This window comes from Rhodococcus rhodochrous (genome assembly GCF_014854695.1).
GTDB lineage: Bacteria > Actinomycetota > Actinomycetes > Mycobacteriales > Mycobacteriaceae > Rhodococcus.
The window spans coordinates 402,761-518,103 of the sequence record NZ_CP027557.1; the positions used below are offsets into that span (position 1 = coordinate 402,761).

The 115,343-nt window shown below is 67.4% G+C and carries 102 protein-coding genes, 2 tRNA genes, 3 rRNA genes and 2 pseudogenes (2 of these 109 running past the window's edge); 74 read left to right on the top strand and 35 right to left on the bottom strand.

What is annotated here, in order from left to right; all coding sequences use genetic code 11:
- Positions 1–350 carry the beginning of an FUSC family protein gene (locus C6Y44_RS01800; protein ID WP_159416919.1) on the bottom strand. The gene continues 1,249 nt to the left of window position 1, outside the view, so the window shows 350 of its 1,599 coding nt (coding positions 1–350); it begins with the start codon at positions 348–350; its stop codon lies beyond the left edge, outside the window.
- A 623-nt stretch (positions 351–973) separates the two neighbouring features.
- On the opposite strand from C6Y44_RS01800, the gene C6Y44_RS01805 reads away from it, so the two are divergent.
- The 3 genes and pseudogenes from C6Y44_RS01805 to C6Y44_RS01815 all read left to right on the top strand — a co-directional run bounded on the left by C6Y44_RS01805 (position 974) and on the right by C6Y44_RS01815 (position 4,318).
- Positions 974–1,669, top strand: a complete 696-nt coding sequence (locus C6Y44_RS01805; RefSeq protein ID WP_174246949.1) for a hypothetical protein — start codon at positions 974–976, stop codon at positions 1,667–1,669.
- Between the two features lie 70 nt (positions 1,670–1,739).
- Positions 1,740–3,671 (top strand): annotated as a pseudogene (locus C6Y44_RS01810) (histidine kinase).
- On the top strand, positions 3,668–4,318 hold the full coding sequence (locus tag C6Y44_RS01815; RefSeq protein WP_159416917.1) for a response regulator: 651 nt from the start codon (positions 3,668–3,670) through the stop codon (positions 4,316–4,318). The pseudogene C6Y44_RS01810 and the gene C6Y44_RS01815 overlap by 4 nt, the downstream one beginning before the upstream one ends.
- An 8-nt stretch (positions 4,319–4,326) precedes the next feature.
- Here C6Y44_RS01815 and C6Y44_RS01820 read toward each other — a convergent pair whose 3' ends face one another.
- Positions 4,327–5,043: a GntR family transcriptional regulator gene (locus C6Y44_RS01820; protein ID WP_159416916.1), complete on the bottom strand. Its 717-nt coding sequence runs from the start codon at positions 5,041–5,043 to the stop codon at positions 4,327–4,329.
- A gap of 98 nt (positions 5,044–5,141) precedes the next feature.
- Between C6Y44_RS01820 and C6Y44_RS01825 the strand changes: the two genes are divergently transcribed.
- From C6Y44_RS01825 to C6Y44_RS01860, 8 genes are all read left to right on the top strand, one after another.
- Positions 5,142–6,272 (top strand): TIGR03364 family FAD-dependent oxidoreductase, encoded by a 1,131-nt coding sequence (locus C6Y44_RS01825; protein ID WP_159416915.1) that lies wholly within the window; start codon positions 5,142–5,144, stop codon positions 6,270–6,272.
- Between the two features lie 40 nt (positions 6,273–6,312).
- A complete protein-coding gene (locus tag C6Y44_RS01830) occupies positions 6,313–6,984 on the top strand; it encodes a phosphonatase-like hydrolase (RefSeq protein WP_159416914.1) in 672 nt (223 codons plus the stop codon).
- A 38-nt stretch (positions 6,985–7,022) separates the two neighbouring features.
- Positions 7,023–7,991, top strand: a complete 969-nt coding sequence (locus C6Y44_RS01835; protein WP_159416913.1) for a phosphate/phosphite/phosphonate ABC transporter substrate-binding protein — start codon at positions 7,023–7,025, stop codon at positions 7,989–7,991.
- A 2-nt stretch (positions 7,992–7,993) separates the two neighbouring features.
- Positions 7,994–8,806, top strand: a complete 813-nt coding sequence (gene phnC, locus C6Y44_RS01840; RefSeq protein WP_120281174.1) for a phosphonate ABC transporter ATP-binding protein — start codon at positions 7,994–7,996, stop codon at positions 8,804–8,806.
- A complete protein-coding gene (phnE, locus tag C6Y44_RS01845; protein WP_159416912.1) occupies positions 8,803–10,392 on the top strand; it encodes a phosphonate ABC transporter, permease protein PhnE in 1,590 nt (529 codons plus the stop codon). The genes phnC and phnE overlap by 4 nt, the downstream gene beginning before the upstream one ends.
- Positions 10,368–11,375: a zinc-binding dehydrogenase gene (locus tag C6Y44_RS01850; protein ID WP_159416911.1), complete on the top strand. Its 1,008-nt coding sequence runs from the start codon at positions 10,368–10,370 to the stop codon at positions 11,373–11,375. Before phnE ends, C6Y44_RS01850 begins: the two co-directional genes overlap by 25 nt.
- 158 nt (positions 11,376–11,533) lie before the next feature.
- On the top strand, positions 11,534–12,748 hold the full coding sequence (locus C6Y44_RS01855; protein ID WP_120281177.1) for an acetyl-CoA C-acetyltransferase: 1,215 nt from the start codon (positions 11,534–11,536) through the stop codon (positions 12,746–12,748).
- A 23-nt stretch (positions 12,749–12,771) separates the two neighbouring features.
- Positions 12,772–14,919 carry a 3-hydroxyacyl-CoA dehydrogenase NAD-binding domain-containing protein gene (locus tag C6Y44_RS01860; protein WP_159416910.1) on the top strand — a complete coding sequence of 716 codons (2,148 nt, stop codon included), beginning with the start codon at positions 12,772–12,774 and terminating at the stop codon, positions 14,917–14,919.
- 85 nt (positions 14,920–15,004) lie between these two features.
- Here C6Y44_RS01860 and C6Y44_RS01865 read toward each other — a convergent pair whose 3' ends face one another.
- Positions 15,005–16,312: a class I SAM-dependent methyltransferase gene (locus tag C6Y44_RS01865; protein WP_159416909.1), complete on the bottom strand. Its 1,308-nt coding sequence runs from the start codon at positions 16,310–16,312 to the stop codon at positions 15,005–15,007.
- Positions 16,309–17,769 (bottom strand): FAD-binding oxidoreductase, encoded by a 1,461-nt coding sequence (locus tag C6Y44_RS01870; protein WP_159416908.1) that lies wholly within the window; start codon positions 17,767–17,769, stop codon positions 16,309–16,311. The genes C6Y44_RS01865 and C6Y44_RS01870 overlap by 4 nt, the downstream gene beginning before the upstream one ends.
- Positions 17,770–17,918: 149 nt before the next feature.
- Between C6Y44_RS01870 and C6Y44_RS01875 the strand changes: the two genes are divergently transcribed.
- The 5 genes from C6Y44_RS01875 (at position 17,919) to C6Y44_RS01895 (ending at position 21,589) form a co-directional block, all read left to right on the top strand.
- Complete coding sequence (locus C6Y44_RS01875) at positions 17,919–18,353, top strand: SRPBCC family protein (protein ID WP_120283886.1); 435 nt, start codon at positions 17,919–17,921, stop codon at positions 18,351–18,353.
- A gap of 104 nt (positions 18,354–18,457) precedes the next feature.
- The gene (locus C6Y44_RS01880; RefSeq protein ID WP_019290262.1) at positions 18,458–18,781 is read left to right on the top strand and encodes a YbaB/EbfC family nucleoid-associated protein; all 324 of its coding nucleotides are present in this window, start codon (positions 18,458–18,460) and stop codon (positions 18,779–18,781) included.
- A 9-nt stretch (positions 18,782–18,790) separates the two neighbouring features.
- Complete coding sequence (gene recR, locus C6Y44_RS01885; RefSeq protein ID WP_016693177.1) at positions 18,791–19,399, top strand: recombination mediator RecR; 609 nt, start codon at positions 18,791–18,793, stop codon at positions 19,397–19,399.
- Entirely contained in the window at positions 19,396–19,995 is a 600-nt protein-coding gene (locus C6Y44_RS01890; protein WP_060653917.1) for a TetR/AcrR family transcriptional regulator, read from the top strand. Before recR ends, C6Y44_RS01890 begins: the two co-directional genes overlap by 4 nt.
- A gap of 97 nt (positions 19,996–20,092) precedes the next feature.
- On the top strand, positions 20,093–21,589 hold the full coding sequence (locus tag C6Y44_RS01895) for an MFS transporter (RefSeq protein WP_225623697.1): 1,497 nt from the start codon (positions 20,093–20,095) through the stop codon (positions 21,587–21,589).
- Positions 21,590–21,687: 98 nt separating this feature from the next.
- Here the strand turns inward: C6Y44_RS01895 and C6Y44_RS01900 are convergent, their stop codons facing one another.
- On the bottom strand, positions 21,688–22,653 hold the full coding sequence (locus C6Y44_RS01900) for an oxygenase MpaB family protein (protein WP_159416906.1): 966 nt from the start codon (positions 22,651–22,653) through the stop codon (positions 21,688–21,690).
- A gap of 4 nt (positions 22,654–22,657) precedes the next feature.
- A complete protein-coding gene (locus tag C6Y44_RS01905; protein ID WP_159416905.1) occupies positions 22,658–24,193 on the bottom strand; it encodes an aldehyde dehydrogenase family protein in 1,536 nt (511 codons plus the stop codon).
- Positions 24,194–24,323: 130 nt separating this feature from the next.
- On the opposite strand from C6Y44_RS01905, the gene C6Y44_RS01910 reads away from it, so the two are divergent.
- Together C6Y44_RS01910 and C6Y44_RS01915 are read left to right on the top strand one after the other, a co-directional pair.
- Positions 24,324–25,073 carry a GntR family transcriptional regulator gene (locus tag C6Y44_RS01910; protein ID WP_225623698.1) on the top strand — a complete coding sequence of 250 codons (750 nt, stop codon included), beginning with the start codon at positions 24,324–24,326 and terminating at the stop codon, positions 25,071–25,073.
- A gap of 80 nt (positions 25,074–25,153) precedes the next feature.
- Positions 25,154–26,011, top strand: a complete 858-nt coding sequence (locus C6Y44_RS01915; protein WP_159416904.1) for an oxygenase MpaB family protein — start codon at positions 25,154–25,156, stop codon at positions 26,009–26,011.
- 66 nt (positions 26,012–26,077) lie between these two features.
- On the opposite strand, the gene C6Y44_RS01920 is transcribed toward C6Y44_RS01915, so the two are convergent.
- From C6Y44_RS01920 to C6Y44_RS01930, 3 genes are read right to left on the bottom strand one after another with little or no spacing between them, the layout of a single operon-like run.
- Entirely contained in the window at positions 26,078–26,554 is a 477-nt protein-coding gene (locus C6Y44_RS01920; RefSeq protein ID WP_120281186.1) for a DUF4334 domain-containing protein, read from the bottom strand.
- Complete coding sequence (locus tag C6Y44_RS01925; RefSeq protein WP_159416903.1) at positions 26,551–27,675, bottom strand: NAD(P)-dependent alcohol dehydrogenase; 1,125 nt, start codon at positions 27,673–27,675, stop codon at positions 26,551–26,553. The genes C6Y44_RS01920 and C6Y44_RS01925 overlap by 4 nt, the downstream gene beginning before the upstream one ends.
- The gene (locus tag C6Y44_RS01930) at positions 27,672–28,949 is read right to left on the bottom strand and encodes a TetR/AcrR family transcriptional regulator (protein ID WP_159416902.1); all 1,278 of its coding nucleotides are present in this window, start codon (positions 28,947–28,949) and stop codon (positions 27,672–27,674) included. Before C6Y44_RS01930 ends, C6Y44_RS01925 begins: the two co-directional genes overlap by 4 nt.
- Positions 28,950–29,203: 254 nt before the next feature.
- Here C6Y44_RS01930 and C6Y44_RS01935 point away from each other — a divergent pair, with 254 nt between their 5' ends.
- The 4 genes from C6Y44_RS01935 (at position 29,204) to C6Y44_RS01950 (ending at position 33,572) form a co-directional block, all read left to right on the top strand.
- A complete protein-coding gene (locus C6Y44_RS01935; protein ID WP_120281189.1) occupies positions 29,204–30,193 on the top strand; it encodes an NAD(P)H-dependent flavin oxidoreductase in 990 nt (329 codons plus the stop codon).
- On the top strand, positions 30,190–30,969 hold the full coding sequence (locus tag C6Y44_RS01940; RefSeq protein WP_159416901.1) for an enoyl-CoA hydratase: 780 nt from the start codon (positions 30,190–30,192) through the stop codon (positions 30,967–30,969). Before C6Y44_RS01935 ends, C6Y44_RS01940 begins: the two co-directional genes overlap by 4 nt.
- A 309-nt stretch (positions 30,970–31,278) precedes the next feature.
- Positions 31,279–32,877, top strand: a complete 1,599-nt coding sequence (gene fadD5 / locus C6Y44_RS01945; RefSeq protein WP_159416900.1) for a fatty-acid--CoA ligase FadD5 — start codon at positions 31,279–31,281, stop codon at positions 32,875–32,877.
- Between the two features lie 146 nt (positions 32,878–33,023).
- Positions 33,024–33,572, top strand: a complete 549-nt coding sequence (locus C6Y44_RS01950) for a hypothetical protein (RefSeq protein ID WP_159416899.1) — start codon at positions 33,024–33,026, stop codon at positions 33,570–33,572.
- 48 nt (positions 33,573–33,620) lie between these two features.
- Here the strand turns inward: C6Y44_RS01950 and C6Y44_RS01955 are convergent, their stop codons facing one another.
- Both C6Y44_RS01955 and C6Y44_RS01960 read right to left on the bottom strand, forming a co-directional pair.
- Positions 33,621–34,769, bottom strand: coding sequence for a hypothetical protein (locus C6Y44_RS01955; protein WP_159416898.1), 1,149 nt, complete (start codon positions 34,767–34,769; stop codon positions 33,621–33,623).
- The gene (locus tag C6Y44_RS01960; RefSeq protein WP_159416897.1) at positions 34,769–35,704 is read right to left on the bottom strand and encodes a metal-dependent hydrolase; all 936 of its coding nucleotides are present in this window, start codon (positions 35,702–35,704) and stop codon (positions 34,769–34,771) included. Before C6Y44_RS01960 ends, C6Y44_RS01955 begins: the two co-directional genes overlap by 1 nt.
- Positions 35,705–35,937: 233 nt before the next feature.
- On the opposite strand from C6Y44_RS01960, the gene C6Y44_RS01965 reads away from it, so the two are divergent.
- The 3 genes from C6Y44_RS01965 (at position 35,938) to C6Y44_RS01975 (ending at position 38,131) form a co-directional block, all read left to right on the top strand.
- Complete coding sequence (locus C6Y44_RS01965) at positions 35,938–36,597, top strand: TetR/AcrR family transcriptional regulator (RefSeq protein ID WP_060653889.1); 660 nt, start codon at positions 35,938–35,940, stop codon at positions 36,595–36,597.
- On the top strand, positions 36,594–37,064 hold the full coding sequence (locus C6Y44_RS01970; protein ID WP_120281195.1) for a rhodanese-like domain-containing protein: 471 nt from the start codon (positions 36,594–36,596) through the stop codon (positions 37,062–37,064). Before C6Y44_RS01965 ends, C6Y44_RS01970 begins: the two co-directional genes overlap by 4 nt.
- A 224-nt stretch (positions 37,065–37,288) precedes the next feature.
- Positions 37,289–38,131 carry an alpha/beta fold hydrolase gene (locus tag C6Y44_RS01975; protein ID WP_159416896.1) on the top strand — a complete coding sequence of 281 codons (843 nt, stop codon included), beginning with the start codon at positions 37,289–37,291 and terminating at the stop codon, positions 38,129–38,131.
- Between the two features lie 4 nt (positions 38,132–38,135).
- Here the strand turns inward: C6Y44_RS01975 and C6Y44_RS01980 are convergent, their stop codons facing one another.
- The 3 genes from C6Y44_RS01980 to C6Y44_RS01990 are packed head-to-tail and all read right to left on the bottom strand — an operon-like array spanning position 38,136 to position 41,024.
- The gene (locus C6Y44_RS01980) at positions 38,136–38,846 is read right to left on the bottom strand and encodes a type 1 glutamine amidotransferase (RefSeq protein WP_159416895.1); all 711 of its coding nucleotides are present in this window, start codon (positions 38,844–38,846) and stop codon (positions 38,136–38,138) included.
- Positions 38,839–40,092 carry a Mur ligase family protein gene (locus C6Y44_RS01985; protein ID WP_159416894.1) on the bottom strand — a complete coding sequence of 418 codons (1,254 nt, stop codon included), beginning with the start codon at positions 40,090–40,092 and terminating at the stop codon, positions 38,839–38,841. Before C6Y44_RS01985 ends, C6Y44_RS01980 begins: the two co-directional genes overlap by 8 nt.
- The gene (locus C6Y44_RS01990) at positions 39,987–41,024 is read right to left on the bottom strand and encodes an EamA family transporter (RefSeq protein WP_159416893.1); all 1,038 of its coding nucleotides are present in this window, start codon (positions 41,022–41,024) and stop codon (positions 39,987–39,989) included. Before C6Y44_RS01990 ends, C6Y44_RS01985 begins: the two co-directional genes overlap by 106 nt.
- A 72-nt stretch (positions 41,025–41,096) precedes the next feature.
- Between C6Y44_RS01990 and C6Y44_RS01995 the strand changes: the two genes are divergently transcribed.
- A complete protein-coding gene (locus C6Y44_RS01995; protein WP_060653877.1) occupies positions 41,097–41,993 on the top strand; it encodes a LysR family transcriptional regulator in 897 nt (298 codons plus the stop codon).
- Positions 41,994–42,015: 22 nt separating this feature from the next.
- On the opposite strand, the gene C6Y44_RS02000 is transcribed toward C6Y44_RS01995, so the two are convergent.
- Both C6Y44_RS02000 and leuA read right to left on the bottom strand, forming a co-directional pair.
- The gene (locus C6Y44_RS02000) at positions 42,016–42,390 is read right to left on the bottom strand and encodes an SHOCT domain-containing protein (RefSeq protein ID WP_159416891.1); all 375 of its coding nucleotides are present in this window, start codon (positions 42,388–42,390) and stop codon (positions 42,016–42,018) included.
- A gap of 233 nt (positions 42,391–42,623) precedes the next feature.
- Complete coding sequence (leuA, locus tag C6Y44_RS02005) at positions 42,624–44,435, bottom strand: 2-isopropylmalate synthase (protein ID WP_120281202.1); 1,812 nt, start codon at positions 44,433–44,435, stop codon at positions 42,624–42,626.
- Positions 44,436–44,780: 345 nt separating this feature from the next.
- Here leuA and C6Y44_RS02010 point away from each other — a divergent pair, with 345 nt between their 5' ends.
- The 11 genes from C6Y44_RS02010 (at position 44,781) to C6Y44_RS02060 (ending at position 58,020) form a co-directional block, all read left to right on the top strand.
- Positions 44,781–46,049, top strand: coding sequence for a DUF4185 domain-containing protein (locus tag C6Y44_RS02010; RefSeq protein ID WP_159416890.1), 1,269 nt, complete (start codon positions 44,781–44,783; stop codon positions 46,047–46,049).
- A gap of 78 nt (positions 46,050–46,127) precedes the next feature.
- The gene (locus tag C6Y44_RS02015) at positions 46,128–47,393 is read left to right on the top strand and encodes an aspartate kinase (protein ID WP_120281204.1); all 1,266 of its coding nucleotides are present in this window, start codon (positions 46,128–46,130) and stop codon (positions 47,391–47,393) included.
- 2 nt (positions 47,394–47,395) lie between these two features.
- Positions 47,396–48,427 carry an aspartate-semialdehyde dehydrogenase gene (locus C6Y44_RS02020; RefSeq protein WP_159416889.1) on the top strand — a complete coding sequence of 344 codons (1,032 nt, stop codon included), beginning with the start codon at positions 47,396–47,398 and terminating at the stop codon, positions 48,425–48,427.
- A 140-nt stretch (positions 48,428–48,567) separates the two neighbouring features.
- Positions 48,568–49,146: a TetR/AcrR family transcriptional regulator gene (locus C6Y44_RS02025; protein ID WP_159416888.1), complete on the top strand. Its 579-nt coding sequence runs from the start codon at positions 48,568–48,570 to the stop codon at positions 49,144–49,146.
- On the top strand, positions 49,143–50,648 hold the full coding sequence (locus C6Y44_RS02030) for a flavin-containing monooxygenase (RefSeq protein ID WP_159416887.1): 1,506 nt from the start codon (positions 49,143–49,145) through the stop codon (positions 50,646–50,648). The genes C6Y44_RS02025 and C6Y44_RS02030 overlap by 4 nt, the downstream gene beginning before the upstream one ends.
- On the top strand, positions 50,645–52,357 hold the full coding sequence (locus C6Y44_RS02035) for an FAD-dependent oxidoreductase (protein WP_192378616.1): 1,713 nt from the start codon (positions 50,645–50,647) through the stop codon (positions 52,355–52,357). Before C6Y44_RS02030 ends, C6Y44_RS02035 begins: the two co-directional genes overlap by 4 nt.
- Positions 52,350–52,982, top strand: coding sequence for an acetoacetate decarboxylase family protein (locus C6Y44_RS02040; protein WP_159419060.1), 633 nt, complete (start codon positions 52,350–52,352; stop codon positions 52,980–52,982). The genes C6Y44_RS02035 and C6Y44_RS02040 overlap by 8 nt, the downstream gene beginning before the upstream one ends.
- A 59-nt stretch (positions 52,983–53,041) precedes the next feature.
- On the top strand, positions 53,042–53,476 hold the full coding sequence (locus C6Y44_RS02045; protein WP_159416885.1) for a Fur family transcriptional regulator: 435 nt from the start codon (positions 53,042–53,044) through the stop codon (positions 53,474–53,476).
- A gap of 94 nt (positions 53,477–53,570) precedes the next feature.
- On the top strand, positions 53,571–55,031 hold the full coding sequence (locus C6Y44_RS02050) for a catalase (RefSeq protein ID WP_159416884.1): 1,461 nt from the start codon (positions 53,571–53,573) through the stop codon (positions 55,029–55,031).
- 330 nt (positions 55,032–55,361) lie between these two features.
- The gene (locus tag C6Y44_RS02055) at positions 55,362–56,195 is read left to right on the top strand and encodes a metal-dependent hydrolase (RefSeq protein ID WP_159416883.1); all 834 of its coding nucleotides are present in this window, start codon (positions 55,362–55,364) and stop codon (positions 56,193–56,195) included.
- A 76-nt stretch (positions 56,196–56,271) separates the two neighbouring features.
- On the top strand, positions 56,272–58,020 hold the full coding sequence (locus tag C6Y44_RS02060; protein ID WP_159416882.1) for a cholesterol oxidase substrate-binding domain-containing protein: 1,749 nt from the start codon (positions 56,272–56,274) through the stop codon (positions 58,018–58,020).
- An 18-nt stretch (positions 58,021–58,038) separates the two neighbouring features.
- Here C6Y44_RS02060 and C6Y44_RS02065 read toward each other — a convergent pair whose 3' ends face one another.
- The 4 genes from C6Y44_RS02065 to C6Y44_RS02080 form a co-directional block, all read right to left on the bottom strand.
- Positions 58,039–60,072, bottom strand: coding sequence for a TerD family protein (locus C6Y44_RS02065; RefSeq protein WP_159416881.1), 2,034 nt, complete (start codon positions 60,070–60,072; stop codon positions 58,039–58,041).
- A 138-nt stretch (positions 60,073–60,210) separates the two neighbouring features.
- Positions 60,211–60,732, bottom strand: coding sequence for a YdcF family protein (locus C6Y44_RS02070; protein ID WP_120281212.1), 522 nt, complete (start codon positions 60,730–60,732; stop codon positions 60,211–60,213).
- Positions 60,733–61,206: 474 nt separating this feature from the next.
- Positions 61,207–61,280 (bottom strand) — tRNA-Pro (locus tag C6Y44_RS02075).
- A 54-nt stretch (positions 61,281–61,334) separates the two neighbouring features.
- Positions 61,335–62,288 carry a metallophosphoesterase gene (locus C6Y44_RS02080; protein WP_120281213.1) on the bottom strand — a complete coding sequence of 318 codons (954 nt, stop codon included), beginning with the start codon at positions 62,286–62,288 and terminating at the stop codon, positions 61,335–61,337.
- Positions 62,289–62,354: 66 nt separating this feature from the next.
- Between C6Y44_RS02080 and C6Y44_RS02085 the strand changes: the two genes are divergently transcribed.
- A complete protein-coding gene (locus C6Y44_RS02085; protein WP_120281214.1) occupies positions 62,355–62,831 on the top strand; it encodes a GatB/YqeY domain-containing protein in 477 nt (158 codons plus the stop codon).
- A 20-nt stretch (positions 62,832–62,851) separates the two neighbouring features.
- On the opposite strand, the gene C6Y44_RS02090 is transcribed toward C6Y44_RS02085, so the two are convergent.
- Positions 62,852–65,278 (bottom strand): penicillin-binding protein, encoded by a 2,427-nt coding sequence (locus tag C6Y44_RS02090; RefSeq protein ID WP_120281215.1) that lies wholly within the window; start codon positions 65,276–65,278, stop codon positions 62,852–62,854.
- A gap of 293 nt (positions 65,279–65,571) precedes the next feature.
- Here C6Y44_RS02090 and C6Y44_RS02095 point away from each other — a divergent pair, with 293 nt between their 5' ends.
- Positions 65,572–65,895 (top strand): WhiB family transcriptional regulator, encoded by a 324-nt coding sequence (locus C6Y44_RS02095; protein WP_006552432.1) that lies wholly within the window; start codon positions 65,572–65,574, stop codon positions 65,893–65,895.
- A 47-nt stretch (positions 65,896–65,942) separates the two neighbouring features.
- Here the strand turns inward: C6Y44_RS02095 and C6Y44_RS02100 are convergent, their stop codons facing one another.
- Together C6Y44_RS02100 and C6Y44_RS02105 are read right to left on the bottom strand one after the other, a co-directional pair.
- Positions 65,943–67,073, bottom strand: a complete 1,131-nt coding sequence (locus tag C6Y44_RS02100; RefSeq protein ID WP_060653845.1) for an ArsA family ATPase — start codon at positions 67,071–67,073, stop codon at positions 65,943–65,945.
- Positions 67,070–68,086 carry an ArsA family ATPase gene (locus C6Y44_RS02105; RefSeq protein ID WP_372474249.1) on the bottom strand — a complete coding sequence of 339 codons (1,017 nt, stop codon included), beginning with the start codon at positions 68,084–68,086 and terminating at the stop codon, positions 67,070–67,072. Before C6Y44_RS02105 ends, C6Y44_RS02100 begins: the two co-directional genes overlap by 4 nt.
- A gap of 50 nt (positions 68,087–68,136) precedes the next feature.
- On the opposite strand from C6Y44_RS02105, the gene C6Y44_RS02110 reads away from it, so the two are divergent.
- Genes C6Y44_RS02110 through C6Y44_RS02120 form a run of 3 tightly spaced genes read left to right on the top strand, consistent with a single transcriptional unit; the run spans position 68,137 to position 69,616 of the window.
- The gene (locus C6Y44_RS02110; RefSeq protein WP_006552429.1) at positions 68,137–68,301 is read left to right on the top strand and encodes a DUF4177 domain-containing protein; all 165 of its coding nucleotides are present in this window, start codon (positions 68,137–68,139) and stop codon (positions 68,299–68,301) included.
- Positions 68,302–68,304: 3 nt separating this feature from the next.
- Positions 68,305–68,769 carry a RidA family protein gene (locus tag C6Y44_RS02115; RefSeq protein ID WP_159416880.1) on the top strand — a complete coding sequence of 155 codons (465 nt, stop codon included), beginning with the start codon at positions 68,305–68,307 and terminating at the stop codon, positions 68,767–68,769.
- A 58-nt stretch (positions 68,770–68,827) separates the two neighbouring features.
- Entirely contained in the window at positions 68,828–69,616 is a 789-nt protein-coding gene (locus C6Y44_RS02120) for an MBL fold metallo-hydrolase (protein WP_120281217.1), read from the top strand.
- A gap of 82 nt (positions 69,617–69,698) precedes the next feature.
- Here C6Y44_RS02120 and C6Y44_RS02125 read toward each other — a convergent pair whose 3' ends face one another.
- Both C6Y44_RS02125 and C6Y44_RS02130 read right to left on the bottom strand, forming a co-directional pair.
- Entirely contained in the window at positions 69,699–70,373 is a 675-nt protein-coding gene (locus C6Y44_RS02125) for a Crp/Fnr family transcriptional regulator (protein ID WP_006552426.1), read from the bottom strand.
- 191 nt (positions 70,374–70,564) lie between these two features.
- Entirely contained in the window at positions 70,565–70,837 is a 273-nt protein-coding gene (locus C6Y44_RS02130) for a hypothetical protein (protein WP_060653839.1), read from the bottom strand.
- 72 nt (positions 70,838–70,909) lie between these two features.
- Between C6Y44_RS02130 and nth the strand changes: the two genes are divergently transcribed.
- From nth to C6Y44_RS02150, 4 genes are read left to right on the top strand one after another with little or no spacing between them, the layout of a single operon-like run.
- A complete protein-coding gene (gene nth, locus C6Y44_RS02135) occupies positions 70,910–71,704 on the top strand; it encodes an endonuclease III (RefSeq protein WP_060653837.1) in 795 nt (264 codons plus the stop codon).
- Positions 71,705–71,708: 4 nt separating this feature from the next.
- Complete coding sequence (locus C6Y44_RS02140; protein WP_060653835.1) at positions 71,709–72,380, top strand: TlpA family protein disulfide reductase; 672 nt, start codon at positions 71,709–71,711, stop codon at positions 72,378–72,380.
- Positions 72,377–73,075 carry an NUDIX hydrolase gene (locus C6Y44_RS02145; protein ID WP_120281221.1) on the top strand — a complete coding sequence of 233 codons (699 nt, stop codon included), beginning with the start codon at positions 72,377–72,379 and terminating at the stop codon, positions 73,073–73,075. Before C6Y44_RS02140 ends, C6Y44_RS02145 begins: the two co-directional genes overlap by 4 nt.
- Positions 73,072–74,259 (top strand): MarP family serine protease, encoded by a 1,188-nt coding sequence (locus C6Y44_RS02150; RefSeq protein WP_159416879.1) that lies wholly within the window; start codon positions 73,072–73,074, stop codon positions 74,257–74,259. The genes C6Y44_RS02145 and C6Y44_RS02150 overlap by 4 nt, the downstream gene beginning before the upstream one ends.
- Positions 74,260–74,286: 27 nt before the next feature.
- On the opposite strand, the gene C6Y44_RS02155 is transcribed toward C6Y44_RS02150, so the two are convergent.
- Genes C6Y44_RS02155 through nhaA form a run of 3 tightly spaced genes read right to left on the bottom strand, consistent with a single transcriptional unit; the run spans position 74,287 to position 76,968 of the window.
- Positions 74,287–75,222, bottom strand: a complete 936-nt coding sequence (locus C6Y44_RS02155; RefSeq protein WP_159416878.1) for an alpha/beta fold hydrolase — start codon at positions 75,220–75,222, stop codon at positions 74,287–74,289.
- A gap of 16 nt (positions 75,223–75,238) precedes the next feature.
- A complete protein-coding gene (locus C6Y44_RS02160) occupies positions 75,239–75,754 on the bottom strand; it encodes a phage holin family protein (RefSeq protein WP_060653827.1) in 516 nt (171 codons plus the stop codon).
- Positions 75,754–76,968, bottom strand: a complete 1,215-nt coding sequence (nhaA, locus tag C6Y44_RS02165; RefSeq protein WP_120283891.1) for a Na+/H+ antiporter NhaA — start codon at positions 76,966–76,968, stop codon at positions 75,754–75,756. Before nhaA ends, C6Y44_RS02160 begins: the two co-directional genes overlap by 1 nt.
- Before the next feature lie 201 nt (positions 76,969–77,169).
- On the opposite strand from nhaA, the gene C6Y44_RS02170 reads away from it, so the two are divergent.
- Complete coding sequence (locus C6Y44_RS02170; RefSeq protein ID WP_225623700.1) at positions 77,170–78,540, top strand: MFS transporter; 1,371 nt, start codon at positions 77,170–77,172, stop codon at positions 78,538–78,540.
- A 63-nt stretch (positions 78,541–78,603) separates the two neighbouring features.
- On the opposite strand, the gene acs is transcribed toward C6Y44_RS02170, so the two are convergent.
- Complete coding sequence (gene acs, locus C6Y44_RS02175; RefSeq protein WP_192378617.1) at positions 78,604–80,535, bottom strand: acetate--CoA ligase; 1,932 nt, start codon at positions 80,533–80,535, stop codon at positions 78,604–78,606.
- A 198-nt stretch (positions 80,536–80,733) separates the two neighbouring features.
- Here acs and C6Y44_RS02180 point away from each other — a divergent pair, with 198 nt between their 5' ends.
- Complete coding sequence (locus C6Y44_RS02180; RefSeq protein ID WP_174246947.1) at positions 80,734–81,483, top strand: Fic family protein; 750 nt, start codon at positions 80,734–80,736, stop codon at positions 81,481–81,483.
- Between the two features lie 456 nt (positions 81,484–81,939).
- Here the strand turns inward: C6Y44_RS02180 and C6Y44_RS02185 are convergent, their stop codons facing one another.
- Positions 81,940–82,794 carry an HAD family hydrolase gene (locus tag C6Y44_RS02185; protein ID WP_372474241.1) on the bottom strand — a complete coding sequence of 285 codons (855 nt, stop codon included), beginning with the start codon at positions 82,792–82,794 and terminating at the stop codon, positions 81,940–81,942.
- A 344-nt stretch (positions 82,795–83,138) separates the two neighbouring features.
- Between C6Y44_RS02185 and ssd the strand changes: the two genes are divergently transcribed.
- From ssd to C6Y44_RS02240, 11 genes are all read left to right on the top strand, one after another.
- Complete coding sequence (ssd, locus tag C6Y44_RS02190) at positions 83,139–84,209, top strand: septum site-determining protein Ssd (RefSeq protein ID WP_159416875.1); 1,071 nt, start codon at positions 83,139–83,141, stop codon at positions 84,207–84,209.
- Entirely contained in the window at positions 84,206–85,378 is a 1,173-nt protein-coding gene (locus tag C6Y44_RS02195) for a TadA family conjugal transfer-associated ATPase (protein ID WP_192378618.1), read from the top strand. Before ssd ends, C6Y44_RS02195 begins: the two co-directional genes overlap by 4 nt.
- A complete protein-coding gene (locus C6Y44_RS02200; protein ID WP_159416865.1) occupies positions 85,375–86,178 on the top strand; it encodes a type II secretion system F family protein in 804 nt (267 codons plus the stop codon). The genes C6Y44_RS02195 and C6Y44_RS02200 overlap by 4 nt, the downstream gene beginning before the upstream one ends.
- A complete protein-coding gene (locus tag C6Y44_RS02205; RefSeq protein ID WP_159416864.1) occupies positions 86,175–86,750 on the top strand; it encodes a type II secretion system F family protein in 576 nt (191 codons plus the stop codon). The genes C6Y44_RS02200 and C6Y44_RS02205 overlap by 4 nt, the downstream gene beginning before the upstream one ends.
- Positions 86,751–86,796: 46 nt before the next feature.
- Complete coding sequence (locus C6Y44_RS02210) at positions 86,797–87,015, top strand: DUF4244 domain-containing protein (RefSeq protein WP_120281229.1); 219 nt, start codon at positions 86,797–86,799, stop codon at positions 87,013–87,015.
- A gap of 18 nt (positions 87,016–87,033) precedes the next feature.
- Complete coding sequence (locus C6Y44_RS02215) at positions 87,034–87,399, top strand: TadE family type IV pilus minor pilin (protein ID WP_159416863.1); 366 nt, start codon at positions 87,034–87,036, stop codon at positions 87,397–87,399.
- On the top strand, positions 87,396–87,755 hold the full coding sequence (locus C6Y44_RS02220; protein ID WP_159416862.1) for an Rv3654c family TadE-like protein: 360 nt from the start codon (positions 87,396–87,398) through the stop codon (positions 87,753–87,755). The genes C6Y44_RS02215 and C6Y44_RS02220 overlap by 4 nt, the downstream gene beginning before the upstream one ends.
- A gap of 444 nt (positions 87,756–88,199) precedes the next feature.
- Positions 88,200–89,813, top strand: coding sequence for a peptide ABC transporter substrate-binding protein (locus C6Y44_RS02225; RefSeq protein ID WP_225623701.1), 1,614 nt, complete (start codon positions 88,200–88,202; stop codon positions 89,811–89,813).
- An 81-nt stretch (positions 89,814–89,894) separates the two neighbouring features.
- On the top strand, positions 89,895–90,818 hold the full coding sequence (locus C6Y44_RS02230; RefSeq protein ID WP_106200723.1) for an ABC transporter permease: 924 nt from the start codon (positions 89,895–89,897) through the stop codon (positions 90,816–90,818).
- On the top strand, positions 90,818–91,765 hold the full coding sequence (locus tag C6Y44_RS02235; protein WP_120281231.1) for an ABC transporter permease: 948 nt from the start codon (positions 90,818–90,820) through the stop codon (positions 91,763–91,765). Before C6Y44_RS02230 ends, C6Y44_RS02235 begins: the two co-directional genes overlap by 1 nt.
- A gap of 4 nt (positions 91,766–91,769) precedes the next feature.
- Positions 91,770–93,482: an ABC transporter ATP-binding protein gene (locus C6Y44_RS02240; protein ID WP_120281232.1), complete on the top strand. Its 1,713-nt coding sequence runs from the start codon at positions 91,770–91,772 to the stop codon at positions 93,480–93,482.
- 7 nt (positions 93,483–93,489) lie between these two features.
- Here the strand turns inward: C6Y44_RS02240 and C6Y44_RS02245 are convergent, their stop codons facing one another.
- Positions 93,490–95,838, bottom strand: a complete 2,349-nt coding sequence (locus tag C6Y44_RS02245; RefSeq protein ID WP_159416861.1) for a DEAD/DEAH box helicase — start codon at positions 95,836–95,838, stop codon at positions 93,490–93,492.
- Between the two features lie 434 nt (positions 95,839–96,272).
- Between C6Y44_RS02245 and C6Y44_RS02250 the strand changes: the two genes are divergently transcribed.
- The 4 genes from C6Y44_RS02250 to C6Y44_RS02265 all read left to right on the top strand — a co-directional run bounded on the left by C6Y44_RS02250 (position 96,273) and on the right by C6Y44_RS02265 (position 101,076).
- A complete protein-coding gene (locus C6Y44_RS02250; RefSeq protein ID WP_003935252.1) occupies positions 96,273–96,476 on the top strand; it encodes a cold-shock protein in 204 nt (67 codons plus the stop codon).
- Between the two features lie 163 nt (positions 96,477–96,639).
- Positions 96,640–97,245, top strand: coding sequence for a hypothetical protein (locus C6Y44_RS02255; protein ID WP_159416860.1), 606 nt, complete (start codon positions 96,640–96,642; stop codon positions 97,243–97,245).
- A gap of 93 nt (positions 97,246–97,338) precedes the next feature.
- Positions 97,339–100,305 carry a type I DNA topoisomerase gene (gene topA / locus C6Y44_RS02260; RefSeq protein ID WP_230792505.1) on the top strand — a complete coding sequence of 989 codons (2,967 nt, stop codon included), beginning with the start codon at positions 97,339–97,341 and terminating at the stop codon, positions 100,303–100,305.
- A 36-nt stretch (positions 100,306–100,341) separates the two neighbouring features.
- On the top strand, positions 100,342–101,076 hold the full coding sequence (locus C6Y44_RS02265; RefSeq protein WP_159416858.1) for a helix-turn-helix domain-containing protein: 735 nt from the start codon (positions 100,342–100,344) through the stop codon (positions 101,074–101,076).
- On the opposite strand, the gene C6Y44_RS02270 is transcribed toward C6Y44_RS02265, so the two are convergent.
- Positions 101,013–101,405: a VOC family protein gene (locus tag C6Y44_RS02270; RefSeq protein ID WP_159416857.1), complete on the bottom strand. Its 393-nt coding sequence runs from the start codon at positions 101,403–101,405 to the stop codon at positions 101,013–101,015. The two genes, C6Y44_RS02265 and C6Y44_RS02270, sit on opposite strands and share 64 nt — an antisense overlap.
- A 91-nt stretch (positions 101,406–101,496) precedes the next feature.
- Between C6Y44_RS02270 and C6Y44_RS02275 the strand changes: the two genes are divergently transcribed.
- The 7 genes and pseudogenes from C6Y44_RS02275 to C6Y44_RS02305 all read left to right on the top strand — a co-directional run bounded on the left by C6Y44_RS02275 (position 101,497) and on the right by C6Y44_RS02305 (position 109,633).
- Entirely contained in the window at positions 101,497–102,684 is a 1,188-nt protein-coding gene (locus C6Y44_RS02275; protein WP_159416856.1) for a DNA polymerase III subunit delta', read from the top strand.
- A 62-nt stretch (positions 102,685–102,746) separates the two neighbouring features.
- A tRNA-Thr gene (locus tag C6Y44_RS02280) sits at positions 102,747–102,822 on the top strand.
- Positions 102,823–103,087: 265 nt separating this feature from the next.
- Positions 103,088–103,285 (top strand): hypothetical protein, encoded by a 198-nt coding sequence (locus C6Y44_RS02285; RefSeq protein WP_006552400.1) that lies wholly within the window; start codon positions 103,088–103,090, stop codon positions 103,283–103,285.
- A 494-nt stretch (positions 103,286–103,779) separates the two neighbouring features.
- Positions 103,780–105,301 (top strand): 16S ribosomal RNA (locus C6Y44_RS02290).
- A 297-nt stretch (positions 105,302–105,598) separates the two neighbouring features.
- A 23S ribosomal RNA gene (locus tag C6Y44_RS02295) occupies positions 105,599–108,731 on the top strand.
- Positions 108,732–108,841: 110 nt separating this feature from the next.
- Positions 108,842–108,958: ribosomal RNA gene (rrf, locus tag C6Y44_RS02300) — 5S ribosomal RNA — on the top strand.
- The 16S, 23S and 5S rRNA genes sit together here, the layout of an rRNA operon.
- 104 nt (positions 108,959–109,062) lie before the next feature.
- A pseudogene (locus C6Y44_RS02305) lies at positions 109,063–109,633 on the top strand (putative immunity protein).
- Positions 109,634–109,732: 99 nt separating this feature from the next.
- Here C6Y44_RS02305 and C6Y44_RS02310 read toward each other — a convergent pair.
- Together C6Y44_RS02310 and C6Y44_RS02315 are read right to left on the bottom strand one after the other, a co-directional pair.
- Positions 109,733–110,500, bottom strand: coding sequence for an SDR family NAD(P)-dependent oxidoreductase (locus tag C6Y44_RS02310; RefSeq protein WP_016694630.1), 768 nt, complete (start codon positions 110,498–110,500; stop codon positions 109,733–109,735).
- Positions 110,490–111,785, bottom strand: a complete 1,296-nt coding sequence (locus C6Y44_RS02315) for a cytochrome P450 (protein ID WP_192378619.1) — start codon at positions 111,783–111,785, stop codon at positions 110,490–110,492. The genes C6Y44_RS02310 and C6Y44_RS02315 overlap by 11 nt, the downstream gene beginning before the upstream one ends.
- A gap of 227 nt (positions 111,786–112,012) precedes the next feature.
- On the opposite strand from C6Y44_RS02315, the gene C6Y44_RS02320 reads away from it, so the two are divergent.
- Complete coding sequence (locus C6Y44_RS02320; protein ID WP_120281238.1) at positions 112,013–112,642, top strand: TetR/AcrR family transcriptional regulator; 630 nt, start codon at positions 112,013–112,015, stop codon at positions 112,640–112,642.
- Between the two features lie 68 nt (positions 112,643–112,710).
- Here C6Y44_RS02320 and C6Y44_RS02325 read toward each other — a convergent pair whose 3' ends face one another.
- Positions 112,711–112,938 carry a hypothetical protein gene (locus C6Y44_RS02325; protein WP_147414375.1) on the bottom strand — a complete coding sequence of 76 codons (228 nt, stop codon included), beginning with the start codon at positions 112,936–112,938 and terminating at the stop codon, positions 112,711–112,713.
- Positions 112,939–113,032: 94 nt separating this feature from the next.
- On the opposite strand from C6Y44_RS02325, the gene C6Y44_RS02330 reads away from it, so the two are divergent.
- The 3 genes in view from C6Y44_RS02330 to C6Y44_RS02340 are tightly spaced (at most 2 nt apart) and all read left to right on the top strand, a layout consistent with a single transcriptional unit that may run on beyond the window.
- Positions 113,033–113,866 (top strand): MlaE family ABC transporter permease, encoded by an 834-nt coding sequence (locus tag C6Y44_RS02330; RefSeq protein ID WP_120281239.1) that lies wholly within the window; start codon positions 113,033–113,035, stop codon positions 113,864–113,866.
- Between the two features lie 2 nt (positions 113,867–113,868).
- The gene (locus C6Y44_RS02335) at positions 113,869–114,723 is read left to right on the top strand and encodes an ABC transporter permease (protein WP_120281240.1); all 855 of its coding nucleotides are present in this window, start codon (positions 113,869–113,871) and stop codon (positions 114,721–114,723) included.
- A gap of 2 nt (positions 114,724–114,725) precedes the next feature.
- On the top strand, positions 114,726–115,343 hold the beginning of the coding sequence (locus C6Y44_RS02340; RefSeq protein WP_159416854.1) for an MlaD family protein. 699 nt of this gene lie beyond the right edge of the window; the window shows 618 of its 1,317 coding nt (coding positions 1–618); the start codon lies at positions 114,726–114,728; its stop codon lies off the right edge, out of view.

Here is a 115,343-nt window from a genome sequence, read left to right on the forward strand (position 1 = left end):
GTCGACCCGCCTGCGGCCAGTTCGTGGTGGACGACCGAACCTGCGAGGGCACCGATCGTCGCCAGCGTGACGAGCACCGTCCCGATGACGGCGACCGCTCGGGCACGGACGCGATAGGGGCGTTGCTCGCCGTAGACGACGGCGAAGGCGCCGAGTGTGGCGATGGCGGAGACGGCGCCGAATCCGAGGGCGACGCCCACGAGACCGGGCACCGCGACCGTGGCGGCTGCGCGTGCGGCGCCGGGCCACCGGCGTCCCTGCCGGGGAACCGACAGCATCGCCGTCCGCAGCGGGGCGGGTGTGGGCAGCGGCAGGTCGACGACCCGATGATCTCCGCTCGCTTCCGCCACGTCGTATCACCTTAGGAACCGACGGGGCACTGCTCACCGTCGGCAGGCGCGCATGAGGCGCAGGTCACTGGGCTGATCCGCCGCATTCTCCGACGGAATATTCGACCCGGAATTCCGCGGCGTTCGAATTGCGAACGTATCGAATTCGCCGGTGGAAAATGCGTCGACTCGCATATTTATCGTAAATAGGATAGAAGAGGGGAGCGCCTGTTTCGAAGTCGGGGGAAATTCGCCCGGCCCCGTGAAAGGACATTCCATGACACTCAATGTTGTGCTGTTGTTACTGGTACTGGCTGCGGCCTTCGCGTCCGTCGCCGCTCTTCATTCGGCGGACGAGCGCCGCACCCGAAATCCCTGAGTGAATTCGGGGCGACGCGGATCCGGCAGCCCACGGAAATGTCCGCGTCGACATCCTCCGGTCGTAGGGGAGGTTGTGCGCGTTTTCGTCGGGAGAATCGCACACAACCTCCCCTCGGTTGTGGTAGGCACACGGTGCCTGCCCGGGAGAGCGCGAACTGTGATCCCGGAAGGTCGGGACAGCCGTCCCTTCCACCCGGGACACCGGGCACCGGATCGTTCCTTCCACGACGCGCAGGGCGTCGCACCGATCCGAAGGGACCCGCATGAACACTCTCGGCACCGAGACCGAACCCCTTGCGCCGATCGCGCCCGACCGTCGTGGCCCCGGTTCGCTCTGGGCGTGGACGGGTGCGGTCGCCGGACTCGCCGGCGTCGTGGGCATCCAGGCGAGCATGGCGATGGGCGCGGCGTACGACGAGCGCACCGCCGGCAACGCGATGGCGATCATGACCGAGTTCGCCGGGCAGCGCACGGCCATGCTCGTCATGCACCTGACGCTGATGGTGTCGACGACGCTGCTGCTCGTCTTCGCCGCCGGACTGCAGCGCCGGCTGCGCGCCGGCACTCCGGAGTTCAGCCTCGTGCCGACGGTCGCGGCCTTCGGTCTCGTGCTCACCTCGGTCGCAACCCTCATGGGCACCGGACTCGACACCGAGCTGCTGTTCGGCCTCGGCAACACCGATCGGATGGTGCCCGAGGTGGCAGTCTTCGCCTCGCACTGGATGGGCACCATCCCGTGGCTGTGGGTCGGTGCCGGCGTGAGCGGTGTCGCGGTTGCGGTGGCGGCCCTGCGTCACCGCGCGGCGCCCCGGTGGATCGGTTGGGCGAGCATCGTTCTCGGTGGCCTGACACTGCTCCTCGGCATCTCCCCGCTGCAGTACATGGCGGGCTTCACCGGCCCGGTGTGGGTGCTGGTGGCCGGAGTCGGATTCGCCCTCGCGGACCGGCGTGCACGTTAGTGCCACTGCGAGGGGACCAGCGGCGTATACCTGCCGCATCAAGGACACAGTGGTGCATACTCACCGCACCATGAAGGACGCAGTCGCGACGAACGGATCGGCGGGTACCGGGGCTCCGGTACCCGCCGCCGTCGTGGCCGTCGCCTCCTGGCTGCTCGCCGTCGCGGCCGTCGTCGTGTTCGTCGCGGCACGGCCCGCGCTCGATTCCGACCAGCTGTTCTTCCTCGTCGACGTCGTCGGAGCCGCCGTCTACGGGACGGTCGCCGGAGTGATCCTCGCCCGCCGGGTCCACGCCGTGCCGATCCTGTTGGCCGTCGCGTCGATCGGCGTCGGTGTGGCAGCGATGTCCTACAGCTGGACCCAGCTCGCCCTCGTCCGCCCCTAACTGCCCGTCGGATTCCTCGGTCCGCTGCAGAACACCACCTGGATCCCCGGGACACTCGCGTTGTTCCTGGTGGTGCCGTGGCTCGTCCGCGACCGTCCGGCCGATCCCGTGGTGCGGGCCGGGATCGACGTCGGCGTCCTGACGATCGCCTGGTTCTTCTGGGCCCGCACCTTCACCGACATCGCCGACATCTGGTTCGTCGGACCCGTTGTGGCCGTGGGGTTCCTGACCGCCGGGCACGTCGAGTGGCGTCGCCGTCACGCCCCGGCGGGCGAACGATCCGGGACGGGATGGCTCGCGCTCGGCAGTGCCCTGATGACGGCCTCGTACATCCCCCTGGCGGTCCCGGACGTGCCGTGGATGCTCACACCGCTGCTGCACCTCGCGACGCAGGCCTTCTATCCCGTCGCGATCCTCGCCGTCGTACTGCGCCAACGACTCTGGGGCATAGACCTCGCGGTCGGTCGCGCCGCGCTCGCCGGCAGTCTCACCGCCGTGCTCGTCACCTGCTATCTCGCGGTGACGGTCGCAGTGTCGCTGGTGCTTCCGAACGAATCTGTCTTCGCCCAGGCGGTCGCCGCCACCGCCGTCGCACTGGCCGTGCAACCCGCGCGGATGTGGCTCGACCGGAAGGTGCACCGCCTCGTCTACGGCGACGGCGTCGACCCGGCACGCGCCGTGCGGATCCTCGGGCGGCACTTCGCCGGTGCCGCTTCGCCCGACCTGCTGTTGGGCGAACTGGCCGCCGGCATCGGTACCGCACTGCGCCTCGAATCGGTCGAGGTGCGCCGCGGCGGCGACGTGATCGCACGCTGGGGGACCGCGACCGGACCCGTCGAGGAGGTGCCGGTCGGTGACGGCGACGCCACCCTCGCCGTCACCGCACCCCCGGGCGAATCGCTCGGGACACGCAGCAGGCGGGCGCTCACCGAACTCGCGACCGTCGTCGACGCCGGGCTCGTCGTCCTGCGGTCGGCCGAGGACCTCGAAGAAGCACGTCGCCGCCTCACCGAGGTGAGACTCGAGGAACGCCGCACCATTCGCCGCGAACTGCACGACGGCCTCGGCCCGTCGCTCGCCGGGGTGCGGCTCGGCCTGCAGGGCGCACGCAATCTCGTCACCACCGACCCGGACGCCGCGGCCGGACTCGTCGACGAACTGCTCCGCGAACTCGACCGGCAGGTCGACGGTGTGCGCGAACTGTCGCGCAGTCTGCTGCCCCCGGTCCTCGACGAACTCGGCCTCACCGCCGCACTCGACGAACTCGTGATCACCCACGCCCGCGCGGGATTCCGCGTCGACCTGCGGTCCGACCTCCCCGCCGGGATGTCCGGCCCGATCGCGTGGGCCGCCTACGGCATCGCCTCCGAGGCGATCATCAACGCACGACGGCATTCCGGTGCCGACGAATGCACCGTGCGGGTCGCGGCGGAGGGCAACGTGCTGGTCCTCGACATCGTCGACGACGGACGAGGACTGACGGCCGGCGCACGCGTCGGTGTGGGGACGCAGAGCATGCGGGAGCGGGCCAGGGAGGTCGGAGGAACGGTGGGTATCGAGCCCGGCGACCCGCGCGGTGTCGTGGTGCGGGCACGGCTACCCTGGTCCGAATCATGAGCGACAACGGAGCGATACGCGTTGCGGTCGTCGACGACCATCCCGTCTTCCGCCTCGGTATGGCGGCACTGCTGGGCACGCTCGACGGGATCGACGTCGTGTGCCAGGCGAGTTCGGTGGGGGAGTCGCTCGAGGTCGTGACCGGCGATGTCGACGTCGTGCTCATGGACATCGAACTCGGCGACGGGTCGGGGATCGACGCGACCCGCAGCATCCTCCGGAAGTCGCCGGGCACCCGGGTCCTGATGGTCACGATGCACGAGGACGAGGACATCCTCGTCGCGTCGATCCGTGCCGGTGCGTCGGGTTATCTCGTCAAGGGGGCCGATCCGTCGGGGGTCGAACGGGCGATCCGGGCCGTGGCCGACGGCGAGATGATCGTCGGTGCGGCGGTCGCGGCGAAAGCCCTTGCGGCGGTCGCGACCTCCCGCAACACCTCGGCGGCCTTCCCGGATCTGACCGAACGGGAGCGGGAGATCCTCGACCTCGTGGCCCGCGGACTCGACAACGCCGCGATCTCCCGCCGGCTCGTGCTCAGCCAGAAGACGGTGCGCAACCACGTATCGAACATCCTCGGCAAGATCGGTGCGGCCGACCGGGCGAGCGCGATCGTCCGTGCGCGGGAAGCAGGCCTGGGCGTCGACTGATCTGCCGCTCAGGGAGTGACGGTCGTGACGAACGACATCCGGTCGCCGCGGTAGAGCGACCGGCGGTGCTCGATCGGGACGTCGTTCTCGTCGTAGGAGATCCGCTCGAGCAGCAGCATCGGTGTGCGGGTGTCGGCGTCGAGCAGCGCCGCCTCGCGCCCATCCGGCAGCGTGGTCTCGATCCGCTCGACCGCCCGCGCGAAGGTGATTCCGTAGGAACGGATCGCGGCGTACAGCGACGACGACGGATCCAGCGTGCGGCGCAGATCCGGAAAGCGTTGTGCGGGAAGGCGCGTGCGTTCGAGCCCGACATGCACTCCGTCGGTGAGCAGGACGCGTTCGAGTTCGAGGACGGGATCGCCGGGTTCGAGACCGAGGCGGCAGGCCAGTTCGTCGTCGGCGACGAGGTCGGTCCACGCGACGAGCACACGTCCGGCACTGCGCCCTTCGAGCAGGGCGGCCTCGGTGTAGGAACCGATGACGAGGGGCTGGACGATCTTGGGTCCGGCGACGACGGTGCTGCGCCCCCGCCTTTCGATGCGGCCGTCGACGAGCAGTTCTCGCAATGCCTGACGGACGGTTTCGCGGGCGACGTCGAATCGGGTGGCGAGATCGCGCTCGGAGGGGACCTGATCTCCCACACTGAGCTGGTCGAGAAGGCACTCGACCTGGCGGCGCACGACCTGGTGCTTGAGGGTGCGCGCTTCGCGAACGACGGTGGCCACACATCCAGCGTAACCGAATTCCGGTCTATACCAACTGTTCACCGGGCGTTCGCCGAACCATCCCCATATGGTCTAGACCATCCGCCACTGTCGTCCCCATGCGAATCCTGATCATCGGTGGCGGCATCCTCGGCACCGCACACGCCGACGCCGCCGTCCGTCGCGGACACGACGTCCTGCACCTCGAACGCGAACCGGAAGCGCGCGGCGCCACCGTGCGGAACTTCGGACTCGTCTGGGTCTCCGGTCGCACACGCGGCGAACTCGACGCCACCCTGCGGTCCCGCGAGCTGTGGGAGGACCTCGGCGCCCGCGTTCCCGACGTCGGTTTCCGAGTGAACGGTTCGCTGACGCTGCTGCGCACCGACGCCGAGGTCGCCGTCGCCGAGGAAGCGATCGCACGCGACGACGCGCAGCGACGGGGATTCGCCCTGCTCGATGCGGACGAGACGCGCCGCCGTAACCCCGCGCTACGCGGCAAGTTCCTCGCGGCACTGCACTGCAGCACCGACGCCACCGTCGAATCCCGCATCGCGCTCCCGGCGATCCGGCAACATCTCGCCACCTCGGGCCGCTACCGGTTCCTGCCGTCCACCGAGGCCCGGGACGTCTCCCGCACGCCCCACGGGACCGTGAAGGTGCGCGACGACCACGGCACCGTGCACGAGACCGACCTCGTTCTCGTCTGTCCCGGCGCGACACTCGGTGGCCTCGCCCGCGACCTCGCCGGCGACCTGCCGTTGCGCAGGGTCCGGCTGCAGATGATGCAGACCGCACCGCTCGGCGAAGACCTCACCACGTCGATCGCCGACGGCGACAGCCTGCGCTACTACCCGGGATTCGCCGGTACCGCCCTCGACGACCTCACCGCCTCCGAAGAGCAACGACCCGTCGCCGCACGGCATCGCATGCAGTTGCTGTGCGTCCAGCGCCTGCACGGCGGCCTCACCATCGGCGACACCCACGCCTACGACGAGCCGTTCGACTTCGACGTCGACGAAGAACCCTACGACCACCTCGTCGCGGTGACGGAGGAGTTCCTCGGCCGGCGACTGCCGCGCGTCGTCCGGCGCTGGGCCGGTGTGTACAGCCAGTGCATCGACCCCACGGCGCTCGTGCACCGCACGAAGGCCGACGAGGACGTGTGGGTCGTCGCCGGTCCGGGTGGCCGCGGTATGACCCTCGGCCCCTATCTCGGCGAGGAGACCGCCGACCTTCTCGGCCTCTGACATCCCGGAACGGGACGCCCCGAAACCCTTGGAGAAGAACATGACCATCCGACTCGCCGTGCTCGACATGGCCGGAACCACCGTCGCCGACGACGGACTCGTCGTTCGCGCATTCGACGAGGCGGCCACCGCCGTCGGCCTTCCCGCGAGTGGCCCGGACCGGGACGACGCACGCCGATACGTCCTCGACACCATGGGGCAGTCGAAGATCGTCGTATTCCGCGCACTGTTCGGCAGCGACGAACGTGCCCGGATCGCCAACGACGCCTTCGAACGCGCCTACGAACGATTCGTCGACCAGGGCGACGTCTCTGCCGTCCCCGGCGCCGAGAAGGCGATCACGCAGCTGCGTGAGGCCGGCGTGAAAGTCGTACTCACCACCGGATTCAGCCGATCCACCCAGGACAGGCTGCTCGATGCACTCGGCTGGCGCGACCTCGCCGACCTCGCTCTCACGCCCGCCGACGCCGGTCGCGGACGCCCCTACCCCGACATGATCCTCACCGCCCTGCTGCGCACCGGTACCGACGATGTCCGTGACGTCGCCGTCGTCGGGGACACGGCAGGAGACATCCTGTCCGGTCTGCGTGCCGGCGCCTCCGTCGTCGCCGGAACCCGCACCGGCGCCCACGACGAGGCGACGCTCCGCGAAGCGGGAGCCACACACGTTCTCGACTCGATCGCCGATCTGCCTGCTCTGCTCCTCGCTTGACCCCCGACGCCTGACCCCCGACACGAAGGACACCCCCCATGCGTTCCCTGTCGTCCCGGCGCGCCGTTGCCTGTGCCGGTCTCGCCGCCGGACTCACCCTCGCCCTGACAGCCTGCGGTGGTTCGGATCCCGACGCGCTCACCGAACAAGGCTTCCCAGAAACCCTCACGCTCGGTGCGATTCCGGCCGAGAACTCGTCCGACCTGAAGGCGAGTTACGAACCGCTGCTGAAGATGCTCGAGGACGAGACCGGATCGACCGTCGAGTTCGTCCAGGCCTCCGATTACGCGGGCGTGGTCGAAGGCATGATTGCCGACAACGTCGATCTCGCCTTCTTCGGTCCCTTCGCGTACGTCGTCGCACAGCTCAACGGCGCCGACACCACCCCGCTCGGCGCCGTGGTGCAGGATCCGAGCGCCGAACCCGGTTACCGCTCCTACGGTCTGACGCAGTCCGGCAACTCCGGGATCGACAGTATCGAGGACTTCGCGGACAAGGACGTGTGCTTCGTCGATCCCGGTTCGACGTCCGGATTCCTGTACCCCTCGGCAGGACTCATAGAAGCGGGAGTCGTCGGATCGGGAACCGAGCAGGATCTCGTCGCCGGCCTGACCCCCGTCTACGCCGGCGGACACGACGCCTCCGCACTGGCGATCGCAGCGGGCGACTGCGATGCCGGCTTCGCGTTCGACACCATGGTCGACAAGACCATGATCGAGAGCGGCGACCTTCGGGAAGGCGAACTGAAGAAGGTCTGGGAATCCGAGACGATCGCCGGATCCCTGTTCGTCGGCGACAATTCCCTCGGCACCGAGGTCGTCGAACGACTCGCCGGCATCCTCACCGAGAAGGGCAACGCCGACTACCTGCGCGCACAGGGATACTGCGACGGCGAATGCCGCATCACCGACGAACGTGCCTGGGGTGTCGTGCCCGCGACCGACGCCGACTACGACGGGGTACGCCACGTCTGCGAGATCACCGGTTCCGAGAAGTGCAAGGGCTGACGATGAACATCGATCCCACCCACCAGGTCGCCGGCGACGATCTCGTTCTCTCCGCCCGCGGTGTCACCAAGGAATTCGGCACCACCACCGCGCTGTCCGGCGTCGATCTCGACGTCCACCGCAGCGAACTGGTCGTGCTGCTCGGCCTGTCCGGCTCGGGGAAGTCGACCTTCCTCCGGTGCCTGAACGGTCTGCACCCCGTCACCGAGGGCAGCATCGACGTCTCCGGGACGCGGGTCGACCTCGCGTCGCGCCGTGAACTGCGGTCGCTGCGCAGGAACGTCGGATTCGTCTTCCAGCAGTTCAATCTGGTCGGACGGCTCAGCTGCCTCGAGAACGTACTCATCGGCGGACTGGGCAGACTGTCGCTGCCCCGCTACGGGGCACTCACCTACCCGAAGGCCATGCGTGTCGAGGCGCGGGAGCATCTCGACCGGGTCGGTCTCGCCGACCTCGCGGACCGGCGCGCCGACACGCTTTCGGGAGGCCAGCAGCAGCGCGTCGCGATCGCGCGGACCCTCATGCAGCGGCCCACGGTCCTGCTCGCCGACGAACCCGTCGCCTCCCTCGACCCGGAGAACGCCGGCGTGGTCATGGACCTGCTGTTCCGGGTGTGCATGGAGGACAAGCTCACCGTCGTGTGCACTCTGCACCAGGTCGACCTCGCACTCGGGTGGGCACACCGCATCGTCGGTCTGCGCGACGGCCGCAAAGTGCTCGATCGCCCCGCGGTCGGTCTCTCACGCGACGAGGCCATGGAGATCTACCGGCGCGTCGAGCCCGCTTCCGACCCGCTCGGAGCCGGGTCGGCATGAGCATCCTCGCCCCACCCCGCACAGAGCCGACTCCCCACGACGCCGGTCGCGGCCGCCGGCGGACGATCACCGCCGGGTGGGCGATCGTCGCGGTCGCCGTCCTGGCATCGGCCGCGTATATCGATTTCGCGCCCGCGACCCTGCTCGACGGGCTCGATTCGACGGCCGGCCTGATCGAACGCATGCTGCCGCCGCGGCTCGACGATCCGGGCCGCATCGGTGTCCTCGCCCTCGAGACGCTGCTCATGGCGGTGCTCGGCACCGTCCTCGCGGCGGTCGCCTCGATCCCGCTCGCATTCCTCGCGGCACGCAACACGACACCGCATCCGGTGCTGTATCGCATCGCCCGTGCCGTCATCACGTTCTGCCGCGCCATGCCCGACCTGCTGTTCGCGGTCCTGTTCGTCCGCGCACTCGGAATCGGCGTGCTCCCCGGTGTTCTCGCGCTCGCGCTCCATTCGATCGGCATGCTCGGCAAGTTGTTCGCCGACGCGATCGAACAGACCGACGCCGGGCCGCGGGAAGCCGTGCGCAGCACGGGCGTCGGGTACGTCCGTGAGATGATCAACGCGGTTCTGCCGCAGGTCGTTCCGTCCTGGACCGCGAACTTCGTCTACCGCATCGACATCAACCTCCGAACCTCCGTCGTCCTCGGTTTCGTCGGTGCCGGCGGCATCGGGTTCGCGCTGCAGGACGCACTGCGCGGACTGGTCTATCCGCGAGCGCTCGGAATCGTGTGCGTGATCCTGGTGATCATCGCCGCGATGGAGGTCGTCGCCATCCTCGTCCGGCGCGCCCTGCTCACCCCCTCCGCGAACGGTCCCGGACGCGAACGTGTCTCACGTATCGTCTTCTCGGCCACCGTCGTGGGAGCCACGGTGCTCGCCCTGATCACTCTCCGTATCGACCCGCGCGAGCTGTTCACGTGGATCGGTCCGTCCCTCGAGGTCTTCACGCGTCTCGTGCCGCCGGACTTCGCCGCGGTGGGATGGGATCTCGCCGACGCGGTGCTGCAGACCCTCGCGATCGGTGCGGTCGCGACCGCCGTGGGCGCGGCGCTGTCACTACCTTTCGGAATCCTGGCTGCGGGCAACGTGTCGCCGCATCCCACCGTCTACGCATCCGCACGCGCCGTGATCCTCGTCGTGCGGGCCGTCCCCGAACTCGTCCTCGCGGTGATCTTCGTGGCCGCTATCGGACTCGGCCCCGTCGCCGGTGCATGCGCGCTCGCCGTCGGATCCGTCGGATTCCTCGGCAAACTCGTCGCCGACGCCGTCGAGGAGATCGACTCCGGTCCGCTCGACGCGGTCCGCGCCGTCGGTGGCGGATGGTGGAAGACCTTGTTCGCCGCGGTGATTCCCCAGGTGGTTCCGTCCGTCGTCGGTTCGACGCTGTACCTGCTCGACGTCAACATCCGCACCTCGACCGTTCTCGGTGTCGTCGGTGCGGGAGGCGTGGGATTCCTTCTCTTCGAAGCGGTCCGGACGCTGAACTTCGAATTCGCCGGTGCGATCGTGGTCATCGTGTTCGCCGTCGTGTACGTCATCGAAAGGGTGTCGGGATGGATCCGCTCGAAGGTCGTGTGAGCCGCACGGCGGTGTGGACGGGGACGGACATCGAGATGCGAGAGGTACCGGTACCGGCCCTGCGTGACGGCGACGTGCTCGTCCGTGTCCGGCTCGCCACGGTGTGCGGGAGCGATCTGCACACCGTGTCCGGACGACGCTGCGGCCCGGCGCCGTCGGTTCTCGGACACGAAGGGGTCGGGGAGATCGTTGCGGTCGGCCCGCATGCCACCTCGGACGTGGGGGAGCGGGTCGTGTGGAGCGTGACGCGCGTGTGCCACGACTGCGACCGCTGCCGATCCGGGCGCACGGCCAAGTGCAGATCGGTGACGAAGGTCGGTCACGAACCGTTCACCGGGCCGTGGCCGTTGTCGGGAACGTACTCCGAGTACATCGTCCTGCCCGCGGGCACGGAACTCGTGCCCGTCCCGGACCTGCTGCCCGACGTCGTCGCAGCTCCCGCCGCGTGCGCGACCGCCACAGCCGCCGCGGTGATCGACGCGGCCGGCGACCTCGCAGGACGCCGGGTCGTGGTGTGCGGTGCCGGAATGCTCGGTGTCACGGCCGTGGCCATGTGTGCGGAGGCCGGTGCCGAGGTCGTGGTCCTCGACGTCGATCCCCGGCGCACCGCGTGTGCCGGACGATTCGGAGCGGTCGCCGACAACGGTGGTCCCGTGGACGTCGCCCTCGACTTCTCCGGGTCGTCGGAGGCGATCGCCTCGCTCGTACCGCGCCTGGACATCGGTGGCCGCGTCGTCCTCGCCGGGTCGGTGGCTCCCGCCGCCGCAGTCCCTGTCGATCCGGAGGCGATCGTGCGCGGCTGGCTCACCATCAGCGGGGTGCACAACTACGAACCCCGGCACCTGCACGAGGCCGTGGCGTTCCTGACCCGCACGGTCGCCGTCCACCCCTGGGCCGAGCTCGTCGACGCGCCCGTTCCCCTCGCTGCGCTGGGAGAAGTCCTGCACAGAGGACGCGGCCTGCGGGCAGCGGTGGCTCCGTAGAGGGTTTCCTGACGTTCGGTTCGGTCACGGACACCGATCGCTTCGGTCCTTACCGCCGAGGGCCGTCCGCTTCTACCGTGGGGGAGGTTGGGCACGGCGGCCCTCTGCAGGGCCGTGGGTGCCATCGCTCCGCAAGCACGGGAAGGAACCTGCGCACTGTGACCACCGAGGCATTCATCTATGAAGCCATCCGAACACCACGCGGCCGAGGCAAGAAGACGGGGTCGCTGCACTCCGTCAAGCCGATCTCCCTGGTTACGGGCCTGATCGACGAGCTGCGTGTTCGCTTCCCCGACCTCGACGAGAACCGCATCTCCGACCTGATCCTCGGTGTCGTCGGCCCCGTCGGCGACCAGGGTGCCGACATCGCCCGCACCGCGGTCACCATCGCGAACCTGCCGGTCACCACCGGCGGCGTCCAGATCAACCGCTTCTGCGCGTCGGGCCTCGAGGCCGTCAACATGGCTGCGCAGAAGGTCCGCTCGGGCTGGGACGAGCTCGTCCTCGCCGGTGGCGTCGAGTCGATGTCCCGCGTGCCCATGGGCTCCGACGGTGGCGCGTGGATGCTCGATCCCGCCACCAACTACGACAGCTACCTCGTTCCCCAGGGCATCTCCGCCGACCTCATCGCGACCATCGAGGGCTTCACCCGCGAGGACGTCGACGCCTACGCACTGCGTTCGCAGCAGCTCGCGGCGGCAGCCTGGTCCGGCGGTTACTTCTCCAAGTCGGTCGTCCCGGTCAAGGACCAGAACGGTCTGACCATCCTCGATCACGACGAGCACATGCGCCCCGACACCACCCTCGAGGGTCTGGCCAAGCTGCAGCCGTCGTTCGCGACCATCGGTGAGATGGGCGGTTTCGACGCCGTGGCGCAGCAGAAGTACCACTTCGTCGAGAAGATCGACCACGTCCACCACGGCGGCAACAGCTCGGGCATCGTCGACGGCGCGGCACTCGTGCTCGTCGGTTCCGAGCAGGCCGGCAAGGACCTCGGTCTGACCCCGCGTGCCCGCGTCGTCGCCACGGCCACCTCCGGTGCCGACTCGACGATCATGCTCACCGGCCCCACGCCGGCCGCGCACAAGGTTCTCGCCGCGGCGGGCCTGACGGTCGACGACATCGACCTGTTCGAGATCAACGAGGCCTTCGCCTCCGTTGTCCTGAAGTTCCAGAAGGACCTGAACATCCCGGACGAGAAGCTCAACGTCAACGGCGGCGCCATCGCGATGGGCCACCCGCTCGGCGCCACCGGCGCCATGATCACCGGCACCATGATCGACGAGCTCGAGCGCCGCGGAGCCAAGCGCGCCCTCGTCACCCTGTGCATCGGTGGCGGCATGGGTGTGGCCACCATCATCGAGCGCGTCTGACACCGGAAGGAATTCGAACAACAGTGAGCGACAACATGATTTCCTGGGAGAAGGACGCCGACGGCATCGTCGTGCTGACCCTCGACGACCCCAACCAGGGCGCCAACACGATGAACGAGCTGTACAAGGCGTCGATGAAGGCCACCGTCGACCGCCTGTACGAGGAGCAGGACTCCATCACCGGTGTGGTGATCACCTCCGCGAAGAAGACCTTCTTCGCCGGCGGCGACCTGCGCAACATCATCGCGATCGGCCCCGACGACGCGCAGGCCGCGTTCGACGAGGTCCAGGGCATCAAGGCCGACCTGCGTCGCCTCGAGACCCTCGGTAAGCCCGTCGTCGCCGCCATCAACGGCGCGGCTCTCGGTGGCGGTCTCGAGATCGCTCTCGCGACGCACCACCGCATCGCCGCCGACGTCAAGGGCGTCCAGATCGGTTTGCCCGAGGCCAGCCTCGGCCTGCTCCCCGGTGGCGGTGGTATCACCCGCACCGTGCGCCTGCTCGGCATCCAGACCGCTCTGCTCTCGGTTCTGCTGCAGGGCAACAAGTACAACGCTGTCAAGGCCAAGGAGATCGGCCTGGTCCACGACGTCGTGGGCAGCGTCGAGGAGCTCGTCCCGGCCGCCAAGGAATGGATCAAGGCCAACCCCGAGGGCGGCGTCCAGCCGTGGGATGTCAAGGGCTACAAGATCCCCGGTGGCACCCCGTCCAGCCCGGCCTTCGCCGCGAACCTCCCGGCCTTCCCCGCGAACCTGCGCAAGCAGATCAAGGGCGCCCCGATGCCGGCTCCGCGCGCCATCATGGCCGCCGCCGTCGAGGGCTCCCAGGTCGACTTCGACAACGCCTCGACCATCGAGTCGCGGTACTTCGTCGAGCTCGCCACCGGCCAGGTCGCGAAGAACATGATCCAGGCGTTCTTCTTCGACATGCAGTCCATCAACTCGGGCGCTTCGCGTCCGAAGGACGTGCCGAAGCGTGAGATCAAGAAGGTCGGCGTTCTCGGCGCCGGCATGATGGGCGCGGGCATCGCGTACGTCTCCGCCAAGGCCGGTTTCGAGGTCGTCCTCAAGGACGTCACCCTCGAGGCCGCCGAGCGTGGCAAGAACTACTCGGAGAAGATCGAGGCCAAGGCCCTCTCGCGTGGCAAGACCACCGAGGAGAAGTCGAAGGCTCTGCTCGACCGCATCAAGCCGACGGCCGACGCCGCCGACTTCGCGGGCGTCGACTTCGTCATCGAGGCAGTCTTCGAGAACACCGAGCTCAAGCACAAGGTGTTCCAGGAGATCGAGGACATCGTCGATCCCGACGCGCTGCTCGGTTCGAACACCTCGACGCTGCCCATCACCGGTCTCGCGACCGGCGTCAAGCGTCCCGAGGACTTCATCGGTATCCACTTCTTCTCGCCGGTCGACAAGATGCCGCTGGTCGAGATCATCAAGGGTGAGAAGACCTCCGACGAGGCTCTGGCCCGCGTGTTCGACTACACGCTCGCGATCCGCAAGACCCCGATCGTCGTCAACGACAGTCGCGGCTTCTTCACCTCGCGCGTGATCGGCACGTTCGTCAACGAGGCCATCGCCATGCTCGGCGAGGGCATCGAGCCCGCGACCATCGAGCAGGCCGGTTCGCAGGCGGGCTACCCGGCTCCGCCGCTGCAGCTGACCGACGAGCTGAACATGAAGCTCATGCAGAAGATCGCGAAGGAGACCGAGGAGGCCGCCAAGCAGGGCGACACCAAGCTCGGCACCACGCGGCATCCCGCACTCGACGTCGTCGACTGGATGATCGAGCAGGGCCGTCCGGGCCGCCTCGAGAAGGCCGGTTTCTACGAGTACGACGAGAACGGCAAGCGCCTGGGCATCTGGCAGGGCGTGCGCGATCACTACAAGACCGAGGCGACGCTCGATGTGCCGCTGCAGGATCTGATCGACCGCATGCTCTTCGCCGAGGCGATCGAGACCCAGAAGTGCTTCGACGAGGGTGTTCTCGAGACCACCGCCGACGCCAACATCGGCTCGATCCTCGGCATCGGCTTCCCGGCCTGGACCGGTGGTGTCGCTCAGTACATCGTCGGCTACCCGGGTGGCAAGGAAGGCTTCGTCAAGCGCGCCGAGGAACTCGCCGCCAAGTACGGCGAGCGCTTCAACCCGCCGGCGTCGCTGCGCAGCTGACGCACACGACGGTTGCACGGAAGGGCTCCCGACGCCACGGCGTCGGGAGCCCTTCCCGTTCGTAGGTGACCAGGCTCGTAGGTGACTAGGCGACCCACCAGGGGCGCAGCGGCGTCTGCGGCCTCTTGTCGTCGCCGAGCTTGACCGCGAGCACCTGGTGCAGCTGCACCACGTTGCGTTCGAAGCCGAGGCGCGAGCCGGCCATGTACAGGCCCCACAGGCGGGCCGTGCCCTCACCGACCTCGGCGACGCAGGCCTCCCAGTGCTTCTCGAGATACTCGCACCAGCCCTTCAGTGTCAGGGCGTAGTGCTCGCGCAGGTTCTCCTCGTGCATCACCTCGAAGCCGACGTTCTGCGCCTCGGTGATGATGCGCCCCGAACCGGTGAGCTCCCCGTCGGGGAAGACGTACCGGTCGATGAACCCGCCGGCCTTGGCGCGGGTGTTGTTGGTCGGCCGGGTGATGCAGTGGTTGAGCAGCAGACCGCCCACCCGCAGCTTGCTGTGGAGGAACCGGAAGTAGGCCGGGTAGTTGGCGACACCGATGTGCTCGGTCAGGCCGATCGACGAGATGGCGTCGAATCCTTCCTCGGGCACGTCGCGGTAGTCGGAGTGCCGGACCTCCGCCAGGTCGCTCAGGCCCTCCTCGACGATGGCCCTCTGTGCCCACTCGGCCTGCTCCTTGGAGAGCGTCACGCCGAGGGTCTTCACACCGCGCCGAGCGGCGTAACGCACCATTCCGCCCCAGCCGCAACCGATGTCGAGCAGGCGGTCGCCCGGCTTCAGCCGCAGCTTCTCGAAGACCAGACGGTACTTGTTCTCCTGGGCCTCCTCGAGGCTCTGGTTCTCGGATTCGAAGACGGCGCAGGTGTACGTCATCGAGGGCCCGAGGACGTACTCGTAGAACTCGTTGGACACGTCGTAGTGGTGATGGATGACCTCGGCGTCGCGCGACTTCGAGTGCCGCAGGCCCTCGGCGATGCGGCGCCAGCGCGGCAGGTGCTCCTGCGGCGGCGGTGCGATCGGCTTGAGCAGTTCGGTGCCGAGCGACCGGGCGATCTGCGCGAGGATACGTGCCGGGGGGCGCTCGAAGTGCAGGTCGCCGAGCGAGGCGAGCAACTCGTAGGGGTTGCCGGGATGCACTCCCTTCGCCTGGAGATCGCCCGAGATGTACGCCCGCGCCATGCCCAGATCGCCGGGGGCCGTGGCGATGTACGTCGCGCCCTTGGGCGATGCGAGATGCAGACCGTAGGGGGAATCCTCGGGACCGGCCGCCGATCCGTCGTAGGCCGTGAAGCGCAGCGGCATGTCGCCGCCGGTCACGATCTCCACGATCCGGGCGAGTGCGAGCTTGTCCTCGGTGGACCGATCGTTCTCGGTCTTGAATATGGTCACTTTCGTTGCACCGCCTTCGAAAACAGGTCCAGTAGACGGGACCGAGGGTCGTATTTCTGCTCGAGAGCGGGGTATTCACCACCGCCGTAATAAAGTTTCTCGAACTCGTCCTTCGAGTAGTAGGAGTCCGAGTAGAGCGATTTGTGCCCGTCGAGTTCGGCGACCTTCTTCTCGATCAACCGGTTGGCGGCGCCCTCCTCGGCGCCGGGCACGATGGGAACGGACGACCAGAACCCGACGTTCACATAGGCGCGCTTCGGCTCGAGCGGGTACAGCGGCCAGGGACGCTGGGCGTCCGAGGTGCTCGGACGACCGGCGTCCGGGGACGACTCGATGTCGCGCAATTTCAAGGGGCACAACCAGATCGGCTCGATGGGAATCTCGTCGAGGAACCACTCGACGAACTCCTGCGTGCGTTCGAGCGGGACCTCGATGTCCTGCACGACGCGTTCGCGGGGCGGATTGCCCTTGCGTGCCTCGATCCGGTCGGCCACCGAGTACTTGTGGTCGAGCGCGATGAGCTTCCAGTAGAAACTGCTGCGCAGCAACTGCTTCGGCCACAGCCGGCGGATCTTCGGGTTCTGGGCACCGAAAGCTCGTGAGCACCAGAACCAGTCGGTGTCCCACCGCCACAGATAGTCGCGGATCGTGAGCCGATCCTTCTTGGGGCGGTTGACGGAGACGTGCTGGATCGACCGGTAGTAGATGTCCTGCCCGGTGTAATCGCTGACAGGGCCCGGCTCGTCGGTCTGCGTGCCGAGCGTCAGGTAGCTCTCGGTCGCGGAGAAGACGACGCCGTCGAGGTAGTCGACCGGCGTGCCGTCCCAGGTCCGCTCGTCGACGATCCGCGCGAGAGCGGACTGCAGATCGGCGATCGTGTCGAAACGCAGGTGACGCAGCGCGACGAAACGCTTCACCGGTTCGAGTTCGATGCGCAGGCGCGTGGCGTACCCGAGCGAACCGTACGAGTTGGGGAAGCCGTGGAACAGGTCGGCGTGCTCACCCTCGGGACGGGCCGTGACGATCTCGCCGGACCCGGTGAGGATGTCCATCTCGAGCACCGACTCGTGGGGGAGACCGTTGCGGAAGGACGTGGACTCGATGCCGAGCCCGGTGACGGCGCCGCCGAGTGTGATCGTCTTCAGCTGCGGGACGACCAACGGTGCGAGGCCGTAGGGCAGGGTCGCGTCGACGAGGTCCTCGTAGGTGCACATGCCGGCGACGTCGGCGGTGCGGGCCTGCGGGTCGACGGAGATGACACCGCCGAGACCGGAGACGTCGAGCCCCGGCGCGTTCACCGCGGCGCGGGCTCGGAAGAGGTTCGACGTCTTCTTCGCGAGTCGCACGGGCGCGTCGGCCGGAATCGCGCTGTACGAGCGCAGCAGACGATCTACACCCTGGCGGTGTACCGCCTCCCCGTACGGGACCTTCACACCTGACGATCTCGGCATCTGCATTCGACTCCTTCGGAGCGGCGCATCAGTAGGCACGTCCACAATAGACCCGGCGGTCGCATCCGTCCCGGAACGCGCAGGGCAGGATGGATGCTGTCGTCACAGGCACATTCGAGCCCGCATCAGCAGGGAAGAAGCAGAAGGAGTCGTTCATGGCACAGGTCAGCGCAAGCAGTTCGATCCAGTTGGCGGCAGCTCCCGAGGCGGTGCTCACCGCCCTGGCCGACTACGAGACCGTGCGCCCGCGCATCCTCACCGAGCACTACCGCGACTACCGCGTGATCTCCGGCGGCCGCGGCGACGGCACCGTCGTGCACTGGATCCTCCAGGCCACGGAGAAGCGTCAGCGCGACGTGCAGGCCACCGTGTCGGTGAAGGGCAGTACCGTCACGGAGACGGATGCCAACTCCTCGCTCGTGACGACCTACAGCGTCGTGCCGAACGGGACGGGTTCGACGGTCGTGGTGCTCACGCAGTGGCAGGGCGCCGGCGGCGTCAAGGGTTTCTTCGAGAAGACGTTCGCGCCGCTCGGCCTGAAGAAGATCCAGCAGCAGGTGCTCGAGAACCTGAAGAAGGAAGTCGACTGAGCCCGGTTCCGTCGACCTCGGCGTCTGTGCCGACCCCGATGCGCGGCGACTAGGCTGGCATCACAAACGTGCAGAAAGGACGTGCCGTGCAACCCGGTGGTGGAATGCCCGACATGCAGCAACTCCTCGCTCAGGCCCAGCAGATGCAGCAGCAGCTCGTCGCTGCGCAGAACGAGATGGCGCAGGCAGAGGTCACCGGCCAGGCCGGCGGTGGCCTCGTGACGGCGACGGTGAAGGGCACGGGCGAGGTCGTGTCCGTGAAGATCGATCCGAAGGTCGTCGACCCCGAGGACGTCGAGACCCTGCAGGATCTCGTGGTCGGTGCGATCGCCGACGCCTCGGCGAAGGCTCAGGAGATCGCGGCCGAGAAGCTCGGTCCGCTCGCGGGTGGGCTCGGCGGCGGAATCCCCGGCCTGCCCGGTTTCTAGAGGTCGGCGTTGTACGAAGGACCGGTACAGGACCTCATCGACGAGCTGGGCAAACTTCCGGGCGTCGGCCCGAAGAGTGCCCAGCGCATCGCGTTCCACCTGCTCTCGGTCGAGCCGCCCGAGATCGACCGCCTGCAGGCGGCGCTGCAGCGGATTCGCGACGGCGTGCAGTTCTGCGAGGTCTGCGGAACGGTCTCCGACCAGCAGCGTTGCCGCATCTGCTCCGATCCTCGCCGCGACCGCACAGTGATCTGCGTGGTCGAGGAACCGAAGGACGTGCAGGCGATCGAACGCACCCGTGAGTTCCGGGGGCGCTATCACGTCCTCGGTGGTGCGCTCGACCCGCTCAACGGCGTCGGCCCCGACCAGCTGCACATCCGCGAACTGCTCACCCGCATCGGCAATCAGGAGGACGGCGTCGACGTCTCCGAGGTGATCATCGCGACCGACCCCAACACGGAGGGCGAGGCGACGGCCACCTATCTGGTGCGCATGCTGCGCGACTTCCCGGGGCTGAGCGTCACCCGTCTGGCCTCGGGTCTGCCGATGGGTGGCGATCTCGAGTTCGCCGACGAGCTGACGCTCGGACGGGCGTTGTCGGGGAGGCGGGCGATGTGACCGTGCGCAGCACGGAGGCATCGCACCGGGGTGAGCCGGAGAAGCGTCGCCGGACTTCCGACGAGACCAGGAAGTTGATCATCGACGCTGCGGGGAAGGCGTTCGCGACGCGCCCCTACCGCGACATCACGCTCAAGGACATCGCGGAGGAAGCGGGAGTCAGCGCACCGCTGATCATCAAGTACTTCGGCTCGAAGGAGCAGTTGTACGAGGAGCTCGTCGACTTCCAGTACGGCGCGCAGGTGCTGTTCGACGGACCGCTCGAGAGCCTGGGGGAGCGGATGGTCGCGATGCTCGCCCGCCCGCTCGAGCCCTACAAGCCGTTGTCGATGAACATCCTGTTCATGAGCGGGGGCAGCGAGGAGAGCAACCGCATGCTCCGCGACAACTACTCCGCGCAGATGGTCGACGCGCTCGCCGCGCGGCTACCGGGGCCGGATGCCCGTCTCCGGGCCGAGCTGGCGATGTCGGCGGTGATGGGGTTGGCGATCATGCGGCGCCGCATGATGCAGGAGCGCGCGACCGGCACGGTCGAGGAAGTCGTGGCCATGTACGCGCCGCTGGTCCAGCGGTTGCTCGACGGAGACGGTTCTTAGCAGCACGAATGACCTTGGTCACTCCTCTTGAGGGTAAATAGCCGTTCACCTAATGTGGTGAACGGCTATTTACCTGTTTGTCGAGGAGGGGGTGTCGATGTCGATCTCGCTCCCCCTACGCCTGCACGTGGCGGGTAGGTCCGCCTCCGCGCCGACGCGCTCGGCGTCCGGAACGAAGAAGGCGAGCGGACCGGCGGAGAAGAAGACGCGTAACCTGCGGCATCTCGTCTTCCCGGTTCTCGCGGTCGGTGCCGTCTTCCAGGCCATCATGCAGACCGTCATGGTCCCGCTCCTGCCGAGCATGCCGGGCTTCACCGGCGCCGGACCCACCGCCGTGTCGTGGCTGGTGACGAGCACCCTGCTGGTCGGTGCGGTGATGACGCCCATCTTCGGCCGTCTCGCCGACATGATCGGCAAGAAGCGGATGCTCCTCATCGCGTTCTCGCTCATGACCCTCGGCTCGCTGATCTGCGCGCTGACCTCGGACATCGGACTGCTCATCGTCGCCCGTGGCCTGCAGGGCGCCGGCGCGGCGGTGCTGCCGATCGGCATGGCGATCCTCCGCGAGGTCCTGCCCCGTGAGCACGTGGAGCGCTCGATCGCGATGCTCAGCTCCACCCTCGGCATCGGCACCGCGGTCGGCATCCCGTTCGCGGCCGCCATCGTCCAGTTCGCCGACTGGCACCTGCTCTTCTGGATCACCGCCGCCATCGGCGCCGGTGTCGCCCTCGCGGCGTGGATCGTCATCCCGGAATCGGACACCCGCACCGGCGGTCGCTTCGACGCCGTGGGCGCCGCCGGCCTGTCCGCCGCCCTGGTGTGCCTGCTCGTGCCCATCACCCAGGGCAGCACGTGGGGCTGGACGAGCCCCGCGGTGCTGCTCTCGTTCGCAGCGTCGGTGCTGCTGTTCGTGCTTTGGGGCGTGCAGCAGCTGCGCAACCGCAACCCGCTCGTCGACCTGCGTGTCTCGGCCCACCGTTCCGTCCTCGCGCCGCACCTGTCGGCACTGCTCGTCGGGTTCGCCTTCTACGGCAACACCCTCATCACCACGCAGCTTCTGCAGGCGTCGTCCGAGCACGGAGCCGGATACGACCTGACCATCCTCCAGGCCGCGGCCTGTCAGCTCGCCGCGAGCTTCGCGATGATGATCTTCGCGATCGTGGCCTCCCGGATTACCGAGCGTTTCGGACCCAAGATCACGATCATGACCGGCGCGGTCTTCCTGCTCGCCGGTTACAGCGTCCACGCGGTGCCCGGAAAACCGCTGGGGCTCGTGGTCGCCGCCATCTTCGTCGCGGCCATCGGCACGTCGCTCGTGTACTGCACGCTGCCGGTGCTCCTGCTCGGCGCGGTGCCGCTGTCGCAGAACGCCGCGGCGAACGGCGTCAACGTCCTGCTCCGCACCGTGGGCAGCACCGTCTGCAGCGCGGTCGTCGCCTCGGTGCTCGCGGCCCACACCCTCGCAGGCGGGCTCGGCATCGGCACCGCGGGTTTCGTGATCGCCTATCTCGTGTGCGCCGGCTGCGCCGTGGTCGTCTTCGTCTCGGGCTTCGCGCTCCCGTCGAAGCAGGCCCTGCGGCCGGTCGGGAACTGAGCCCGGCCCGCTCCTGCCGGAACAGTTACGGCCCCGCACCCCGGTGATGAAACCGGAATGCGGGGCCGCCCCTCCTGTCCCCCAGGCCTGGCGGTGCGTCAGTGTTCGACGCCCAGATCGCTCGGACGGTAACCGAGGGGGTAACCCGGATACGTCCGGTTGGTGGCGTTGCCCGCCGACAGCGACACGCGTCTCTTCGGCAGTCGCCGCACGAACGCCGACCGTGCCCGCAGCGCGCCCTCGACGATCTCCGTCAGCTGCGGTGAGCTCTTCGGGAAACCGAACGCCGACGCCATGCGGTCGTCGATCAGCGCGAAGACGACCTTCTCGATGCCCTTGTTCAGCACCTTCGGGTACCACGACTGGAACAGTCGCAGCGTGTAGGTGCCGATGGCGTGGTTGTCGTCGCTGTAGGTGAACTTCTCGCGCTCGTATTCGAGCTTGAACCGGTGGAACTCCTGGAACGACTCCGGGATGTCCTTGATGCCCATCCGGATGCCCACCTGGCGGTAGAAGTAGAACGACGCCAGGCGCTCCTTCGGGTGCAGGCGACGCCACCCGTAGCGGTCGATCCAGTCGAGCGGGTCGTACACGAAGGTCGACAGGACGTACAGCATGTCGTCGTTGTCGATCGAGTACTTGCCGTGCATCCGGTTGATGTTGCGCAGCGACTCGCGTCCCCGCTCGGCGTCGTAGCCGTGCTCGACGAGCTCGGCCATCAGCAGCGCCGTGTCGTCGTACCGCTTCTGCGGCCGCTTCTCGAACTCGCCGGTGCGGGCGAGCAGCTCCGAGATGCTGGGCACGCAGTAGGTGCGGAAGAGGGCGAACTCGAGCGACCGCTGGTAGTCCCACGGGAACTCGTAACCGGCGGTGATCCGCACGATGTCCTGGTGCTGCGTGACCGGGTCGAGCTCCTCGATCACCTTGACCCAGCCCATCCGGCCACGCTTCGGGTGCGGGTCCCTGTTCGGGGGTGGGAACGTACCGGCCTTCTCGATACGTGCCTCGGGCTTCGCGACGACGGCGGCCTTCCGGCTGCGGGTACGCGGGGGAGTGGTCGTCATCGGCTCACCTTCCGTGCATGAACTCGAGCATCGCCTGCGAGATCTTCAGGTCGCGCTCCGGACGCTCGAGGCTCATGAGCTTGAGCGGCGAGCGGAACTTCGCCACCGTGACGGACTTGGGACGGCTGAACTCGCGCAGGCCGTCGGCGCCGTGGATGCGGCCGAAGCCGGACTCGCCGATGCCGCCGAAGGGCAACGAGGCGATGGCGGCGAAGCCGAGCACCGAGTTGACCGACACCATGCCGTTGCGCAGGCGCTCGGCGAGCTGACGGCCCTTCTTCTTGTTGCGCGTGAAGATCGACGCACCGAGACCGTAGTCGGTGCCGTTCGCGCGTTCGACAGCCTCGTCGAGATCGCGGACCTTGTTGACGACGACCGTCGGGCCGAAGGTCTCCTCGCACACCGCGGCCGAGGTCTCGGGCACGTCGGTGAGGATGACGGGCTCGACGATGCGCTCCTGCACCGAATCGAGCCCGCCGAGGACGGCCTTGCCACCGGACTTCAGGGCGTCCTCGATGTGACTGCGCACGATGTCGACCTGGCGCGGAAGCGTCATGGGGCCGTAGGTGGAGTTCTCGTCGCCGCCCGGCTTCGCGCGCCGGACGGTGGCGGTGAGCTTGTCGAGGAACTCGCGGTAGACCGGCTCCTCGACGTAGATGCGCTCGACACCCGCGCAGGTCTGGCCGGCGTTACCGAACGCACCGAAGGCGGCGAACTCGACGGCCTCGTCGATGTTCGCGTCGGCCGCGACGATCATCGCGTCCTTGCCGCCGCATTCGGCGACGAGCGGGGTGAGCGACTCGGCGCACACCGCCATGACCTTGCGGGCGGTGGGGCCGGAGCCGGTGAAGGCGACCTTGTCGACACCCGAACGCACGAGCGTCGAACCCGTCTCACCGAGACCGGTGATCACCTGGAAGACCGGCTGGGTGGGGGCGATCGAGTTCCACTTGTCCTCGAGCCATTTCGCGACACCGGGAGTGAGCTCGCTCGGCTTGAAGACGACGGCGTTGCCGGCGGCCAGCGAGTAGGCGATCGAACCCATCGGGGTGTACACCGGGTAGTTCCAGGGGCCGATCACGCCGATGACACCGAGGGGCTTGTACTCGAGGGTCGCGGCCTGGTTGAAGCTCGCGACGCCCGAGGGCACCTTGCGAGGCTTGAGCACCTTCTTGGCGTTCTTGGCCGCCCAATCGAGGTGCTCGACCGCCAGCATGACTTCGAGGAAGGCGTCGCCGAAGGGCTTGCCGGTCTCCTTCGCCACCACCGATGCGAGCGAGGTCGCGTCGGACGCGATGGCCTTCTTGAACTCGAGGAGCCAGTCGCGGCGGCCGCGGAAGCCCTGCGCCTCCCACCAGCGAGCGGCGACGCGGGCGCGCTCGACGGCCGCGCCCACGGCGGCCTCGTCGGCGATCGGATACTCGGCGATCACCTCGCCGTTCCGGGGGTCGAGGCTGGCGAAGGTGTCGGTGTTCGCTGCCGTGGATGCCTTGTCCGAACTGCTCTTCGCGTTCTTCGGACTGGTGAGGTTCTGGGTCATGTTCGACACTTCCTGGTGGACCACATCACATATATTTGATGTGATAGCTGTAGTGGACATCACATTAGGCGTTCGCGGGCCAATTGGACAACCCCCGTGCGCAGTTGTCCGGATTCCTACAGGAGACACGATGGCGGCACCGACACGTAGCCCCGGGACAGCGGCGGATCACGCTGCGGCATCCCGACGTTCGGAGGGGGCCGTGCGGCGCCGTCCGCAGCTTTCCGACGAGGTGGCCGGCCACCTCCGCGGTTCGATCATGTCCGGCGCGTTGCGTCCGGGCGACTTCATCCGGCTCGACGAGACCGCGGTCGAACTCGGCGTCAGCGTCACCCCCGTCCGGGAGGCGCTGCTGACGCTGCGCGGGGAGGGGATGGTCGAATCCGCCCCGAACCGCGGCTACCGGGTCTCGCCTCTCACGCGCGGCGACATCGACGACATCTTCTGGCTGCAGGGACAGATCGCCGTCGAGCTCGCGCTCCGAGCGGTCGACCGTGCCACGCCGGCCGACCTCGAGCGTCTGGCCGAACTCAACGAGAGGCTGCGCATGCTCGTCGTCATTCCGGAGGGAGTGACACCCGACATCGAGCGGATCGCCGACGCGGAGTTCGACTTCCATCGCGAGCTCAACCGCATCGCCGACAGCCCCAAGCTCGCGTGGTTCCTCAACACCGCCGCGCGCACGATTCCGTACCGCCTCTACGCGCGGGACGCCGAGTGGGGAACGCTCGCCATCCGGTCGCACACGAAGCTGATCGAGGCGATCGCTGCGCAGGACCACAGCGAAGTGATCACGCAGACGCTGGTGCAGTTCGAGGACGCGGCCGCGCGGCTGGTCGCCCACCGTGAGCGAGCGGGTGTCGATTCGCCTTCCGGATAGGCACTTGCCTATCTGAGTACGGGTGTGCACAATTTGTATGACAGTGCTGCACCCGTACTTTCACCATCAGGAGACCTCCGATGACGACCCACGCCGAAGAGCGCGTCCCCGCCGTCACCACCGACGAACCGGAGGCGATCCCCGCTCCGCTTCCGGCGGGCTCGGTCGAACTGGCCGACTTCGTCGGTGAGTCGATGCTTCTGCTCGGAGCCGGTGCGACGGTCCTCCTGCAGCTGGCATCGCGCGGTGTCGGGTACGGCGTCGCCGATCACAGCTCCACCCTGCAGCGGCCGCTCGACCGGCTGCGCACCACGATGACCTACGTCTACGCGGTCACGCTCGGTACTCCCGAGGAGAAGAAGCAGATCGTCCGGATGGTCAACAAGGCGCACGTCCCGGTGCGTTCGGAGACCTACAACGCCTTCGATCCCGAACTCCAGTTGTGGGTCGCGGCAACGCTGTACCGCAACGGTGTCGACATGTACCGGCGGATGTTCGGGCCTCTCACCGATGCCGACATCGAACGCATCTACCGCCAGTCCGCGGTCTACGGCACGGCTCTGCAGGTCAAGGACGACATGTGGCCGAAGACGCGGGAGGAATTCGACAGGTACTGGGACGAGATGATCGCGACCTTCGAGGTCGACCGGAAGGTGCGTTCCTTCACCCGCAATCTCCTCACCGGCGGCGACGCCCCGCTTCCCGTTCGCGCCCTCATGCCGCTGCAGCGCTTCATGACGATCGGCCTTCTCCCGCAACGCATGCGCGACGAATTCGCGCTGCCGTGGAGCCCGCGCGACCAGCGGCGCTTCGACCTGTTCTGGAAGGTGGTCCCGCCGATCTACCGCGCGGTGCCCAGGCCGATCCGCCAGCTGTCGGCCACCTACTACCTCAACGACATGCGCCGCCGGATGAAGGCGCACGGACACGTCATCTGAGTTCTCCAGCGAGAACGCCGAGTGGCCGGACGTACGTCCGGCCACTCGGCGTTTCCCGTCCGACGATCACACGGCGCTGTCGCGTTCGAGACCGAACCAGTAGTGCTCGCCGTCGTCGAACACCAGCGAACCCTTGCCGTTCATCACCCCGACGACGGTGTCGTCGTCGACCTTCTTGAAGTGGTCGAAGACCGGCATGCCGTCGTAGACCATCGTCGCCGTCACCTCACCGCGGAAGACGATCTCCCACAGGCTCGCCTCGCCGCGTCCGGTCTTCGTGTCGGAGAACAACTCGCCGTCCTCGCCGTAGCACACGAGCGGCTGGACCTCGGACACCGACGCGAACGTCTTTCCGTACCACCGCGACGTGCCGAGCAGCGTATGGGTGCGGTGCCCGGTGTCGAAACTGAAGCCCTTCCACCGGTATCCGACGAGATCGTCGATGCGTGCCGGAGCGAGATGCTCCCAGAGGGCATCGAGTTCGCGAGGATCGATCCGGTCGGTGCGGGCGCGCAGTTCCTCGAGTCGCTGGACGACGTTCATGTGTTCCCCTGGATGTCGAAGGTGAGTACGGCTTTGACGACCTCGCCGGAGGTGACAGCGGCGAGAGCGTCGTCGAGTTTCGTGAAATCGAAGGTCTGCACGAGTTCGTCGACGGGGAAACGCCCGTCGCGCCACAGCGCGGCCAGCTCGGGAAGGAACCGGTGGGGATCGACGTCGCCCTCGATGACTCCGGTCAGCGTGCGACCGGACAACAGATGGGTCTGGTCGATCGAGACGGGATTGCGGCCGGCACGCAGTCCGAGGGTGGCGCAGACACCGGGACTGGTCAGAGACGACAGTGCCTGCCGGATCACGGATTCGGTGCCCACGGCCTCCACCGCGTAGTCGGCACCACCGCCGGTGAGACGACGCAGATGGCGTCCGAGGTCGTCGTGATCGTCGGGGGAGAGGACCTCGGTGGCCCCGAGCGATCGCGCGACGCCGTGCCGTCGCGGATTCGGGTCGACGCCGATGATGCTCTCGCACCCGGCGATACGCGCTGCCATCACCGCGGCCGTGCCGACGGCGCCGAGACCGAAGACGACGATCGTCGACCCCTGTTCCGGTCGCAACACCTCGAGAACGGTTCCGGCGCCGGTCGCCAGGCCGCACCCGAGCGGACCCGCCAGTGCCACCGGAACATCCGCCGGCAGACGCACGGCGTTGCGTTCGGTGGCCACGACGAGCGAGGAGAACGACGACTGTCCGAACCAGTTGCCGTGCACCGGTGCTCCGTCGGCGTCGCGGAGCACGGCCGAGCCGTCGGTGCGCACACCGCTGTAGTTGAGCGGGGCGAATCGCGTGCAGTAGGCGTGCCGTCCCCGGGCGCAGTTGCGGCACGTGCGGCACGAGTCGAATCCGAGGACGACTCGGTCGCCGACCGCGAGAGCGGTGACCGCCGAGCCCACTTCGGTGACGACTCCGGCACCCTCGTGTCCCAGTACGACGGGCGTCGGGACGGGAACGCCGCCCGCGGCGGCGGTGAGGTCGGTGTGGCAGATCCCGACCCCGTGGATCTGTACGAGCACTTCCTCGTCGCGCAGTTCGGGCACGGTCACGGTCTCGAGCCGCAGCGGTGCACCGTACTCGCGGAGTACCGCTGCGGTCGCGGTGCGGGTCATCCCACCGCCTCCGGCGAACCGGTGTCGCCGAGCAGCACCGAGAGCATCAGCTGCTGCACCCTGCGCTGCCGGGAGGGGGTGGGCAGGAAGTGCACGAGGTTGCCGGTGTCGAGCACGAGGTTGAGCGCGGCGTGCACGAGGAAGCGGCATTCGACGGCGGGCAGCTCGGGGCGGAGCTCCCCGACCAGACGGGCCCATTCCTCGATGTTGAGCCGCTGGATGTTCCGCAGGTCGCTGCGATGATGCGCGGGCAGGTTGCCGACCTCGGCGAAGTACACCGACATCAGTTCGCTGTTCTCGAACGACATCCGGACATACGCCTCGGTGAGGACGTCGAGGGCCTGCGCGGAGGTCGTCGAGTCGGCGAGCGCTTCGCCGATGATCATCGCGACGCGATCACCGGCCCGGTGGAAGGCGGCGGCGAGCAGATCGGCCTTGCTCGCGAAGTGACGGTAGACGCCGGACGCGTTGATACCTGCCGCAGCACCGATCTCCTCGATGCTCACCTCGTGATAGCCCCGGGCGTCGAAGAGCAGCACGGCCTCGTGCAGGAGGACCTCACGCTTGTTCGCCACGGACAGCCCACCCGGCTCGGGAGTCGGTGCGGGTTCGTCGATGTCGGGCACCAGATCGGTTGCTGCGACCGCTGTGCACGCGTCGAGCAGGAGCTGCTGCAGGCGCCGGTTGGACAGCGGGACGCGGTGAGTGGTGATGGAGCCGATGACGCTGAGCATCGCGCTGCTGAGCAGCACGTAGTCGTCGTCGGTGAGATCGGGCCGCAGCCGCGCGACCGTGCGGGCGAGATGGCGGTTGAGTGCCCGCATCTTCGAGCGGATCTCACTGTGGTCCTCACCCGTGAGGTAGCGGCGTTCCCAGCGGTACAACCCGCCCGTCCGGCGGTTCTCGATCGTGGTGCGGATGAGCGCGAGGAGTTTGCGTTCGAGCTCCTCGGCGGCGTCGAGTCCGGTGCCGTTCGCTCCGCTCTGTTCGTCGAACTCCGCGAGGGCGGAGCCGAGGGCGTCGGCGAGGGTGACCACGGCATGGTGGAACAGGGCGTACTTGTTCGGGAAGTGCCGGTACAGGGCGGGGCCGGAGATGCCGACGGCAGTGGCGATCTCGTCGATGCTCACGCCGTGGTAGCCGCGTTCGCTGAACGCCTCGGCCGCGACCGTGGCGATCTGTGCCTTGCGGTTCTTCGGCCGGCGCCGCACGGTGGGGGTCGGGGTGCCGGTCTTCGCGGCTGTGCGTGCCCCGACCTGCGCTTGTTCGGGCACCCTGCCTCCTCGTCGTGGATCCTGTTTCCTGCCGCGATGTCGCGGTGAATGTTCGTCGGCCTCAAAGGTAACAGTCGCACCCCCTGCGAAGAAACACTACTTTCGGGTAAGAATCGCCAAAACTGCAGGACAGAACGTATTGACAAACCAGCACCCAGACCGCAAAGTTAACACCAATTCTTCAGCTGCGTCACCGCTGGGCGCATACGGAACCGTCACGACAGCGGCACTTTTCGAAGGACCGAGGAGGACTCGTGAGAACCCGATTCACCGAGATTTTCGGGGTGGAGCATCCCATCGTCCAGGGCGGCATGATGTGGGTCGGCCGCGCCGAACTCGTGGCCGCCGTGGCGGAGGCGGGGGCGCTCGGCTTCATCACCGCATTGACCCAGCCCACCCCGGAGGATCTCGTCCGCGAGATCGAACGGACGCGCGAACTCACCGACAAGCCGTTCGGCGTCAACCTCACGATCCTGCCGTCGATCAATCCGCCGCCGTACGCCGAGTACCGCCAGGCGATCATCGACTCGGGCGTGAAGATCGTCGAGACCGCCGGCTTCAACCCGGCCGACCACCTGCCGCACTTCAAGGACGCCGGCATCAAGGTGATCCACAAGTGCACGAGCGTGCGGCACGCGGTCAAGGCCGAGCGCATCGGCGTGGACGCTGTGAGCATCGACGGCTTCGAGTGCGCCGGGCACCCGGGTGAAGACGACGTCCCGGGCCTGATCCTCATCCCCGCCGCGACGAGCAAGCTCGGCATCCCCGTCATCGCCTCGGGTGGCATCGCCGATTCCCGTGGGCTCGTGGCGGCACTCGCGCTCGGCGCCGACGGCGTCAACATGGGCACCCGCTTCATGTGCACGGTCGAATCGCCCGTGGCCCACGAGGTCAAGGAGCAGATCGTCCGCAACACCGAACTCGACACGAAGCTCATCTTCCGCACGCTGCGCAACACCGCTCGTGTCGCCACCAACGCGGTGAGCGAAGAGGTCGTCGAGATCGAATCGCGCGGAGCCGAATTCGGCGACATCGCCCACCTGGTCGCCGGAGCGCGCGGCCGCAAGGTCTTCGAGGACGGAGACCTCGACGCCGGCATCTGGACGGCCGGACAGAGCCAGGGGCTCATCCACGACATCCCCACCGTCGGTGAACTGGTCGACCGCATGGTCACCGAAGCGGAGGCCATCATCACGGGCCGCCTGAACGACATCGCCGGTGCCGACCGGGCGGTGCGCGCATGACCTCGACCACCACCGAGGGCCTGCGGTCCGAACTCGCCGACGGCATCCTGCGACTGACCATCACGCGTCCGCGCCGGATGAACGCGATCGACCTGACCACGATGAAGACGCTGAGCGAGGCCGTGAAGGCGGCCGGCGACGACGAACGCGTCCGTACGATCGTCGTCACCGGTGAGGGATCGGCGTTCTGCACGGGTGCGGATCTGGCTGCGGGAGCAGCGGATCCACAGGACCCCGGTGTCGTCATGGACACCGCCAACGAACTGGTCCGGACGATCGCATCCGTCCCCGTGCCCGTCATCGCGGCGGTCAACGGTCCCGCCGCGGGCGTCGGCGTCTCGATCGCCCTCGCGGCCGATCTCACCTACGCGGCCGAGAGCGCGTACTTCCTGCTCGCCTTCGTCAACATCGGACTGATGCCCGACGGCGGCGCGAGCCTGCTGGTTCCGGCCGCGATCGGGCGGGCCCGGGCCGCCGAGATGGCACTGCTCGGTGAGCGGGTGTCCGCGCAGGACGCCGACCGGTTCGGGTTGGTGGCCCGCACCCTGCCCGACGCCGAACTCGCCGCACACGTCGACGCCGTCGCCTCGCGGACCGCATCCGGCCCGCGACGTGCCCTGGAACTGACGAAGCGGGCCCTCAACGCCTCGACGCTCGGCGAACTCGACGCGGCGCTCGCGCGGGAGAAGGACGGTCAGGTCGAACTCCTCGGCTCCGCCGACTTCGCGGAGGGTGCCATGGCGATGCTGGAGAAGCGTCCCGCCCGCTTCGCCTGACCGGACGATCCTTCCCGGGGCATGGTTCTCGGGGGGATCGACAAGGAACTTCCCGGACGGGAGCAGGGACCGACGTGCCGTCGGAACACCCGCTCCCGTCCGGTGAACCCAACGCTCGACCAGTATTTTCTGCCTCGTTCACCCGTTCTCGCTCGGCGTCGACGCCTGGAGCGAGTCGGTCCGTATTCGCGGAATCTCCGTTAACAAAAGCTCTGGCCCAATCCGTTCCGGGCCTGTAATGTGCCTCACACATCGACGGCTCGGCACAGGCCGTGCCCGCACTCCCGCCCCGTCACGAGAGGATCATCGATGGTTCCCCCCTCTGTCGTTTCCGAAGCGGTCGGCTCCGACGCCACCCGCTTCCGCAGCAACAACTGGAACAATCAGGTGGCGCGCCACGCCCTGATGATTCCCGATCGCACGGCCTTCCGATTCCGCGGCGAGACCATCACCTGGTCGCAGTTGAATACGCGTGTCGAGAAGCTCGCCGATGCACTCTCGCGTCGCGGCATCGGCTTCGGCGACCGCGTCATCATCCTCATGCTCAACCGTCCGGAGTACGTCGAGATCGTGCTCGCGGCCAACGCCCTCGGTGCCATCGCCGTGCCGGTGAACTTCCGCCTCACCGCACCCGAGGTCGCCTTCCTCGTGGGTGATTCCGGCGCGAAGGCGATCGTCGCGGAGGGGCCGCTCGTCCCGCTCGCCGCCGCCGCGCGTGGCCAGGCGGAGGGCATCGAACTGTCCATCACGGTCGGAGTCGAGCCGGAAGGCGACTCGCTCTCCTACGAGGCACTCGTCGCCGAAGAGGGCGAACCCCACCCGCCGGTGGAGATCCCGAACGACACGCCCGCGCTCATCATGTACACCTCGGGCACGACGGGCCGGCCCAAGGGCGCCGTGCTCACCCACTCCAATCTCGAAGCGCAGTCGCTCACCTGCATCCGGGCCTTCCGCCTGTTCGACGAATCGGGCATCGGTTTCTGCGCGTCGCCGATGTTCCACATCGCGGCCCTCGGCTCGATCGCGCCGAGCCTGATGCTCGGCACGCCCACCGTCATCCACCCGGTCGGCGCTTTCGACCCGGAGGAACTGCTCGACGTGCTCGAGGCCGAGAACGTCACCAGCCTGTTCCTCGTGCCGGTGCAGTGGCAGGCGATGTGTGCCGCGCAGCAGGCCAAGCCGCGGAAGCTGAAGCTGCGCAACATCTCCTGGGGTGCGGCACCGAGCTCCGACACGATCCTGCGGGCCATGGCGGAGACCTTCCCCGACGCCTTCAACGTGGCGGTCTTCGGCCAGACCGAGATGTCGCCCATCACCTGTGTGCTCGACGGCGACGACGCCATCCGCAAGCTCGGCTCCGTGGGCCGGGTCATCCCCACCATCCAGGCGCGTGTGGTCGACGACGAGATGAACGACGTCGCCCCTGGCGAGGTCGGCGAGATCGTCTACCGCGGTCCCACCATGATGCGCGAGTACTGGAACAACCCCACCGCCACCAGCGAAGCGTTCTACGGCGGATGGTTCCACTCCGGCGACCTCGTGCGCGTGGACGAAGAGGGCTTCGTCTACGTCGTCGACCGCAAGAAGGACATGATCATCTCGGGCGGCGAGAACATCTACTGCGCCGAGGTCGAGAACGTCCTGTTCGGGCATCCCAAGGTGCTCGAGGCCGCGGTCATCGGTCGCCCCGACGCGAAGTGGGGCGAGGTGCCCGTCGCCGTCGTCGCGCTGAAGCCCGGCAACGACGACCTCACCCTCGACGAGCTCCAGCCGTACCTGAACGAGCACCTCGCGCGGTACAAGCACCCCAAGGAGGTCGTGATCGTCGACGCCCTGCCGCGCAACGCGAGCGGCAAGGTCGTCAAGGGTGAGCTCCGCGGCGGTCTCCCCGCCGTTACCCAGGGCTGATCCCCGGCGCACTCCTCGTACGAACGAACGGGGACCGGACCACTACGGTCCGTGTCCCCGTTCGTCGTCGTTCGGCGGCGGATCGGTGAGGCCGCGTCGGGAGAACCGTTGAACTACTGGAAGAAGTTGTTGGAAGGACTGGGCGGATGACACCGACCGATGCCCCCACCGGGAACGACACCGAATCCGCAGCGGAGTCGCGCGATGCTGTTGCGATCACCCGTTCCGGCGCGGGCCGGTGGGTCACCGCCGCGGTCGTCGTGGTGCTGCTCGCGGCCGCCGGTTTCTTCGGATTCCGTTGGTGGCAGGCCGAACAGGACGCCGCGCTGTGCGACGACGCGATCGCGCAGGCCCGCGAGTACGCAGTGGCCCTCGGCACCTACGACTACCGCTCGTTCGACGACAACCTCACCGCCGTGACGTCCAACGCCACCGAGGAATTCGCCTCCCGGTACGAGGAGGTCGCCGGAGACCTGCGAGAACTCGTCGCGAACGGGGAGGGCACGTCGGCGGCGCGTGCCGAGCATGCCGGTCTCGAGAGCTTCGACGGCGATGTCGCGACGGTGCTGGTCTTCCTCGATCAGGACGTGAAGAACGTCGTCGTACCGGAGGGACGCACCGACGCGACCCGCTTCGTCATCACGTTGAAGCGGGTCGACGACCGGTGGTTGCTCGACGGGGCCGACGCGCGGTAGCGCGGGCCCGGCTCCGTCGTAGCGGAACATCGAGCGTGCCGGGAGCGGTCAGGCCTCGGTGAGCGTCTTCGATGCCGTGTCATCCGGACTCGCATCGGCCTCGCGCGGGACGGTGAAGGTCGCAGCGACAGAGGCGATCGCGACGACGAAGCACGCCACGGTATACCACAGGCTGCCGATCGGGTCGCCTGCCTCGGTGACCCCGTCGACGGCGGAGAACCAGTCGGGCAGAGCGCTGATCCACAGCACGGCCATCACGGCGAGATAGGCGATGGCGTACCAGCGGACGAGGTCGTTCGAATAGAGCCGATCGGTGGGTGTGTTCCGCAGCCGGGACCACTGGCGCGAGAGCACGTAGATCGCCACGATCGACAGGATCACGAGTTCGGCCGCGTAGATCGTCGCCCGAACCGTCGTGCTGCCCATGCCGATCACGGTCGCCGGCGCCGGGAGGATCACCACACCCACGGACGCGAGAAGTCCGACGGTGATCGTGCGCCAGGTCAGTTCGAGGCCGCCGAAGGTGCGCCCCGCGTCGATGTGCCGGCCGACGAAGAACTGCGCGCAGAATGCCAGCGACATCGGCCACAGGGCGGCGAAGACCACGACGCTCGGGAGCGGAACGGAGTCGAAGAAGGGCTGGTTGATCGGGTTGTCGAGCGACCACTCCCACCACCGCAGCTGCGGTCCGAGGTGATCGAAGATCTCGTAGAAGGCGTGGTGGACGAAGCCCACGCAGACGGCGCCGACGACGGTGCCGTACTGCCGGAACACCCCGAGCATCCGGACGATTTCGAACGCGATCGTCGCCATCATCGGGTAGATGGCGATGATGTACAGCGGCAGACGTCCCCACATGAACTCGACGGTGAACACGTTGTGCGCGAACATCGTGTCGAGGTAGTCCTCCACGCCGAAGGCGTCGGGGAAGTACAGCAGCGGTTCGATGATGAACAGGAACGCGAGCGTACCGAGCCAGACGACGAGGTTCGTGGCGTCACCGGTGCGCCGCAGCCGGACGATCGCGTACACGAGCATCAGCACCGCCCCGAGCACGATGGTCGCCTCGAGGACGGGCAGCGTCCAGTTCTCCAGCGCGAACGGACTGCGCAGTTCGAAGATCCCACCGGCTTCGTCGCACGAGAATCCGAGGCGGGTCGAGAGGTTCTCGAAGGTGGGCGAGCACAGATCGGACATCAGTTGTTCCTCCCGCCCACGGTTTCCGCCGTGTACCACTGCGAGACGTCGTAGCCTTCGTCGAATCGGCGGAACCACACGTCGGCGAGCGCCGGCAGCTTCTCGTGGTCGGGATTGTGCTTGGGCATCTGGCTGCGGACGATGCCCACCAGCGCGACGAGCTGTTCGCCGAGCGGCAGGACGTCGAAGGCGCGCGGCATCGGGCCGTGGTCCTCGTACCGCAGGAACGGCAACCGGCGCCGCAGGTTCTGCTTGCGGCGGTACGACGCGAACATCGACATCGCGTCGATCTTCCGTTCCTCCAGCGGCACATGCTTGTTGAATCCCTCGCATGCGATGGCGATGACGTCGAGCACGTGCTTGAACACCGAGGGGGCCTGACGCATGCGGTACAGATCGCTGCCGACCACCGCGTCGAAGATGATGAGCGCCGAACTGCGGTGTTCGACCTCCTCGACGAAATGCCAGATGAACAACGACGCGACCCGGTCGTCGCCGGGGCGGAAGAGAGCCGAGTCGTTGTCGAGCATGAGCTTGAAGACGGGGGTGAAGGTCGCCTCGAGGTCGGCGGTGTACGCGAGGCGGTACTCGGCGGAGGTCTCGGCGGTGAGCTTGTCGAAGGCGCCGATGACGTCGTCGAGCGTCTCCTGCAGTCCCGGATAGCTCTTGATCAGACCCTTCACGTGTTGCCGGTGGGCGGTGGAGTGCTGCCCCTCCTGGTACATGAAGGCGTTGGCCTCTTCGAGGACCTCGGGATCGGTGATGCGCGGGGTGATCTCACGGATCATGTTCACGATCATCTTCTCGAAACCGATCGCGAGGAACGAGACGGCGTTGGCCATGCTCGAGAAGGCCGGATTCTCCTCGTTCCACAGGAACGGCACGTCGTAATCCGCGAATGCGAAGCGCATCTTGCGGACCTGCAGGTTCGTCATGGGGCGGTACCTCGTCTCGTCGACACCGGGCTGGTTGTGGACCTGGTTGGGACACGGTTGGGGAGGACCTCGGAAGAGCCGGGAGGCCCCGATCGGCGTGACCATACACGAAATGCGTCATGTGTATGATAGGTGTCCCATCCGCTCACGGGAGTCCGTTTCGGACCACATCCACCGAGGTCGGCCGTGTTACCGTCGGGCCCTCTCCAGGCGACGGTTCGAGGAAGCGCGAAGTGGCACGTAGACGTGGGTGGGGCGGGAGTCCTCCCGCCGACGACGAAGAGGCGTCGCAGCGGATCGTTGCCGCTGCCGTCGACCTGATCGACCGGACCGGCGCGGAGATCAGCATCGCCGACGTGGCCCAGTCCCTCGGCGTGATCCGCCAGACGGTCTACCGCTACTTCCCGAGCGCCGACGCCCTCATGCGCGCGGCCGCCATCGCATCGGTCGAAGGGTTCCTGGAACGACTGACCCGGCAGGTCGCGGGCCTCGACGATCCGGTCGAGGCCATGACCGAAGGCGTGGTCTACACGCTCGCGGAGGTGCGTCGCACCCCGCACCTCGGCATCCTGCTGTCGAGCACCTACTCGAACCCGCATCCCGAGGAGATCGCGTCGGAAGAGGCGTGGATGTTCGGCATGGCGATGATCAAGCGGTTCGACGTCGACTGGGAGAAACACGGCTACGACGACGACTCCCTCGCGGAATTGGTCGAATACGTGCTGCGCACGATGCAGTCGTTCTTCGTCTCACCGGGAACGCCGCCACGCTCCGACGACGATCTGCGCCGCTACCTGCGGCGATGGATGGGGACGGCGATCCTCGCCCAGCGCGGGTGGGATCCCGACAACCCCGCGGAGGGCGACCGTTCTCCCGTAGAGTCCGGTTCGTGACGAGCGACGAGCAGCAGATCAGGCGTGCCGATCGCACACGCGACGGCGACCCGCAGAACATTCCCCGCCCGCTGGAGGGTGAAGCCGACCGCATGGTGGTGGAGACGACCTGGGGTGAGGTGCAGCCACTGCAGGTGGCGGCGGGCGTGGCGACCGTCGGTGAACTCGAGGTGATCGAACTGCTCGACCGGGGCGCTGCGCTCGTCGACACGCGGGTGCCCGATTCCCGGAGCGGAGTGAGCCTCCCCGGCGCCGTGAACATCCCGCACGACGACATCGTCGAGAGGAAGGGCGAGCTCGACACCGCCCGGACGACGATCGTCTTCTGCAACGGTCCCCAGTGCCCTCAGTCGCCCGATGCGATCCGGAAGCTGATCGATGCCGGATATCCCGCGTCCGCGCTCGCCTACTACCGCGGAGGGCTGCACGACTGGGCGACTCTGGGCTTCCCCCTCGCCTCGGTCTGACCGGGTCGCGGAAAAGGCTTGCGTTCGCACTGTGACGTAGCTAACATCGAAGGTGCGAATCGAGCTTATAAGACGTCCGCGGACGACAGAGAGAAGCTCGTGAAGCAGAGATCCGGCCCGGAGAACGCGTAAAGCGAATCACCGGGCCGAACCCCTGTTCAGGGGAGGATTCGCGGTCGAATCCCGGGTCGGTACCGATCACCGCGACTACAGAAGGGGACGGGGTGGGGGAGCGCATCACGACCGTCGAGAGGGACGGACTCCGGTTCGACATCCGCGACGACGGGCCGATCGACGGCGAACCCATCGTTCTTCTGCACGGATTCCCGCAGGACTCCCGATCCTGGGAGGCGGTCGCACCTCACCTGCACGCCGCGGGGTATCGCACCTTCGCCCCGGATCAGCGCGGCTACTCGCCCGGTGCCCGACCACCCCGCCGCCGTGACTACAGCCTCGACCTGCTCGTCGACGACGTCGCGGCGCTCATCGAATCGGTGCCCGGTGGTCGCGCGCACGTCGTCGGCCACGACTGGGGGTCCGCCGTCGCGTGGGCGCTCGCGGAGCAGCGTCCCGATCTCGTCCGCACCATGACGGCGGTGTCCGTTCCGCATCCGGCGGCGTTCATGCGCTCGTTCGTCACCAGCGGTCAGCTGCTGCGCTCGTGGTACATGCTCGTCTTCCAGCTGCCCTGGATCCCGGAGACCCTGCTGAGCAGGGAGAAGGTCGCGCGGCAGTTGCTGCACGGCACCGGCCAGCCGTCCGCCGCCACCGACCGCGATGTCGCGCGGTTGAAGGACCGCGCCGCGGTGCGGGCCGGCATCAACTGGTATCGGGCGGTGCCCCTGTCGAATCCGAAGTCGTCCTTCGGGAAGATCACCGTGCCCGCACTCATGGTGTGGAGCGACAAGGACACTGCGATCGGATCCGCCGGGGTCGACGCGACCGCCCGCTACGTCAGTGGGCCGTACCGACGGGAAACGCTCGTCGGCACGAGCCACTGGATTCCCGACGAGGAGCCGGAGAAGCTCGCGCGGCTGGTCCTCGAACACATCGCCGCGCACGGCTGATCACTCAGGCGCGCAACCGTTCCTGCCGCAGCAGGTCGACCTCGGGCAGATCCAGCGGCGGCAGCGAGTCGACTCCCAGAGCGCGCATCAGGAGATGATCGGCGAGCTCGGGATTGCGGGCGAGCACGGGACCGTGCAGATAGGTGCCGATCACCGAACCCTGCACGGCACCTTCGAGCCCGTCGCCCACACCGTTGCCGACACCGCGGTCGACGCGGCCGAGCCCGGTGGCGTCGGATCCGAGAGTCGTTCCACCACGGTGGTTCTCGAATCCGGTCAGTGGTCGAGTGACGCCGGACAGCGTGGGGCGGATGACGATCTCGCCGATCGCGCGGGTCTGCTGCGGCGAGGTGGTCGCGTCGAGGATGCCCACACCGTCGACGCGTTCGCCCGAGGACGTCTCGTACCAGTGGCCGAGCACCTGGATCGCGGCGCAGATGGCCAGCACGGGCGCTCCACGTTCGGCGGCGCGCTGCAATCCCGGATAGCGCTGCAGGTGCCGTGTGGCCAGTCGCTGCGCGGCGTCCTCGGCGCCACCGAGGGTGTAGAGATCGAGAGACTCGGGGACGGGATCGTTCAGTCCGATCTCGACGATCTCGGCGTCGTGACCGCGCATCCGCAGGCGCTGGCGCAGCACCAGGGCATTGCCGCCGTCGCCGTAGGTGCCCATCACGTCGGGCAGGACGAGTCCGATGCGGACGGTCGACTCAGACATGGGCAGCTCTCCTGGCGATGGCAGTGTTGAGATCGCGGAACGCGGTGTAGTTGGCGAGCACCTCCACACGACCGGGAGGGCACGAGGCGATGGCCTTCAGCGGATCCGGTACCAGGGTGTGCTCGACACCCGCGTAGGTCAGGCGGACGGCGAGATCGGTGCCGCGTTCGCCCGCTGCCACCACCTGCACGCCTTCGAAGTGTTCGAAGCGCACGTCCCACAGCCACGACAGGTCCTCGCCGTCGGGCACCTGACCGTTGACGGCGATCACCAGGCCGTCGACGGTCGGGTCGATCATCGACAGGGCCTCCTGCCAGCCGGCGGGGTTCTTCGCGAGCAGCATGTGTACCGAGTGCGGCCCGACCTGCACGGTCTTGTAGCGACCGGCGACCTCTTCGACGACCGAGGCGGCCGCGACGGCCTTCGCCGGATCGGCGCCGAGGGCAACGGCGGCCGCGACCGCCTGGGCGGCGTTGCCCCGGTTGGCGCGACCGGGCAGGGTCAGCTTCAGCGGGAGGACGAGGCCGTCCGGCCCGTACAGGCTCTCGTCGTCGACCCACCAGTCCGGTGTCGGCCGCGCGAAGTCGGAGCCCGTGCTGTACCAGTGGTCGCCCTCGCGGACGATGGGCTCGCCCGTGCGCGGGCAGCTCACCGAGTCGTTGGCCCAACCGGCGCCGGCGGCGACCCACACGACGTTCGGGTTGTCGTAGGCGGCGGACGTGACGAGCACGTCGTCGCAGTTCGCGACGATCACCGCGTCGGGATGCCGCTTCAGGCCCTCGCGCAGCTTCCGCTCGATCATGTTGATCTCGCCGACCCGGTCGAGCTGGTCGCGGGTGAGGTTGAGCAGCACGATCGCGCGGGGCGCGAGGGCGTCGGCGACATGCGGGGTATGGAGTTCGTCGACCTCGATCGCGGCGAGCGGCGCCCGGAGGTCGGTGGCGAGCGCGGCGACGATCCCGGCGTCCATGTTCGCGCCGTCGGCCTGGGTGACGACCGCATCGATGGTCTCGAGCGCGGCTGCGGTCATGCGGGTCGTCGTGGACTTGCCGTTCGTCCCGGTGACGAGCACGGTCTGCCGGCCGTGGCCGAGCTGCTTCATCAGTGCCGGGTCGATCTTCAGGGCGACGAGCCCTCCGATCATCGAGCCCTTACCGCGTCCGGCCTTCTGGGACGCCCACGCGGCGGCTCGGGCTGCGCGCAGTGCGAGCCGTCCACGTGCGGTGATTCCTGTGCTGGTTCCCACGTCGGCGAGTGTTCCACAGGCGTGGGAGCGTTGTGTCGCCGGAGGAGCGTCCTGCTCGTCACACTGCGGTGTCCGCCCTGGGCGGCGAGGGCTCCGACGATGACGATCACACCGCCGATCAGGGAGGACGGTGCCGGGCGCTCGCCGAGCGTGATCCACGCGACGGTGAACCCGACGACCGGCACCATGAGGGAGAGCGGAGCGACGGTCCCGGCGGGATAGCGCGACAGCAGCGAGGCGTAGATGCCGGTGCCGGCGATCGTGCCCGCCAGGACGACGTAGGTGAGTCCGGCCAGCGCCAGGCCTCCGTCCACGGTGGTGACGGCGCTGCCGAGGGTGGACCAGGCCTGCGGGCCCTCGACGAACCAGGAGATCCCGAAGAAGGGGAGCACGGGCACGACGCACATCCACAGCATCAGGCGCATGGGGTCGGAGGCGCCCGCCTTGCGGGTCGCGATGTTGCCGACCGCCCACGACAGACCGGCCAGCAACGCGAGGGTCATGGGGAGCAGGCTCGCGTCCGCGGCGCCTTGCCCCACGGCGACGATCACCATGCCGGACACGGCGACGACGAGACCGGCGAGGCGGATTCCGTCGAGCCGTTCGCGCAGGAACAGTGCGGCGAGCAGGACGGTGAAGGGCGCGGACGACTGCAGTACAAGGGACGCGAGGCCCGTGGGTAGACCGGCCTCCATCGCCCAGAACAGGAAGGCGAACTGGGCGAAGCCGAACCCGGCGCCGTAGAGCAGGAGCCAACGCAGGGGAACGGCGGGTCGCGGGACGAACAGCAGGACCGGGACGGCGATGATCGCGAAGCGCAGGCCGGCGAAGAAGAACGGCGGGAAGTGGTCGAGACCCAGTCTGATCGCGAGGAAGTTGCATCCCCAGAGCACCACGACGGTGAGTGCGAGCAGACGGTCCCGGAACGACATGCCGTCAATTCTTTGCTCAGGAAACAATCAGGACAAGCGAATGTTTCTGAAGAAAATGTGTAGCTTTACTACATGGATGTCGTGCGATTGCGGATACTGCGCGAACTCGCCGACCGCGGAACCGTGGCCGCGACCGCCGCAGCGTTGTCGATGACACCGTCGGCCGTCTCACAGCAGCTCAAGGTGCTCGCCCGGGAGGCGGGAGTGCCCCTGCTCGAACCCGACGGCCGGCGTCTGCGGTTCACCGATGCGGGTCGTGCGCTCGTGGTGCGCGCCGACGAGGTGCTCGACGCCCTCGATCGGGCCGCCGACGAGATGACCGCCTATGCGCGGTCGCCCCGCGGACGGGTGCGCGTGGCGTCGTTCCCCTCCGGAGCGGCGCTCCTGCTGCCGGCCGTGCTCGAGGCGGCCGGGGCGATCGGCGTCGAGTTGGACGTGAGCGACGAGGACGTCCCGGCCTCGGCCGCACCCGCCCTGCTCGCCGACTACGACGTGGTGCTCACCCACCGCGACGAGCGTTCGGCGCCGCTGTCCGGCCCACGTGTCCACGTCGAGACGCTCATGCGCGAACCGATCGATGTCGTCCTCCCTCCCGGGCACCGGCTCGCGGCGCAGGACCGCGTGCAGGTCGACGAACTGGTGGGGGAGGGCTGGATCAGCGTGCGGGGTGGCTTCCCCGTCGACGACGTGTTGCTCTCCGTCGCGGCGGTGACGGGCATCCGAGCGCGGGTTGTGCACCGCATCAACGACTTCCGTGTCATCGAGGAACTTGTCGCGGCGGGGCACGGGGTGGCCCTGTTGCCGCGGTATTCGGTTCTGCATCCGGCATTGGTGCGTCTGCCGCTGGCCGGTGTGCGTGCGGCGCGGATCTACGAGCTCGTCACCCGCCCGGGGGCGGCGCGCCGGCCCGCCGTGGGTGCAGTGCTCGACAGCTTCCGGGCCGCGGCGGCACGGAAGCTGTCGATGTGAACGAACGGGTCATCGCGCGGGATCAGGCGAGTGCCTTGGCCTTCAGTGCGTCGAACTCGGTCTGGTCGATGACACCCTCGTCGAGCAGCTTCTTCGCGTCGGCGATGTGCTCGGCGGGCGACTTGCCGGCGACCGAGCGGATGTAGTCGTCCTGCACGGCCTTGTACTGCGCGGCCTCCTTCGCGGACCGCTCGGCCATTCCGGTGCCGTGGACGATCAGATAGATCAGGCCCGTCAGCCACGGGAAGACGAACAGGAAGACGATCCAGATCGCTTTGACCCAGCCGGACTGTTCGCGGTTGCGGAACAGATCGCCGATGATCATCCACAGCATGATCAGGTACGCGATGAATGCGAAGCAGACGACGATGTACCAGATGATGTCCATGAATTCCATACGCACACTCCGGGTTCGAGCAGAACGACTCTGCGGGACGAGAATTGCGGAATTCGACGGATATCACCCGTGAACGGGTTCGTTCTCGTCGAACATTCGGAACTGTATCTTTCCGGAGAGTGCGGTAATTGCCCGAAACGGTATTTGCGAGATGAATTGTCGGGGTGAAAATTCCCGAAAACGACGAATGCGGTGGACCCTGATGGGCCCACCGCATCCGGTTCGGAGACGGATCAGCGGTGCGAGCGGTTCACCGCGGAGACCATCGCGCGCAGCGACGCCGTGGTGATCGACGGGGCGATGCCCACGCCCCACACCAGGACGGTCGTGCCGTCGGGACGCGTGACGTCGGCCTCGACGTAGGCCGCGGCGTTGGCGTCGTCGCCGGCGGACATGGCGTGCTCGGCGTAACCGCGGACGGCCACCTGGTAACCCAGCGACTCGAGGGCGTCGACGAAGGCCGCCAGCGGGCCGTTGCCGCTGCCGGAGATCTCCTTCTCCACGCCGTCGACCTTCAGCACGGCGGAGATGGTGTCCTCACCGTCGTCGGTCTCGGCCGCGGTGACCTTCTGCCGGATACGCTCGAGCGGCGAGACCGGGGCCAGGTACTCCTCGTGGAAGATGTCCCACATCTCCTTGGGGCTGACCTCGCCACCCTCACCGTCGGTGACCTTCTGCACGGCCTGCGAGAACTCGATCTGCAGGCGACGCGGCAGGTTCAGGCCGTGGTCGTGCTTCATGATGTACGCGATGCCGCCCTTGCCGGATTGCGAGTTCACGCGGATCACGGCCTCGTAGGTGCGGCCGACGTCCTTCGGGTCGATCGGCAGGTAGGGCACGGCCCAGGTGTGGTCGTCGACGTCGACACCGGCGGCCTCCGCGTCGACCTTCATCGCGTCGATGCCCTTGTTGATCGCGTCCTGGTGGCTGCCGGAGAAGGCGGTGTAGACCAGGTCGCCACCGTAAGGATGGCGCTCGTGGACGGGCAGCTGGTTGCAGTACTCGACCGTGCGGCGGATCTCGTCGATGTTCGAGAAGTCGATCTGCGGGTCGACACCACGGCTGAACATGTTCATGCCCAGGGTCACCAGGCAGACGTTGCCGGTGCGCTCACCGTTGCCGAACAGGCAGCCCTCGATGCGGTCGGCACCGGCCTGGTAGCCCAGCTCGGCAGCGGCGACGCCCGTGCCGCGGTCGTTGTGCGGGTGCAGCGACAGGATGATCGAGTCGCGCTTCGCCAGATTGCGGTGCATCCACTCGATCGAGTCGGCGTAGACGTTGGGGGTGGCCATCTCGACCGTGGCCGGCAGGTTGATGATCACCGGGTTCTCGGGGGTCGCGCCCAGGGTCTCGACGACCGCGTCGCAGACATCCTTGGCGTACGACAGCTCGGTTCCGGTGTACGACTCGGGGGAGTACTCCCAGCGCCAGTTGGTGTCGGGGTGGTTCTTCGCCTCTTCGAGCACCAGCTCGGCGGCGTCGGTCGCGATCTTCTTGACGGTCTCCTTGTCGGCGCGGAACACCACGCGACGCTGCAGGATCGACGTCGAGTTGTAGAAGTGCACGATCACGTTCTGCGCCCCGGCGCACGCCTCGAAGGTGCGCTTGATCAGCTCGGGGCGGGACTGCGTCAGCACCTGGATGGTGACATCGTCGGGAATCGCGCCGTCCTCGATGATCTCGCGGACGAAATCGAAATCGGTCTGGCTCGCGGACGGGAAACCGACCTCGATCTCCTTGTAACCCATGCGTACGAGCAGATCGAACATGCGCCGCTTACGGGCGGGGCTCATCGGGTCGATCAGCGCCTGGTTGCCGTCGCGCAGGTCCACGGCGCACCACGCCGGGGCGCGATCGATGATCTTGTCGGGCCAGGTGCGGTCGGGCAGCGAGATCGACTCGACTTCCTCGGCGAACGGCCGGTACCGATAGGTCGGCATCGACGAGTTCTTCTGCTTGTTCCACGACGGCTGGTCGGCCGGGGCCGGCTTGCTCGGCGGGGTGATGGTGCGCGAGCCGGAGGTGAAAGCGTCGGCGGGTGACATGACGTAACTCCAAAGAGAAAAGGGGACCTGTGGGCCCAGATCGAATATCGACCGGCGCGTCGAAACCCCGCGACGGGAAGCCGGTCTGGTCAGATCCCGCCGCGGCGGCCGAGGAGAAGCACGCGCTGCATGCCCTGCAGTGTATCGCGCCATACCCCACCTCGACCAAGTGGCACCTCCCACACGCATGCGTTCCGTGTGACCGGGCAGCGGTGATGTCGTGACCCGATCGATACGAACGCGCCTGACAGAGCGGTACTTGCGCCCCTAGCGTTACCGAACGTAACTCCCGCAACATCAGTAACACCGGTATCTCCGGTAACACGATGGGTGAAGGGCGTATCGATGGGATCGTTGCGCACGGCGATTGCCGGATCGTGCAGTGCACTGCTCGCACTCGGACTCATGGCGGTCTCCGCCCCCGCCGCGCACGGCGAACCCTGCGACTCGGGACTCCCCGGCTCGGGTTCGGGCTCCGGATCCTTCGGCACGGGATCATCAGGACCGCGGCTCGGAAGCAGCGGATCGGGGAGTGGAGGACTCGCACCCGAAGGCCCGCAGGGACCGCTACCGGCACTCGGCCCGGGCCCCACCAGCACCGTCGCCTGGGTGACCGGCCCGCGCAGCCCCAACAGGACCTACGACAGGTTCTCCATCTCGGGAACCGACCTCGGCATCATGTGGGACAACGGTGCGCAGGGCGAGGACCGTCAGGTCCTCATGGCCTTCGGCGACACCTTCGGCGACTGCTCGCTGCCCGACCAGCAGTGGCGCCACAACGTCCTCATGCGCACCACCGACGCCGATCTCTCCGACGGCATCGACGTGCCCGATCCGGTGCCCGGCGACCCACGTGCGGGTTCCCCCGTCCTGCCCTCCGCGCCCGACATCTCCCGCGAACTCGTGGGCAGCCTCGCACTCGACGGCGTCGAGATCACCGTGATCCCCACGGCCGGCATCGCCGTCGACGGCGTTCAATACGTCAACTTCATGTCGGTGCGGTCGTGGGGCGACCACGGCGAGTGGTGGACCAACGCGTCGATGATCGCGACCTCGACCGACAACGGGGAGACCTGGCAGCTCGACCCGGCGACGGCGCGGATCAACCTGCCGCTCGACGTGCCCACGGTGCAGCAGTTGTCCACCGGGAACGAGAACTTCCAGCAGCACGCCTACATCCGCCACGAGGGATACGTCTACGACTTCGGCACACCGCAGGGCCGGTTCGGCGCGGCCTTCGTCTCGCGCGTTCCCGAGACCGCTCTGCTGGATCTGGCCGCCTACGAGTACTGGAGCGGCGACGGCTGGGTGCCCGGCGACGCCGCCGCGGCCACCCCGGTCGTGCCACCCGCCGTCGGGGAGATGTCGGTGCAGTTCCTGGGCGGCGAGTTCGTCATGCTCTACGGCAACGAGGCGAACGGCACGATCGAGATGAGGACGTCCGTGAGACCCGAGGGGCCGTGGAGCGAGGCCCGCGTGCTGGTCACCCACCGTCAGATCGGTGGTCTCTACGCTCCGTTCATCCACCCGTGGTCCACGGATACGGACCTCTACTTCACCGCCTCACGGTGGGGCGACTACAACGTCATGCTGTTGCGCACGACACTTTCCTGAGACGCCCCGGGTCGATGGAAGCCGCGGTCGGTAAGCTGGGCCACTGGACTTGTTCCCGAAACCCGGAGGTTGGCCAGCGTGGCACTCGTCGTCCAGAAGTACGGAGGATCCTCGGTCTCGACGGCCGAGCGGATCCGGCGCGTCGCTGAAAGGATCGTCGAGACCAAGAAGGCGGGCAACGACGTCGTGGTCGTCGTCTCGGCCATGGGAGACACGACCGACGAACTCCTCGATCTCGCACAGCAGGTGTGTCCGGCCCCGCCGGCCCGCGAGATGGACATGCTCCTCACCTCCGGTGAGCGCATCTCCAACTCCCTCGTCGCGATGGCGATCCACTCGCTCGGCGCCGAGGCCCGGTCGTTCACCGGTTCCCAGGCCGGCGTGATCACCACGGGCAGCCACGGCAAGGCGAAGATCATCGACGTCACCCCCGGCCGCGTGCGCACCGCCCTCGACGAGGGCAGCATCGTGCTGGTCGCCGGCTTCCAGGGTGTGAGCCAGGACAGCAAGGACATCACGACTCTCGGTCGTGGCGGTTCGGACACGACCGCCGTCGCACTCGCCGCCGCGCTGAACGCGGACGTCTGCGAGATCTACACCGACGTCGACGGCGTGTTCTCCGCGGACCCGCGCATCGTCAAGGACGCGCAGCGCCTCGAGAAGGTCTCCTTCGAGGAGATGCTCGAGCTCGCCGCGTGCGGCGCGAAGGTTCTCATGCTGCGGTGCGTGGAGTACGCCCGCCGCTACAACGTGCCCGTGCACGTTCGTTCGTCGTACACCACCAAGCCCGGCACCATCGTGTCCGGATCGATGGAGGACATCCCTGTGGAAGAGGCCCTGATCACCGGCGTTGCGCACGATCGCAGCGAAGCGAAGATCACCGTCGTCGGTATCCCCGACACCCCCGGTTACGCCGCCAAGGTGTTCCGCGCCGTCGCCGACGCCGAGATCAACATCGACATGGTGCTGCAGAACATCTCGAAGGTCGAGACCGGCAAGACCGACATCACCTTCACCTGCCCGAAGAGCGACGGCCCGCGCGCGGTCGAACTCCTCACCAAGCAGCAGGGCGACATCGGCTTCACTCAGGTCCTCTTCGACGACCACATCGGCAAGGTCTCCCTCGTCGGTGCCGGCATGAAGAGCCACCCCGGTGTCACGGCCAAGTTCTGCGAGGCCCTCGCCGACGCCGGCATCAACATCGACCTGATCTCGACGTCGGAGATCCGCATCTCCGTGCTCGTGGATGACAACGAACTCGACGACGCCGTGCGCGCTCTGCACGCGGCATTCGAGCTCGGCGGCGACGAAGAGGCCGTCGTGCACGCAGGAACGGGGCGGTAATCGTGACCACCATTGCAGTCGTAGGCGCCACGGGGCAGGTCGGTATCGTCATGCGCACCCTCCTCGAGGAGCGCAACTTCCCGGCCGACACGGTTCGGTTCTTCGCGTCGGCCCGCTCGGCCGGTAAGAAGCTGCCGTTCCGCGGTGAGGAGATCGTGGTCGAGGACGTCGCGGCGACCTCCGACGAGGATCTGAAGGGCATCGACATCGCGCTGTTCTCGGCCGGTGGCACTCTCTCCAAGGAGCAGGCTCCGCGCTTCGCGGCCGCCGGGGCGATCGTCGTCGACAACTCGTCGGCGTGGCGCAAGGATCCCGAGGTCCCGCTCGTCGTGAGCGAGGTCAATCCGGAGCAGGTGAAGAACCCGCCGAAGGGCATCATCGCCAACCCGAACTGCACCACGATGGCCGCGATGCCGGTGCTCAAGGCGCTGCACGACGAGGCAGGGCTCCAGCGCCTGATCGTGTCGAGCTACCAGGCGGTCTCCGGTAGCGGCCTGGCGGGCGTCGAGGAACTCGTCGGCCAGGTGCGTGCCGTCGCCGACGAGGCCGACAAGCTCGTCCACGCGGGCGACGCCGTCGACTTCCCGGCCCCGAACAAGTACGTCGCGCCCATCGCGTTCAACGTCGTGCCGCTCGCCGGCTCGATCGTCGACGACGGAACGGGTGAGACCGACGAGGACCAGAAGCTGCGCAACGAGTCGCGCAAGATCCTCGGCCTGCCGGACCTGCTCGTGTCGGGCACGTGCGTGCGCGTTCCCGTCGTGACCGGCCACTCGCTGTCGATCAACGCCGAGTTCGAGCGGCCGCTGTCGGTCGAGCGTGCGCAGGAGCTGCTCGCGAACGCTCCGGGCGTCCGCCTCGTCGACGTGCCGACCCCGCTCGCCGCAGCAGGCGACGACGTCTCGCTCGTGGGCCGCATCCGCCAGGATCCGGGTGCTCCGGAGGGTCGCGGTCTCGCGCTCTTCGTCTCGGGCGACAACCTGCGCAAGGGCGCTGCTCTCAACACCATCCAGATCGCGGAGCTGCTCGTCTAAGGCTCTTCGGACCTGCTCGGCGGAGCGGGTGGACCTCTTCGGGTCCACCCGCTCCGTCGCGTTTCGGGCCTGATCCGGTAGGCCCGAAATATTTACAAGCAGTCTGGACTGTTTGTTGTTTTCCCGTTACGCTGCGAAGCGTGATCCAGGACACTGCGCCGAACGGTGGTCGCACCCAGGCGCAACGCACAGCCGCGACGCGAGCCAAGCTGCTCGACGCCGCGGTCGACTCGCTCGTCGAGCACGGCTATTCGGGAACCAGCACGCAGGGCATCGCCAAACGTGCCGGAGTCTCGCGAGGCGCCCAACTCCACCACTTCCCGACGAAGGAGAGCCTCGTCGTCGCGGCGGTCGAGCACCTCGTCGACAAGCGGCTGCAGGAGATCCTCGAGACACGACCCGACCCGGAGCACGGCTTCGAAGCGCTCATGGACGCCTTCTCCGGCCCGCTCTTCGCCGCAGCGCTCGAACTGTGGGTCGCGGCGCGGACCGATTCGTCCCTGCACGAGGCGATGATCCCGCTCGAACGCAAGGTGTCGGACGCGCTCCGCACGGGTTGCCTGGAGATCATGGGCGACAGGGTCTCGCCCGAGCACATCGACCTCAGCATCGAAATCGCCCGGGGCTTCGCCGTCTCGGCCCTGATGCGTACCCCCGAATCCGATCGAGAATTCCGGGAGCGCCTGCTCCCGGTCTGGAAGGCGCTGGTGATGAAATGAGTCTCGCACTGCTTCCCGATCACGTGCACACGCTCGTCGTCGGCGCGGGCTTCGGCGGCATCGGTATGACTGCAACACTGTTGCGCGAGAACCCCGACGCCGACGTCCTCGTCCTCGAGCGCGGTGACGACGTCGGCGGAACCTGGCGCGTGAACACCTATCCCGGTGCCGCATGCGATGTTCCGAGCGCGCTGTACTCGTTCTCCTTCGCGCCAGAACCCGATTGGTCGCGAGCGCACGGCACCCAGGAGGAGATCTACGCGTACCTTCGCCGTGTGGCACGTGAGCAGGGCGTGACCGACCGGACGATGTTCGGATGCGAACTGCGCGAGGCCCAGTGGGACGCCGAGCGTGCCGTGTGGCGGATCTCCACCTCCCGCGGCGACCTGACCGCCGACGTGCTCGTCGCCGCGACCGGCGCCCTCTCCACACCCACATACCCGAAGGTTCCCGGCCTGGAGTTGTTCCGCGGCAAGAAGTTCCACTCGGCCGAATGGGATCACGACCATGACCTCACGGGTGAGCGTGTCGCCGTCATCGGTACCGGAGCGTCTGCCATCCAGTTCGTGCCGGCGATCGTCGACCGCGTCGAACATCTCACGCTGTTCCAGCGCACCGCCTCCTGGGTGATGCCCAAGCACGACCACGTCATCGCGCGGTCGGTCCGCACGCTCTACCGGCGCTTCCCCGTGGCCCAGAAGCTCATGCGCGGATTCGTGTACGGACAGAAGGAGATCTACGTCGTCGGCATGACGAAGTCCTTCGCCCGCAAGTACTTCTTGCCGCTGTTCGAGGTCCGGGCTCGCCGGGTGCTGCGCAAGAGCGTGCGCGATCCCGAACTGCGCAAGCGCCTGACCCCCGATTTCGCGATCACCTGCAAGCGGATCCTGTTGTCCAACGACTGGTTCCCGGCCATCACCCGCCCGAAGGTGGACGTGGTGTCCTCCGGTCTGGCGGCGGTCACCGAGAACGGTGTCGTCGACGACAAGGGCACCGAGTATCCGGTCGACACCATCATCTTCGGTACCGGTTTCACGCCGACGGAACCGCCGGTCGCGCATCATATCCGCGGTGGCGACGGCCGCACCCTCGCCGAGACGTGGGACGGCAGCCCCTCGGCCTATCTCGGTATCACCGTGCCCGGCTTCCCCAACCTGTTCCTCATGTACGGCCCCAACACCAATCTCGGCCACAGCTCGATCGTGTACATGCTCGAATCGCAGGCCAACTACATCTCCGACGCGCTGCGCACGATGGAGCGTCGCGGAATCTCGGCCGTGGAGGTGCGCGACGACGCGGTGCGCCGCTACACCGCCGATCTCGACCCGGCGTTGAACAACACGGTCTGGAACCAGGGTGGTTGCAGCAGCTGGTACATCGACGAGAAGGGCCGCAACTCCGTGATGTGGCCGACCTTCACGTGGCAGTACCGGGCGAGGACCAAGCAGTTCGACCCGGAGAGCTACACCGAGTACCGCGCGACGGCAGGAGCGAGCGCATGACCCATTACGACGTCCTCGTCATCGGATCCGGATTCGGCGGCAGCGTGGCAGCACTGCGCGCCACGGAGAAGGGATACAAGGTAGGAGTTCTCGAGGCCGGGCGGCGCTTCGAGGACGACGAGCTGCCCGAGACGAGCTGGCGGCTGCGCAAGTACCTGTGGGCTCCGCAGCTGGGGTGCTACGGGGTGCAGCGCATGCACCTGCTGCCCAACGTGCTCGTCATGGCCGGAGCGGGTGTGGGTGGCGGGTCGCTGAACTACGCCAACACCCTGTACAAGCCGCCGACGCCCTTCTTCCGCGACCCGCAGTGGGGTCACATCACCGACTGGGAAGCGGAACTGACCCCGTACTACGACCAGGCGGCACGGATGCTCGGCGTCCGTCCCAATCCCAGCACCACGCCCGCGGACGAGGTGATGCGTCAGGTCGCCGACGAGATGGGTGTCGGCCACACCTACACGACCACCCCGGTCGGTGTGTTCTTCGACGAACCCGGTAAGACGGTGCCCGACCCGTTCTTCGGCGGAGCCGGCCCCGACCGCACCGGCTGCACCGAGTGCGGCAGCTGCATGACGGGTTGCCGTGTGGGAGCGAAGAACACGCTCGTCAAGAACTACCTCTACCTCGCGGAGAAGGCCGGCGCGCACATCCACGCCCTCACGACGGTGACCCGTGTGGTGCCCCGTGCCGGCGGCGGGTACGAGGTCCACACCCGCAGCACCGACGGCATCAGGAAGCGCCGCAAGATCTTCACGGCCGACCAGGTGGTGATCGCGGCCGGTACCTACGGCACGGCGCGCCTGCTGCTCGCGAGCCGCGAAACCGGCGACCTGCCGAACCTGTCGCCGGCTCTCGGCACCGTGGTGCGCACCAACTCCGAGGCGGTGCTCGCCGCGACCGCGCAGGACCGCGTCGTCGACTACACGCAGGGTGTGGCCATCACGTCGTCCTTCCACCCCGACGACCACACCCACATCGAACCGGTGCGGTACGGCAAGGGCAGCAACCTGATCGGCCTGCTGCAGGCGCTGCTCGTCGACGGTGGCACGCGGATGCCGCGACTGCTGAAGTTCTTCGGTGTCGCCGCGAAGAATCCCGCTGCCTTCCTCCGCTCCCTGTCGGTGCGGAACTGGTCGGAGCGCACGGTCATCGCTCTCGTGATGCAGACCGACGACAATTCGCTCGAGCTCGCGACCCGGCGCACGCCGATCGGCCGCGGCCTGACCAGCAAGCAGGGACCGGGCACCCCGCCGCCCGAGTGGATCCCGGTGGGCCACGAGGCGGTTCGCCGCGTCGCCGACAAGATCGACGGTGACGCCGGCGGTTCGATCGCCGATCTGTTCAACATCCCGATGACCGCGCACTTCCTCGGCGGATGCGCGATCGGCGATTCGCCGCGTACCGGCACCGTCGACCCGTACCTGCGGGTCTACGGACACGAGGGTCTGCACGTCGTCGACGGCTCCGCGGTGAGCGCCAACCTCGGCGTGAACCCGTCCCTCACGATCACCGCGCAGGCCGAACGTGCGCTGGCGCTGTGGCCGAACAAGGGGGAGAAGGACAACCGCCCCCCGCTGGGGTCGGCCTACGAACCCGTGCAGCCCGTGCCGCCCGTGCGACCGGCCGTGCCCGTCGAGGCTCCGGCGGCGCTGCGACTGCCCATCACCCCCGTTCGGAAGGAGAGCGCCCGTGCTCTGGACAGTGCCTGAGAGCGAGGACGAACGCACCGACTATCCGGTCTCGCCGCCACCACCCTGGCCGGCCGCCGTGCGGGCCACCCTGTGGTGGCATCGCAGCACCCCGGATGCCGCCCAGTACGGGCCGACCGGCGCGATCCTGCCCATCACGCTCGCGATGATGGTCGACTATCTCGACTCGCCGGTCGGGCCGTACCGCGAGGTGCTGGCCAGCCCGGTGCTGCGTCGTGGCCTGATCCCGGCGATGGCGGTGCCGTTCATCGCCGTCGACTCCGAGCCGTCGGTGCACGGTGGTCGCGAGCACTGGAAGCTGCCGAAGGTGCTCGCGAAGTTCGACGGCGACGTCCTCGGCGACTTCTCCGCGACCGGCGCCCGATGGAGCGTGGCCACCTCGGCCGCGCCGAAGGGTCCGGAACTGCCGATCGCGGGTGGGCTGACCTTCGCCCAGCCGATCCCCGGTGGCGCCGTCGAACGTGCCACCGCCCGGTTGCGGGGGAAGTTCCGCTACGCGCGGGTGACCGTCGCGGCGGAGGGACCGACGCTGAGCCGCTGGCTGCGCCCGGGCACCCACCACGGCATCGTCATCACCTCCGGGCGGATGTCCACGGGCGCGTCGCGAGTCGTGTCGCGCATGTAGGTCAGCGCCGCATCGATCCTTTTCTTGACTTATTCCAGAAAAGGGGCATACTTGGTGTCATGCAACAAGGACACGAGCATCACTTCGACCCCAAGGAGCAACTGCGCTCCGTGGGTCTGCGGGTGACCGCTCCCCGCGTTGCCGTACTGAGAACCGTTGCCGAGCATCCGCATTCCGATGCGGACGGAATCGCCGCCCACGTGCGCGACGAACTCGGCTCGGTGTCGACGCAGGCCGTGTACGACGTACTCAAGGCATGCGTGGGGAACGGGTTGCTCCGTCGGATCGAACCGGCCGGATCACCCGCGCGGTACGAAACCCGCATCGGCGACAACCACCACCACCTCGTGTGCCGCGCCTGCGGCGCGGTCGTCGACATCGACTGCGTCGTCGGGGCCGCACCCTGCCTGACGCCGTCCGACGACCACGGCTTCGTCATCGACGAAGCAGAGGTCACCTTCTGGGGCCTGTGCCCCGACTGTCGCGCCGACTAGCGCCCACTCGCTTCACCGGTGGTCCGGTCCCTCCGCGGGCCGAACCACCGGCTTCGTGTCCCGAGACCCGGAACACACGTATTCGGAGGTCATCATGACGAATGCCCGTTACACCACGAACAATGTCGGTATCCCCGTCGCCAGCGACAACGAGTCGCTGACCGCGGGTACCCAGGGACCGATCCTGCTCCACGACCACTACCTGGTCGAGAAGCTCGCACACTTCAACCGCGAGCGGGTGCCCGAGCGTGTCGTGCACGCCAAGGGCGCCGGCGCGTTCGGTGAGCTCGTCGTCACCGAGGACGTCTCCGCCTACACGAAGGCGAAGCTGTTCCAGCCGGGCGCGAAAACCGAGATGCTGGCACGCTTCTCGACGGTCGCCGGTGAGCAGGGCAGCCCCGACACCTGGCGCGACCCGCGCGGTTTCGCCCTGAAGTTCTACACCGAGGACGGGAACTACGACCTCGTCGGCAACAACACGCCGATCTTCTTCATCAAGGACCCGATCAAGTTCCCCGACTTCATCCACTCGCAGAAGCGTCTGCCCGGCTCCGGCCTGCGCGACCACACCATGCAGTGGGACTTCTGGACCCTGCGCCCCGAGACGGCACACCAGGTCACCTGGCTGATGGGTGACCGTGGCCTGCCGCGCACGTGGCGCCACATGGACGGCTTCGGTTCGCACACCTACCAGTGGATCAACGCCGACGGTGAGCGCTTCTGGGTGAAGTACCATTTCAAGACCGACCAGGGCATCGAGTTCCTCACCCAGGACGAGGCCGACCGCCTCGCCGGCTCGGATCCCGACTACCACCGCGCCGACCTCTACAAGGCGATCGAGCGCGGCGAGTTCCCGAGCTGGACGCTCCACGTGCAGATCATGCCGGTCGCGGAGGCGGAGAATTACCGGTTCAACCCGTTCGACCTGACCAAGGTGTGGTCGCAGAAGGACTACCCGTTGATCAAGGTCGGCACCATGACGCTGAACCGCAACCCGCGCAACTTCTTCGCGGAGATCGAGCAGGCCGCGTTCGCCCCGTCGAACGTCGTGCCGGGCATCGGTTTCTCGCCCGACAAGATGCTGCTCGGCCGCGTGTTCTCCTACGCCGACGCCCACCGCTACCGCATCGGCGTCAACCACGCCCAGCTGCCGGTGAACTCCGCGAAGGCCGCCCGTGTCGACTCCTACAGCAAGGAGGGCAACATGGCCTACACCTTCAACGATCCGCAGACCCCGGTCTACGCACCGAACAGCTTCGGCGGTCCGCACGCCGATCCCGAGCGGGCCGGTGACGAAGGTCTGTGGAACTTCGGAACCGAGGCCGTGCGTGCGGGATACGTGCAGCATCCCGAGGACGACGACTTCGGTCAGGCGGGCACCCTCGTCCGCGACGTGATGGACGACGCGGCACGCGAACGCCTCGTGAACAACATCGTCGGACACGTCCTCGGCGGTACCTCGGAGGCGCTCTACGAGCGGATCTTCGAGTACTGGCGCAATGTCGACGAGGAGCTCGGCAAGCGGGTCGAGGCGGGCGTGCGCGCCGGAGCCTGACCCGTCACCGGGGGAGATGGGGCGGGATCAGAGCAGTCCCCACCAGTAGATCAGGGCTGCCAGCGCCAGCACGATCAGCGTGGTGTCCATGTCGCTCTCCCTCCATCCGACGGCAACAACTCCATCTTCCTCGCAAACGAGGAATCCGGCACAGACGGCAGGGCCGTCCACCTCTCCGGTGGGCGGCCCTGCCGGCGTCTGTCGAACATATCGGCTGTTCGAACACGCGTGTGACAGCTGTGTCGGCTGTGGTTGTTAGGTTGGAGATCCGGGCCGGCGTCGTCACGCGGGGTCGGGTTCGCGCTTGTTCGTCGAAAGGTGTTGTCCGACATGGTGATGGGTCCTACCCATGCAGTATCCGGGGCGCTGGTGGGGCTCGTCGTCGCCGATCTGCTTCCTCCCGACTGGGGTGCACCCGCATCCACCGCGGAGACCTTCGCCTTCGCGGCGGTGTGTTCGGGGGCGGCCCTGCTTCCGGATCTCGACACGGCCCAGTCGACGGTCGCGAGGTCGTTCGGGCCCGTGAGCCAGGCCTTCGCCAAGGGCATCGACGCGGTCTCGCTCGGCTACTACTCGCTCACCAAGGGCAGCCGCGACCGGAAGCGGCGCGGCGGGCACCGCACCATGACGCACACCGCGCTGTTCGCGGCGCTGCTCGGCGCCGGAGTCTCGGCGCTCGTCGCGAGCTTCGGCCGGGAGGCGATCATCGGGGTCCTGTTCGTCACTCTCGGTCTCGCACTGCGCGGGTTGTTCGGGTCGTGGGCGAAGAAGCGTGGGTGGGTGGTCGTCACCCTGAGCGCGGCAGTGCTGTCGATCCTGTCGTGGACGTGGTTCCCGCAGGAGGTCGCGTCGACGGGCCTGGGGGTCGCGGTGGCCCTCGGATGCGCGACGCACTGTCTCGGCGACGCCATCACCAAGGAGGGCATCCCCTTCCTCGCTCCGTTCGTGCCCTGGCGCGGGTCGCGCTGGTGGGAGATCAAGCTGCCGTCGGCGTTGTCCATCCGTGCGGGTGGCCCGTTCGAGCTCGGCATTCTCGGTCCGGCCCTCACCGTGGCGGCGGTCGCGATGGCGGTCTGGTCGGTCGACGGAGCTCCCGAACACATCCTCGGCACGTTGGAGGCGTCGGGTCTGTCGTTCTGGAGCGAGGGCGCCGCACACCGGTAGCGGCACTGGAGAATAAAAAGAACTTGTTCTATTTTTGCGGAGTCCGTGCCCGCAGAACAGAACGGAACCCGCCCTCGTGAGCGCTCGAGCCTCTGGTCCCACCCTCAGCCGTCGCGGTCTTCTCGGAGCAGCCGCGGGAGCAGCCGTCCTTGCAGGCACGGGATGGACGCTCGCGGGTGCGGTACCGCTCGGCGACCCGGCCGCGACGATCCCCGCGCCGCCGGACTTCCCGGCCGACATCCCGCTCTCGCAGCAACAGTTCGTCAACTGGGCGAAGACCATCCGGTTCGACGCGGTGTGGACCGCGACCGCGCGCACCGCCGACGACGTCGTCCGCCTCGCGAACTGGGCACACGCCCACGGCTTCCGGATCCGTCCCCGAGGATCGATGCACAGCTGGAGTCCGCTCACCCTCGAGGCCGGGCAGGACATCGAGAACGTCGTGCTGGTCGACACCATGTCGCAGCTGAACCAGGTCGTCGTCGACGCGGGCGCCGCACCTCCGCGCGTGACGGCCGGCGGTGGCGCGAGCATCGAAGCGATCCTCACCGCGCTCGAAGCCAACGGACTCGGCTGGGCCAACTCGCCCGCCATCGGCGACATCTCCATCGCAGGGGCACTGTCGATCGGTGCCCACGGCGCCACCTATCCGGCAGCGGGGGAGACGGTGATCCCCGGCCAGTCGTTCGGCTCCCTGTCCAATCTCGTCCTGGCCCTGACCGCCGTGGTGTGGAACCCGTCGGCCGGTGCCTACGAACTCCGCGAGTTCCGCCGCGCCGACCCGGAGATCGGACCCCTGCTCGCCCACCTCGGACGCACCTTCGTCACCTCCGTGACGTTGCAGGCCGGAGCGAACTACCGGGTGCGCTGCCAGAGCTTCACCGACATCCCGTGGCGCGAACTGTTCGCACCGCCCGGCTCGCCGGGACGCACCTTCGAGCGCTACGTCGAGGAGCACGGGCGGGTCGAGGCGATCTGGTTCCCCTTCACCGAGACGCCCTGGCTCAAGATCTGGTCGGTCTCCCCGGAGAAGCCCGCCGCCTCCCGTGAGGTGCAGGGCCCGTACAACTACTACTTCTCGGACAGCCTGCCCGAGGAACTCACCGACCTGCTCGGCCAGGTCGTGCGCGGTGCCCAGGGCGTCACACCGGCCTTCGGTGCGTCGCAGTTCGGTGCAGTGGCCGCGGGACTCGCAGCGACCGGCACGAACGATCTGTGGGGTTGGTCCAAGGACCTGCTGTTCTACCTGCGCGCCGCGACCCTGCGCGTGGTCGCCGGTGGCGGTGTCGTCGTGACGAGACGCGACAACATCGCCCGCGTCATCAACGAGTTCACGACGTGGTTGCACGAGCGGATGACGCATTACGCCTCGCTCGGTCAGTACCCCGTGAACATGCCGTTCGAGGTACGTCTGTGCAAGGTCGACGACGCCGACGAGGTGCTCGTCGACGCCGCCGGGGTGCCCGACCTGTCGCCGGTGCGTCCCCGCCCCGACCGGCCCGACTGGGACACCGCGATCTGGATGAACGTGGTCTCGATCCCCGGAACGGCCGGGATGCCGGCCTTCTTCCGCGAGATGGAGCAGTGGATGGCCGCCCATTATTCGGGCGACTATGCAACCTTCCGGTCCGAGTGGTCGAAGGGCTGGGCGTTCGACGATCAGGGCGGCTACCGCGACCCCGGTTTCCTCGGGGACACGGTGCCGGCCATGTACCGCACCGGATTGCCGTCCGGGCAGGGCTGGGACGCCGCGCTCGCGGCCTTCGAGCAGTACGACCCGCATCGGGTGTTCAGCAACCGGTTCCTCGACCGCCTGCTGCCCTGATCGTCGACGAACGATGAATCAGTCCTCGTCGGAGTCCATCGGTAACGGTCCCGGCTGCTCCGTCTGCTGAGGAGCGGCGGGAACCCATACCCGTAGCGGCTGCACCACCTCGCCGTAGAAGGCGTCGGCCGACGACGTCACGCTCGTGATGAAGCCGGTCGCGGTACCGGACGAGCGGCGGCTGCCCAGCGGGAACGTCTGCTCGAGAGTGAAGGACACGATGTCGCCGGCGCGACCCTCGGTGAGGACTCGAGGGTCGGTACGCACGGTGTCGAGATGTTCACACGCTTCGTTGCCACGCTCGGAGAACACCGCTTCGAGCTGCACGTTCCCAGGTGCGGTCTTCAACTGCTTGACCAGCCACGACACCCGCTTGCGTGATGTCCCTTCGTCAGGTGCATCGACGGTCGTGCGACAGCGGACCTTGTTGGTACGCAGGTCCGCCGAGACCACGAGATCACCTGCGGTATCCGGAATTCGCAGCACGGCTTCGAAGACTCCGTCGGTCGCGAGGCGGTCGGCGACGTGGGCGTTCCGTGCGTCCGGATCGGTCGCGAAGCGGCGCGGCAGCACATGTGTCACCGGGACGCCGAGTTCTGCGGTGAACCGGAGCGCCAGGTGGCGAGCCAACGCGACCCAGGTGCTCGCAACGGCGAGCGCCTTGGAGTCACCGGCCCGGAGTGTGCCCGCGGTGACGGCGTCGCGAACAGCGACCCAGTGGCGTCCCATATCGACGAATTCCGAGACCCCACTGCGAGGGTGATCGATATAGCGCAGGAACTCACGCAGGATCCAGTCCTGGAGATCGCTCTCCAGTTCGCCGTGGGACAGCACCATGCGTGCTTCGTGAGCGATCTCCGCCCATGCGATGTGCCGAAGCGAGACCTTGGTGAGCTTGCGCCGGTCCACTGCGACGGGCAGTTCCCCTGCAGAGGCGGGAATGTCGTTGGAGATGCTGACAACGACGTCGTACTTCTTGCGACGCGCGACATCGAGGTAGTTCTCGAGCTGTTCACGCTTGAGTTTGCCGTTGCCCGTCTTCACCTCGACCAGGGCCGTCCACCGTCGGTTTCCTCGCGCGACCTTGAGTACCGCATCGGGTACCACCCGCGATTCACCTCGCTCGTACGGCACCTCCAAGTAACCCTCGAAAGCGCCGGCGGGAGCGCCGAGACGAAGGCACACGGCACGAGCGAACGGGGGCACTGCCTGCATGGTCGCGACGAGCGCGGAAGTCGCTCGACGTTCCTGTTCGTCACCCGCACCGATTCCGGCTACGGAGAAGAGGCGCGCGGGTTGCCAGCTCTCCTGCTCGGCTTGGGAGAAGGTGATCGGCTTCGGCTTCCGGGCAGCTCGTTTGGTCGTACGTACGCCGGACTGCTTTCGTGCGGGAGTGGCGGTCGTCGCGGCAGGAGCGGGCTCGGGAGTCTGCGGAGGAACGGTGATTTCCTCATCTGACGAGACCGAAGTCGTCGAGGGAGGAGTCCGGTCGTCGTCCTCGGTGGCGTCGTCCTCGGTGGCGTCGTCCACCTCCACGCCGTAGTCCTGTGCCAGTCCGGCCAGACCGGATGCCCATCCCTGTCCGATCGCACGGACCTTCCAGACGCTGTCCCGGCGGTAGACCTCGCCGAACACGAATGCGGATTCGGTGTTCGCGTCCGCAGTGATGTACTCGGCCACGGGGCGACCTGTCGGATCCACGACCCGCAGGGTCAGCTTGCCGAGGTCGCCGAAGGTGCCGCCGTAGAGGCTTCCTGCCAAGGCGATCGTGTGTACATCGTCGGGCACCGTCGCGAGATCGATGCTGATACGTGCCTGCGCGCCTTCCTCCGTCGCTCCGTTCCCCAGAAAACGGACGGAACCGTCGGCCGATTCCGGCTGGTTGTAGAAGACGAAATCCGCGTCGGACCTCACCTTGCCCGAATCCGCGAGGAGCAACGCCGAGGCATCGACCTCGGTGTCCGCTTCCGTCCAGCCCAGGACGATGTCGACTTGCGAGACATCTGTCGGAAGCGGCATGTTCTGCCCCTTGACGAGAACCGGGAAATCCATCGGGGCACCTTCGTTCCAGTGTCGGTCGTGCGCGCGATATCGAGCGCTACGGACACATCGAAGGGAACGGCTCCGATGTTTCACGGTGCACGCGAGTAGCTCGTCAGGACCGGGATGCGCCGCAGCAGTCGGCCTGCCTCAGCACCCCGTGTGCGAGAAGGCCCGCATATAGCCGGCGGTCTGGTAGGCATACGCCCACGCCCAGTACGACAGGGCGATGTCGGCAGGGCTGGCGGCCATGATGAGCTCGCCGTCGAAACATCGGTCGAGGATGAAGCGTGCGCGGGAGACGTGCGGCACGAAGGTCACGACGATGACGCTCTCCCAGCCGCGCTGCTCCGCGAGTCGACGCAGTTCCATCGCTTCACCGCGCGTGGTCGGCGGATCCGGCTCGAAGCACGTGACGGGGAATTCGTAACGCGGGTGGTCGCACAGGTCCGTCAACCAGACGTCCTTCGTGCCGTTGGGATTCGACACCACGACCTCGGGTGCGAAGCCTTCGAGTGCGAGTTCGAGCGCGTAGGGATAGCGCTCGTAGATCGCACCGCCGAGGACGAAGATCGCATCGGCCCGGCGATACGGGCTGAGGTTCTCGATCTCGATCTGCGGGGCCACGTAGACGGGCACTCCCGCGGCGATGAACGCGCACGCGACGAGCACGAGGACGGCGAGCCACCGTCGTCGCCGTGGTCGTGGCCTGGTGAGGGTGGAACCTCCGGAGTTCTCCGGCGCGTCCTGCTGGGAGGCCCTGTGTCGTCGCGTCATCCGCTGATTTCCGTTCCCCCCGACCGGAGCCGGAGCGTCTCGCGAGTGCGGTGCCACGTTTCAGTTTAGGGCATATAAGTCTGTTTTTCAGGCTCAAAACAAACTTGAAGAATCTTTTGCTGATGAACGGTGCTCGCTTTCCTCGCGGGCGCAGATCGAGAGGGCTACTCCGTGAGGCGATGGCGGCGAAGAACGAACCGTCCAAGAGGAACGGGACGGATTGATGTTCGTGAACGATCCGCCATTCGTCGCCCATCGGTCGAGACCGCTCTTGTCACTCGGATTCATCGGAAGTCACGTCGGGACCGAGAATGCAGTCAGGGCACCTTCTCCGTGAGGAGAAAGTGCCCTGACGAGTTCTTCCACGAGTCGGGGTGGCGGGATTCGAACCCACGACCTCTTCGTCCCGAACGAAGCGCGCTACCAAGCTGCGCCACACCCCGTATTGAACCTCGGTCAGCTTACAACACGAGGCCGCAGAAGATTAAATCGGCTGGTCAGCGACGTAACCCGGCGCGCTCGGCCGCATCACCGCTGGCCTGCTGCGCGGTGTCGCGCGAGGCCGGAACGAGGGTGAGCAGAGTGGCCTCCGGACGGCAGAAGAACCGGGCAGGAGCGAACGGCGAGGTGCCGATGCCCGCAGAGACGTGCAGTCGCATGCGGGCACCCCAGCGCGACGCGCCCTTCACCCGCGACCGGTCGATCCCGCAGTTGGTCACCAGCGCGCCGTAGAACGGCAGGCACAGCTGACCGCCGTGGGTGTGGCCCGCGAGGACGAGGTCGTAGCCGTCCTCGGCGAAGCGATCGAGCACCCGCGGCTCGGGGGAGTGCGTCATGCCCAGCCGCAGATCGGCCGAGGGATCGGCTGCGCCGGCGATCGTCTCGTACCGGTCGCGGTCGAGATGCGGGTCGTCGACACCACCGACGGCGATGCGCACGCCGCCGACCTCGATGTCGCGGCGCACGTGCGTCATGTCCTGCCAGCCACGCTCGGTGAACGCCGCACGCAGGTCGCCCCACGGGAGCGGAGGACCGTAGACGCGGTCGTGCTCCTTGTCGAAGTAGGCGAGCGGGTTCTTCAGCACGGGAGCGAAGTAGTCGTTGCTCCCGAAGACGAACAGACCCGGGCGGGCGAGGAGTCCGCCCAGCGCCTGGACGACGGCCGGAACGGCCTTCGGATGCGACAGGTTGTCGCCCGTGTTCACGACGAGGTCGGGCTCGAGGCCGTCGAGCTCGCGCAACCAGTTCTGTTTCAGCTTCTGGTTGGGAGTCATGTGCAGGTCGCTGATGTGCAGGACCCGCAGTGTCGACGCACCGGGCGCGAGCACCGGCACCGTGACCTCGCGAAGAGTGAACGCGTTCCGTTCGATCAGCGTGGCGTAACCGAGGCCGAGAGCGGCGGCGCCGGCAGCACCGAGGGTGACACGGCGAATTGCAGACAGGTCAGGCACTTCTCCAGCGTACCGCCGTGCGTGGACCTCGCACGTGGTTCGCCTGCCCCGCGTAGCGTTTCCGGCATGAGCGACACCACATCCTCCCTCGAATCCAGGCTGCGGACGGACCTGACCGCAGCGATGAAGGACAAGGACAAGCTGCGGACCGAGACGCTCCGGATGCTGCTCGCGGCGATCCGGAACAAGGCGGTGTCCGGCAAGGAGGCGCGTGAGCTGTCCGACGACGAGGTGCTCGAGGTCCTCGCGAAGGAGTCGAAGAAGCGGGGCGAGGCCGCCGAGATCTACACCGAGAACGGACGCGGCGAGCTCGCGGCCAAGGAGCACGCCGAGGCGCGGATCATCGACGAGTACCTGCCCACCCCGCTGACCGATGCCGAGCTCGTCGACGTCGTCGACACCGCGCTCGCGCGCGTCGCGGAGGAACTCGGCGCGCGGCCGGGTCCGAAGAACATGGGCCAGGTGATGAAGGCCGCTACCGAGATCGCGGCAGGCAAGGCCGACGGCAAGCGCCTGTCCGCAGCCGTGCGTTCACGCCTGTAACCGAACGGAAGCCCTGCGGCTCAGTTGTCGGGGCGGCTCGGTGTCGTCGTGGGAGTGGACTCCTCCTCCGCCGGCGGACTCGACTCGCTCTGCTCGAGCTCACGTCCCGGGATGGGCGCGGGCGTCGACCGGCGGGTCGTGTCGGGCACTTCGCGGTCGCGCGGGCGGGCCGGGGTGGCGCTCGTGGTGGGAGCCACGCGGACCGATCCGTCGCTGATGAACAGCGTGACCGTCGATCCCGGGACGGCCGAGCCGCTCGGGGACGTACCCGTCACCGTTCCGGCGCGTTCCTCACCGGCGATCGTGGCCTCCGAGACCGAGAATCCGGCGTCCTGCAGTCGCTGCACAGCGCGGTCCTTCGACAGGCCCGTCACGTCCGGAACCTGGGCGTTGCCCGCGCCGCGGACGTACCGGGGATCGGGGGCGGGCAGCTCGATGGAACCGAACTTGTTCGCCACCGGCAGCATCGCCGAGAACCACGTCCGCGCCGGTTCGGTACCGCCGAAGAGGTTGCCGTCGTAGCAGGGGCGGACCGGACCCGAGCAGATCTGGCCGGGGGTGGGGGAGTCGCCGTAGGTGTAGACCACACCGGCGAACCGGTTGGTGAAGCCGAGGAAGGCCGAGGACATGTGCGACTCCGTCGTACCGGTCTTCGCCGCGACCGGCAGGTTCCAGCCCACCGACCCCGCGGCACCCGAAGCGGTACCGCCGGCGGAGGTGTCCTTGCTCATCGCCGTCGCGAGGGTGTCGGCGAGACCGGGCTCGACCACCTGCTCACACGCCTGCTGCGTGATCGGCACGGGCTTGCCCTCGCGGTCGAACACTTCCTCGATCGGGCTGGGCGGGCACCACTTGCCGTGCGAGGCGAGTGTCGCCGCGACGTTCGACAGCTCCAGCGCGTTGATCCACGTCGGCCCGAGCGTGTACGAGCCGAGGTGCTGGTCCTTCTGCATCTCGGCCATCGACTGGTCGCCGAAGCCGGAGGTGCGGGGCTGCAGGTACGACCGCAGGCCCAGGCGCACCGACATGTCGACAACCGCGTCGACGCCGGTGGCCTCGATGAGCTTGACGAACGCCGTGTTCGGCGACTGTGCCAGCGCGTCGGTCACCGACAGTCGCGACGGATAGGGGGCGGCGTTCTCGACGCAGTAGTAGTTGGCCGGGCAACCGCGGGCACCGCCGTCGCCCAGACCGCGGGCGTTGTAGCGGGACGGGACGTCGAGCACGGCAGAGGTGCCGAGACCCTGTTCCATGGCGGCGGCGACGGTGAAGATCTTGAAGATCGACCCGGCGCCGTGACCGGCCAGCGAGTAGGGCTGCGGCTGGACCGTCTCCTTGGCCTCGGCGTCGAGACCGAACTTGCGGCTCGACCCCATGGCGAGGACCTTGTGCGAATCCTGGCCCGGCTCGATCACGTTCATCACCGAGGCCACGTCGTCGACGGTGGGGCTGGTGAACCGGTCGAGCGACTCCTTGACGGAGTTCTGGACCTCGGGGTCGAGGGTCGTGCGGATGAGATATCCGCCCCGGTCGATCTGCTCGCGCGACAGGCCGGAGTTCTCGAGGTACTGCAGCGCGTACTCGCAGAAGTAGCCGCGGTCGTCGGCGGCGATGCAGCCGCGGGGGAGCGTGTTGGGCTCGGGCAGCACGCCGAGCGGCAGTTCCTTCGCAGCGCGGATCTCGTCGGCGCGCTCCGGAATGTTGTCGATCATCGTGTCGAGCACGATGTTGCGACGGGCGAGCACACCGTCGGGATTGGTGTACGGGTTCAGCGCCGAGCTGGACTGCACCATGCCCGCGAGCATCGCGGCTTGCGGGATGTTCAGGTCCTTCGCGTCGATGCCGAAGTAGGTCTGGGCGGCGTCCTGGATGCCGAACGACCCGTTGCCGAAGGGGACGAGGTTCAGATAGCGGGTGAGGATCTCGTCCTTGGTGAGCTGATCGTCGAGGGTCAGCGCCATGCGGATCTCACGGATCTTGCGGGCCGGCGTCGTCTCGATCGCCGCGCGGCGTTCGGCGTCGGTCTTCGCGATCACGTGCAGCAGGTAGTTCTTGACGTACTGCTGGTCGATCGTGGAGGCGCCCTGCTCGACCTGACCGCTCGTGGTGTTGGTGAGGAACGCGCGGATCGTGCCCTGCCAGTCGACGCCCTGGTGCTCGGGGAACCGCTTGTCCTCGATCGAGACGATCGCCAGCTTCATCTCGTTGGAGATCTGGTCGCTGGGCACCTCGAAGCGACGCTGGTCGTAGAGCCACGCGATCGGCTCGCCCGCCTTGTCGACCATGGTCGTCACGGCTGGGACGACACCTTCGACGAGCTCTGCGGAACTGTTGTCGACGGTGTCCGCGGCGCGGTTCGAGACGTACCCGAATCCACCCGCTGCGGGGAAGAGCATCCCTGCTACGAGAACGCCGCCGAGGGCCGTGCAACCAGCGAGCTTCGCCACCGTTCTTCGGATCGACACGCCTACACACTACGTGGCGGGGGACCGGCCGGCCGTTTCCAGGGAGCGGGCGTGGCACGACGGGCGCTGTGAAAACGCCTCCGACGTGCAACTTTGTACGTACGTACCAGAAAAGGTTTCGTTCGCCTTGCGCGTGGGCATCAGTTTACCTAGATTGAGACATCAGTGTGACGCAGATAACACCTTGACGGGCAGGTTTCGCGCCGTCGCGGCACACGGGCGGCGCAGACCTCGAACACCGCGAACCGGCGTTCGGAAAGTAAAGGGGCAACTGAATGCACATGACCACCCCGACGACCCGACTCGACGTCGATCAGGCCGAAGCGCGCATCGCTTGGGTCTCCAAGGCTCGCTGCCGCGAAGTCGATCCCGATGAACTGTTCGTGCGTGGCGCAGCACAGCGCAAGGCTGCGGTGATCTGCCGGCACTGCCCGGTGATGCTCGAGTGCGGGGCGGACGCCCTCGACAACCGTGTCGAGTTCGGCGTGTGGGGAGGCATGACGGAGCGGCAGCGTCGTGCTCTCCTCAAGCAGCATCCCGAGGTCGAGTCCTGGGCCGATTTCTTCCAGGCGCAGCGACAGCACCAGAGCGCGGTCTAGTCACCACCTCACCGGTACGAACCGCCGAGATCATGACCCGCGAGACATCACGCCTCGCGGGTCAATTGCTCACCCACCGCCCGCAGCGCCTCGAGATCCGAGACCTCGAAGGGCAGCGAGGGCACCCCGACCACGGGGACGGCGGGATTCGCCGCGGTGAAGTTGCGTAGCAACCGCAGCTCCCGCTTGGCGATCACGGCCCGGTGCGCGTGGATGCGGAGAACGGCCTCCGCGGCCTTCGCGTCCACGCCCTCCTCCTCGGCGAGCTGGTCCGCTGCGGCGAGGGCGTGATCGGACGGCAGCGCCGACAGTGTCGGATGGGTGCGGTTGAGCACCAGGCCCGACAGCGGCATGCGATCGCCCGAGAGTCGCTCGACGAAGAACGACGCCTCGCGCAGCGCATCGGGTTCGGGTGCCGCGACCACCATGAAGTGGGTTCCCGGCTGCTGCAGCAACCGGTAGGTGCGGTTGGCGCGCTCGCGGAAGCCCCCGAACATCGAGTCCAGCGACTGCACGAAGGCCGACGCGTCCGACAGCATCTGGCTCCCGACGATCGTCGAGACCGCCTTGAGCGCGAGCCCCATCGCGCCGGTCACCAGGCGGCCGAAGCCACGCCCGGGTGCAGTGAAGATCCGGATCATCCGGCCGTCGAGGAAGGCTCCGAGCCGCTGGGGAGCGTCGAGGAAATCGAGCGCGTTCCGGGACGGCGGGGTGTCGACGATGATGAGATCCCACTCGTCGCTCTGCGCGAGCTGACCGAGCTTCTCCATCGCCATGTACTCCTGCGTGCCGGAGAAGGACGACGCCACGGTCTGATAGAAGGGGTTGTCGAGGATCTGCTGCGCCTTCTCCGGCGTCGAGTGCTCGAGCACCATGTCGTCGAAGGTGCGACGCATGTTGAGCATCATCGCGTGCAGCTCGCCCTTCGCCTCCGGCCCGAGCTCCACCTTCTGCGGGGAGTTGTCGAGCGAGGCGACCCCGAGGGCCTGCGCCAGTCGCCGCGCCGGGTCGATCGTGAGCACCACGACGCTGCGGCCCCGCTCGGCCGCGCGCAACGCGAGCGCCGCGGCGGTGGTCGTCTTGCCGACACCTCCCGATCCGCAGCACACGATCACCCGGGACGAGCGGTCGTCCAGGATGCGGCCGACGTCGAGGGCCTTCCGGATCGGTGCGCTCATCGGACACCCTGCTCGGCGAGGGCGTCGGCGAGTTCGTAGAGGCCACCGAGATCGACACCGTCGGCCAGGGCCGGTAGGGACATGCGTGCCACCTTCACTTCGTCGAGTTGAGCGGCGCTCACCTGTTGCGCCTGGAGTACCGCGGCGTGCTCGATGGTCTCGGTCAGCAGGCCGGCGAAATCGTCGTCGGACAGCTTGATGGACACCTTCTCCAGGGTCGTCCGGACCGCGGGCCCCGCGATGCGGCCGGCGGCGACGTCGTCGACGAGTTCCTCGGGCAGGTGTTCGGGGGCGGTGCGGTTGACGATCACCGTGCCCATCCGGAGATCGGCGGCCTCGAGTTCGTCCACCGCGTCGGCCGTCTCCTGCACCGGCAGAGCCTCGAGCAGGGTCACCAGGTGGACCACGGTCTGGTCGGAGTGCAGCAGCCGGACCACGCCCTCGCTCTGCGACCGGATCGGACCGGACTTCGCGAGATCGGCCATGGCCTTGGTGACGTCGAGGAAGCTGCCGATGCGGCCGGTAGGCGGGGAATCGACGACGACCGCGTCGTAGACGGGGGTACCCGACGCGTCGGTCCGCACCACCGTCTCCTTGATCTTGCCGGTGAGGATCACGTCGCGCAGACCCGGCGCGAGCGTGGTCACGAACTCGATCGCCCCCATCCGTCGCATCGCGCGACCTGCGAATCCGAGGTTGTAGAACATGTCGAGGTATTCGAGGAAGGCCGCCTCGATGTCGATCGCGAGAGCCGACACCTCCCCGCCACCCGGCGCGGTCGCGATCTTCGTCTCGACCGGCGGGAGCGGCGGGACGTCGAACAGCTGCGCGATGCCCTGACGTCCCTCGGTCTCGACGAGCAGGACCTTGCGACCTCCGGCGGCGAGCGCCAGCGCGAGCGCCGCGGCCACGGTGGACTTCCCGGTGCCACCCTTGCCGGACACGAAGTGCAGTCGCGCCTGGGCGGCGCCTGCCGGCCATTCGCCGGAATGTGATGTCGGAGATGCCACGATCACGAGCCTATAAGTCGTGGACGGTGAACGGTGCCGGATAGGGTCAGGACATGAGTGAAACCACCACATGGGAATACGCAACCGTGCCGCTGCTCACGCACGCGACCAAGCAGATCCTCGACCAGTGGGGTGCCGACGGCTGGGAGCTCGTCACCGTCCTGCCCGGCCCCACCGGTGAGCAGCACGTCGCCTACCTCAAGCGTCCGAAGGGCTGACCCGTGTCGCACAACACCTGGAGCGCACGCCTGACCGAACTCGGCATCACCCTGCCGCCGGTCGCCGCCCCGGTGGCGGCCTACGTGCCCGCCGTCCGCAACGGCGACGTCGTCTACACCTCCGGTCAGCTGCCGCTGGTCGACGGGAAGCTGACGCACACCGGCAAGGTGGGTGCCGAAGTGTCGGCGGAGGAGGCGAAGACCGCGGCCCGCACCGCCGCGCTCAACGCGCTCGCCGCCGTTGATGCTCTCGTCGGACTCGACAACATCGCGAGCGTCGTGAAGGTCGTCGGCTTCGTGGCGTCCGCCGAGGGCTTCACCGGTCAGCCCGGCGTCATCAACGGCGCGTCGGAACTGCTCGGGGAGATCTTCGGTGAGGTCGGTGCGCATGCCCGCTCGGCCGTCGGCGTCGCCGAACTGCCCCTCGGCGCTCCCGTCGAGGTCGAGCTGATGGTGGAAGTACGCTGACGCCACCCTCCCCGACCGAGGGCGGCTCCCGACGGACCCGACACGAGAGGCACAAGTGATGGCGCTGGTCCACCCCGCCTACGCGCAGTTGCGGCAGGTCACCGAGAACGCCGCGGTGATCCTGGCCGAGAACCCCTCGATCATGTCCCTCGAGGGAACGAACACCTGGATCCTCCGGGCGCCCGGCAGCGATGAGTGCGTCGTGGTCGATCCGGGTCCCCTCGACGAAGGGCATCTCGAGCGGATCGCGCAGGTGCCGGTGGCGGCGACCCTCATCAGTCACCGCCACTTCGACCACACCGAGGGTGCCGAGCGTTTCTCGCAGCTCGCGGAATGCCCGGTGCACGCGGTGCTGCCGGAACACCGCCACGGCGGTGGGCAGCAACTGTCCGACGGCGACGTCGTCGAGGCAGCGGGTCTGCGCATCCGGGTCGTCGCGACCCCGGGGCACACCGCCGACTCGCTGTCGTTCGTGATCGAACAGGACCGCAGTGTGCTCACTGCCGACACCATCCTCGGCCGCGGTACGACCGTGCTCGACGACTCCGACGGCGACCTCGGCGACTACCTGCGGTCGCTGAGGTCGCTCATCGGACTCGGCGGCGGCTACACGGTGCTGCCCGGGCACGGCCCCGAGCTGCCCGACCTCGAGACGATCGCGCGGGAGTACCTCGCACACCGGGAAGGCCGGCTCGAGCAGGTGCGCGGTGCACTGCGCACCCTCGGCACCGACGCCTCCGCGCGGCAGGTCGTCGAGCACGTCTACGCCGACGTCGACCCCTCGCTGTGGGGTGCGGCGGAGAAGTCGGTCAACGTGCAGCTGGAGTACCTGCGCAGCCACAGCTGAACCGGAGCAACCACGGCCGGCTGAGGTGAGACACACGAAAGGCCGGGACGCAGAGCGTCCCGGCCTTTCGGCGATCCGTGGGTCAGCGAGCGCGACGCGCCAGACGCTCCGAGTCGGAGATCAGCACGCTCTTGCCCTCGAGACGCAGCCAGCCGCGGTGCGCGAAGTCGGCCAGGGCCTTGTTCACGGTCTCGCGGGACGCGCCGACGAGCTGCGCGATCTCTTCCTGCGTCAGGTCGTGCGTGACACGCAGGGCGCCGGCCTCCTGGGTGCCGAAACGCTGGGCGAGCTGCAGCAGCGCCTTGGCGACACGACCGGGGACGTCGGTGAAGATCAGGTCGGCGAGGCTGTTGTTGGTGCGACGCAGACGACGGGCCAGCACGCGGAGGAGCTGCTCGGCGATCTCGGGGCGCTGGTCGATCCATGCCTTGAGCGCGTCGCGGTCCATGCTCACGGCGCGCACCTCGGTGACGGTGGTGGCGGTGGAGGTGCGCGGACCCGGGTCGAAGATCGACAGCTCGCCGAACATGTCGGACGGGCCCATGATCGTCAGGAGGTTCTCGCGGCCGTCGGGCGAACGACGCCCGAGCTTCACCTTGCCGGAGACGATGATGTACAGCCGGTCGCCGGGTTCACCCTCGTTGAAGATGACATGGCCGCGCGGGAAATCTACAGGCTGAAGCTCTTTGATCAGCGCCGCAACCGCCGAGGGCTCGACTCCTTGGAAGATGCCTGCTCTGGCCAGGACCTCGTCCACGTGCGCTCCTTTTGGGAATGATTCGTCATCTACTGCCGGGTCTGCACGTCGACGGACTTCCCGGGCAGGTCACCTGTCAGGCGTACGAGCGCCCAGTCTATCGTGCGCGCTGCACGAGTGAGTGACCGATACCACGGAAACGGTCGACGAACCCGATCATCGGCACTACGAGGCTACCGGCAGGTAGTCGTTCAGCTGGCGCGGCGCGCGCGCAGATGGCCGTCCGAATCGTCTGCGCCGTCGGCGCTCGGTCCGCGGCGACGGCGACGCTGGAAGCGGGCCAGGGCCCCGGGGAAACCTTCACGAGCGAGTGCCGCGACATCGGCCTGGTCCGCCTTGTCGAGGAACTCCTCCACTTCCTGCTCACGGACGGACAACCGACTCAAGCGCGCTTCGACACGTTCCATGGACAGTGCGAACAACATGAGCAGCACCGGGAAGAGGACGACAGCAAGAGCTTGCATACCCGGAAGTAAACACCGGAAAGATCTCGGAAGAGACACGGGGCCGGATCCTGGGGAGAGTGTTTACGTAGAGTGGATCAGGTGCATGCCACCCAGTCCGAGAGCCCCGAGACGGCCCCGCGCCGAGTGACCGGAAAGGCTCGCGGACCGGAGTCGCGCCTGGCCCTCGTCCGTCGCGCACGACGGATGAACCGACGCCTCGCCGAGGCCTTCCCGCACGTCTACTGCGAGCTGGACTTCACGAATCCGCTCGAGCTCGCCGTCGCCACGATCCTGTCGGCACAGTGCACGGATGTGCGGGTCAACCAGGTGACTCCCGCTCTGTTCGCCCGGTATCCCGACGCCCGCGCGTACGCGGAGGCCGACCGCGCCGAGCTCGAGGAGTACATCCGCTCGACCGGCTTCTACCGCAACAAGGCCAACTCGCTCATCGGTCTCGGTCAGGCTCTGCTCGAGCGGCACGACGGCGAGGTGCCGGCCCGCCTGAAGGATCTCGTCGCGCTGCCCGGCATCGGCCGCAAGACCGCCAACGTCATCCTCGGCAACGCCTTCGATGTGCCGGGTATCACGGTCGACACCCACTTCCAGCGGCTCGTGCGTCGCTGGGAATGGACCGACGAGACCGATCCGGTCAAGATCGAGCACGCGGTGGGTGCGCTCATCGAGCGCAAGGAGTGGACACTGCTGTCCCATCGCGTGATCTTCCACGGTCGGCGCGTGTGCCACGCACGCAAGCCGGCATGCGGGGTGTGTGTCCTCGCGAAGGACTGCCCCTCCTACGGGACCGGGCCCACCGATCCGCAGACCGCGGCCGCGCTGGTGAAGGGACCGGAGACCGAGCACCTGCTCGAGCTGGCCGGGCGGTGACGGAGTGCGTCCTTCCACAGCAGGCCGCTGGAGCCTGGCAGCCCTCGTCGTCGTCATCGCGTTGATCGTCGCCATCTGGCCGCGCGACCGCAGCGACCCTCCGCCGGCCACCGGTTCGGGACCGGCCACTTCCTCGGCCGCACCCGTGGACCGCCGACCCCAGGACGACGCGCAGGCCCTCGCTCCGCTGCGGGAGACCGCCGCGCTGGATCCGTGCCCGCAGCCGGGCGCGTCCTCGCCCGCTCCCGCCGGCCCGCTCGCCGGGCTGGTCTTCGAGTGCGTGGGCGACGGTTCCTCCGTCGACCTCGCGGCCGCCCTCGCCGGAAAGCCCGCCGTGGTGAACCTGTGGGCCTGGTGGTGCGCTCCCTGCGCCGAGGAACTACCGGTTCTCCAGGACTACGCCGCCCGGGTGGGCGAGGAGGTCACCGTCGTCACCGTCCACACCGACCCGAACGAGTCGAACGCCCTCGGCCGGCTCGCCGACTACGACGTGCATCTGCCGGGTGTGCAGGACGGCTCGGGTCGCGTGCAGGCCGCGGTCGGTGCGCCCGCCGTCCTTCCCGTGACGGTGCTGCTCCGCGCCGACGGATCGGTCGCCGCGGTGCTCCCTATCCCGTTCCGGTCGGCCGACGAGGTCGCTTCGGTCGTCGAGGAGCATCTGGGGGTGGCCGCATGATCCCCGAATGGCTCCGGCGTGTCGCCTCGGTGTCGCCGACCGACCCGCACGGTCTCAACCCGATCCTGAACCGCCGCGCGCCGCGCGACGCGCGGGTGCGGCAGGCCTCGGTGCTGGTGCTGTTCGGCGGGTCGCCCGAGGCCGATCCGATCGCCCGCGGCGGACTTCCTGCCGACGCCGACGTCCTGCTCACCCAGCGCGCCGCGACGTTGCGGCAGCACAGTGGACAGGTGGCCTTTCCCGGAGGCGCCGCCGATCCCGAGGACTACGGTGCCATCCACACCGCACTGCGTGAAGCGGAGGAGGAGACCGGCCTGGATCCGTCCGGGATCCGGCCGCTCGCCGTGCTCCCCGAACTGTTCATCCCGCCTTCCGGCTTCGACGTGACCCCCGTGGTCGCCTACTGGGAGACCCCGAGCCCCGTCGGCGTGGTCGACCCGCAGGAGGCGACCCGCGTGGTCCGGGTGTCGCTGCACGAGTTGCTCGACCCCGACAACCGTTTCCAGGTCCGGCACCGGCTGGGCTATCAGGGCCCGGCATTCCAGGTGGACGGGATGCTGGTCTGGGGTTTCACCGCGGGTGTGCTCGCGGGTCTGTTCGCGGTGTCGGGGTGGGAGATCGAGTGGGATCACCACGATGTCCGTGACCTCGACGTCGTACTCGCCGAACTGGAGACGGGGGTGGTCGAATCATGACCGGATCGGGCTGGATCGATCTGATCATCGTGGTGATCGTCCTGATCGCCGCGTCCTCCGGACTCCGGCAGGGAGCCGTCGCCTCGGCGCTGGCCTTCCTGGGCGTGCTGCTCGGTGCGGTCGCGGGCATCCTCATCGCCCCGCACGTGCTCGTGCACATCGACGACGCGCGCATGCGCATCCTCGCCGGGATCGCTCTGATCGTGGTGCTGGTGGTGATCGGCGAGGTGGCCGGCATGGTGCTCGGACGTGCCGCGCGCAGCGGCATCCACAGTCCGGGTGCGCGGGCGGTGGACAGCGTCGTCGGCGCCGGTCTGCAGTCGGTCGCGGTGCTCGTCGCCGCGTGGCTGCTCGCCATCCCGCTGACCGCCACGACCCAGCCCGCCGTCTCCGCGGCCGTGCGAGGCTCCCAGGTGCTCGGGACCGTCGACGATGTCGCCCCCGACTGGATGCGCGCGATCCCCAACGAGTTCTCGGCGCTGCTCGACACCTCGGGTCTGCCCGAGGTGATCGGGCCGTTCGGGCGCACCCCGATCGCCGAGGTGGAGGCACCCGACGGTGGTCTCCTCGAAGGATCGGTCCCGGCCCGGCTGCAGACGAGCGTGCTGCGCATCAACGGCGTCGCACCCAGCTGCCAGAAGGCGCTCGAAGGATCCGGTTTCGTCGTGGCCCCCGAACGGGTGATGACGAACGCGCACGTCGTGGCCGGAACCGCGGCGGTGACCGTCGATACGGAGAGCGGCCCGCTCGATGCGACCGTCGTGCTCTTCGATCCGGAGGTGGACGTCGCGATCCTCGCGGTGCCGGGACTGACCGCGCAGCCGCTGGGGTTCGCCCCGGAGCCGGCGGAGTCGGGTGACGACGCGATCGTGCTCGGCTACCCGGGCGGTGGCCCGTACACGGCGAGCGCGGCGCGGATCCGCGAGACGCTCGACCTGCAGGGCCCGGACATCTACCGCGGAGGAACCGTCGAACGCGAGGTGTACACGGTGCGCGGCACGATCCGGCAGGGCAACTCGGGTGGTCCGCTGGTCGATCCGTCCGGCAGCGTCCTCGGGATGGTCTTCGGCGCGGCGGTCGACGACACCGACACCGGTTTCGTTCTCACCGGCGCGGAGGTGAGCCGGCAACTGGAGATGGCCGGAGTGAATCAGCCGGTCGCGACCGGCGCCTGCATCGTCTGACGCCTGCCCGTCCGGCGGACGGGCAGGTCAGTCGAGTCCACGGACGAAGTCGGCGAGCAGTCCCGTCACCGCTTCGGGTTTCTCCTGGTGGGCGTAGTGGCCGGCCCCGTCGACGAATTTCAGGATCCGTCCGGGGGCGTGGCGCACGCAGCGCCGCAGGGTCGCGGCGAGCACGTAGGGATCCAGCGCGCCGTGCAGTTGCAGGATCGGCAGGGTGAGCTCGACGTCCATGGCCTTCATGAAACGGCGACCGTCGGGACGCCACTGGCTGCGGAACGCCCAGCGTTGGTATTCGAGGGTCAGGTGCGCCGTGCCCGGGATGCGGATCGCGGTGCGCAACCGGTCGACGACGTCGGCGAACTCGTCGGTGCGACGCCAGTCCGGGCCGCACCGCACACGCAGCAGCCGTTCGATCTCCAGGCCGTTGTCGCGGACCAGTTTCCGTTCGGGACGCCACGGCAGCTGGTAGGCGAGGAAGGTCGGCAGCAGAGCGTTGCGTTGCGCGCGGTCGCGCAGGGTCGCGTCGCGCAGCGAGATGGGGTGCGGGGAGTCGACGACCGCGATCGCCCGCACGACATGGGGATGGAGCACCGCGGTCGCCCAGCACACGAGGCCGCCGTCGGCGTGGCCCACGAGGATCGCCTCGGTGTGCCCGAGCGCACGGATCAGTCCCGCGATGTCGTTCGAGAGCGTCCAGCCGTCGTATCCGCGCGGCGGCTTGTCCGTGTCGCCGTAACCGCGCAGGTCCACCGCGACCGCCCGGTAACCGAGATCGGCGAAGGCGGTGAGCTGGTGACGCCACGACCACCACAGGTCGGCGAAGCCGTGCACGAACACCACGAGCGGTGTGTCCGGGTCGTGCGGGCCGGCTTCGACGGCATGGAAACGGATGCCGTTGGCGTGGATGTCTCGATGCGTCCACGGTCCGGGATACCGGACCGTGGACGGGTCGGGGACGGGCACTGACGGTTCCGGTTCGTCAGCGGGTGGCGTGACGCGGCGCGGCGTGGCGCGGGCCGTCCGAGTCGTGTCCGTCCTGGCTGCTCGGGAGGATCGACGCGGTCTGCTTGAGCGAGTCGATGGTCTTGTTGGGCGCGCGCAACTTGCGGACCCGCATGTAGCCGATCAGGGCCAGCAGGCCCGTCACCACCAGCATGATCAGGAAGACGATGAGGAAGGCGAGCCAGCGCGCCACCCAGACGTCGAGGAGTTCGGCGAGAAAGAAGAAGAAGAAGAACGAACTGAAGGTCAGCACGGCGAGCGCGAGGATGAAGAACAGGCTGCCCTGCACGCCCTTCTTGACCTCACCGGTCACCTCTGCCTTGGCGAGCTGGACTTCGGCGCGGAACAGTGTGGACAGCTGCGTCGCGGCGTCGCGCACCAGTTCGCCCACACTGGCGTCGCGGGGTGTCGGAGCGTCCACCTTCGTCAACGGGATCCCCGAGATGCTCGACGGGACTCCGTTCTCCGGACGATTCGCGTTCGTCACGCTCACTACTCGACCCCTTCGGTTGGTTCGTTCCGTTGGCGGTGGGCGCGCCCACGCCGTAACAGTAGCGCCGACCCGAGGAGAGAGGCGATCAATGACGTCACCAGCACGGCGGCCTTGGCGATCTCGGCGGCCTCTCCGGTCAGCGACAACTCGGTGATCAGCAGACTCACGGTGAACCCGATCGCGCCGAGCACGGCAAGGGCGAGGACGTCGCCCCACTGCAGCCCGGTCGGTTTCGTCGCCACCCGGAAACGGATGGCCACCCACGTGCTGCCGAAGATGCCGACGGTCTTGCCGACGAGCAGACCGAGGACGATGGCGAGGCCGACGGGGTCGGTGAAGACGTTGCCGAGCATCTCGGCGCCGATGGGAACACCCGAGGCGAACAACGCGAAGATCGGGACGCACAGACCCGCCGACCACGGCTGGAGGCGGTGGGCGAGCCGCTCGGCGGGCCCGTAGTCCTCTCCGGGATCGGTGCGGACGCGGGTGAGGAGGCCGAGGAGGACCCCGGCGACGGTCGCGTGGATACCGGCGCTGTGCATCGCGTACCAGGTGAACAATGCGAGCGGCACGTACAGCCACGGGGTGGTGATGCGCTTCTTCTGCGCGAACCAGTACGCCGCTGCCGCGGCCACCGTCGCGAGCATCCAGCCGAGCGCGAGACCGGAGGTGAACAGGATCGCGATGAGTGCGATGCCGATGAGGTCGTCGACGACGGCCAGGCTCAGCAGGAAGACCCGGGCGCTGGTGGGGATGCGCGAACCGGTGAGTGCGAGCACGCCGAGAGCGAAGGCGATGTCGGTCGCGACCGGGATCGCCCAGCCCCGGTCCATGCCGGGGGTTCCCCAGCCCACGGCGGCCGCGATGAGGGCCGGCAGCAGCACACCGCCGCAGGCCGCGATGACCGGCAGGATCGCCTTCCTGCGGTCGGCGAGTTCGCCGATGACCAGTTCGCGCTTGAGTTCGAGGCCGGCGACGAAGAAGAAGACCGCGAGCAGTCCGTCCTTCGCCCACGTCCCGAGCGACAGGTGCAGGTGGAGGAACTCCGGTCCGATCTCGAAGTCGCGCAGCGCGGTGTAGGAGTCGCCGAAGGGGGAGTTGATCCAGATCAGCGCGATCGCGGCGGCGACGAGCAGCAGTGAACCGCCGACGGTCTCGGCGCGGAGATAGCGGTTCAGGGAACTGGTCCAGGTAACGGAGGAGGTGTCGGACACGGGCGTCTTTCGCTGGGCGGATACGGGCACGGGCGAACCGTCGCCGACCAGACTTCCCGGCACACCGGGGAAGAGTCTAACGCCGGACGGGGGGCGTCCGTAGGAGTGTCCGATTTGCGGTGGGCGGAAACTCGGGTGTTCACTTTTCCTAGTAAGTGGGATCTTGTCTCAGAATGTGAGTGGAGTAGTGGGGATGGTTCAGTGAGCACATCGGTCGGAGTGGAGGACGGCGGCTCCTCGCTCGTCGCAGGCGTTCCTCGCCGGCGCATCGTCGTCGCCAGCATGGTCGGCACGTCCATCGAGTTCTACGACTTCTACATCTATGCGACAGCCGCCGTCTCGGTCTTCCCGCACCTGTTCTTCCCGCAGGGCAACAGCACGACCGCGCTGCTCGCCTCCCTCGCGACCTTCGGCATCGCCTTCGTCGCCCGTCCGGTCGGATCCGTGGTCTTCGGACACTTCGGCGACCGCATCGGCCGCAAGGTCACCCTCGTCGGCTCGCTCCTGACGATGGGCATCGCGACCTTCCTCATCGGCCTGCTGCCGACCTACCACCAGGCCGGGCTCATCGCCCCGGCGTTGCTGGCGCTCATGCGTTTCTGCCAGGGTCTGGGTCTCGGTGGGGAATGGTCGGGGGCGGCGCTGCTCGCCACCGAGACGGCCGAACCCGGCAAGCGCGCCTGGGCGGCGATGTGGCCGCAGCTCGGCGCGCCCATCGGCTTCATCGGAGCCAACGGTCTGTTCCTGATCATCACGCTGGCGCTCGGCCACGACAACGGTGATCCCGACCTGTCGAGTGCCTTCCTCGAATGGGGCTGGCGCATCCCGTTCCTGCTCAGCGCCATCATGGTGATCATCGGCCTGTACGTGCGGCTCAAGCTCGAGGAGACGCCGGTCTTCGCCAAGGCCGTCGCCGAGGGCAAGAAGGTCAAGACGCCTCTCGCCGAGGTGTTCAAGACCAGCTGGCGTCAGCTGATCATCGGCACCTTCGTCATGCTCGCGACGTACACGCTCTTCTACATCATGACCACCTGGGTCCTGAGCTTCGGAACGGGCAAGACCCCCGCCGAAGGCGGCCACGGTGCCGGATTCCAGTACGCGGACTTCCTCGTGCTGCAGCTGGTCGCGGTGCTGTTCTTCGCCGCGGCCGTGCCCCTCGCCGGATGGCTCGCCGACCGCTACGGCCGCCGCTCGACCCTGCTCGTCGTCACGGGCGCGATCATGGTGTTCGGCCTGTGCTTCCAGTTCCTGCTGTCGAGCGACGGCATGAGCTCCGGCCGCATGCTGTTCTTCCTCATCGTCGGCATGCTGCTCATGGGTCTGACCTTCGGGCCGCAGAGCGCGATCCTGCCCGAGCTGTTCCCGACGAACGTCCGCTACACCGGCTCCGGGATCTCCTACAACGTCTCGAGCATCCTCGGTGCCGCCGTCGCCCCGTTCATCGCGACCTGGCTCGCCACGAGCTACGGCGTCGGCTGGGTGGGCATCTACCTGCTCATCGCCGCGGCGACGACCTTCGTCGCGCTGCTCATCGTCAAGGAGACGCGCGACCGGTCGCTCGACGAGGTGTAGTCGTACCGACAGCGAAAGGCCCCTTCCGGATCCGATCCGGAAGGGGCCTTTCCTCGTGCGGAACTACTTGCCGCGGATCGCGTCGAAGACGGCCGGATCGACCAGGGTCGAGGTGTCGCCGAGCTCGCGACCCTCGGCGACGTCGCGCAGCAGGCGGCGCATGATCTTGCCCGACCGGGTCTTCGGCAGTTCCGGCACCACGGTGATCTGGCGGGGCTTGGCGATCGGGGAGATCTCCACCGCGACGTGATCGCGCAGTTCCTTGATGAGCGTGTCGCCGGTGTTCTCGACATGCTCGCGCAGGATCACGAACGCGACGATGCCCTGACCGGTGGTCTCGTCCGCCGCGCCGACGACCGCGGCCTCGGCGATGGACGGGTGCGACACGAGCGCCGACTCGACCTCCGAGGTGGAGATGCGGTGACCGGAGACGTTCATGACGTCGTCGACGCGGCCGAGCACCCACAGCGCTCCGTCGTCGTCGTAACGCGCACCGTCGCCGGCGAAGTACCAACCCTGGTCCTCGTAACGCGACCAGTAGGTCTCGCGGTAACGCTGCTCGTCGCCCCAGATGCCGCGCAGCATCGCCGGCCACGGCTGGTCGAGCACCAGATAGCCGTTACCGCCCGCGCCGAGCGGCTTGGCCTCGTCGTCGACGATCTTCGCCGAGATGCCGGGCAGCGGCGCCATCGCGGAGCCGGGCTTGGTGGCCGTGATGCCGGGCAGCGGCGAGATCATGATCGCGCCGGTCTCGGTCTGCCACCAGGTGTCGACGATCGGTGCCGAATCCGCGCCGATGACCTCGCGGTACCACCGCCACGCCTCCGGGTTGATCGGCTCGCCGACGCTGCCGAGCAGACGGATCGACGACAGATCGTGGGCGTCGGGGATCTCGCGACCCCACTTCATGAACGTGCGGATCAGCGTCGGGGCGGTGTAGTAGATCGACACCCCGTACTTCTCGATGATCTCGAAGTGCCGGTGCTCGTTCGGCGAGTTGGGGGTGCCCTCGTAGACGACCTGGGTGACGCCGTTGCTCAGCGGTCCGTAGACGATGTAGCTGTGGCCGGTGACCCAGCCGATGTCGGCGGTGCACCAGTAGACGTCCTTGCCCGGCTTGTGGTCGAAGACGTAGTGGTGCGTGTACGACGCCTGCGTCAGATAGCCACCCGAGGTGTGGATGATGCCCTTGGGCTTACCCGTGGTGCCCGAGGTGTACAGGATGAACAGCGGGTGCTCGGAGTCGAACGGCTGCGCCTCGTGCTCCGGCGACGCCTTCTCGACGGTCTCGTGCCACCACAGGTCTCGTCCCTCGGTCCACTCGACGTCGATACCGGTGCGCGCGACGACCAGCACGTGCTCGATCGACTTCGCGTCGGCGACGGCCTCGTCGGCAGCGTTCTTGAGCGGCGCGGCCTGGCCACGACGCCACTGGCCGTCGACCGTGACGAGCAGCTTGGCCTGCGCATCGTCGATGCGCGAGCGCAGCGCCGACGACGAGAAGCCGCCGAACACCACCGAATGGGTCAGGCCGAGGCGCGCACACGCGAGCATGGTGACGATGGCCTCGGGGATCATCGGCATGTAGATCGCGACGCGATCGCCGGCGACCAGGCCGAGCTCGGTGAAGGTGTTCGCGGCGCGGGAGACCTCGGCGAGGAGGTCGTTGTAGGTCAGCGACCGGCTGTCGCCGGGCTCGCCCTCGAAAAAGATGGCGACCCGATCGCCGTTACCGGCCTCGACGTGCCGGTCGACGCAGTTGTAGGCGACGTTGAGCTTGCCGCCGACGAACCACTTCGCGAACGGAGCGTTCGACCAGTCGAGCACTTCCGTCCAGGGCTCCGCCCAGTCGAGTCGTTTCGCCTGCTCGTCCCAGAATCCGAGCCGATCGGCGTCGGCCGCGGCCTGCAGTTCCGGACCGGCGTTGGCCGTGGCGGTGAACTCCGGGCTCGGCGGGTACGCCTTCGATTCGTGCTCCTGGGCTGCGCTCGTCATGATGCGGGGCCTCTTTCCGGGATGGTTCCATTCGGGCTCTTGTGAGCGTAATCATCTGTGACCGGCACCGCACCGTTGCATCGATATGCAACCCCGTCACTTTCGCTCATCGGTCGAATTCGCGCGACGAACGGCATTCGGGCACGACCGGTGAACCTCTCGTCCGTCCACCGCATGCGCGCCGGTACCGTCGTCGGCGTGACCGACCCTCTTCAGCCTCTCGTCGACCTTCCGGGCGTACGCGACGCCGCCGACCGTGCCCGCGACGCGCTCGCAGAGGTGCATCGCCACCGAACCAATCGGCGTGGCTGGGCGAACACCGCCGCGGAGGCATCGGTGCGGGCCGCCCGCGCCTCGGCGTCGATCGACGGCGGATCGATGGAACTTCCGCAGCCGGGGGAGAGCGGCGACCCGATCCTGGCCGGAGCACTGCGGGTCGCGCAGTCGCTCGACGGTGATGCGCTCGGCAACATGGTCGCGACGTGGCGACGTGCCCCGCTGCAGGCGCTCGCCCGCCTGCACCTGCTCGCTGCCGCGGATCTGGTGGAGGACGCCGAGGAACTGGGTCGTCCGCGGACGGAACCGGGGGTCGCCGAGCGTCTCGACGGGCTCGCGCAACTCGTCACGGGCGGGACGAACGCGCCGGCGCCGGTTCTCGCTGCGGTAGTGCACGGTGAACTGTCCGTTCTGAAGCCGTTCGGTGTCGCCGACGGCATCGTCGCGCGGGCCGCGTCCCGGCTCGTGTGCGTCGCGTCCGGACTCGACACGCGCAATCTGGGCGTACCCGAGGTCCACTGGATGCGCCGACTGCAGGCCTACCGCGACGGGGTCGACGGATTCGGGGCGGGAACCGTGGAGGGCGTCGGCGGCTGGGTGCTCTTCTGCTGCGGGTCGCTCGAAGCCGGGGCTCGTGAGGCCGGCTCGATCGCCGAGGCGTTCGCCGGCTGAGTGCCGGGGGCTTCGCCGGCCGGGGCATCCCCGTCAAACTTCTGCACGCGAAACCCCCTGCACGCGAAAGCGGGTGGCATATCGATCGAGATCGATTCCGCCACCCGCTAGCACGGACGGTCCGAGTTACCATGCGTGCTGAAATGGGTTGTGATTCAACGGCCTCGGCGATGATCCGGGTATCGTCGATTCGTCCTCGCAACGGGTGCGGGGAACTCGTCTTCGAAAATCCGGAACTCGCAGGCCCACAACACTCGTGCCCTTATAGTGGCATCGGCTTCGCGTGGGTACTCGGTGTCCGTGCTGGGAAGAACAGTCGGGAGATCGAATCTTCTCTTCCGATTCGGTCTTGGCCTTCCGTCCTTCCGTAACTCCTTTCTACCCCGTCCGCGAGATGTCGGCAAGCCCCCGACGGCAATGCTTCGTTTTCGATTTCGCGGTGAGCGGCCCTGAGTGTCAACGCATCCGGCGCTTGGCCAGTCGGCGGGTGGCACCCAGTATCAGTGCCGTTGCTCCGAGGGTCGCGGCGAGCGTCGCCAGGGCGCGCGGTGACGGACGGGCACGACGTCCGAGTGGTACGGGCCGAGCGAAAGTGAGAACGGGCCAACCATTTTCGGTTGCCGCCCGGCGCAGCGGGCGGTCGGGGTTGACCGCGCGCGGATTGCCGACCTCGAGCAACATCGGCAGGTCGGTGGCCGAATCGGAGTACGCGTAGCTGCGGGAGAGGTCGTAGCCGTACTGCTCGGCGAGCTCGCGGATCGCGACCGCCTTCGCCTCCCCGAAGCAGTAGAACTCGAGCTCGCCGGCGTACCGGCCGTCGACGATCCGCATCCGGCTCCCTGTGCTGTGGGAGGCACCGAGTGTCCGGGCGATCGGAGTCACCACCTCCTGGCCGGACGCGGACACGATGATCACGTCGTGACCGCGGGCCCGATGATCGGCGATCAGGTCCTTCGCCTCCGCGTAGACGAGCGGCGTCACGACGTCCTGCAGGGTCTTCTCGACGATCGATCCGACCTGCTCGACATCCCATCCCTTGCACATGTGTGCGATGTGTTCGCGCATCCGGTCCACCCGGGCCTGATCGGCCGCCGACAACAGGTAGAGGAGCTGGGCGTAGGTGCTCTGCAGCACGGCCCGACGGCTGAGGAGACCCTCCTCGAAGAACGGCCGGGTGAACGCCAGCACGCTGGACTTGGCGATGACGGTCTTGTCGAGATCGAAGAACGCTGCGATGCGAGCCGAATCCGGTGAGCCCCCCGTCGACGGGGCCGGTCGGGACGGATTCACGGACGTGTCGGTCACGATCACCACAATAGGGGCGCGCCGCGCCGGTGTTTGAAGTTGCAAGTAGTCACGCCTAACGGTGTACTATCGCGAATGCCCGGGTCGATACTCGGGTTGTGTTCAGCCCGACCCCCCGGGGCTGAACGCAGACGGCCCTCGCCTCCTCCCCCCTGGCGAGGGCTGTCGCTTTGTGTGAGGGCCTTTCCCATACGTCTTCGTACTGTCTTCTACACCCGCCGACCTGCGCACAGGTGCGACGAGGGTGCGCACGGCCGGGTTGTCCACAGGCCCCCGATTCATCCACAGGCGGGGCTTCCGAGGCCGTTCCCCCGGCGCTCACGACCCCGCAGCGGGGCAGCCTGTCGGGCATGAACGACATCCTCGGACTGGTCGACGATCCTGCGCTGGTCGCCGACCTCCGTCGCGTGGTCGCGGCGGCCGATCGCACGCTGCACGAGATGTCCGTGCCGGTGCCCCGCAGGGCGTGGACCGACGCGGCGATCGTCGTCCTCGACGCGTCCGCAGCAGCGGCATGCGCGGCCGGATATCCCCGCCGCCCCGGCGTGATCCTCGTGTGCAGCGGGACGGCCGGCCTGGCGGACTGGCAGGCCGCCGCGACCGTCGGCGCCGAACACGTCCTCGCCCTCCCGTCCGAGGAGGTGGAACTGCTCTCGATCGTCGCAGCCGCCGACGAGCCCTCGACCGGTGCCGGTACTGTCCTCGCGGTCGTCGGAGGATGCGGGGGAGCGGGCGCGTCGTCCTTCGCCGCCGCACTGGCCTGGGCCGCGGGGAACGACGAACGACGCGACACCCTGCTCGTCGACGCCGATCCGTTCGGCGCGGGACTCGACGTCCTGACCGGTCTCGAGGAGCGTCCGGGAGTGCGGTGGTCCGGTCTCACCGTCGACGGCGGACGAATCTCCGCGCGTGCCCTGCGCGACGCCGTGCCCGTATGGGCATCCGGGGTGGGCGTCCTGTCGACCGACCGCGAGAACACCGATCGGCTCACCGCCGTCGCCGCAGAGTCGGTCGTCGACGGGGTACGCGGAGCGGGAGCAACCGTCGTCTGCGATGTGGGGCGCAGCTTCGACCCGGTCGCCGACGCGGTGATCGCACTGGCCGACCTCACCGTGGTCGTCGTGCCGGCCCGGATCGGTGCGGTGCTCTCCGCTGCCCGGGTCGCCCGCACGCTCGCGGCGCGGGGTGAGCCCGCCGGAGTCGTCGTCCGCGGACCTGCACCCGGGGGCCTGCGAGCCGTCGACGTGGCCGACGCGGTGGGCCTGAACGTGCTCACTTCGATGCGTCCCGAGCCGGGCCTGAGCGAGATGCTCGAACGCGGTGGCCTACGGCTGCGGCCACGCTCGCCGTTGCTCGGTGCGGCGCACGACGTGCTGGCGGCCGTGGAGGCCGACCGCGCCGGCCCGGGACGTGCGGCATGACCGGGATCCTCGGGGACGATCTCCTCTCGCGGGTCCGCGACCGTCTGGCCGACGAGACGGGGGAGCTCACTCCGGCCCGCGTCGCCGCGGCCCTGCGCGCGGAATCCGGGGGAGTGCTCGGAGACTCCGATCTGCTTGCGGCACTGCGGCATCTGCAGACCGAACTGACCGGAGCGGGCCCGCTCGAGGCTCTGCTGGCAGACCCGGCGGTGACCGACGTGCTCGTCACCGCACCCGACCGGGTCTGGGTGGATCGCGGCAACGGACTGCACCTGACCGAGGTCACCTTCCCCGACGAGGCCGCGGTCCGACGACTCGCTCAGCGACTGGCACTGTTCGCCGGGCGTCGGCTCGACGACGCTCAGATGTGGGTCGACGGCAGGTTGCCCGGGCACGGTGAGTTCGGTGTCCGACTGCACGCGGTCCTCTCTCCGGTCGCGCAGGCCGGGACGTGCCTGTCGCTGCGGGTCCTGCGACCCGCGACCCAGGGACTCGAAGCACTGCGGGATCGCGGTGCGGTCTCCGGGGCCGCCTACCGGTTGCTGCTGCGCATCGTTCGCGCGCGTCTGGCCTTCCTCGTCGTCGGCGGTACGGGTGCGGGGAAGACGACGATGCTCGCGGCGCTGCTCGGCGCGGTGGACCCGACCGAACGCATCGTCTGCGTCGAGGACGCCGCCGAACTGGTCCCGGCCCACCCGCACGTGGTGCGCCTCGTGGCACGGGCACCCAATGTGGAGGGCGTCGGTGAGGTCACCGTCCGCGATCTCGTGCGGCAGGCGCTGCGGATGCGACCGGACCGCATCGTCATCGGTGAGGTGAGGGGCGCCGAGGTCGTCGATCTTCTCACCGCGCTGAACACGGGTCACGACGGTGGTGCCGGGACCGTGCACGCCAATTCGCCCGACGAAGTGCCCGCGCGGCTCGAGGCCCTTGCCGCGCTCGGCGGTCTCGACCGGGCGGCGCTGCACAGCCAGTTCGTCGCAGCGGTGCAGGTGATTCTGCACGTCCACCGCGGCAGCGACGGAGTGCGACGTCTCGTGGGGATCGGCGTGGTCGAGCGGGACCCCGTCGCGGGCGTGATCGTCACGCCCGCATGGACCCACGACAGGGGCGACGAGCACGGCATGGACACCCTCGAACGGATCCTGCGTCGACGGGACGCGCCGTGAACGCGACGCTCCTGTGCCTCGCGGCGGCGCTGTTCGTCCTGCCGTCGTCCTCGGCCCGCCGTCGACTGCGACGCGGGGTGCCCGACGCGGCGCCGCGCCCGATACCGCGCGCCCTCGTCGCCGGGGTGGTGGTCGTCGTGCTCACGACGGTTGTGGTGTGGGCGGGGATCACGCCGGCCGTGGCCGGCGCGACCGTCGCGGCGACCGTGGTGGGGCGTCGTCGATCGCGTCGTCGCGCTGCGGAGCTCGATCGGCAACGGCGGATGTTGCTGTCGGGACTCGACACCGTGATCGCGGATCTGCGGGTGGGGACGCATCCCGCCGACGCGTGCGAGACGGCGGCTCGGGAGACGGCCGGGTCCGTCGCCGGTGCCTTCCGGGTCGCTGCGGCCCGGGCGCGACTCGGCGGGTCGGCGGCACACGGATTACGATCTGCTGCAGCATCGTCGGACGGCGATGGCGTCGCCGACAGTCTGGACCGTGTTGCCGACGCGTGGGCGGTCTCCGACCGTCACGGTCTCGCTCTCGCCGAACTGCTCGGGGCCGCGCGCGTCGATCTGGCCGCGCGTATGCGGATCCGTGCCCGTACGGAGGCAGGTCTCGCCGGCGCGCGGGCCACGGCGACGGTCCTGGCGGGACTGCCGGTGCTCGGGGTGGGTCTCGGGCAACTCATGGGCGCCGCTCCGCTCGGCATCCTTCTCACCGGTGGGCTCGGCGGCGTCATGCTCGTGGTGGGCACTGCGCTGGTCTGTGCGGGTCTGTTGTGGACGGATCGGATCGCGGCACGGGTGGGGACATGAGCGCGACGTGGGCGGTGTTGCTGGGAGCGGCCTCGCTCGTCGTCGCGCCGACACCTCGTGGAACCACCCGCTTGTTCTCCACGAGAACCCTTGCCGATCAGTCGGATACAACTACACCCGAGACCGACCCGCACGCGCTTCCCGCCGCCTTCGATCTCTTCGCGGCGTGCCTGCGCGCAGGGATGCCCGCCGGTTCTGCGGCGCGGGTCGTCGCGGAGTCTGCTCCACCCGACCTCGCGGCGGCGTTGCGGAGAGGAGCCGACCGATTGGCGCTCGGAGCCGATCCGGCCGATGCGTGGGGAGGTTCGGGAGCGGTCGACGCGCTGGACGATTTCGCCCGCGCGGCACGACGATCCGCGAAATCCGGTGCGCCCCTGTCGGACATCGTCGCCGAACTCGCGGTCCGGCATCGCGCCGAGACGGAGGACCGGGTGGCTGCCGAGATCGATCGGGCCGGAGTGCTCGTGAGCGGGCCGCTCGGTCTGTGTTTTCTGCCTGCTTTCGTGTGCCTGGGCATCGTGCCGGTCGTCGTCGGCCTGGCGCGGGACGTCCTGGGTGCGGGGCTGATGTGAACGTCGGCGCGGACGGTCCGCGCCGCACGGATGGGAGGGACGGAAGATGGGGAAACGAACACCGGACGCAGGGCTCGCACGTGGCCTGCGTGGTCGTCTCGGCGGGCTCGTCGTGCAGGACGACGGCATGTCGACGGCGGAATATGCGATCGGGACCATTGCGGCGGCGGCTTTCGGGGCGGTGCTGTACACCGTGGTGACCGGTGATTCGATCGTGTCCGCGCTGACGGGCATCGTCGAGCGTGCCCTGAACACGGCGGTGTGACACCGAAGCATGCGAAAGATGCTCGGACGACGCTGGTTACGTGCCTTCGTTCGTGAGGACGAAGGCGGGGTCACCGTCGAAGCGGCTCTCGCCGTCGCGAGCCTGGTCACGGTGCTCGTACTGTGCCTCGGTGCGGTGCTGGGCATCGCGTACCAGGTGCGGTGCCATGACGCCGCCCGCGAAGCCGCCCGCCTCGCTGCGCGGGGAGACCAGGCGAGGGCGATCGAGGTGGCCATGCGAGTCGCGCCTCCGGACGCACGCGTGGCGGTACGCGAGGAGGGAGATCTGATCGTGGCGGTCGTGACCGCGGAGAGTCCGCTGCTCCCGTTGCTGACCCTCACGGCCGAGGCGGTGGCGGTGCGCGAGCCGGAAGGAACGCGATGAGGTCGGGCCCCTCCCTCCTCGGCGACGACGGGAGCGCGAGTGTGATCGGCTGCGCCGTGATGGCCGGCCTCATCGCGATCACGGCCACGTTGCTGCACGTCGGGTCGGTCGTCGTCGCACGTCATCGTGCGCAGGCGGCGGCCGACCTGGCGGCGGTGGCGGTCGCCTCGGCACTGGACCGCGGGGTCGTGGAGGCCTGCGAGGCGAGCGAGGTGATCACCACACGGATGCGAGTGCGATTGCGGCGCTGCGAGATCCACGAGTGGGATGCGCTCGTCGAGGTCACCGCTGCGGTGTCGGCCCTCTTCGACGGGAAGGAGGCGACGGCCGTCGCGCGAGCCGGTCCTGCCCGATGAGGCCGTCGGCGGGTCGCTCGCGGCCGTATCCAGCGGATTCGCGCTCATTGCTTACCTGTGCTTATTATGTGTGACGGTCGTCATAGACGATTGTGGACACAGTGGTGGTGGACGAAGCAATTCCGGTTCCCGGTCGGGCAGCGGTAAGGGGTGCGGGAGCGGATGTAGTGCGGGGATGAGGGTCGGTTCCGTGGTCGGAACCCTTTCGCATCGACGTATCCGGCAGGCGACGTGTGTTCCTGTCTGATTACGAAGGTATTTCGTTCGTTCTTTTCCGGTCCCCCGATCGGGGGACGCCGCGTGACGGACTCTCGAAGTGTGTCCAGAGTCCCCCGGCATTCCGGGCTGCACATCGTTCGCACTGTGGCCCACACCGACACCGCGGACCATCGCGGCCTGCGCGGACGGCGACCCCGTCCCGCGGGAACTGAGGGAGGATCGATCTTGAGGGTCAAGCGCGTAATCGCGGCCGTGTCGGCAGGCTTCGTGGCTGCCGGCCTGCTCGCGGCATGTGGGGGCGGCAGCGCTTCCGGTGCCGAGGGCGTCTACAGCCTGCACATCATGCAGCCCGAGAACCCGCTGGTTCCGGGCAACACCACCGAGAGCGAGGGCAATCAGGTCCTCAAGTCACTGTTCACGCCGCTGGTGCGCTACAACGACGAGACCAGCGACGTGGAGTACACCGGCGTCGCGAAATCGGTCGAGTCCGAGGACCAGATGACCTGGACCATCGAACTGAACGAGGGCTGGACGTTCCACGACGGAACTCCCGTCACCGCGAAGTCGTATGTCGACGCGTGGAACTACACCGCTCTGAGCACCAACGCGTACGGCGCCTCGTACTTCTTCGAGAACGTCAAGGGATACGACGAGCTGCAAGCCGCCGACGGTGCCGAGCCCGCCGCGACCACCATGTCGGGCCTCGAGGCCGTGAACGACACGACGATCTCCGTCGAGCTGAAGGAACCGTTCGCGATCTTCCCGGTCACCCTCGGGTACACCGCGTTCTACCCTCTGCCCGAGGTGTTCTTCGACGACCCCGAGGCGTTCGGTCGCCGTCCGATCGGCAACGGCCCGTTCAAGGCAGACGAGGACTTCGTCGACGGTCAGGGCTTCACCGTGACCAAGTACGAGGAGTACGCCGGCGACAACCCGGCGCAGGCCGAGGGCGTGCAGTTCAAGGTCTACACCGAACTGACCACCGCCTACACCGACGTCCAGGCCGGCGGCCTCGACGTGCTGCTGGACCTGCCGCCGGACGCCTGGGCCACCGCCCGCGACCAGTTCGGTGATCGCTACGTCGAGCGCGCCCGCCCCGACATCACCGCGCTCTCGTTCCCGACCTACGACGAGCGTTTCGCCGACCCGCGTGTCCGCGAAGCATTCTCGATGGCGATCGATCGTCAGGCCATCACCACGGCCATCTTCACCGACACCCGCACGCCGGCGGCCTCCTTCGGGTCGCCCGTCGTCGAGGGCTACCGCGAGGACGCCTGCGGCGCCAAGTGCGAGCTGAACGTCGAGCAGGCCAACAAGCTGCTCGACGAGGCCGGCTTCGATCGCAGCCGGCCGGTCGATCTGTGGTTCAACGCCGGAGCCGGGCACGACCAGTGGATGACCGCGATCGGCAACCAGCTCCGCAGCAATCTCGGTGTCGAGTACGTGCTTCGCGGCGACCTGCAGTTCGCGCAGTACCTGCCGCTGCAGGACGACAAGGGCATGACCGGTCCGTTCCGGATGGGCTGGATCATGGACTACCCGTCGCTGTACAACTTCCTGGCTCCCGTCTACAGCACGGCCGCGATGCCGCCGGCCGGGTCGAACATGACCTTCTACAGCAACCCCGAGTTCGACGGGGCCCTGTCGGCCGGTAACAACGCCGACACCCTCGACGAGGCCACGGTGGAATACCAGCGCGCCGAGGACATCCTGTTCCGCGACCTGCCCGCCACGCCGCTCTTCTACGGACTGAACCAGGCCGTGACGAGCGACCGGGTCGACAACGTGAAGATCGACGCGTTCGGTGACATCGTGACCGAAGAGGTCACGGTCGGCTGAGTGACGAGTGGTGGGGTGTCCCGCGCAGACGGGACACCCCACCACCCGTGTAGGACGTTCTGTTCCGTATAGGAGAACCCAGTGGGTCGCTTCATCACGCGCCGAGTGCTGTTGACCGTTCCGGTCCTGATCGGCGCCTCGTTCCTCATCTTCGCGATGGTCTACGCCCTTCCGGGCGATCCCATTCGCGCGCTGGCGGGCGATCGCCCGCTCGCTCCCGCGGTCGTGGCGCAGCTTCGCGCCCAGTACAACCTCGACGATCCGTTCTTCGTCCAGTACATCAAGTACGTCGGTGGACTGTTCCAGGGCGACTTCGGATCCGACTTCTCCGGTAGGCCGGTGCTGGACACCATCTCGCAGCGGCTGCCGGTCACCATCCAGCTGACCGCGGTGGCCGTGGTCTTCGAGATTCTCATCGGCGTCACGGCCGGTGTGCTCGCAGCGCTGCGCCGCAATTCCTTCTTCGACAATCTCGTGCTCGTCTCGTCGACGCTGCTCGTCTCGATCCCGGTGTTCGTCCTCGGCTTCGTCTCGCAGTACGTCCTGGGATACAAGCTGGGTCTGTTCCCGATCGCCGGTATCAACGACGGCTGGTACAGCTACCTGTTGCCCGGTCTGGTGCTCGCATCCCTGTCGATGGCCTACGTGGCACGACTGACGCGCACCGCGGTCTCGGAGTCGATGGCGGCCGATTACATCCGCACCGCCCGCTCCAAGGGCGTCGGATACAGCCGCATCGTGACCCGGCATGCCCTGCGCAACAGCCTCATCCCGGTCGTGACGTTCATCGGTGCCGACATCGGGGCGTTGCTCGGCGGCGCGATCATCACCGAGTCCGTGTTCAACATTCCCGGGCTCGGCCGCGCCATCTTCGACGCTGTGCAGAACCAGGAAGGTGCAGTGGTCGTCGGCATCGTCACGCTGATGGTCTTCTTCTACATCTTCTTCAATCTCGTCGTGGACGTGCTGTACGCATTCCTCGACCCACGGATCAGATACGAGTAGTGGTGATGGATTCCAATAACGCCGAGGCCGCCCGCCAGCACGCCGTGCAGGAAGGTGAGCCGGGAAATGTCGTGACCGGTGAGGCCGTCGAGCTCGTCGGCCAGGCGAGTCTGTGGGGCAACGCGTGGAAGAAGCTGCGCCGCAGCGCGTTCTTCTGGTTCGGAGCCGTCATCACGATCGTCCTCGTCGCGATGGCGGTGGTGCCGCAGGTGTTCGCCCGCGGGATCGATCCGCGGGCCTGCGACCTGTCGGACACCCGTCTCCCACCCAGCGCGGAGCACTGGTTCGGAACGGATCTGCAGGGCTGCGACTACTACGCCAACGTCGTCTACGGCGCCCGCGTGTCGCTGTCCATCGGTCTGCTGGCCGTCATCGGTGTGCTGGTCATCGGTGTCCTGATCGGTTCGCTCGCAGGATATTTCGGAGGAATCCTCGACAGCGTGCTGGCGCGGTTCACCGATGTATTCTTCGGCATCCCGCTCCTGCTCGGCGCGCTCGTGCTGCTGACCGTGACCAGTGAGAGGACGGCCCTGACGGTCGCGATGGCGCTGATCGCCTTCGGCTGGATGACCGCGATGCGCCTGGTGCGGTCGTCGGTCATCGCGGTCAAGGGCAGTGAGTACGTCCAGGCGGCGCAGGTGCTCGGCGCGTCGACCTTCCGCATCCTCGTCCGGCACATCCTGCCGAACGCCCTGACCCCGGTGCTGGTGTACGCCACCGTCGCCGTCGGTACGTTCATCGCGGCCGAGGCTGCGCTGTCGTATCTCGGTATCGGTCTGCAGATGCCGGCCATGTCCTGGGGCCTGCAGATCAACCTGGGTCAGAGCTACCTCTCCACCTCGCCGCATCTGGTGCTGTTCCCGGCAGGATTCCTATCGGTCACGGTGCTGGCCTTCATTCTCATGGGTGATGCGCTGCGCGATGCGCTCGACCCGAAACGGAGCTGACGCAATGAGTCTCGATACGCGCGAGAAGACCACCCCCGGCGCCCCGATCCTGGAGGTCTCCGGTCTGACCATCGACTTCGAGGTGGACCGGACCTGGCGGACCGCCGTGCGCGACGTCTCGTTCGAGGTGGCGCGCGGAGAGATCGTGGCGATCGTCGGCGAATCCGGTTCGGGTAAGTCGACGACCGCCATGGCGGTACCGGGTCTGCTCGCCGACAACAGCCGGGTCGACGGCAGCATCACCCTCGATGGGCGCGAGCTCGTCGGTCTGACGGAACGCGAGCTGAACTCGGTGCGCGGCAAGGACATCGCCGTGATCTTCCAGGAGCCGATGACGGCTCTCAATCCCGTCTACACGATCGGGTGGCAGATCACCGAGGCCATCCGGGCGCACGCCGACGTGACGAAAGCCGAGGCGAAGGAGCGCGTGGTCGAGCTGCTGCGTCTCGTCGACATGCCCGAACCCGAGAAGCGCGTCGGCTACTACCCGCACCAGCTCTCCGGCGGTCAGCGTCAGCGCGCGATGATCGCGCAGGCCCTGGCATCCGAGCCGTCGGTGCTCATCGCCGACGAACCCACCACCGCTCTCGACGTGACGGTGCAGGCGGAAATCCTGCAGCTCATGCGCGACCTGCGCGAGCGGGTGGACGCGGCGATCGTGCTCATCACGCACGACATGGGTGTGGTCGCCGACATGGCCGACCGCATCATCGTCATGCGCGACGGTGCGATCGTCGAGCAGGGGACGTCGGATCGGATCTTCGGCACGCCGGAGCACGCCTACACCCGCGAACTGCTCGCCTCGGTGCCCCACCTCGGCTCGCGCGCCGGTGAGGTGGGTGCCGACGACACTCCGGACGTGCAGTACGCGCTCCGGTTCGTCGACGCGGTGATCGAGTACCCCGGTGCCCGACGCAACAGCGGCTTCCGCGCCGTGGACGGGGTGAGTCTCGACATCGAACCCGGTGAGGTCGTCGGGCTCGTCGGCGAATCGGGCTCGGGTAAGTCGACCATCGGCAAGGCCGCGGTCGGCCTGGTCGGGCTGCACTCGGGTTCGTTGTCCGTCGGCGGTGTGGACATCACGAAGATGTCGGCGCGCGACCTGCGTCCTGTACGCCGCAAGATCGGCATCGTCTTCCAGGATCCGGGTTCGTCGCTCAATCCGCGGTGGCCGATCGGACAGTCCATCGCCGAGCCGATGCTGCTGCACACCGAGATGGACCGCACGCAGCGGGACAAGAAGGTCGAAGAACTCCTCGATCAGGTCCATCTGCCCCGCGACATGCGCAACCGCTATCCGCACCAGCTCTCCGGCGGACAGCGTCAGCGGGTCGGCATCGCCCGGGCCCTCGCGCTCGAACCGACACTGCTGATCGCGGACGAACCCACCTCCGCGCTCGACGTGTCGGTGCAGGCCAAGGTGCTCGAGCTGTTCCGGGAACTGCAGCGTGAGTACGGCTTCGCGTGCCTGTTCATCAGCCACGACCTGGCCGTCGTCGAGGTGCTCGCCCGTCGCATCGCCGTGATGCGCGCCGGCAGACTCGTCGAGTTCGACCGGACCGATCGCATCCTGCGTTCGCCGTCGGATCCGTACACCAAGCGACTGCTGGCGGCCGTTCCCGTCCCGGATCCGGCCGAGCAGGCGCGCCGCCGCGAGGCGCGTGCCGCGCTGCTGGCCGCCGAACGCGCCGAGGCCGGAGGCGCGCCGGTGGCCTGAACCGGCGTCACCCCCCGATCGCAGCGAGGACGGCACCGAGGACGCCGACCGCACCGGCCTTGTCGAGAGGATCGTTGCCGTTCCCGCACTTGGGAGAGTACACGCACGACGGGCATCCGGCGGCGCACTCGCACGCCGCGACCGCATCGCGGGTCGCGGTGAGCCACTTGGTGATCCGGTGGTATCCGCGTTCGGCGAATCCGGCACCGCCGGGCTGTCCGTCGTAGACGAAGACGGTGGGCAGCCCGATGTCGGGGTGCAGGTCGGTGGAGACACCGCCGATGTCGCCGCGATCGCACGTCGCGAGCAGGGGGAGCAGACCGATCGCGGCATGCTCGGCGGCGTGGAGTGCGCCGGGCACGCGATCGGGGGTCACCCCGATCCGGTCGAGCAGGTCGGGGTCGATCGTGTACATCACCGCGCGGGTGTCGAGCGTGTGCTCCGGCATGTCGAGGGGGATCTGGTCGAGCACCTCCCCGGACGGCAGGCGGCGCAGATAGCCGACCACGCGATGCGTCACCTCGACCCCCACGGACGCGACCGTGACGGGCCCGAACTCGCGGTATTCGTCGACGGAGATGCAGCAGATGTCGGTGATCTCGCGTGCGCTCGTCGACCATTCCGGGTCCTCGGCGTGCACGAGGGCGATGCCGTCGTCGAGATACAACTCGTCGACGACGAAGGTTTCGCCCTGGTGCAGGTGCACCGCCCCGGGGTGAACGGTCGCGGGGGCGCGGGCGGCATCGACGGTGCCGAGCATGCGACCGGTGTCGCCCTCGACGATCGAGACCTGGTGGCCGATCCCGCCGCGGATCTCGACATCGCCGTGCGGTTGCGTTCCCGGGGTGACGAACCAGCCGTGCGGGCGGCGCCGGATCAGTCCCTGCTCCGCGAGGTCCGTGAGGACGTCGAGCGCGCCGAACTCCTCGACCTCGGCATCGTTGAGCGGCAGTTCCGATGCAGCGCAGAGGAGTTGGGGTCCGAGCACGTACGGATTGTTCGGATCGGTGACCGTCGCCTCGACCGGCCGGTCGAGCAGTGCCTGCGGATGGTGCACGAGATAGGTGTCGAGCGGATCGTCCCGCGCGACCAGCACGACGAGCGAACCCTGCCCGCGGCGGCCGGCGCGACCGCCCTGCTGCCGGAAGGACGCGACCGTGCCCGGGAATCCGGCGACGATCACCGCGTCCAGACCGGCGATGTCCACTCCGAGTTCGAGGGCGTTGGTGCTGGCGACGCCGAGCAGACGGCCGTCGGAGAGAGCGGCCTCGAGATCGCGCCGATCCTCGGCGAGGTAGCCCGCTCGGTAGGCCGCCACCCGGTCGACGAGATCCGGTGCCGCCTCGGCGAGAAGCCGGCGTGCACCCATGGCCGTGAGCTCGGCGCCGTGACGCGACCGGACGAACGCCAGGGTGCGGGCACCTTCGACGACGAGGTCGGCGAGAAGACGCGCGGCCTCGGTCCCGGCGGCCCGCCGCACCGGAGCGCCGTGTTCGCCCGTGAGTTCGCGCAGCAGGGGCGGCTCCCACATCGCGACGGTGCGGGGTCCGTGCGGCGAACCGTCCTCGGTGACCTCGCGGCAGGGTGCTCCGATGAGCCGGGACGCCGCCACCCCCGGTTCCGCGGTCGTCGCGGAGGCGAGGACGAAGACGGGATCGGCGCCGTACCGGCGGGCGACGCGCCGGAGCCGACGCAGGATCAGTGCGACGTGCGAGCCGAACACACCCCGATAGGAGTGGCATTCGTCGACGACGACGTACCGCAGGCGTCGCCACAGCCGGGCCCATCGTGCGTGGGCGGGCAACAGCGACAGGTGCAGCATGTCGGGATTGGTGAAGATCCAGCGCGAGTGCCGGCGCGTCCACTGCCGGATCTCGGTGGAGGTGTCGCCGTCGTAGGCGCACGCGCACACGGTCGACAGGGCGTCGATGTCGGAGGTCAGTTCGGTGACCGCGCGCAGCTGGTCCGCGCCGAGGGCTTTGGTGGGCGACAGGTACAGGGCGGTGGCCTGCGGGTCGTCGGCGAGCGCGCTCAGGACGGGCAGCTGGTAGGCGACCGACTTGCCCGACGCGGTGCCGGTGGACACCACCACGTTCTCCCCGCCGGCCGCGATGTCGGCGGCGCTCGCCTGGTGGTGCCAGGGACGCTCGACGCCCTGTTCGCGGAAGGCCCGGACGACGTCCTCGTGTGCCCACTGCGGCCAGTCGCTGTGGTGGGCGGGTCGGGCCGGGATCTCTGCGACGTGGGTCAGCGGTGACTCGCCCGTCGGGGTGCCGGCGAGCAGCCGGTCGAGCAGCTCACGACCGTAGGTGGGGGCGGTGGCGTCGCCGCTGTGGAGGAAGGGCGAGCCGGTCACGCAGTACTCCGCTGGGTCGGACGAGGTGTCTGTCGGAAACGTCTGTCGATAGGAGTGTGTCGGATACGGGGAGGCTGTGTCGGATACGGGAGACCCGGGTCCGGGACGAGTGGGGCCACAGTGGCTTCCCGTAACATGGGAGCAACAGCTACCCGTGGGTAATGCTACCGAGACATGAACAAGATCAGGGAATTGGCACGTTTGTGCCCATTCCTACTGTTGCGCGTGCCCAGAACGTGGTTGACTGACACCCGGTCGCAGCTTCTGTGTTCGTAGACTTGGAAAAGTGCACGCTCGCAGGATCGATGGTTGCGAGCGCGGTGCTTTAGCTCTTCCAACGGGGGACTCGAGAAGTACAGCGGTCGGAACCGGGACCTGGCGGATCGCGTACCCGGCGGTTCGTCGAATCCGGTGTTAGAAAGAGAAGGAAAAGCATGGCACAGGGCACTGTGAAGTGGTTCAACGCGGAGAAGGGCTTCGGCTTCATCGCTCCTGAGGACGGCTCCGCCGACGTGTTCGTTCACTACTCCGAGATCCAGGGTTCCGGCTTCCGCACCCTCGAGGAGAACCAGCGAGTCGAGTTCGAGGTCGGTCAGGGCACCAAGGGCCCGCAGGCCACCGGCGTGCGCGCACTCTGATCCACCCGCTCGAGCGAGCAACCGGGCAAGGTCAACCACCTCGCCCGATCGTCCCCCGTCGCCTCAGGTGATGGGGGACGATGCATTTTCCGGGACGTGTGCGCGAACCGGTCGCGGAACCTCGCCGCCTCGTCGCGCTCACGGAGCCGGGAGAGGAGGACCCGTGAGTCAACTGTCCTTCTTCGGGGCCGACACGATGCCGCCGGCCCTGGCCGACCTGAGCGGCCTGCTCGCGGCACACGGACGTGCGCGTCTCACCGACGACGGCGCAGTGCTGACCGTGGAGGTCGACGCCGAATGGCGCGCCCGTGCGATCGTGCAGCTCGTGACCGACACGGGAGTCGAGGCGGACATCGCCGTCGACGGTGAGCTGTTCACCGTCAGCACGTCCACCGACTCCGCTCTCGTCCCGCTCGCGACCCAGTGGAACAGCAGCGACGGCAAGACGGTCCCGACCGGCTGGGTTCCGTCCTCGCGGGCCCAGCGGGCGTGGTTCCTCGCGTCCGGTCGCATGGAGGTCGAGGGAGCACAGTATGTTCTCGGTCTGGATCCGACGGCTCCCGACACCCATGCAGTTCTGGCGCAGGCGCTCATGCGCGCCGGCATCGCACCGACCCTGATCGGTACGCACGGCACCGGTGGGCCGGGGTTGAGGATCTCCGGCCGGAGGCGTCTGACGAGGCTCGTCGAGAACATCGGTGCACCTCCGGACGCCGACGCGGCACGACGGATCTGGCCGCACGTGGAACCGGGTGATCATCACTTGTGAAGAGCCGTTCCCCGAGGATGTGCGACCCTGTGTGTGGCCGCGTCTGGGGAACGGGTCGGTATACATGTCTTCGAACAAGACGACATGTCGGCAATGAGGGAAGGTGCGGGCGGCACGGTGGCAGCACGGGAGAAGAGCACTGCGGGCGGTTCGTCGGGCACGCGTCGGCTCGTGATCGTCGAGTCCCCGACCAAGGCGAGGAAGATCGCTCCCTACCTCGGTCGCGACTACGTCGTCGAGGCATCGGTCGGTCACATCCGCGACCTGCCGCGCGGTGCCGCGGACGTCCCCGCCAAGTACAAGGGCGAGTCGTGGGCGCGCCTCGGTGTCGACGTCGATCACGACTTCGAACCCCTCTACGTCGTCAGCGCCGACAAGAAGACCAAGGTCTCGGAGCTGAAGAGCCTGCTCAAGGACGCCGACGAGCTCTACCTCGCCACCGACCCCGACCGTGAGGGCGAGGCCATCGCCTGGCATCTGCTCGAGACCCTCAAGCCCAAGGTGCCGGTCCGGCGCATGGTCTTCCACGAGATCACCGAGCCCGCCATCCGCGCGGCCGCCGAGAACACCCGCGATCTCGACAACGACCTGGTCGACGCGCAGGAGACCCGCCGCATCCTCGACCGTCTGTACGGCTACGAGGTCAGCCCCGTGCTGTGGAAGAAGGTCATGCCCCGTCTGTCGGCGGGTCGTGTGCAGTCGGTGGCGACCCGCGTGATCGTGCAGCGCGAACGCGAGCGCATGGCGTTCAAGTCCGCCGAGTACTGGGACATCGCGGCCACGATGGACGCCGGCGCCGATGCGAGCCCCCGTTCGTTCGGTGCCCGCCTGGTCAACGTCGACGGTTCCCGTGTCGCCTCGGGTCGCGACTTCGGGCCCGACGGGAACCTGAAGTCGAACGGTGTCGTCGTCCTCGACGAGGACCGTGCACGCCGCCTCGCGGAGGCACTCGCCGGTGTCGCGCTGACGGTGTCGTCGGCCGAGAGCAAGCCGTACACCCGCAAGCCCTACGCGCCGTTCATGACGTCGACGCTGCAGCAGGAGGCGGGCCGCAAGCTGCGGTTCTCGTCCGAGCGCACCATGCGCACCGCGCAGCGTCTGTACGAGAACGGCTACATCACCTACATGCGTACCGACTCGACGACGCTGTCCGAGTCGGCGATCGCGGCGGCCCGCGCACAGGCCACCCAGCTGTACGGTGCCGAGTTCGTCCATCCGACGCCGCGCCAGTACACCCGCAAGGTCAAGAACGCGCAGGAAGCACACGAGGCGATCCGTCCCGCCGGCGACGTCTTCGCCACCCCCGGCGAGCTGCACGCGCGCCTCGACGGCGACGAGTTCAAGCTCTACGAGCTCATCTGGCAGCGCACCGTCGCCTCGCAGATGGCCGACGCGCGGGGCACGACGCTGACGCTGCGCATCACCGGCACCGCGGGCAGCGGCGAGGAGTGCACCTTCTCGTCGTCGGGCCGCACCATCACGTTCCCGGGCTTCCTCAAGGCGTACGTCGAGAGTGTCGACGAGGAGGCCGGTGGTCAGTCGGACGACGCGGAGTCGCGTCTGCCGAACCTGTCCGAGGGCGCGTCGGTCACCGCGACGAAGCTCGATCCGGACGGTCACTCCACCAACCCGCCCGCCCGGTACACCGAGGCGAGCCTGATCAAGACGCTCGAAGAGCTCGGGATCGGCCGGCCCTCGACCTACGCGTCGATCATCAAGACCATCCTCGACCGCGGCTACGTCTACAAGCGTGGCAGCGCGCTCGTCCCGTCGTGGGTGGCGTTCGCCGTCATCGGCCTGCTCGAAGCGCACTTCGCCCAGCTCGTCGACTACGACTTCACGGCCGGGATGGAGGACGATCTCGACGAGATCGCCTCCGGTCACCGGCAGCGCACCGACTGGCTGACGCGGTTCTACTTCGGCAGCGACGACGGTCACGAGGAGTCGGTCGCGCGCAAGGGCGGCCTGAAGAAGCTGGTGGGGGAGAACCTCGAGGACATCGATGCCCGCGAGATCAACTCCATCCGCCTGTTCGACGACTCCGAGGGTCGTGAGATCCACGTGCGTGTGGGTCGCTTCGGTCCGTACCTCGAACGGATGGTCACCGACCCCGACAACCCCGACGCCGAGCCGACCTCGCAGCGGGCGAACCTGCCTGACGACCTGCCGCCGGACGAGCTCACCCTCGAGTACGCCGAGAAGCTCTTCTCGACGCCGCAGGAGGGACGCGTCCTCGGTGTCGATCCGTCGACCGGCTACGAGATCGTCGCGCGGGAGGGTCGCTTCGGTCCCTACGTGACCGAGTTGATCCCCGATCCCGAACCCGAGCCCGAACCGGAGCCGGACGTCACGCCCATCCCCGTCGAGGAACTCGGCTCGGAGGGAGAGGGCGGCACGAAGACCGCCACCAAGAAGGCCGTCGCCAAGAAGGCAGCGAAGAAGGCTCCCGCGAAGAAGGCCGCGAAGAAGACCGGCCCGAAGCCTCGCACGGGTTCGCTGTTCAAGACGATGGACCTGTCCACGGTCACCCTGGAAGACGCCCTGAAACTGCTGTCGTTGCCGCGCGTGGTGGGTGTCGATCCGGAGTCCGGCGACGAGATCACCGCTCAGAACGGCCGCTACGGTCCGTACCTGAAGAAGGGCACCGACTCGCGGTCGCTCGCGAACGAGGAGCAGATCTTCACCGTCACCCTCGAGGAGGCGTTGAAGATCTACGCGGAGCCGAAGCGCCGCGGCCGGCAGGCCGCCGCCACGCCGCCGCTGCGCGAGCTGGGCACCGACCCGGTCAGCGGCAAGCCGATGGTGATCAAGGACGGCCGGTTCGGTCCGTACGTCACCGACGGTGAGACGAACGCGAGCCTGCGCAAGGGCGACGAGGTCGAGTCCATCACCGACGAGCGGGCATCCGAACTGCTCGCCGACCGTCGGGCACGCGGTCCGGCCAAGAAGACCGCGAAGAAGACTGCGGCGAAGAAGACTGCCGCCAAGAAGACCACCGCCAAGAAGACGGCGGCGAAGAAGACGACGAAGAAGGCCGCCGCGAAGAAGACGACGGACTGACGGGTCCCCGTCGGGGTACGCGGATAGCCTCACGGTGTGTACCGCGAACTGCCGACGGGGATCCGCAGCGTCACACTGTGGCGGTCCGAGCCGTCCGGTGCCCGCGTAGGCGGAACCCATGTGCTGCCGGACGGTTGCATGGACCTCATCCGGCACGCCGGCGGCTTCCTCGTCGCCGGCCCGGACACGACGTCCCAGTTCTCCGATCTGGCGGCGGACCGACCGCTGACGGCCGTCCGGTTCGAGCCCGGCCTGGGGGCGCGGTTCTTCGGCGTCGACGCGAGCGAGCTGACCGATCGACGGGTTCCGCTCGACGATCTGTGGCCGTCACGTCGTGTGCGTCTCCTCGCGGTTCGAGCCGAGGACGATCCCGTCGCTGCGCTGGTCGACGCCGTGCGGGGCGCGATCGACGAACACGATCCGATGGCCGACCTCGCGCGGACGCTGGCCGCCGGTGCGGCCGTCACGGAAGTCGCCGCGACCCTCGGCTGGAGCGACAGGACCCTGCGTCGTCGCTCGGCCCGGGCCTACGGATACGGACCGAAGACGTTGTCGCGGGTACTGCGCTTCCGTCGGGCGGTCGCGCGTGCCCGGGCCGGTGACGACTTCGCCCGGGTCGCGGCCGACTGCGGGTACAGCGACCAGGCGCATATGGCCCGGGACGTTCGTGCGCTGTCGGGTGTCACCCTCGGTGAGCTCGTCCGGAGTCATCCCGGGAGCGCGGCGAACAGGTCGAGGCTGTGGCCGTCGGGATCGATCGCACTCGCGTAGCGCTGTCCCCAGCATGCGTCCCAGGGCGCCTTCGTCGACGTGCACCCCGCCTCGATCAACGCTGCAAGTGCCTCGTCGACCGCCTCTGGGGAACCACAGTCGAAGGCGAGCGCCGCCCCGCCTCCGGACGACGGCTCGAACTCCGGATCGAAGCTGCGGACGGACTCGACGGTGTCCCACATCAGGCGCAGACCACCGGGGAGAGTGACCTCGAAGTGCGGTACCTCGGGTGCTTCGGTGGGCAGGTCGAGGCCGAGCACGCGATAGCACGCGAAGGAGCGATCGAGATCGGCGACGACGAGCCCCACTGCGGAGAAATGAATGGTCATGGTCCGACGGTAGGGCCGTGGACGTGCGGCCGTCTTGAACGTTTCGGACACGTGATCCGGACCCGTCGGACCCGGTCGTTAGGCTGAGCGCATGCCCGGGGTCTTCGATCGTCTCGTCGGTCAACGCGATGTCGAGACCGAACTCGTCGCGGCCGCGGTAGCTGCCCGTCGGGGCGACACCGGGTCGGCGATGACGCACTCGTGGCTGTTCACAGGTCCTCCCGGGTCCGGTCGCTCGGTCGCGGCGCTGTGTTTCGCCGCCGCCCTGCAGTGCACCGACGAGGAGACTCCCGGCTGCGGGCGATGCCACGCCTGCACCACCACGATGGCCGGCACCCACGGCGACGTACGGCGGGTCGTGCCCGAGGGACTGACGATCAGCGTCAAGTCGATGCGCGACATCGTGCAGGTCGCGTCGCGGCGTCCCAGCACGGGGCGATGGCAGGTCGTGGTGATCGAGGACGCCGACCGTCTCACCGAAGGCGCCGCGAACGCGCTGCTGAAGGTGGTCGAGGAACCGCCGCAGCGAACGGTTTTCCTCCTGTGTGCGCCGTCGGTCGATCCCGAGGACATCTCGGTGACGCTGCGCTCGCGCTGCCGTCACATCGGGTTGGTCACCCCCAGCGCCGACGCCATCGCGCGCGTCCTCGAAGCCACCGACGGCATCGATCCGAAGACGGCGCAGTGGGCTGCATCCGTCAGCGCAGGCCACGTCGGCCGGGCCCGACGGCTGGCCATCGACGAGGGCGCCCGCGACAACCGGGCACGTGCGCTCGCTGTCGCCGGCGCGGTCCTGCGCCCCGCCACCACCTACTCCGCAGCCGACGACCTCGGCCGCAGCGCCGAGACCGAGGCGAAGGAGATCAGTGCGGAGCGCGACGAGCGCGAGACCGAAGAGCTGAGGACCGCTCTCGGTGCCGGCGGTACCGGCAAGGGAGCTGCGGGTGCGCTTCGCGGTTCGGCCGGGGTCCTCAAGGAACTCGAACGCACCCAGAAGTCGCGGAAGACGCGGACCGAGCGCGACATCATGGACCGAGCCTTGATCGATCTCGCCGGCCTGTACCGGGACGCACTGGTGCATGCCTTCGGATCGCAGGTCACGCTCAACCATCCGGACATGTCGGATCGCGCGGCCGACCTCGCGTCGAGGACCCGGCCGGAGTCGCTGCTCGAGTGCATCGAAGCCATCCTCGACTGCCGGGAGGCGCTCGCCCAGAACGTCAAACCCCGCTTCGCTCTCGCGGCGCTCGCAGCCCGGTTGAGCTCGGCGTTCCGGTAGCCGAAGTGCCGGTTTGCGTCGGGGTGGGGGTAGTCCGCTAGACTTCGGACGCCGAAAGGCTCGCTGCCTTAGCTCAGTCGGTAGAGCATTTCACTCGTAATGAAAAGGTCGTCGGTTCGATTCCGACAGGCAGCTCCACGAAGGCCCCTCACCACGGTGAGGGGCCTTCGACGTTTCTGCGCGCTGTGCGATTCGCACGGATGATGGAGACATGTTGATGGAACTGTTCTCCTTGGTCCTGATCATCGGCGCTCTCGCCGTGGTGCTGCCCATGGCCGTCCGGGTCTTCCGGGACAAGGACCGTTGACGCGAAGCGACCGCGACTATCGGCGCGCACGAGAGCGGTCTCGGACACGGCTGCGAAATCCTCGACAACCCGGTCACCGCGCAGCATGCTTCTCTCATGGCTGAGTCGTTGAAGGACCGGGTTCGGGAGAAGATCCTGCGGCAGCGCGCCGAGGACGGGGGCCGGCCGATCGGCGACGCGGAAGGGGACGACCCTCGCCTCATGGATCTCCGCAGCGACCTCGCGATGCTGGAGCAGGCCGGCGAGGACGATCCGATCGTTCAGCACCTCGCAGCGAAGTACTGGGTCCCCTGAACACCCTCACAACGACGCTCCGTAAGTCGATAAACCCGCTCTGAGCTGGCGATTTGGTGTTCTCGGAGATGTTCGCGTAACTTATTCCAGGTCAGAGCGACACGGACACCGACCCGGGCCGAGAGGAACGGGACAACGAGGTTGGACGAAGGCGCCTGCAGATTTCACTGGTTCGAAACCTTCTGGTAAGGTTTGGAGCCGTGCCCGAGAGCCGGAAGGCCCTCGGATGAACAGTCACCCCGGAGTGAACGAACCGGAAGGTTCGGGATCGATGGTGTGTGCGTGTTCTTTGAGAACTCAACAGTGTGCCGATGAATGTCAGTGCCAAATAATATTTGGTGCGACCACTTCACTTTTTGTGGGTGGTTGTCGCTGGACATCGCATTCTTCCGTCTGCGGTGGTCCAGTGTTTTATAGCTAGTTTGAGTTTGTATGCTAGTGATTTGACTCGATGTCTTTGACTGATTGCCCCTTTTCGGGGTGATTGTGAGTCTTCAACGGAGAGTTTGATCCTGGCTCAGGACGAACGCTGGCGGCGTGCTTAACACATGCAAGTCGAACGATGAAGCCCAGCTTGCTGGGTGGATTAGTGGCGAACGGGTGAGTAACACGTGGGTGATCTGCCCTGCACTCTGGGATAAGCCTGGGAAACTGGGTCTAATACCGGATATGACCTCGGGATGCATGTCCTGGGGTGGAAAGTTTTTCGGTGCAGGATGAGCCCGCGGCCTATCAGCTTGTTGGTGGGGTAATGGCCTACCAAGGCGACGACGGGTAGCCGGCCTGAGAGGGCGACCGGCCACACTGGGACTGAGACACGGCCCAGACTCCTACGGGAGGCAGCAGTGGGGAATATTGCACAATGGGCGCAAGCCTGATGCAGCGACGCCGCGTGAGGGATGACGGCCTTCGGGTTGTAAACCTCTTTCACCCATGACGAAGCGCAAGTGACGGTAGTGGGAGAAGAAGCACCGGCCAACTACGTGCCAGCAGCCGCGGTAATACGTAGGGTGCGAGCGTTGTCCGGAATTACTGGGCGTAAAGAGCTCGTAGGCGGTTTGTCGCGTCGTCTGTGAAATCCCGCAGCTCAACTGCGGGCTTGCAGGCGATACGGGCAGACTCGAGTACTGCAGGGGAGACTGGAATTCCTGGTGTAGCGGTGAAATGCGCAGATATCAGGAGGAACACCGGTGGCGAAGGCGGGTCTCTGGGCAGTAACTGACGCTGAGGAGCGAAAGCGTGGGTAGCGAACAGGATTAGATACCCTGGTAGTCCACGCCGTAAACGGTGGGCGCTAGGTGTGGGTTTCCTTCCACGGGATCCGTGCCGTAGCCAACGCATTAAGCGCCCCGCCTGGGGAGTACGGCCGCAAGGCTAAAACTCAAAGGAATTGACGGGGGCCCGCACAAGCGGCGGAGCATGTGGATTAATTCGATGCAACGCGAAGAACCTTACCTGGGTTTGACATGTACCGGACGACTGCAGAGATGTGGTTTCCCTTGTGGCCGGTAGACAGGTGGTGCATGGCTGTCGTCAGCTCGTGTCGTGAGATGTTGGGTTAAGTCCCGCAACGAGCGCAACCCTTGTCCTGTGTTGCCAGCACGTGATGGTGGGGACTCGCAGGAGACTGCCGGGGTCAACTCGGAGGAAGGTGGGGACGACGTCAAGTCATCATGCCCCTTATGTCCAGGGCTTCACACATGCTACAATGGTCGGTACAGAGGGCTGCGATACCGTGAGGTGGAGCGAATCCCTTAAAGCCGGTCTCAGTTCGGATCGGGGTCTGCAACTCGACCCCGTGAAGTCGGAGTCGCTAGTAATCGCAGATCAGCAACGCTGCGGTGAATACGTTCCCGGGCCTTGTACACACCGCCCGTCACGTCATGAAAGTCGGTAACACCCGAAGCCGGTGGCCTAACCCCTTGTGGGAGGGAGCCGTCGAAGGTGGGATCGGCGATTGGGACGAAGTCGTAACAAGGTAGCCGTACCGGAAGGTGCGGCTGGATCACCTCCTTTCTAAGGAGCAACTCCTGTCTCGGACCAGCACAGTGGTGTTGGGGGAGCAGGCAGAGGCCGATTGTCCCCGATCGTGGGACACGGTTGCTCATGGGTGGAACGCTGACAATCGCTCTCCAGCACGGATTCTTCACAGGAAGAATTCGGGGAGCTATATCGGTGCACTGTTGGGTCCTGAGAGAACACGCGATGTGTTTGATCAGCGACGATGATCCGCGAAACAAGAAAATCAGTTTTCTTGCGGTAGGGGTTGTTGTGTGTTGTTTGAGAACTGCACAGTGGACGCGAGCATCTTTGTTGTAAGTGTTTATGAGCGTACGGTGGATGCCTTGGCACCAGGAGCCGATGAAGGACGTGGGAGGCTGCGATATGCCTCGGGGAGCTGTCAACCGAGCTGTGATCCGAGGATTTCCGAATGGGGAAACCCAGCACGAGTGATGTCGTGTTACCCGCATCTGAATATATAGGGTGTGTGGAGGGAACGTGGGGAAGTGAAACATCTCAGTACCCACAGGAAGAGAAAACAACATGTGATTCCGTGAGTAGTGGCGAGCGAAAGCGGATGAGGCTAAACCGAGTACATGTGATACCTGGCAGGGGTTGTGTATTCGGGGTTGTGGGGTTCGTTGTGTCGGCGCTGCCATGCCGGCCGACAGTGAGAAATCGTCGTGTTAGTCGAAGTGGTCTGGAACGGCCTGTCGTAGAGGGTGAGAATCCCGTAGACGAAAACACGGCGACTGTCGATGCGAATACCCGAGTAGCACCGGGCCCGTGAAATCCGGTGTGAATCTGTCGGGACCACCCGATAAGCCTGAATACTCCCTGGTGACCGATAGCGGACTAGTACCGTGAGGGAAAGGTGAAAAGTACCCCGGGAGGGGAGTGAAATAGTACCTGAAACCGTGCGCTTACAATCCGTCAGAGCCTTCGAGTGACTTGTCACTGGGGGTGATGGCGTGCCTTTTGAAGAATGAGCCTGCGAGTTAGTGGCATGTCGCGAGGTTAACCCGTGTGGGGTAGTCGTAGCGAAAGCGAGTCCGAATAGGGCGTGTGTAGTGGCATGTTCTAGACCCGAAGCGGAGTGATCTACCCATGGCCAGGGTGAAGCGATGGTAAGACGTCGTGGAGGCCCGAACCCACTTAGGTTGAAAACTGAGGGGATGAGTTGTGGGTAGGGGTGAAAGGCCAATCAAACTCCGTGATAGCTGGTTCTCCCCGAAATGCATTTAGGTGCAGCGTCGCGTGTTTCTCACCGGAGGTAGAGCTACTGGATGGTCTAGGGGGCCCACAAGCTTACCGAAATCAGCCAAACTCCGAATGCCGGTGAGTGAGAGCGCGGCAGTGAGACTGCGGGGGATAAGCTTCGTAGTCGAGAGGGAAACAGCCCAGATCGCCGGCTAAGGCCCCTAAGCGTGTACTAAGTGGAAAAGGATGTGGGATCGCTGAGACAACCAGGAGGTTGGCTTAGAAGCAGCCACCCTTGAAAGAGTGCGTAATAGCTCACTGGTCAAGTGGTTCTGCGCCGACAATGTAGCGGGGCTCAAGTACACCGCCGAAGCCGCGGCACTCACACAACACCCCGGAAGGGTTACGACTTTTCCGGCAGTGGTGTGGGTGGGTAGGGGAGCGTCGTGCAGCCGTAGAAGCGCCGGAGTGATCCAGGTGTGGAGGCTGCGCGAGTGAGAATGCAGGCATGAGTAGCGAAAGACGAGTGAGAAACTCGTCCGCCGGATGACCAAGGGTTCCTGGGCCAGGTTAATCCGCCCAGGGTGAGTCGGGACCTAAGGCGAGGCCGACAGGCGTAGTCGATGGACAACGGGTTGATATTCCCGTACCCGTGTATCCGCGCCCAATGGCGAATCAGTTGTGCTAACCGTCCAAAAGTCTCCACTGTTCCTTCGGGAACTGTGGGGATGGCTGCACGGGACCCTGATTGTAGTAGTCAAGCGATGGGGTGACGCAGGAAGGTAGCTGGGCCAGGTGATGGAATACCTGGTGTAAGCCGGTAGGGCGTGACATAGGCAAATCCGTGTCACATACAGCCTGAGAGGTGATGCGTACCCGTTGAGGGGAATTCAGTGATCCTATGCTGCCGAGAAAAGCCTCTAGTGAGTTGGTACACGGCCCGTACCCCAAACCGACACAGGTGGTCAGGTAGAGAATACCGAGGCGATCGAGAGAACTGTGGTTAAGGAACTCGGCAAAATGCCCCCGTAACTTCGGGAGAAGGGGGACCACGCTCGGTGACCGGACTTGCTCCGTGAGCTGGGGGTGGTCGCAGAGACCAGAGAGAAGCGACTGTTTACTAAAAACACAGGTCCGTGCGAAGTCGTAAGACGATGTATACGGACTGACGCCTGCCCGGTGCTGGAAGGTTAAGAGGACCGGTTAGCCATTTCGGTGGCGAAGCTGAGAATTTAAGCCCCAGTAAACGGCGGTGGTAACTATAACCATCCTAAGGTAGCGAAATTCCTTGTCGGGTAAGTTCCGACCTGCACGAATGGCGTAACGACTTCTCTGCTGTCTCGACCACAGACTCGGCGAAATTGCATTACGAGTAAAGATGCTCGTTACGCGCGGCAGGACGAAAAGACCCCGGGACCTTCACTATAGCTTGGTATTGGTGTTCGGTTCGGTTTGTGTAGGATAGGTGGGAGACTGTGAAGCTCATACGCCAGTATGGGTGGAGTCGTTGTTGAAATACCACTCTGATCGTATTGGACCTCTAACCTCGGACCATGATCTGGTTCAGGGACAGTGCCTGGTGGGTAGTTTAACTGGGGCGGTTGCCTCCCAAAATGTAACGGAGGCGCCCAAAGGTTCCCTCAGCCTGGTTGGCAATCAGGTGTCGAGTGCAAGTGCACAAGGGAGCTTGACTGTGAGACTGACAGGTCGAGCAGGGACGAAAGTCGGGACTAGTGATCCGGCACCGGCATGTGGAAGCGGTGTCGCTCAACGGATAAAAGGTACCCCGGGGATAACAGGCTGATCTTCCCCAAGAGTCCATATCGACGGGATGGTTTGGCACCTCGATGTCGGCTCGTCGCATCCTGGGGCTGGAGTAGGTCCCAAGGGTTGGGCTGTTCGCCCATTAAAGCGGCACGCGAGCTGGGTTTAGAACGTCGTGAGACAGTTCGGTCTCTATCCGCCGCGCGCGTTAGAAACTTGAGGAAGGCTGTCCCTAGTACGAGAGGACCGGGACGGACGAACCTCTGGTGTGCCAGTTGTCCCGCCAGGGGCATGGCTGGTTGGCTACGTTCGGAAGGGATAACCGCTGAAAGCATCTAAGCGGGAAGCCTGTTCCAAGATGAGGTTTCTCACCCCCTCGAGGGGGTAAGGCCCCCGGCAGACCACCGGGTTGATAGGCCGGAACTGGAAGCCCAGCAATGGGTGGAGGTGACCGGTACTAATAGGCCGAGGACTTACCACGAAGATGTTACGCGTCCACTGTGCGGTATCTGAAACAACACACACAGATCCGAAGAATCCTGCAGCTGCAGGTGATTCGAAGAATCTGCGTGGAATATTGTTTCATAGAGTTACGGCGGCCATAGCGACAGGGAAACGCCCGGTCCCATTCCGAACCCGGAAGCTAAGCCTGTCTGCGCCGATGGTACTGCACTCGACAGGGTGTGGGAGAGTAGGACACCGCCGAACACCCGTTACCGAAGACCCCCAACATCGTTGGGGGTCTTCGGCTTTGAGAAGGGGACCCGCTTTCGCGGGTCCCCTTTTCTCGTATGCGGACATCCGGTCGACCTATGCTCGGAGATGTGGGACGGATCGAGCCGGCGACAAGCGTATTCGGTGATTTCGAACTCACCATGGACGAACTACGGGCGGTCGCCCGATACGTGGCGGAGAGTGCACAGGCCGTGCTCCCCCGTCTTCGAGGAGTCCGTGCCCGACGACCGTCGTCCACGTGCAGCACTCGACGCGGCCCGGGAATTCGTCGACGGTGCGCGACGAACGAGACTCCAGCGGGTCACCGCCCTGGATGCCCACCGAGCTGCGAAGGACGCACCGACCGAGGAGGCTTCCCTTGCCGCACGGTGCGCCGGCGATGCTGCAGCGGCTGCCTATCTGCACCCGATCGTGAAGGCGACCCAGGTCGGGCATATCCTGCGTGCCGCCGCGAGTGCCGCTCGCATCGCCGAACTCCGGGCTGACGGCGACCCGGGAGCAACGGAGGACGCGCTCGACGACGCCCGGCGACGCGCGACTCCCGTGGTGGTCGACGTCCTCTCCCGTTATCCGCTCGCCCCCACCTCGAGAACTCGGGTCGGAGAGTTGATGAACGCACTGGATGCGTCTCTGCGTCGCGCGAACTAGGCAACGTCCGGAGGGGGACCCGGTGTTCGGGTCCCCCTCCGGATCTCCATCCCCCGCGACCGGTGCCCATCTCACCGGTCGCCGTCCGGAAGATCACGCCTACAGGTACCACCCGCCGTTGACGCCGATGGCCTGCCCTGTGATGAAGCCGGCGTCGTCCGTGCACAGGAAGGCAGCCGCCGCGGCCACGTCGTGCGGCGTGCCGGTGCGGCGCACCGGAGTCATGTTCGCCAGCACGTCCAGGTCGATCAACTGACCGGGCTGTTCCTCGGCCCGCGCCATCGGTGTGTCGATGATCGACGGTGGAATCGTGTTGGCGGTGATGCCCTTCGGGGACAGCTCGAATGCCAGCGCCTTCGTCAGCGCGATGACACCGCCCTTGGATGCGACGTAGTGTGCGCGATCCGGTGCGCCGGACTGCGCGCTCGACGATGAGATCGTCACGATGCGGCCCCATCCTGCTTCGAGGAGGTCGGGCAGTGCCGACTGGATCGTGTTGAAGGTGCCGGTGAGATTGACGTCGAGGGTCCGCTGCCACGACTCCGCGGTGATTTCACCGAACGGTGCGCTTTCCTGGATGCCGGCACTCGTGACGATGATCGAGATCGGGCCGAGTTCGGCGCGTGCCTTCTCGACGGCCGCGTCGACGCTCGCCCGATCCGAGACGTCCACCTCGAGCCCGATCACCCGAGCTCCGTCGTTCGCCAGTTCGTCCGCTGCGGCCCGGACGGCGTCGCCGCTGCGGTCGAGCAGAGCGACGGGGTGGTTGCGTCCGGCAAGTTCTCCGGCGATCGCTCGTCCGATGCCGGATGCGGCGCCCGAGACGATGGCCACCCGATCTGCTGCCGTGCTGTTCTCAGTGGACATGGGCGCTTCCTTCCGCGACGGAGACGGGAGTGAACTCGAGATGGATCTCGGTCAGTCCGCGGAGGATGTAGGTCGGTTCGTAGGCGAAGTGCCGGTCGTCGGCGGGTCCGTGCTTCTCTTCCGAGATCCGAATGTCGCCGAGTCGGTCCAGCAGCCGCTCGACGGTGACACGTGCTTCCACGCGCGCCAGCGGACCGCCGGGGCACGAGTGGACACCGCGCCCGAAGGCGATGTGCTCGCGGGAGTTCTCCCGATCGATCCGGAACTCGTGGGGATCGGTGAATCTGCGGGGATCGCGGTTGCCCGCCGGCAGGGACACCATGACGGTGGTGCCCGCCGGTATCTCGACGCCCCCGAGGTTCGTCTTCTTCCTGGTCAGTCGGAAGTCGCTCTTGACCGGACCTTCCAACCGGAGCGCTTCCTCCACGAACTGCGGTACGAGACTGCGATCCTCGCGGAGTTGCTTCTGCAGGTCGGGGTTCTCGGCGATGAGCCGGAAGGCTGCCGTGATCAGGCGTGCGGTGGTGTCCTGCCCGGCACCGAACAGGAAGGTGGCGAGCCGGACGAGATCGACGACCTCGGGAGTATCGCCGTCCGCGTAGGTGGATCCGGCGAGGATCGACAGGACGTCCTTCCCCGGGTTCTTCCGCCGGTCCTCGATGTAGGCCGAGAACTTCGAATCCAGGAACTCCAGCGGATTGGTCCCGAGGGCGCCGTCCTCGGCCATCGCCCCGGGTGTCTGCGTCGACAGGTGCGCGACGAAGGCGGCGTGGTCTTCCTCCGGTACGCCGAGGAGATCGGCGATGGTGAGCAACGCGAAGGGCTGCGCGTACTGGTGGAGCAGCTCGACCTTGCCGGACTCGTGGAAGGTGTCGATCAGGCGATCCGCGAGCCGCCACATGAAGTCCTCGTTCTCGGCGAGACGTCGCGGGGTGAACAATCCGCCGAGCAGTCGCCGGACACGGGTGTGCTGGGGCGGATCCATCGTCACGAGGTGCTCGTTCAGCGGGATCTCGGGACGATGACGTTCGATCTGTTCGCCGATGTCGTCGCCCTCGGGTTCGAACGGCATGCCGGGGAACGGTCCCGTCGCGGCGTTGATGTTCGAGTACGTCGCCGTATCGCGAAGTACGGCAAGGCATTCCTCGAATCCGGTCACCGCGACCACGTTGCGTGGACCGGTGAACCGCACCGGGCATTCCGAACGGAGGTGATCGAAGTAGGGATGCGGGTCGGGGATGAAGGACGGATCCGTGAAGAAATCCTTGGAATCGAAGTCGTTCACTCGGGCTCCTGACGTCGTGCGCACACGAGGTGCGCAACTGCGGTGTTTTCCGATGAGAACGCCAGCCTCGCCCGATGCTGAGCGCCTGCCTAGCAGTGCTGGTTACATGGATAGCACGGGGGCCGAATGTGGTCAAGAGCACACTCGCCGGTGTGGTTACGATGAGCACGCATCGGTGCGCCGCACCGGCCGCGCGAAGCGGACGCCGACGACCACGGAGGTAGGGGATGACGTCGTCGAGGCGGATCGGCTCACCGGATGCGAAGAACAGGACCGTTCTGCTCGACGCGGCCGAGCAGTTGATGATCGAAAAAGGCTACGCAGCAGTTACTTCGAGACGTGTCGCCGAACGTGCCGGACTCAAGCCGCAACTCGTGCACTACTACTTCCGGACCATGGACGATCTCTTCCTCGAGATGTTCCGCCGGCGCGCCGAAGAGGGCCTGGCGGTCCAGGCCGAAGTGGCGAAGTCCCCCAACCCTCTTCGGGCCCTCTGGGAGTTCAGTACCGATCCCGCCGCGGTGGCCGTGACGATGGAGTTCATCGCGATGGCGCGTCATCGCGACGCGCTCCGCTCCGAGATCGCGCGCTATTCGGAGCTGTTCCGCGTCGGGCAGCGGGATGCCGCGCGCGCCGCTCTCGCACGGTCCGGATACGACCTGGCGCGGATTCCCCCCGTGGTGCTGTCGGTGCTGATGACGAGCATCTCGCGAGTGCTCGTGATGGAGGAGTCCCTCGGTCTGACGGCGGGTCATGCCGAGACCTACGAACTCGTCGAGTGGTGCCTGTCGATGCTCGAAGGTGGTGCCGACAGCGGCGGAACGGAATCTGCTTTCCAACGCCGTGACCTGGCCTGATGCGCCGCGGTAGGGGTCGGAGATCGAAGTCGTCCGAAATCGTGTATTGCAACTACGAGAATAGTATTCTACTTTTGGCTCGGGCAGACAGCCCGGCTTCGGCACCCGATCGCCCGCGGGTCGCCGAGGCGCTGCGCCACCGTGCGTGACCCGGCATCGGCCGGTCCCGCCCGTGCGCTCCGGCCGGCGATGCGCTCGTCGTGCCGGATCTCGAAAAAATTCTCGAAAAGTCTGCGAACACAGTCTGTTTCGGCGATGCTTGCGACCGTTCGATGGTCGGCGTCGTCCACGCTCATCTACTCCTGGAGGGGAGCAGCCGTGACACCTGCGAGGTGGGGGTCGTCGAGACGGTGGTGTGTGCTCGATGTCGGATCGGTGCGGTAGGCCGCGATGAGCACGACGGCCACGAAAGAGATCGGCGCGTGGGCCCGCGGCTACCTCCGCCGGCATCCGATGGCGGCGCTCGAAACCGTCGGTGGTCAGTGTGTGCTGGGCATCCGTGCCCTCCAGTACCTGATCCTCGACATCGCCACCCTCCGGTTCCCGTTCGCCGAGTTCGTCCGCCAGGCGGCCTTCATGGCCTCGGCTTCCGCGCTGCCCACGATGTTCGTCGCGATCCCGATCGGGGTGACCCTGTCGATCCAGTTCGGGCTGCTCGCCGGTCAGGTCGGCGCGACCTCCCTGGCCGGTGCGGCGAGCGGTCTCGCGGTCATCAAGCAGGGCGCACCCATGGTGGCAGCCCTGCTCATGGCGTCGGCAGCCGGTTCCGCTGTCTGTGCCGATCTCGGCTCCCGCAAGATCCGCGACGAGATCGACGCCATGGAGGTGATGGGCCTGTCGGTCGTCCGACGCCTCGTGGTGCCGCGCCTGGTGGCCGCAGTGGTGGTCGGTCTCGCCCTCACCGGCCTGGTCTGCTTTGTCGGCTTCCTCTCCGGATACATCTTCAACACCTTCGTGATGAACGGAACGCCAGGCAGTTTCGTCACGACGTTCGCGTCCTTCGCGACGATCGGTGACTTCGTGCTGACCATGATCAAGGCGGCGGTCTTCGGTGCGATCGTCGCGGTCGTCGCCTGCCACAAGGGTCTGTCGACGCGCGGCGGACCGGCGGGCGTCGCCGACTCCGTCAATGCGACCGTCGTCGCGTCGATCCTGCTCCTGATGATCGTCAACGTCGCCTTCACGCAGCTGTACGTGCTGCTCTTCCCGAAGACGGGGTTCTGACGATGGCGTCCCGGTACTTCCCCCCCGGCACCCGGTCGTTCGTCGTCGTCGCGACGGCGCAGGTCCGTTCGGTCCAGCGTCTCGGCCACATGGTCGTCTTCCTCCTGCGTGCCGTGGCCGCGATCCCGACGACCCTGCGGCACTACCGGAAGGAGTTCCTACGCATCCTCTCCGACGTCACCTGGGGCAACGGCTCTCTCGTGGTCGGAGGCGGCACGGCCGGGGTGATCATCGTCCTGGGTGCGTCGGCGGGTGCGATCGTCGCCATCGAGGGATACAACGCGCTGCACCTGCTCGGGCTCGAACCCGCGACGGGAATGGTGTCCTCGACCGCCACGACCCGCGAACTCGCGCCCATCATGGCCTCGCTCGCGTTCGCCGCGCAGGCCGGGTGCCGGTTCACCGCCCAACTCGGTGCGATGCGCATCTCGGAGGAGATCGACGCCATGGAGTCGCTGGCGATCCGGTCGATCCCGTATCTCGTCACGACCCGGCTGCTCGCCTCGGTGGTCGCGGTGGTGCCGCTGTATCTGGTCTGCCTCACCGTGAACTACGTTGCCGTGCAATCGGTGATCGGGCTGACCGGGGGAGTGTCGGCCGGCACCTACGGCCACTACTTCTCCCTCGTGCTCAACGGCACCGACATCGCCTATTCACTGCTCAAGACCGTGGTCTTCGTCGTCATCACCACCACGATCCAGTGCTACTACGGCTTCTACGCCGCCGGTGGGCCGCAGGGTGTGGGAACGGCGGCCGGCCGCGCCATGCGGGCGAGCATCTCTGCGATGATCGTGGTCAACCTCCTCATGACCGTCGCCCTCTGGGGTATCGGTTCGGGCGCAAGGCTCGGAGGGTAGGCATGTCCATACTGCTCGAGAGCGACGTCGGTCGGGCGACCCCCACCAGGCTGTTCGTCGCGGGCGCGGTGGCACTGCTCCTCGGTGTCCTCGGGGTGGGGGCCGTCGTGGCGAAGGCCGACGGCAGATTCACCCGGACGGTCGATGTGGAGGCCGTGCTCTCGGACATCGGTGACGGCCTCCCGGCGCGCTCGGACGTGAAGTTCCGGGGTGTCCTGGTCGGTGAGGTCGGCGAGGTCGTCCGTCCGGACGACATGTCCTCCCTCGTCGTGAGGATCACGCTGAAACCTGAACATGCGCACTCGATCCCGAATACCGTCACCGCGCGGGTCGTGCCGAGCAACGTGTTCGCGGTGTCGTCCGTGCAACTCGTCGACAACGGTCCGGCGCCCGCTGTGGTGGCCGGGGCGACGATTCCGCAGGACACCGGTCTCGAGACCGTCCAACTGCAGACCGCGCTGACGAAACTCCGCGACATCACCGCGGCGACCGCCCGCGTCGACACCCGGCACACCCTCGGCATCCTCGCGACCGTGGCCGAGGCGACCGATCGCCGAGGCGCCGACATCGTCGCCGCCGGAGAGAAACTCGACCGGATGGTCCGTGAACTCGGAGCGGTC

Excerpts from the sequence above, each read along its gene's own strand:
- C6Y44_RS01805 (WP_174246949.1), top strand. The coding sequence starts at position 974 with ATGAACACTCTCGGCACCGAGACCGAACCCCTTGCGCCGATCGCGCCC.
- C6Y44_RS01815 (WP_159416917.1), top strand. The coding sequence starts at position 3,668 with ATGAGCGACAACGGAGCGATACGCGTTGCGGTCGTCGACGACCATCCC.
- C6Y44_RS01825 (WP_159416915.1), top strand. The coding sequence starts at position 5,142 with ATGCGAATCCTGATCATCGGTGGCGGCATCCTCGGCACCGCACACGCC.
- C6Y44_RS01830 (WP_159416914.1), top strand. The coding sequence starts at position 6,313 with ATGACCATCCGACTCGCCGTGCTCGACATGGCCGGAACCACCGTCGCC.
- C6Y44_RS01835 (WP_159416913.1), top strand. The coding sequence starts at position 7,023 with ATGCGTTCCCTGTCGTCCCGGCGCGCCGTTGCCTGTGCCGGTCTCGCC.
- phnC (WP_120281174.1), top strand. The coding sequence starts at position 7,994 with ATGAACATCGATCCCACCCACCAGGTCGCCGGCGACGATCTCGTTCTC.
- phnE (WP_159416912.1), top strand. The coding sequence starts at position 8,803 with ATGAGCATCCTCGCCCCACCCCGCACAGAGCCGACTCCCCACGACGCC.
- C6Y44_RS01850 (WP_159416911.1), top strand. The coding sequence starts at position 10,368 with ATGGATCCGCTCGAAGGTCGTGTGAGCCGCACGGCGGTGTGGACGGGG.
- C6Y44_RS01870 (WP_159416908.1), bottom strand. The coding sequence starts at position 17,769 with ATGCAGATGCCGAGATCGTCAGGTGTGAAGGTCCCGTACGGGGAGGCG.
- C6Y44_RS01875 (WP_120283886.1), top strand. The coding sequence starts at position 17,919 with ATGGCACAGGTCAGCGCAAGCAGTTCGATCCAGTTGGCGGCAGCTCCC.
- C6Y44_RS01880 (WP_019290262.1), top strand. The coding sequence starts at position 18,458 with ATGCCCGACATGCAGCAACTCCTCGCTCAGGCCCAGCAGATGCAGCAG.
- C6Y44_RS01895 (WP_225623697.1), top strand. The coding sequence starts at position 20,093 with ATGTCGATCTCGCTCCCCCTACGCCTGCACGTGGCGGGTAGGTCCGCC.
- C6Y44_RS01900 (WP_159416906.1), bottom strand. The coding sequence starts at position 22,653 with ATGACGACCACTCCCCCGCGTACCCGCAGCCGGAAGGCCGCCGTCGTC.
- C6Y44_RS01905 (WP_159416905.1), bottom strand. The coding sequence starts at position 24,193 with ATGACCCAGAACCTCACCAGTCCGAAGAACGCGAAGAGCAGTTCGGAC.
- C6Y44_RS01910 (WP_225623698.1), top strand. The coding sequence starts at position 24,324 with ATGGCGGCACCGACACGTAGCCCCGGGACAGCGGCGGATCACGCTGCG.
- C6Y44_RS01915 (WP_159416904.1), top strand. The coding sequence starts at position 25,154 with ATGACGACCCACGCCGAAGAGCGCGTCCCCGCCGTCACCACCGACGAA.
- C6Y44_RS01920 (WP_120281186.1), bottom strand. The coding sequence starts at position 26,554 with ATGAACGTCGTCCAGCGACTCGAGGAACTGCGCGCCCGCACCGACCGG.
- C6Y44_RS01925 (WP_159416903.1), bottom strand. The coding sequence starts at position 27,675 with ATGACCCGCACCGCGACCGCAGCGGTACTCCGCGAGTACGGTGCACCG.
- C6Y44_RS01940 (WP_159416901.1), top strand. The coding sequence starts at position 30,190 with ATGACCTCGACCACCACCGAGGGCCTGCGGTCCGAACTCGCCGACGGC.
- fadD5 (WP_159416900.1), top strand. The coding sequence starts at position 31,279 with ATGGTTCCCCCCTCTGTCGTTTCCGAAGCGGTCGGCTCCGACGCCACC.
- C6Y44_RS01950 (WP_159416899.1), top strand. The coding sequence starts at position 33,024 with ATGACACCGACCGATGCCCCCACCGGGAACGACACCGAATCCGCAGCG.
- C6Y44_RS01955 (WP_159416898.1), bottom strand. The coding sequence starts at position 34,769 with ATGTCCGATCTGTGCTCGCCCACCTTCGAGAACCTCTCGACCCGCCTC.
- C6Y44_RS01960 (WP_159416897.1), bottom strand. The coding sequence starts at position 35,704 with ATGACGAACCTGCAGGTCCGCAAGATGCGCTTCGCATTCGCGGATTAC.
- C6Y44_RS01980 (WP_159416895.1), bottom strand. The coding sequence starts at position 38,846 with ATGTCTGAGTCGACCGTCCGCATCGGACTCGTCCTGCCCGACGTGATG.
- C6Y44_RS01990 (WP_159416893.1), bottom strand. The coding sequence starts at position 41,024 with ATGTCGTTCCGGGACCGTCTGCTCGCACTCACCGTCGTGGTGCTCTGG.
- C6Y44_RS01995 (WP_060653877.1), top strand. The coding sequence starts at position 41,097 with ATGGATGTCGTGCGATTGCGGATACTGCGCGAACTCGCCGACCGCGGA.
- C6Y44_RS02000 (WP_159416891.1), bottom strand. The coding sequence starts at position 42,390 with ATGGAATTCATGGACATCATCTGGTACATCGTCGTCTGCTTCGCATTC.
- leuA (WP_120281202.1), bottom strand. The coding sequence starts at position 44,435 with ATGTCACCCGCCGACGCTTTCACCTCCGGCTCGCGCACCATCACCCCG.
- C6Y44_RS02010 (WP_159416890.1), top strand. The coding sequence starts at position 44,781 with ATGGGATCGTTGCGCACGGCGATTGCCGGATCGTGCAGTGCACTGCTC.
- C6Y44_RS02030 (WP_159416887.1), top strand. The coding sequence starts at position 49,143 with ATGAGTCTCGCACTGCTTCCCGATCACGTGCACACGCTCGTCGTCGGC.
- C6Y44_RS02035 (WP_192378616.1), top strand. The coding sequence starts at position 50,645 with ATGACCCATTACGACGTCCTCGTCATCGGATCCGGATTCGGCGGCAGC.
- C6Y44_RS02045 (WP_159416885.1), top strand. The coding sequence starts at position 53,042 with ATGCAACAAGGACACGAGCATCACTTCGACCCCAAGGAGCAACTGCGC.
- C6Y44_RS02050 (WP_159416884.1), top strand. The coding sequence starts at position 53,571 with ATGACGAATGCCCGTTACACCACGAACAATGTCGGTATCCCCGTCGCC.
- C6Y44_RS02055 (WP_159416883.1), top strand. The coding sequence starts at position 55,362 with ATGGTGATGGGTCCTACCCATGCAGTATCCGGGGCGCTGGTGGGGCTC.
- C6Y44_RS02065 (WP_159416881.1), bottom strand. The coding sequence starts at position 60,072 with ATGGATTTCCCGGTTCTCGTCAAGGGGCAGAACATGCCGCTTCCGACA.
- C6Y44_RS02085 (WP_120281214.1), top strand. The coding sequence starts at position 62,355 with ATGAGCGACACCACATCCTCCCTCGAATCCAGGCTGCGGACGGACCTG.
- C6Y44_RS02095 (WP_006552432.1), top strand. The coding sequence starts at position 65,572 with ATGCACATGACCACCCCGACGACCCGACTCGACGTCGATCAGGCCGAA.
- C6Y44_RS02100 (WP_060653845.1), bottom strand. The coding sequence starts at position 67,073 with ATGAGCGCACCGATCCGGAAGGCCCTCGACGTCGGCCGCATCCTGGAC.
- C6Y44_RS02110 (WP_006552429.1), top strand. The coding sequence starts at position 68,137 with ATGAGTGAAACCACCACATGGGAATACGCAACCGTGCCGCTGCTCACG.
- C6Y44_RS02120 (WP_120281217.1), top strand. The coding sequence starts at position 68,828 with ATGGCGCTGGTCCACCCCGCCTACGCGCAGTTGCGGCAGGTCACCGAG.
- C6Y44_RS02130 (WP_060653839.1), bottom strand. The coding sequence starts at position 70,837 with ATGCAAGCTCTTGCTGTCGTCCTCTTCCCGGTGCTGCTCATGTTGTTC.
- C6Y44_RS02145 (WP_120281221.1), top strand. The coding sequence starts at position 72,377 with ATGATCCCCGAATGGCTCCGGCGTGTCGCCTCGGTGTCGCCGACCGAC.
- C6Y44_RS02150 (WP_159416879.1), top strand. The coding sequence starts at position 73,072 with ATGACCGGATCGGGCTGGATCGATCTGATCATCGTGGTGATCGTCCTG.
- acs (WP_192378617.1), bottom strand. The coding sequence starts at position 80,535 with ATGACGAGCGCAGCCCAGGAGCACGAATCGAAGGCGTACCCGCCGAGC.
- ssd (WP_159416875.1), top strand. The coding sequence starts at position 83,139 with ATGAACGACATCCTCGGACTGGTCGACGATCCTGCGCTGGTCGCCGAC.
- C6Y44_RS02195 (WP_192378618.1), top strand. The coding sequence starts at position 84,206 with ATGACCGGGATCCTCGGGGACGATCTCCTCTCGCGGGTCCGCGACCGT.
- C6Y44_RS02205 (WP_159416864.1), top strand. The coding sequence starts at position 86,175 with ATGAGCGCGACGTGGGCGGTGTTGCTGGGAGCGGCCTCGCTCGTCGTC.
- C6Y44_RS02210 (WP_120281229.1), top strand. The coding sequence starts at position 86,797 with ATGGGGAAACGAACACCGGACGCAGGGCTCGCACGTGGCCTGCGTGGT.
- C6Y44_RS02215 (WP_159416863.1), top strand. The coding sequence starts at position 87,034 with ATGCTCGGACGACGCTGGTTACGTGCCTTCGTTCGTGAGGACGAAGGC.
- C6Y44_RS02220 (WP_159416862.1), top strand. The coding sequence starts at position 87,396 with ATGAGGTCGGGCCCCTCCCTCCTCGGCGACGACGGGAGCGCGAGTGTG.
- C6Y44_RS02240 (WP_120281232.1), top strand. The coding sequence starts at position 91,770 with ATGAGTCTCGATACGCGCGAGAAGACCACCCCCGGCGCCCCGATCCTG.
- C6Y44_RS02250 (WP_003935252.1), top strand. The coding sequence starts at position 96,273 with ATGGCACAGGGCACTGTGAAGTGGTTCAACGCGGAGAAGGGCTTCGGC.
- topA (WP_230792505.1), top strand. The coding sequence starts at position 97,339 with ATGAGGGAAGGTGCGGGCGGCACGGTGGCAGCACGGGAGAAGAGCACT.
- C6Y44_RS02270 (WP_159416857.1), bottom strand. The coding sequence starts at position 101,405 with ATGACCATTCATTTCTCCGCAGTGGGGCTCGTCGTCGCCGATCTCGAT.
- C6Y44_RS02275 (WP_159416856.1), top strand. The coding sequence starts at position 101,497 with ATGCCCGGGGTCTTCGATCGTCTCGTCGGTCAACGCGATGTCGAGACC.
- C6Y44_RS02285 (WP_006552400.1), top strand. The coding sequence starts at position 103,088 with ATGGCTGAGTCGTTGAAGGACCGGGTTCGGGAGAAGATCCTGCGGCAG.
- C6Y44_RS02310 (WP_016694630.1), bottom strand. The coding sequence starts at position 110,500 with ATGTCCACTGAGAACAGCACGGCAGCAGATCGGGTGGCCATCGTCTCG.
- C6Y44_RS02320 (WP_120281238.1), top strand. The coding sequence starts at position 112,013 with ATGACGTCGTCGAGGCGGATCGGCTCACCGGATGCGAAGAACAGGACC.
- C6Y44_RS02325 (WP_147414375.1), bottom strand. The coding sequence starts at position 112,938 with ATGAGCGTGGACGACGCCGACCATCGAACGGTCGCAAGCATCGCCGAA.
- C6Y44_RS02330 (WP_120281239.1), top strand. The coding sequence starts at position 113,033 with ATGAGCACGACGGCCACGAAAGAGATCGGCGCGTGGGCCCGCGGCTAC.
- C6Y44_RS02335 (WP_120281240.1), top strand. The coding sequence starts at position 113,869 with ATGGCGTCCCGGTACTTCCCCCCCGGCACCCGGTCGTTCGTCGTCGTC.